Below are 115,343 nucleotides of genomic sequence, written 5' to 3'. Positions count from 1 at the left end.
GGAGGTCGGCGGCACCTCGCCCGTGTCGGACTGCGGCGCCGGCGGGCGGACGGCCTGCGGCACGCTGACCCCCGTGACCGCGTCCTCGACGAGCACCTGGATCTCGCGGTCGGGGTTCGACGCCATCGTGTCGAGCGCGGAGTCGCGGGCGATCGCGACGAGGTCGACCGGCCCGAGCTCGAGCGGCTTCGACTCGTCGATGCGGGCGAGCTGGAGGAGGTCCTGCACGAGGAGCCCCATGCGCTGGGCCTCCTTCTCGATGCGCTCCATCGCCTGGGCGACGTCCTCCTCCTTGCGCAGTGCACCCATCCGGTAGAGCTCGGCGTACCCGCGGAGCGAGACGAGCGGCGTGCGGAGCTCGTGCGAGGCGTCGCCGACGAACCGTCGCATCTGCGCGATCGTCCGCTCGCGGTCCTCGAAGGCGCTGTCGATGCGTTCGAGCATCGCGTTGAGCGAGCGGTTCAGGCGGCCGACCTCGGTGTTCGGGGTGTCGGCCTCGAGGCGCTGGTTGAAGTCCCCGGCGGCGAACCGCGCGGCGGTGTCCTCGACGTCGCGCAGCGGGTCGAAGGTCGCCGTGACGAGGAGCCGGGTCAGCATGGCGCCGAGCAGGATCACCGAGATGCCGAACCCGAGGAAGATCACGGTGAACCGGGCGATGGTCTGGTCGGTGTCGGCGCTGGACACGGCGACGAGCACGTAGCCCGTCTCGGCGGTGCCGCTCGACTGGTTCTGCAGCGACGCCGGGATGACCTGGGCACGCCACTCGTGGTCGTGCTGGCTGTCGTAGAGCGAGAACCGCTGCGACGACCGGGCCGCCGCCGAGAAGTCGAGCGACCGGATGTCCGGCCGGCTCGATGCACGGGTCTGGCAGATCTGCTCACCCGACGAGTCGTACGCCGCGACGTAGGCGCTCTGCGACAGCACCACGGAGAGCTTGCAGTACTGCTCGCCGTCGCTGATGTTCTGGCCCTCGAGCTGCTCGGTCGTCTGCTTGACGTTGTCGTCGAGCTGCGACATGAGGTAGGTCGACAGCACCGTCATGGTGCCGAGGCCGGCGACGAGCAGCCCGAGCGCGACGAGGAGCACCGTGATCCCGGTGATCTTGGTGCGGAGGGAGATCCCGTCCCACCAACGGCTCATTCGCGTGTGCATGCTGCCCCAACGGTAGACGGCGCTCGCCCGGTGAAACCGGACGAGCGCCGTGAGGACGACGGCGGCCTACGAAGCCTTCGTCGCCTTGAGCATGTAGCCGAACCCGCGCTTGGTCTGGATGATCGGCTCGCTCGAGTACTGGTCGAGCTTGCGGCGGAGGTACGAGATGTAGGACTCGACGATGCCGGCGTCGCCGTTGAAGTCGTACTCCCACACGTGGTCGAGGATCTGCGCCTTCGACAGCACCCGGTTCGGGTTGAGCATGAGGTAGCGCAGGAGCTTGAACTCGGTGGGCGACAGCTCGATCTGCGCGTCGCCGATCGTGACCTCGTGCGTGTCCTGGTCCATCGTGAGCTCGCCGGCGCGGATGATCGCGTCTTCCTCGTCGTTCATGGTGCGACGCAGGATGGCCTTGATGCGCGCGACGATCTCGTCGAGCGAGAACGGCTTCGTGACGTAGTCGTCGCCGCCGACGGTGAGACCGGTGATCTTGTCCTCGGTGTCGTCCTTCGCCGTGAGGAAGAGGATCGGCGAGGTGTATCCGGACGAACGGAGACGCTTGGTGACGCCGAACCCGTTCATGTCGGGCAGCATGACGTCGAGGATGATCAGGTCGGGCTCTTCCTCGAGCACCGCCGAGATCGCCTGGGCACCGTTGCCGACCGCGCGGACGGCGAACCCGGCGAAACGCAACGAGGTCGTGAGGAGGTCGCGGATGTTCGGTTCGTCGTCGACGATCAGGATCTTGGGGCCATCGGTCATGCGCCCATCCTCTGACCGTTCCCTAGAGGTTTCCTGAGAGCGGCACGTACGGCGGCTAGGCGGCAGTCGCGACCTGATCGGCGTCGAGGATCGTGTACGCGTAGCCCTGCTCGGCGAGGAACCGCTGCCGGTTCTGCGCGAAGTCCTGGTCGACCGTGTCCCGCGTCACGAGCGTGTAGAACGACGCGGGCAGGCCGTCCTTGTTCGGGCGGAGGAGTCGGCCGAGACGCTGGGCTTCTTCCTGCCGGGACCCGAACGAACCGGACACCTGGATGGCCACCGTCGCGTCGGGCAGGTCGACCGAGAAGTTCGCGACCTTCGACACGACGAGCACGTCGATCGAGCCTTCGCGGAACGCCTGGAACAACCGCTCCCGCTCGTCGACGGGCGTGGACCCGGTGATCTCGGCGGCGTCGAGCGAGGCCGCGAGGTCGTCGAGCTGGTCGATGTACTGCCCGATCACGAGGATCTGCTCGCCGCGGTGCTTCTCGATGAGCTCCCGCACCACCGGGGTCTTCGCGGGGGTCGTCGCCGCGAGCCGGTACCGCTCGTCGTCGCCCGAGGCCGCGTACTCGAGCCGGTCGCTGTGCGGCAGGTCGATGCGGACCTCGTAGCAGGCGGCGGGGGAGATGTAGCCCTGCGCCTCGATCTCCTTCCACGGGGCGTCGTACCGCTTCGGCCCGATGAGCGAGAAGACGTCGCTCTCGCGTCCGTCCTCGCGCACCAGGGTCGCGGTGAGCCCCAGGCGGCGGCGCGCCTGCAGGTCCGCGGTGAGCTTGAACACGGGGGCGGGGAGCAGGTGGACCTCGTCGTACACGATGAGGCCCCAGTCGAGCGCGTCGAGGAGCGACAGGTGCGTGTACTCACCCTTCCGGCGGGCGGTGAGGATCTGGTACGTCGCGATCGTGACCGGACGGATCTGCTTGACGGTGCCGGAGTACTCGCCGATGTCGTCGGCGGTCAGGGTCGTCCGGCGGAGCAGCTCGTCACGCCACTGCCGGGCCGAGACCGTGTTCGTCACGAGGATGAGCGTGGTGGCCTTGACGGTCGCCATCGCGCCGGCGCCGACGAGGGTCTTGCCGGCGCCACAGGGCAGCACGACGACGCCGGACCCCTGGGCGAAGAAGGTGTCGACCGCCTGCTCCTGGTAGGGCCGGAGGTGCCAGGACGCGGTGTCGAGGTCGATCGGGTGTGGCTGCCCGGGTGTGTAGCCGGCGAGGTCCTCGGCCGGCCAGCCCAGCTTGACGAGCTCCTGCTTGACCTGTCCCCGCGCCCAGGGCTGCAGGGCGATCTCGTTGGGGGATCGCTGGTCGCCGAGCAGGGGCTTGATGCGCTTCGACCGGGTGACCTCGGCGAGCACGGACGGGTCCTTGGCGGTGAGCAGCAGGACGGGCTGGCGCTCGAGTTCCTCGGACGGGGAGTTCGCGATGACCGGGGCGTCGGGGCGTTCCTCGCGCCGGATCACCAGGCGGCCGTAGCGCGAGACGGTGTCGCGGATGTCGACCGTGACGCTCTGCGGCACCGGGAACTTCGCGAACCGCTCGAGCGTGCCGATCATCGACTCGGCGTCGTGCCCGGCGGCCCGTGCGTTCCAGAGCCCGAGGCGGGTGATGCGGTACGTGTGCACGTGCTCGGGTGCGCGTTCGAGCTCGGCGAAGGCCGCGAGTTCGTGCCGTGCGTCCTCGGCGTCGGGGTGTGCGACCTCGAGGAGCACGGTGCGGTCGCTCTGCACGATCAGCGGTCCGTTCATGACGGATCAGCCTAGGCGTCGCGGCTGCGAACGGGTGCGGTGCGCAGCGCTCCGGTGGAGAAGCGGCCCCGACCGTTCGCCTGCGGAGGAACGCCGCCGACCGACCACCCCGCTCAGGCTTCGCTCTCCACGGACACCACGAGCGACAGCGGCAGCGTCCGCTCGACGTCCACGCCGGTGTCCCGTCCGCGCACCCGCCCCGCCGCGACCGACGTCGGCACGATCGAGAACGGGTGTTCCGACCCGTCCGGCATCCGCACCGTCACGCGGACCGGGGTGCGTCCACGCACCGCCAGGTCGATCTGCCGCCCGAGCCACTCCTGCTCCGGCTCCGCCTCGCCGCGGCGGGTGGTCAGACGGAGCCGTTCCACGAGGGCGTGCGCCGCCTGCTCCGGCGTGCGGCCGGCGGCGCGGCGACGGACGGGAGGCGCGACCCGCGTCGCGGGGCGGGCGGCGGCCGTCAGCACGGCAGGGTACCGCTGTTCCTCGAGCGCTGCCTGGACCACGTGCGCCGGGTGGTGCGTGACGAGGGTCGTCAGGTCCGGGCGCTCCCACGTGAGCTGACGGAGTTCGGCGTCGACGCCGATCAGGTCGAGCTGGTCCGGGGTGCCGTGCACGACGGCCCCCGTCCCGGAGGCATCGACGTCGACGACGATGCCGCCGTCGCGTCCGGCGACCTGGTCGACCAGGTAGGCGAGCGGCTGCGGCACCCCGGTGGCGGACAGCCGGTCGAGCGAGGCGAGCAGCGCCTCCTTCGTGTGTCCGGCGCGGAGGGCCCGTCGGACCGAGTCCTCGGAGACCCGGTACCGGGCGGCGAGCCCGGGCGCCTCGAGGTCGGCGACCACGCGCAGTGCGGCGTCGTCGGCCGGTGTCAGCGGACCGGGCGCGATCACGGTGAGGTCGTGCTGGAGGTACACGGTGTCGACGGTCGGCGGGAGGTCGGTGGCGGCGGCCCCGGCGTCACCGGCGACGACGGCGCGCCCGGTCGAGGTGACGGTGCCGTCGACCGCGAGCCCGAGCGCCGACGCCGTCCCCGCTACCTGGAGCAGCGTCGCGTCGAGCCAGCGGGATCCGGCCGGGTAGCGCCAGCGGCCGACGGACACGAGGTCGCGCAGGTCGTCCCCGGCGGTCTCGAGGACGTCGTGCACGGCCGGGTCGAGCGAGGACCACCAGCGTCCGACCAGACCGGTCCAGCGCTCGGGCCAGTCCGTCGTGAGCCAGGTCCGCCCGTCGTCCGTGGTGGTCCAGACGCCCTCGCCGGGGTCGGCGTACCCGACCCGGGCGAGCAGGGCCAGCCGGTCGGACACGACCTCGGCCTCGGCGCCGACGCGCTCGCCGAGGGTCCGCGCGAGCGGGGTGCCGATGCCGCCCTTCACGAGTTCGCGGACGCCTCCCTGGTCGACCGCGCGGACGAGCTCGGCGAGCACGGTCATCGTCGCGAACGCCTGCTCCGCACCGGCCGCTCGGTCCCGCTCGTCGTCCGGCGCAGCGCCCTGCCGCGGGTCCCCGGTCTGCTCGGACGGGCCGTCGGCGTCCGGCGCGTCGCGCAGGGCGCCGAGGTCGGGGTGGGCCGCCAGTCGGGCACCGACCGCGTCGTTGACGCCACCGTCGGGGTCGGCCAGGCCGAGCGCCACCGCCGGGGCGAGCGCGTCCGCGGCACCGGCGCCGTGCACGAGGGCGAGGAGCGTCGCCCGCGGCAGGTGCTCGAGCGCCGCGTCGACCGCGTCGTCGCTGCGGAGCGCCTCGGCGAGGTCGAAGAAGTCGGTCGCGTGCTGCGGACCGGAGTCGGCCAGCACGGCGGCGGGCAGTCGACGGGCGACCACGAGCCGTTCGAGCTCGTCGTCGGGCATCGCGCGCAGTCGTGCGGCGAGGTCTGCGGTGGTCGTCATCGGCCCCGGCTCCGGTCGGCGCCGGTGCTCAGCGTCCCGACCGGTTCTCGCGGGCGCGCTTCGACCAGGTCAGGCCGAGCAGGACGAACACGAGCACCATGCCGATCGGCAGGCCGATGAGCGGGACCGCCATGACGACCGGCCACGGCATCGAGCCCTGCGCGCTCGGGTCGGTCAACCACATGACGATCATCGCTGCGATGCAGAGGAGCGCGGCGATGAAGATCCCCCCGACCATGAACCCGAGCACGCGTTCGGTACGATTGAACGTCACCGGGGGCTGCACGTCATCGCGCGGGTTCCCGGTCGATCGGGTCGGCTTGGCCATCGACCCAGGATATCCGACGCACCACGGCCGTTCCACGACCTCGAGGAGTCCACGCATGCCCACCGGCAAGGTCAAGTTCTACGACGACCAGAAGGGGTTCGGGTTCATCACCGGCGACGACGGTGAGCCCGTGTTCCTGCACGCGTCCTCGCTGCCGGACGGCACCACCTCGGTCAAGGCCGGCACGCGCCTGGAGTACGGCGTCGTGCAGGGCAAGAAGGGGTCACAGGCGCTGTCCGTCCGCATGCTCGAGGAGCAGCCCTCCCTCGCGAAGATGTCCCGTCGGTCCGCCGACGACATGGCCGTCATCGTCGAGGACCTCGTGAAGGAGCTCGACCGCATCAGCGGCGACCTCCGCCACGGGCGCTACCCGAAGAACGGCGAGCGCATCGCCGCGATCCTGCGCCACGTCGCAGACCAGCTGGACGCCTGATGGTCGACGTCACGGAGCTCGCGCGCACGGCGCTGCTCGAGGTCACGTCCGAGGACACCGTCGGACAGCCGGTCGGCACGGTCGACGAGGGCGACGGGGTCGTCTCGGTCCTGTTCTCGAACCGGATGCCCGGCTACCCCGGCTGGCGCTGGACCGTCTCTGTCGCGCACGTCGAGGGCGACGAGCCCACGGTGCTCGAGGTCGAGCTGATGCCGGGTGACGGCTCGCTCGTCGCGCCCGAGTGGGTGCCGTGGTCCGAGCGCATGGCGGAGTACCGCGCGTCCCAGGGCGAGTCCGAGGACGACGAGGACGCCGACGAGGACGACGACGCCGACTCTGATGAGGACGCCGACTACGAGGACCCGGACGACGACGAGGCCGACGACGACGAGTCGGACGACGACGACGAGTTCGGCGACGACGAGGACGACCTCGACGAGTCCGACGACGACGAGCTCGACGGCGTCGACGTCGACCGGGCCGCCGAGGTCGTCGCGCTCGGCCACGTGACCGACGCGGACACGACGGACGACGCGGACGACGACGACACGGAGGCCGCGCCGCGTTCCCGCGGCGCCCGGCGCCGCGCACGGCGCGTCCGTCCGACCGAGCCGGACGACGACCTGGAGCTCGACCGGCTCGACGCCGGCGAGACCGAGCCGGGCCGCCACCGCGGTTGACCCCGACCGGGGCGGGTCGACGACCCGCCCCGGCCGACGGTCCGGACCACGGGACCGCGGGACCGCGACCACGAACACGACCGGACGCGCACCGCGGCCGACACGCGCCGTGACCTGACGCGCACCGCGACCGGTCGCGCACCGCGACCTGACGCGCACCGCGACCGGTCGCGCACCGCGACCTGACGCGCACCGCGACCTGCAGCGCACCACGAACCACGAGCTGGTGCGCACCACGAGACGGACGGGAGGCGCGGTGCCAGCTGGCACCGCGCCTCCCGTCCGTCTCGTGGTCCCGGACCGACCGGACCGCCGCGCGGTCCCGGCCACGTGGCGGGTCGCGCCTCAGCCGCGCAGCGCGTGCACGACGAAGTCGATCGCCTGGACGAGCTTCGCCACGTCGTCGGGGTCGATGGCCGTGAAGGTCGCGACCCGGAGCTGGTTGCGGCCGAGCTTCCGGTACGGCTCCGTGTCGACGATCCCGTTGGCGCGCAGGGTGGCGGCGACGGCCTTCGCGTCGATCGAGTCGTCGAGGTCGATCGTCGCGACGACCTGCGACCGGTGCGACGGCTCGGTGACGAACGGCGTTGCGTAGTCGACCGAGTCCGCCCAGTCGTAGATCGTCGAGGACGAGGTCCGCGTCCGGGTGTCCGCCCACGCGAGGCCGCCGGACTGGTTGATCCAGGACACCTGGTCGTCGAGCATGAGCAGGGTCGCGAGCGCCGGGGTGTTCAGCGTCTGGTCGAGCCGCGAGTTGTCGACGGCGTTCTTCAGCGACAGGAACTCGGGCACGTACCGGTCCGAGGCAGCGATCCGCTCGACGCGTTCGAGCGCCGCCGGCGAGAACAGGGCGAGCCACAGGCCGCCGTCGGAGGCGAAGTTCTTCTGCGGCGCGAAGTAGTAGACGTCGGTCGCGCTGACGTCGAAGGCCGCTCCGCCCGCGGCGCTCGTGGCGTCGACGACGGTCAGGGCGCCGTCGTCGCCGGCCGCGCGGACCACGGGGGCCATGACGCCCGTCGAGGTCTCGTTGTGCGGGTAGGCGTAGACGTCGACGCCCTCGACCGGTTCGAGTGCGGACAGCGAGCCGCCGGGTGCCTCGATGACGTGCGGGGCCTCGAGCCACGGGGCCGAGGTGGACTTGGCGAACTTCGCCCCGAACTCGCCGAAGGACAGGTGCTGGGCACGGCGCTCGACGAGGCCGAACGCCGCAGCGTCCCAGAACGCGGTCGAGCCGCCGTTGCCGAGGACGACCTCGTAGCCGTCCGGCAGCTGGAACAGGTCGGCCAGGCCCCGGCGGACGTCGCCGACGAGGGACTTGACGGGCTGCTGGCGGTGGGACGTCCCGAGGATCGTCGCCCCGCGCGTCACGAGGGACTCGAGCTGTGCGCCACGGATCTTGGACGGCCCGCAGCCGAAGCGGCCGTCGGTGGGGAGGAGTTCGGCGGGGATGACGATGTCGGCCATGGAGCAACCCTAGCGAGCGGTATCCCACCCCAGCCGTCCGGTCGGAGCAGCACGCCCGCTGCGCCCGTGGACGCGCCTTCGCGAGCGTTCCTCGTTGTCACCCCGAACAAGTAGGGTGGGCGCGCTGGGCCCAGACATGAGAGGCGGACCGTGACCGATCTCGTCGACACCACGGAGATGTACCTGCGGACGATCCTCGACCTCGAGGAAGAGGGGATCGTCCCGCTGCGCGCGCGCATCTCCGAGCGCCTGGGACACTCCGGCCCGACGGTCTCGCAGACCGTCGCCCGCATGGAACGCGACGGCCTCGTCGTGGTCTCCGGGGACCGGCACCTCGAGCTCACCACCGAGGGTCGCTCCCGCGCCACCCACGTCATGCGCAAGCACCGTCTCGCCGAACGCCTGCTGTCCGACGTCATCGGCCTCGACTGGGCCTTCGTGCACGACGAGGCCTGCCGGTGGGAGCACGTCATGAGCGAGCAGGTCGAGGTCCGCCTGCTCGAGATGCTCGGCAACCCGACCGAGTCGCCGTACGGCAACCCGATCCCCGGCCTCGCCGAGATCGGCGGACCCGAGGCCGGCGGCTTCCTCGACGGCGTGCAGAACATCGTCGCCGCGACCGAGGGCACCGACGCCGTCGCGACCGGGGTCGTCCGCCGCCTGGGCGAGCCCGTCCAGTTCGAGCCGGAGCTGCTCCACCAGCTGCGCACCGCGGGCGTCATGCCCGGCCGGGTCGCGAGCGTGCAGCGGGCCGGTGCCTACGTGGCCGTGCGGGTCGAGGGCGAGGACGCGGGCATCGAGCTGCCGTCCGAGGTCGCGCAGCACGTGTACATCGAGCGGTCCTGAGCGCCCAGGGCGACCGCCGGGTCTGAGAAACCCCACAAGGTAACGGCACGCACAGGCTCCTGACCAGGGCTTCGTCACCGGACCGTTACCTGAGGGGCGTTTCGTCTCGACACGGTAACGGTGCCCACGTACACTCGACGAGTCCCGGGCCGCCCACGAGGCCCAGGACCCGTGGCAGGACGTCTCGAACCCGTCTCCTGCCTCGATCGGAGACGATGACGAACGGATGGGGTTGCACGCCGGCGGTCACCCGCCACCGGCCGTGATGACGAGACGCCGGAGACACCACCCTTGACGCAGACCGGTTCCGCCGCGGACGGCCAGACCCCCGCGAACCCGACGAACACCGCGAACGCCGCCCCCGTCGCCGCCGCCCCGCTCACCCGACGAGCAGCACGCGAGACCACCGCCCCCGTGCGCAAGGTCACCCCGGTCCGTGACGCCCCGCTCCCCGGTGGCCGACGTGCCGCACAGGCCGCCCGTGCCGCGGAGACCGCGAAGGCGAGTGCCTCGGCCCGCAAGCGCCGGTTCCTCGCACCGGTCGTCCTGACCGTCGCAGCGGGCATGTTCGGCACCGTCGCGGTCGCCCCGGCGTTCGCGTCGACGCAGCAGACCGGGACCGACGCCGCGACCGCGCAGCGCCAGGTCCGCACCGTCGACGCCCAGCAGTTCTCGGTGTCGGACGCGGTCGCCCTCGCCGGCACCGACCGTGACGGCTACGGCGCCACCGCGCAGTCGACCCTCGACCAGCAGGCCGCGCAGAAGGCCGCCGCCGAGGCAGCCCAGCAGGCCGCCGCGACCCAGGCCGCCCGCGCCGCGACGCAGAAGCAGTACCAGTCGTACAGCGGCCCGAGCGCATCGGAGATCGCGAAGACCGCATCGGCCGCGAACACCCCGTTCTCGCTCCCCGCGGTCGTGGCCACCGCGAAGCAGTACATCGGCACGCCCTACGTCTTCGGCGGCGCCGACCCGTCCGGCTTCGACTGCTCGGGCTACGTCATGTACGTCTACGCGCAGTACGGCATCAAGCTGGCGCACTCCGTCCCGCTGCAGGACGCTGCGGGCACGACGATCCCCGAGTCCCAGGCGCAGCCCGGCGACGTCGTCGTGTTCAACGACGGCTCGCACGACGGCTTCTACATGGGCAACGGCATGATCATGGACGCCCCGAAGCCCGGCGGATCGGTCTCGATCCGCCCGATCTGGTCGAACAGCTACCACATCGTCCGCTTCGGCATCTGACGACGGCACCCGCGCTCCGGTCGCCAGACCACGCGCCGCGGTGACGACCGACGTGTCGTTCCCGTGAACACTCCCGGAAACCGGCCCGCACACCCTCGTGCTGGGCCGGTTTCTGACGTAGCCTGACGCTGCACCGGTCCGAAGCCGGCCCGACCACGGGAGACCTCATGTCAGCGATCCGCACGACCCGCACCACGGGTCGGCGCGCGCTCGTGGACATACGGTCGACCGCCCCCTGCGTGCACCATCACGCCCTGTCCTGACGAGAGCACTGCCCATCCGGGTGGTGCTCTTCGCGGTTCCGGGCGTGGTCGCAGACCGCGGTCCCACGTCGGCGTCGCTCGGCCCGACGCACCCGCAGCGCCTGGAAGCCGTCCAGGCACGTCGGAAGGGAACCCATGCGCACTCTCGTCCTCAACGCCGGTTACGAGCCCCTCGCGGTGATCTCGGACCGACGGGCCCTCGTGCTGGTCATGAACCAGAAGGCTGCCATCGTCGCCGCCGACGCCGACCACCCGGTCACGGGGTCGACCGCGACCTTCGACCGTCCGTCCGTGATCATCCTCACGCGGTACGTGCGCATCCCGCACGCGCGGCTCGTGCCGGTGTCACGCCGCGGGGTGCTCCGCCGCGACGCGAACCGGTGCGCGTACTGCGACCGGCACGCCACCACCATCGACCACGTGCAGCCGCGCTCGCGCGGGGGACAGGACTCCTGGGAGAACCTCGTCGCCTGCTGCCTCGCGTGCAACAACACGAAGGGCGACCGCACACCGCAGGAGATGGGCTGGCGACTCCGGTTCCGGCCGAAGGCCCCGCACGGCGCCTCGTGGGTCGTGCGCGGGATCGAGCGGCCGCAGGCCGAGTGGGACGACTTCCTGGTCGCCGCCTGACGGACCGCCGGGTGGGGCTGCTGACGCAGCCGCGGGCGGACGGGAGGCGCGGTGCGGGCCGGCACCGCGCCTCCCGTCCGCCCGTGGTCGCGCCGTGACGGAGGTGCCGCGTAGCGTGCGCCGCATGAGCGAGACGCCGCTGATCGACGACGCCACCATCGCGGACCTGCGTGCGCGCCTCCGGGCGACCCGTTGGCCGGACACGACCGGCGTGGAGGTATGGTCGCTCGGCGTCGACGTCGACGAGCTGCGGGAACTCGTCGCGTACTGGGCCGACGGCTTCGACTTCGACGCGCACCGCGCCGCGCTGGCGGCGCTGCCCTCGCGCCGGGTCGTGGTGGACGGCATCGGCGTGCACGTGCTGCACGCGCGGTCCGGTCGGCCGGACGCGCTCCCGGTGCTCCTCGCGCACGGTTGGCCGGACTCGGGCTGGCGGTACCGGACCGTCCTGCCGATGCTCGTCGAGGCGGGGTTCGACGTCGTCGTGCCGGACATGCCCGGGTACGGTTTCTCGGACGCGCCGCCGCGGGTCCTCGACGCCCGGGAGGTCGCGGGGATGTGGGCGACGCTCATGCGCGACCTCGGGTACGAGCGGTTCGCGGCGTCCGGCGGCGACATCGGCACGCACGTGGTGCGGTACCTCGCGCTCGACCACCCGGACCGTGTCGTCGCGGTGCACCGGATCGACGGCGGGTTGGCGTGGCCCGGGCTCGACGCCTCGGACCTGTCGCCGGCGGAACGGGCGTTCGTCGACGAGACCGCACGGTGGCGGACGGCCGAGGGCGCGTACGCGATGCTGCACCGCACGAAGCCGCAGACCGCCGCCGTCGGGCTCACCGACTCACCCGCCGGGCTCGCAGCATGGATCGTCGAGAAGCTCCGTGCGTGGAGCGACTGCGACGGTGACCTCTGGTCGGTGTACACGCGGGACCAGGTGCTCGCGCTGCTGACCGAGTACTGGGCGACGGCGACGATCGGGTCGTCGATGCGGATGTACCACGCCAACGCCGCGATCCCGCCGGAGCAGCTGGCCCGGCGGGTCGAGGTGCCGTCCGGGTTCTCGGTGTTCCCGGGCGACATCGTCCGGGCACCGCGGGAGTGGCTCGAGCGGACGACGAACCTCGTGTTCCACCACGAGCTCGACCGGGGTGGGCACTTCGCACCGGTGGAGGTGCCCGAGCTGTTCGTGGCCGAGGTGCGGGCGTTCCTGGAGCCGTACCGGGTCTCGTCGCGCCGCTAGAGTGGGGTGCACCAGCCTCTGTAGCTCAATGGAAGAGCAGTTCCGTCCTAAGGAAACGGTTGGGGGTTCGAGTCCCTCCAGGGGCACCACGCGTCGAGCGGGTGCGCGTCCCCGCCGTCGCGGTCGGCCCGGTCGTGCGGGCCGGGCGGCCGACGGCTGGCCATCGGCGGGTTCTCCGGTGGGTTCTCCACAACCGTCGGGCCGGACGGTTGCGCGGGCCGTGCGCCCCGTACGATTGACCCCGTGTCCAAGGTCCTGAGCAGTCTCCCCGTCGGCGAACGAGTCGGCATCGCGTTCTCCGGAGGTCTCGACACCTCCTGCGCGGTCGCCTGGATGCGTGAGAAGGGAGCGGTGCCCTGCACGTACACGGCCGACATCGGCCAGTACGACGAGCCGGACATCGACGCCGTGCCGGGCCGCGCCCACGAGTACGGCGCCGAGATCGCCCGACTGGTCGACGCGAAGAGCGCCCTGGTCGAGGAAGGCCTGGTCGCGCTGCAGACCGGCGCGTTCCACATCCGCTCCGGCGGCAAGACGTACTTCAACACGACGCCGCTCGGTCGCGCGGTGACGGGCACCATGCTCGTCCGCGCGATGAAGGAGGACGGCGTCGACATCTGGGGCGACGGCTCCACCTACAAGGGCAACGACATCGAGCGGTTCTACCGCTACGGCCTGATGGCCAACCCGCGGCTCCGGGTCTACAAGCCGTGGCTCGACTCCGAGTTCGTCGAGGAGCTCGGCGGCCGCAAGGAGATGAGCGAGTGGCTCGTCGCGCGTGGCTTCCCGTACCGCGACTCCACCGAGAAGGCGTACTCGACCGACGCGAACATCTGGGGCGCCACGCACGAGGCGAAGAGCCTCGAGGAGCTGTCGAGCGGGCTCGACATCGTCGAGCCGATCATGGGCGTCGCCGCCTGGCGTGACGACGTCGAGGTCGCGACCGAGGTCGTCAGCGTCCGTTTCGAGGCCGGCCGCCCGGTCGCGATCAACGGCGTCGAGTACGCCGACGCCGTCGCCCTCGTCTACGAGGCGAACGCGATCGGTGGCCGTCATGGGCTCGGCGCGAGCGACCAGATCGAGAACCGCATCATCGAGGCGAAGAGCCGCGGCATCTACGAGGCGCCGGGCATGGCGCTGCTGCACATCGCCTACGAGCGGCTGCTCAACGCGATCCACAACGAGGACACCGTCGCGTCGTACCACAACGAAGGTCGCCGGCTCGGTCGCCTCATGTACGAAGGACGGTGGCTCGACCCGCAGTCGCTCATGCTGCGTGAGTCGCTGCAGCGCTGGGTCGCCTCGGCGGTCACCGGCGAGGTCACGCTGCGCCTGCGCCGTGGCGACGACTACACGATCCTGGACACCACGGGTCCGGCGCTGTCCTACCACCCGGACAAGCTGTCGATGGAGCGCGTCGGCGACGCCGCGTTCGGGCCGGACGACCGGATCGGTCAGCTCACCATGCGGAACCTCGACATCGCGGACTCGCGCTCGCGGCTCGAGCAGTACGCGGCGGCGGGCCTCATCGGCGGTGCGACCGGCGAGCTCGTCGGTGAGCTCGAGGCGGGCGAGGCCGAGGAGATCCTCGGGGGAGCCCCGGTGACCGACGCCGCCGACGCACTCGGGCGTGCGACCGACGCCGTGTCCGAGGGCGCGGCGTTCGACTCCGGGACGGACTGACCGGCTGGCGACGCCGAGCGATCCGCTCGGCCTGACGCGACGAAGGGGAGTCACCGCGACGTGCGGTGGCTCCCCTTCGTCGTGTTCGGGTGCGGGGGGTCGTGTGCGTCAACGTGGGTGTCGTACGACGGCGACAGTGTCGTTCGGCGTCGGTCTGTGCGGCCGGCGTCGGGACGCGAGCGTGGCGGCGGGCCGTGTGCGTCATCGCGGGTGTCGTACGACGGCGGTGGTGTCGTTCGGCGTCGACGGACCGCTGCGCGGACCGCCCCGCGCCGTCCGCGCCGCCCCGCCCCGCGCTACCGCCGCTCGGCCGTCTCCGGGCGCTTCTGCCGCCACATCAGCGCGGGCGTCTCCGGACCGTCCCACACCTGCACGGCACCCCACGCCGCGGCGAGCAGCGGCACCGAGATGATCGCGCCCGTGATGCCGGCGAGCACGGTGCCGGCGGTCAGCCCGATCAGGATGACCAGGCCGTGCAACTTGAGCGTCTTGCCCATGAGCACCGGCTGGAGCAGGTTGCCCTCGAGCTGGTTCACGAGCACGACGATGCCGACGACGATGAGTGCGGCGACGGGGCCGTTCGCGACGAGGGCGACGAGCGCCGCGAGGATGCCGGCCGCGGTGGCACCGACGATCGGGATGAACGCCGTGATGAACACGACGACCGCGAGGGGCAGCGCGAGGGGCACGCCGATGATCGCCAGGCCGACGCCGATGCCGATCGCGTCCACGGCGGCGACGCTCGCGGTCCCGCGGACGTAGCCACCCAGGGTCTGCACGACGCGGTCACCCACGCGGCGGGCGCGCTCGTAGCGGGCGCCGGTGAACGGACGGAGCAGGAACTCCCAGATGCGTGGCCCGTCCTTGAGGAAGAAGAACAGCACGACGATCATCAGCACGAGGCCGGTGAGGAAGTTCGCGGTCGCGGACGCACCGGCGAGGGCACCGGAGCCGAACTGCGAGCTGGTGAGGAAGCCCTGCACGCCGCCGACGACCTGGTCGACCTGCTTGTCGGAGATCGCGAACGGCAGGTGGTCGACGGACTCCTGGAGCTGCTGGAAGCCGCTGATCGCGGACTTCTGCAGGTCGGGCCACTGCGCGATGACCGCGACGACGATGAGCCAGCCGACCAGGCCGAGCACGACGAGCACGCCGAGCAGCACTGCGAGGGTGGCGAGCACCGAGGGGACCTTGTGGCGTCGGAGCCAGGACACCACCGGGTGCATGGCCGACGCGATGATGAGCGCGAGGAGCACGGGGATCGTCACGACGCTCAGGGTGGCGGCGGCGTAGATGATCCCGCTCGCGATGATCAACACCACGATCGCCTGCAGGCAGCGGGTGGCGAGTCGTCCGAAGGCGTCGGTCCAGGGGCGGACGATCGCGCTCGGGGCGGCGTCGGAAGGGGCGTCGCTGGGACGGCCGAACAGGGGCATGTGGCTCCTCGTGGTCGTGCGGGACCCACCACGCTACCGGCGCGGGCGAGCGGAGGGCCGACGGGCGTCGAGCGACGTCCGCGGGACCGGGCCGGGGGTCGTCGGACGACGCCCGCGGGTCCCGGAGCGACGGCAGGACGCCGCCGGCGGGGTCGCCGCAATCCGCATCCACGTGGACGCGATCCGAGATCAGTCTTACGCTGGTCGGACCGGGTTCTCCTTCAGGGTCCCGTCGTCACGATGCCCACGTGTTCCACGTGGTCTGGCACAGCGGGACGGCCCGGTCGGATCCGAGGTGCGCATCACCTCGATGAAGGGCTGGTCACGATGACCGCCACCACGCTCCACTGCTCCGTCCTCGTCGAACTCTTCGACGGCTCCACGCGCTTCCCCACCACCGTCCCCTTCGGTGTCTCGATCCTGGCGATGAACTCGTGACCGCCCGCATGCCGTCCGACTGGCACCGCCACGGACTCCGGTCTCCCGACGAGGTCGCCGAGATCATCGCCGAACGCATCGGCGGCACGTCCGAGGCCCCGGTCCCCGTCGGCGCCGAACACGACGAACCGTCGTACGCCGACTTCCTCGGCGATCAGGTCTGACGCCACCACAGGACGGACGGGAGGCGCGGTGCCGGCTGGCACCGCGCCTCCCGTCCGTCGTGGGGTGCGTTTCCGGGAGGTGACGCCTGCCTGTGGATCCCGGCGCACGTCGGACCCGCGCGCGATACTGGTCGGGTGCGTGAACTCCAAGCCACCATCGCCGCGGACCTCGACGTCCAGCCGACCATCGACCCCGAGCACGAGGTCGCCCGCCGGGTCGGGTTCCTCCGGGACTACCTGACCACGACCGGCGCGCGCGGGTACGTGCTCGCCGTGAGCGGCGGACAGGACTCGACGCTCGCCGGACGCCTCACCCAGCTCGCGGTCGAGTCGCTCCGTGCCGAGGGCCGCGAGGCCGCCTTCGTCACCGTCCGGATGCCCTACCGCGTGCAGGCCGACGAGGACGACGCGCAGCTCGCGCTCCGGTTCATCGGCGCCGACCCCGGCATCGTCGTGAACATCGAGCACGGTGTCGACGGCGTCGTGCAGGACACGTCCGCCTCGGGCGTCGACCTCAGCGACTTCGTGAAGGGCAACGTCAAGGCGCGCATGCGCATGGTCGCCCAGTACGCGGTCGCGGGGCAGCAGGGCCTCCTCGTCGTGGGCACGGACCACGCCGCCGAGGCCGTCACGGGCTTCTTCACGAAGTACGGCGACGGCGGTGTCGACCTCACCCCGCTCACCGGCCTGACCAAGAGCCAGGGCCGACAGCTGCTCGAACACCTCGGTGCGCCGGCGCGCCTGTACGAGAAGGCACCCACCGCCGACCTGCTCGACGACCTGCCCGGGCAGACCGACGAGGCGAACCTCGGGCTCACCTACGTCGAGATCGACGCGTACCTGCAGGGGCACGACGTCCCGGTCGAGGTCGCCGAGGCCATCGAGACGCGCTACCGCGCCACGGAGCACAAGCGCCGCGTGCCGGCGACGCCCTTCGACGAGTGGTGGCGCCCGACGGCCTAGGCCGTCGGGCGGGCCTCGCCCACGGGGGACCGACGGGAGGCGCGGTGCGGGTCCGTCCCGCACCGCGCCTCCCGTCGTCAGTCGCGCCGTGTCCGTGTGGCCGGAGCGGCCGCCGCCCCGGCGGGATCAGGCCCGGCGGTCGCCCTCGTCGTCGCCGCGGCGCTGCTGCTGGCCGCCGGCGTCCTCGCGCTCGCCGCGCTGGCCACGGTCGGCGTCGTGCGCGGCGGCGTCCGCCTCGCTGTCGTGCTGCCCCCGGGTGGACGCGTCGGTGGGGTCGGAGGCATCAGCGGCGTCTGCGAGGTCGGCGAGGTCGGCCGGGGAGAGCGTCCCGCCGGCGTCGCGCTCGGCGGCGAGCCGCTGCTGCCAGAGCACACTGCGAGCTGCACCCTCGAGCACGTCGTCGACGCTGCTGCCCGTCTTCGCCGCGAGGGCGCCGCTCAGGCCGGCCGTCAGGGTCCCGCTCGCCGAGGCCAGGCGCTCGACGACCTCCTCCTGCCGGTCGGTCAGGGGTTCGTCGACCATGCTGTCGACAGTCTCGCGGATGTTCGCCTCGCTGGCGTCGAGTGCGTCGTCGTCCCCGGCGTGCAGGGCCGACGCCTCACCGACGACCACGAGTCCGAGTCGTGCGACGTCGTCCTCAGGACGTGAGCGTTCGTTCTCGTTGGTCATGATCGGGACCGTACGCTCCGGCCGGCCGTGGCACCTGTACGGGTGGGGGACCCTGCTGGCGCGGCGACCGCCGCTCGGCACCGACGACGAACGCCCCGCACCACGAGGACGTGGTGCGGGGCGTTCGGACCGGGGGACGGTACCCAGCCGGGTCGGCGCGTGGGCGTCGACCGAGCAGGTCAGCGGCGGGCGCCGCGGCCCGCGAAGCGGGTGTAGAGGAACAGCACGATGACGGCACCGATGATCGAGCCGATGATGCCGGCGGGCTGGAAGAAGCCCTCCATCGGGTCGTGCTGGAAGATGAGGAAGCCGAGGAAGCCGCCGACGAACGAGCCGACGATGCCCAGGACGATCGTCATGAGGATCGACATGTGCTGCTTGCCGGGGATGATGAGGCGGGCGAGGGCGCCGGCGATGAGGCCGACGATGATGAGGCTGATGATGAGACCGAGCACGGTGTCCTCCTTGGATCAGGACCCTCCACCACGGTCGGGGCCGTCCGTGGTTCGGGTCGATCCCCGATTGAACTCCGTTGTTCCTCAGCACCCGCTCAGCTTGTGCGCAGGTTCAGGATCGCCGACGTGGTCGGCGACCCCGCCGGGCCCTCGGCGCCCGTGGTCGACGGGTCAGACGATGCCAGCGGCCTCGAGCTCCGAGCGGAGTTCGGCGTCCGACGGCTCGACGAAGTGCTTGCCGTTCGGGAGCACCACGACCGGGATGTTCTTGCGTCCGCTGATCGCCTCGGCACGGCCGGCCGCGGACAGGTCCGCCTCGACGTCGACGTACTCGTAGTCGAGCCCCAGCCCGTCGAGCAGCGCCTTCGAGCGCCGGCAGTCGCGGCACCAGTCCGCGCCGAACATCGTCACCTTGTCGAACGTCTCGTCAGTCATGTCCACACAGTACGTCCGGAGGACACCGGACATTCCCACGACGGCCCGCTCCGGGGAGGAGCACGATGGCGCCATGACGACGACGACGGACGCATCCGTCCACCCGCACCACCGGCACGGCTGGTGGTGGAAGACCCTGCTCGCCGGGGCCGTGCTCTGGGCCGTCACGGTGGTCGTCACCGTGCTGACGCTGAACACGAACCTCGTGCCGACGATCATCCTGCTCGGCAGCTTCCTGGTGCCCTTCACGGTCGTGCTCTTCGTGATCGAACGGGTCACGGGCACGGTGAGCACGATGCAGCTCGTCACCGCGTTCTTCGTGGGCGGGGTGCTCGGGGTGCTCGGCGCGTCCCTGCTCGAGGCCGACCTGCGACAGGACGCGTTCGTGTACGTCGTCGTCGGGTTCGTCGAGGAACTCGTGAAGGGTGTGCTGCTCCTCGTGGTCGGGTGGCGGGTGCGTCCCAAGACCGCGCGGCAGGGTGCCCTGCTCGGTGCGACGATCGGCGCCGGGTTCGCGGCGTTCGAGTCGGCGGGGTACGCCTTCAACGCCGCGATCACGCAGCGCGGCATCGACCTCGTCTCCCTGCTGCAGACCGAGGTCGTGCGTGCCGTGCTCTCGCCGGTCGGTCACGTGCTCTGGACGGCGATCCTCGGAGCGGTGCTGTTCGGGGCCGCCCGGGGTGGGGAGCGGCTGCGGTGGTCGTGGTCGATCCCGGTGGCGTACGTCGGGGTCGCCCTGCTGCACGGGCTGTGGGACAGCAACGGGACGCTGTCGACGGTGCTCGCGTTCGTGCTCACCGGCACGCCGTTGTCTGCCGCCGGGACGGGCGCGGTGCCGCCGACGCTCGCCGGGATCGCCACCACGCTGTACGTGGTCGGGCTGCTCGTCGTGACCCTGATCGGCGTCGCGGTCCTGGTCTGGCTGCTCGTCAGCCACCGGCACCGTGACCGTGCGCTGCTCGAACGGGCGCAGGCGGAACGGGCGCAGGCGGCGGTCGGGGGACCGTCGTGGTGGGCTGTGGCGGGCCCAGTGGAGCAGCGAGACTGGGAGGCGGCGCCGCGGCGGGACGATCGCTGACACCGCCCAGGATGGCGAGCCCGGGCGTTGGTGATCGTCATCGCTTCTGTCTGATGACGACTGTCGTGACACCGGCGAGGGCGAGGACGGTCGTGGTGGTCCAGCCGACGACGGCTGGGACGGCAGCGGTTGCCGTGAGCGTTGCCGCTGCGGCGGTGAGCATCAGCAGTGCTACGAGTGCCCCCGGCGCTCCGTTGTCTTCGCGCATCAATCCTCCTCGTCGGATGGTCCCAGCCCCTGACGCCTCCGTCAAACATCACATCGTGAACATCGTTCTTGCTGGCATCTCGCTCCCGGCGGGACCGCCGCGCGACCGGGCCGTACGATGGACCCCGTGCCGCAGCGACCCGACCCCGCCCGGGCGACGTGGGCCTCGGCGGCGGTCCGCCGCTTCGCCGCCGTCACCAACCTGCTAGTCGCCGCCCGCACGTTCCGCACGGTCGGTGGCGACCCCGACGACGTCGCCGCGCTGCACGCCCTGCTGACCGGCCTCGGTGCGCGGGCCGCGGACGGGGACGACCCCGTCGACCAGCTCTGGTGCCTCGGCGACCCGGACGACGCCACCGCGGCCGTCGAGCGCGAGGCCGTCCGTCCCCGCGGCCGGACCCTCGTCGTGGTCGACGCCGGGCGCCACGCCCCGGCCGTCGACGAGGACGCCTTCGGACCCGTCGCACCGGCCCGGCCCGGGGTGCTCGCGGTGCCGACGCTGTCCGACGACGTCTTCCTGGTGTCCGTGGGCCGCGACCCGGAGGTCGACCCCGCCGCGGCCGCCCGGATCCGCTGGGCACGTCGGTCGATGCCGGTCTCGCGTGCGGTCGCCGCCGAGCTCCGCGACGCGGGTCTGCTCCGCGGGACCCGGGTCGGCGTCGCGATGGTGCTCGAGCCGAAGACGGCGGTGCTGAGCCTGCTCCTCCGCGAGGCGGGTGCCGAGGTCGTCGTCTACGCGCACGCCGACGAGACCGACGAGGCCGTCGCCCAGGTCCTCCGCGACGCCGGGCTGCCCGTGCACGCGTCGAGCACCGCGACGCCGGCCGAACAGCGCACGCTCGCCCTCGCGATGCTCGACACCCGACCGCAGGTGCTGCTCGACGACGGTGCGCACGTGGTCCGGCTCGCGCACCAGGACCGGCCGGAGCTGCTGCCGACGATGCTCGGTGCGGCCGAGGAGACCACGAGCGGCCTCCGTCCGCTCCGGGTGATGGCGGCACGCGGCGAACTCGGCATCCCGGTCGTCGCCGTCAACGACGCCCGCACCAAGACGTTCTTCGACAACCGGTACGGCACCGGGCAGTCGACGGTGTTCGCGGCGCTCGACCTGGTCGACGGGCTCGCGTCCGGCACGCACCGGGTGCGGTCGGGAGGCGTGGCGGTCGTCGCCGGGTCCGGTCCCGTGGGCGAGGGGGTCGCCATGGTGCTCCGTGCGCTCGGGTTCCGGGTCACGGTCGCCGAGACGGATCCCGTGCGCGCCCTGCAGGCGCGCTTCGCCGGGTACCGGGTGGCACTGCTCGAGGACGCGGTGCGGGACGCCGACCTGGTCGTGAGCGCGACGGGCGTCACCGACACGATCGACCTCCGGACGCTGCGGGCCTGCGCACCCGGCGCGGTCGTCGCCGTCGCGGGTGGTGTCGAGCAGGAGGTCGCCGTCGCCGACGCGCTCGCGGACGGCGCGGTGCCGCGGACCGAGGCCCGGAAGGTCGAGCGCTTCACGTGGCCCGACGGGCACCACGTGGTCGTGCTCGACCGCGGCGGGTGCGTGAACATCACCGCGGCCGAGGGCAACCCGGTCGAGATCATGGACCTGTCCTTCGCCGTGCAGCTCGGGGCGGTGCGGATGCTCCTGGAGCGCGGCGACGAGCTGGACCGGACGGTCGTGCCGATCGACCCCGCGGTGGACGAGGCGACCGCCCGTGCGGCGCTCGCCGCGTTCGGGAGCCGAGCCGCGCCTCCAGGCCGTCCTGGTGAGCACCCGGCGGACCGCGAGCCGGACGTCCGCACCCACCGGTTCGGGACGCTCGCGTGAGCGGCACGCGCAGCGACGCCCGCACCGGAGACCGGGGCACGGTGGTCGTGCACTCGGCACGCGTCGTCGTGCCGATGACCGCACCGCCGATCGCGGACGGGGCGGTCGCGGTACGCGACGGACGCATCCTGCACGTCGGCGACCGCTCGTGGGTCGTCGACCAGCTCGACGGCACGACGGTCACCGAACGCCGGTGGCGCGGGGCGCTGCTCCCCGGGCTCGTGAACGCGCACACCCACCTGCAGTACACCGGCATGGCCAGTGTCGGACAGCGGCAGTACGCGGGCTTCGAGGACTGGGCCGCCGCGTTCAACGTCGACTACGCGCTCCCGCACGACTGGCGCGCCGAGGCCGTCGCCGGTGCCCGGGCCTCGCTCGTCGCCGGGGTCACGAGCATCGCCGACGTCGTCACGGACATCGAGGCGGCCGACGTGCTCGAGGCGACCGGGCTCGGCGGCATCGCCTACTGGGAGGTCATGGACTGGGAGAACCAGGCGTGGCGGGACCACGGGCGCCACCAGGTCCTCGAGGAGCTCGCGCGCATCCCGACCACCCCCGGTGCCGGGCTCTCCCCGCACGCGCCGTACTCCCTCGACGTCTCCCCGCTGCTCGAGCTGCCCGACATCGTCCGCCAGCGCGGCCTCCGCCTGCACCTGCACCTCGGGGAGGCCGCGTTCGAGGGCGAGCGCGTCGCCCTCGGTCCGGTCCCGGGACTCGAGGGCGTCGACGGCGTCGGACCCGCGGGGGCCGGGCACACCGCCGACTGGCACCTCGCGGACGTGCCGTCGTTCCGGGCGATGCGCGCGCTCGGGTTCGGTGCGAGCGCGACCGCGTTCGTGGACCGGCTCGGGGTGCTCGGGCCGGACTGCCACATCGCGCACGGCGTGTACGTCACCGCCGCCGACCGCGCGCTCCTCCGGGCGCGGGGGACGAGCGTCGCACTGTGCCCGCGGTCGAACGCCGTCATCGGGCTCGACCCGCCGCCGGTCGCCGACTACCTGCGCGAGGGCAGCCCGATCGCCGTCGGTACCGACTCGCTGTCCTCCTCGCCGTCCCTCGACCCGATGGCCGACGTCACCGCGCTGCACCGGATCGCCCGTGCCCAGGGCTACGGCCACCGCGACCTGCACGAGCGGCTGCTCGCGGCGGTGACCCTCGGCGGAGCGCAGGCGATGGGCACCGCGGTGGGCCCGGACCGCGTCGGGCACCTCGCCGTCGGCGCCCGGGCGGACCTCGCGGTGTTCGACGTCGACGCCAGGACGGTGCCGGACGCCCTCGCCGAGCTCGTCGAGGACGGTACCGGCCGTGCCGTGGCGACCGTCGTCCGCGGGGTCGTCCGTGCACGGGACGGCGTCCTGCACCCGGACCCCGCGGGGGCACCACGACCGGCCGGGTCGCCGCGCGCTGCAGGGTCCCCGCCCCCGGCCACGTCCCCGCGCACTGCCGTGTCCCCGCCCACTGCGGGGTCCGCACCCGCGGTCACCGGTGCCCCGCCCGCCGCCGTCACCCCACCCGCCCCCACCCCCGAGGAGTCCCGATGACCGACACCGCACCCCGTCCCGGCCAGGTGGCCCGCCGCACCGTCACCGGCGAGCTGATCGAGTGGCTCGACGTGCCGCAGCGCGCCGCTGCCCTGGGCATGGAGCCGCACCCCGAGGGCGGCTGGTACGTCCGCACGTGGACCTCGCCGTCGACCGTCCCGACGCCCGCCGGTGACCGGCCCGCCGCGACCCTCATCCACTTCCTGCTGCCCCCGGGCGAGGCGTCCGCGTGGCACCGCGTGACGAGCGACGAGATCTGGATGTGGCACGGCCCGGACACCGTCGTGCTCGAGCTCGGCGGGTCGGGCGACCAGCCGGAGCCCGGCGACCGGATCACGCTCGGCCCGGACGCCGGCCGGCACCGACTGCACGACGCGCAGGCGTTCGTGCGCGGTGGCGTGTGGCAGCGCACCCTGCCGAGCGACGGCGAGGTCCTGCTCAGCTGCATGGTGTCGCCGGGCTTCTCGTTCGACGACTTCACGATGGCCGACCCCGCCTGACACCCCGCACGCGTCACGAGCCGTCGTCGGCTTCGCGCTGGTATCCCAGACGCCGGTACACTACGACACGCCCTGCCCCGCACCCCCTCGACGAAGGCCCACCGTGACCCGCACCCGCCGCCTGTCCCTCGCCGTCGCGACCGCCGCGGTCGCTGCCCTCGCGCTCGCCGCCTGCTCCGGCGGGGGCAGCAGCAACGCCGAGGGGACCGTCACCGACGGCAAGCTCACGATCGCGACCGGCGACCCGGCGTACGCGCCCTGGGTCGAGGACAACGAGCCGCAGTCCGGGAAGGGCTTCGAGGCCGCCGTTGCGTACGCCGTGGCGAAGGAGATGGGCTACGCGAAGTCCGACGTGGTGTGGAAGCGCAGCACCTTCGACAGCGCGATCGCCCCGGGGCCGAAGGACTGGGACCTCAACCTGCAGCAGTTCTCGATCGACGCCAAGCGCAAGAAGGCCGTCGACATGTCCACCGCGTACTACACGACCACCCAGGCCGTCGTGACGTCGGGGTCCTCGAAGGCCGCGGACGCGACGACGGTCTCGGCGCTCGCGGACGACACCATCGGCGTCGCGGCCGGCTCGACGAGCATCCAGAGCGTCAAGGACGTCCTCGGCGTCACCCCGCAGGTGTTCAACTCGAACGACGACGCGGTGCTCGCCCTGAAGTCCGGGCAGATCGACGCCATCGTGACCGACCTGCCGACCGCGTTCTCCATGGCAGCCACCCAGGTCGACGACGGCACCGTCTCGGCGCAGTTCCCGCAGGACGGCAAGGGCGACCAGTTCGGCTTCGTGCTGCCGAAGGGTTCCGCGCTGACGAGCAAGGTGGACAAGGCGCTCGCGAGCCTGCAGTCGGACGGCACGCTCGAGCAGCTCGAGACGAAGTGGCTGTCCTCGGCGACGAACACCCCCGTCCTGAAGTAGCCGCCCGATGACCGCACCAGCGGGAGCGGGCACCCCGGCGACGGCCCCCGCACCGAGCCAGATCGAGGTCGAACGACGCCTGTACCGCCGGCAGCGCGGTCGGCGCTCGGTCGTGGTCTCGGCCGTGTCGACGCTCGTCGTCGTGCTCGTCGTCTGGTTCGGCGTCGTGAACACCCCGGGCTGGGCGGCGGTCCAGCAGTCGTTCTTCGACCCGCAGACCGCGATCGACACGTTCCCGCAGGTGCTCCTCGGCCTGTGGCTGAACATCCGGATCCTCGTCGTCGCGAGCATCGGCGTCGCGGTGCTCGGCACCCTGCTCGCGGTGGTCCGTGGCCTGCGCAACCCGGTGTTCTTCCCGCTGCGGATGGCCGCGACCGCCTACACCGACCTGTTCCGCGGGCTGCCGCTCATCATCGTCCTGTACCTGGTCGGGTTCGGCCTGCCCGGGCTCGGCGTCTTCCCGCGCCAGCCGCCCGAGGTCTGGGGCACGATCGCCATCGTCCTGACGTACTCGTCGTACGTCGCCGAGGTGCTCCGCGCCGGCATGGAGGCCGTGCACCCGTCGCAGCGCCTCGCCGCCCGGTCGCTCGGCCTGTCGCACGCGAAGACGCTGCGCCTGGTCGTGCTGCCGCAGGCGGTCCGCAAGGTGACCCCGGCGCTCATGAACGACTTCGTGTCGATGCAGAAGGACGTCGGCCTCGTGTCGATCCTCGGGGCCGTCGACGCCGTCCGCAGCGCGCAGATCGCGCAGGCGGAGTCGTACAACTTCACGCCGTACCTGGTCGCGGGGCTCCTGTTCGTCGTCATCAGCCTGCCGCTCATCCGCGTCACCGACGCGATCGCGCGGCGCCAGCAGCAGCGTGAGCAGACCGGGGGGACCGTGTGACCGACACATCCGAGACCGGCGCGACCCGCGCCTCCCGACCGGGCGACGGCCAGGAGGCCCGTGGTGCGTCCGACGGGTCGGTCCCCGTCCTGGAACTGCGCGGCCTGCGCAAGGCCTTCGGCGAGCACGAGGTCCTGCGCGGGATCGACCTGACGGTGCACCGGCACCAGGTCATCTGCGTCATCGGCGCGTCGGGCTCCGGGAAGTCGACCCTGCTGCGGACGGTGAACCTCATCGAGGGGATCGACGACGGCGAGGTCCTGCTGCAGGGCACCGACATCGCCGACCCGCGCACCGACGTCGACGCGGTCCGCGCGCGCATCGGCGTCGTGTTCCAGCAGTTCAACCTCTTCCCGCACATGCGCGTGCTCGACAACGTGACGCTCGCGTCGCGGCGGGTGCACGGCGTCCCGAAGGCCGAGGCCGAGGCCACCGCGCACCGGCTGCTCGCGCGGATCGGGCTCGCGGACTTCGCCCAGGCCTACCCCGACCGGCTGTCCGGCGGGCAGCAGCAGCGCGTCGCCATCGTGCGGGCCATCGCGACCTCGCCCGAGCTCCTGCTGCTCGACGAGGTCACGAGCGCGCTCGACCCGCAGCTCGTCGGCGAGGTCCTCGACCTGGTGCGCGAACTCGGGGAGCAGGGGTCGACGATCCTGATGACCACGCACGAGATGCACTTCGCGCGGAACGTGGCCGACCGGATCGTGTTCCTGCACCGGGGCGAGGTCGTCGAGCAGGGGACCCCGGCCGACGTGCTGGACCGGCCGCGGCACCCCGCGCTCGTGGAGTTCCTGGCGCGCGTGCACGCCTGAGCCTGGCCGGGCTCGGGCTGCGTCGTTCCGGGGAACGGCCCGCCCGGCCCGCCCGGCCCGCCCGGCCCGCTCGCCCGGCCCGCTCGGCCCGCCCGGCCCGGCCTGCCCGGCCCGCTCGCCCGGCCCGGCCCGCTCGCCCGGCCCGGCTCGCTCAGATCGTGAGCAGCACCTTGCCGACCACCTCGCCGTCGCGGATGCGGCGGTGCGCCTCGGCGGCCTCGGCGAGCGGCACCGTGCTGTCCACCACCGGGCGCACGCTGCCGTCGGCGACGAGCGGCCAGACGTGCTCCCGGACCGCGGCGACGATCGCGGCCTTCTCGTCCGCCGGTCGTGCCCGCAGGGTGGTGGCGCTGATCGTGGCGCGCTTGCGCATCATCGCGCCGAAGTCGAGCTCGCCCGTCGCACCGCTGCCGGCGGCGATCACCGCGACGTGGCCGTTCGGCGCCAGGACCGCGAGGTTCTTCGCCAGGTAGTCCGCACCGACGACGTCGAGGACGACGTCCACGCCGCGACCCTCGGTGAACGCCAGGGTCCGCTCGACGAAGTCCTCACTGCGGTGGTCGACCACGAGGTCGGCGCCGAGCTCCTGCGACGCCCGGACCTTCCGCTCGCCGCCGCTCGTCGCCACGACCCGGACGCCCATGGCCTTCGCCAGCAGGACGGCGTGCGAGCCCATGCCGCCCGTGCCGCCGTGCACGAGCAGGGTCTGCCCGGCGCGGAGCCCGGCGATCATCCCGAGGTTCGACCACACCGTGCACGCGGCCTCGGGCAGGGCGGCCGCCTCGACCAGGTCGACGCCGTCCGGGACGGGGAGGACCTGCGTCGCCGGCACCGCGACGAGTTCGGCGTACCCGCCGCCCGACAGCAGGGCGCAGACCCGGTCGCCAACGGCGAACCCCTCGACGCCGTCCCCGAGCGCGCGGACGGTGCCGGAGACCTCGAGCCCGAGCACGTCCGAGGCCCCGGGCGGCGGCGGGTAGTTCCCGGCGACCTGCTGCAGGTCGGCGTTGTTGACGCCCGCGGCGGCCACCGCGACGAGGACCTCGCCGGGGCCCGCCACCGGGTCGTCGTGCTCGTCGAGTCGGAGTCCGCCGTCGTGTGCCGTGATCGCGTGCATCCCTCGACCGTACGCCGGACCACGGAACGACCTGTGCGTCCGCCATGTACCGTCGGGGACGATCCGCGACCCACCGGGGGGAGCGCGGGCACGAAGCAGGGGGACACAGCATGTCCAGGAAGACCATCGCCATCGCCACCGCAGCACTCTCCGTGGTCCTGCTCGCCGGCTGTTCGGCGGGCGGCCCGTCGAAGGCCGAGCAGTGCCGTGAGTTCTCGAAGACCGTCGAGGACGCCGCATCGGGCGTGCAGTCGTCGGCGGCCGACCTGCAGTCCGACCCGGGCGCAGCGCTCGACCGGCTCAAGGAGCTCGACGACAAGATCGACCAGGGTGTCGACGAGCTCGAGGACGCCGACCTCAAGGAGAAGGGTGACGCGTTCAGCGAGGCCTACGGCGACATGGTGGACGCCATCGAGGACGTCTCCGAGGACCCGGGCTCGGCCGACGTGTCGGCGCTCACCGCCTCGAGCCAGAAGGTGCAGTCGACGGGCAGCGACTTCCAGAAGGCCTGCACGTCCTGACGGCAGGTGTGGTCGCGAGCCGAGCCCGCGACACCGCCGCACCGGAACACCACGACGCCCCGACCCCGCACGAGCGGAGCCGGGGGGTCGCGGTGTGTGCGTCCCGGGGTCAGGCGGACCGCTGCGCCGCGTCGAGCCGGGCGACGTCCTCGTCGCGGAGCTTGATCGTCGCCGCGACGACCGAGTCGAGGATCGACTGCGGCCGCGAGGCCCCGGGGATCGGGACGACCACGTCGCTCTTGTGCAGCTCCCACGCCAGCGCGACGACCTGCGGCGACACGTCCCGCTCCCGCGCGACGATCGCGAACTCCTCGAACGCGGTGCCGAGGTCGCCGGCCTTGGCGATGCCGCCGAGGGGGCTCCACGGCAGGAACGCGATGCCGAGCTCGTCGCAGAGCTGCAGCTCCGCCTCGCTCGAGCGGAACGCCGGCGAGAACTGGTTCTGCACCGAGGCCAGTCGCCCGCCGAGCACCTCGTTCGCGGTCCGGATCTGGTCCGGGTCGGCGTTCGAGATGCCGGCCATCCGGATGACGCCCTCGTCGAGGAGCTCCGCGAGCGCCCCGATCGAGTCGGCGTACGGCACCGCGGGGTCCGGCCGGTGGAACTGGTACAGCCCGACGGCGTCGACGCCCAGGCGCGCGGCCGAGGCCTTCGCCGCCTCCTTCAGGTACTCGGGACGGCCGTCCTGAGCCCACGGCCCGGCCTCGGGTCGCAGGTGTCCGCCCTTCGTCGCGATGAGCACGGCGTCGGTGTCCCCGTGGAACTCGTGCACCGCCTTCGCGATGAGGGTCTCGTTGTGGCCGACCTCGTCCTTGCCCGCCTGGTGGTAGGCGTCGGCCGTGTCGATGAGCGTCACGCCCGCCTCGAGGGCTGCGTGGATGGTGGCGACGGACTGCCGCTCGTCGGGCCGCCCCTCGATGGACATGGGCATGCCGCCCAGACCGATCGCGCTGACCGACACGTCTCCGATGACTCGTTGCTTCATGCCGCCAGCATGCGCCCGGCCGTCCGGTGGACGTCCAGTCTGCGCACGGCCGGGAGGCACGGTGCGGGTCCGCCGCTCGGCTCGCATCCGGCACCGGTCGGGTCGGGAGGCGCGGTGCGGCTCCGCCGGTCGGCTCGCGTCCGGCACCGGTCGGACCGGGAGGCACGGTTCGGGTGCGCAGGCCGGTCTGCGCCCGCCGGGTGCCGGCTGCCGGTGGCACCGGTCGCCGGCTCGGTACCCGTGGGTAGCATCGGCGGCATGGCGTTCCGATGGTGGCGACGACGGCGTGACACCGACACCGCAGGGACCACCCGCGCGGGGTCGGAGCACGGGGCCGACGAGACCCGGTCGGACGACGCTGCCGGCACCGATCCCTCCGCCGCCCCGGTCGCCCCGGCCGCTCCGACAGCCCGGGACACCCTCGACCCGGCGGCGCTCGCCGCGTCCGTCGACGCCCTCGTCCTGCCGGGCTTCACGTCGTTCGACGACGTCGTCGAGCAGGTCGTCGAGGAGCACGAGGACGACACCGACGACCTCGACGCGCTGCGCGACACGGTCGAGCAGGTCGTCCGGGCACGCTGGGCCGCACGCCTGCTCGACCAGCACGGCCGGGCTCCGGGCAGCGGCCAGTACGACCGGCTGCGCGAGGCGTTCGACGTCCTCCGGCAGCAGGGGTTCGTCGCGGCGATGGCGACCGGGGTCGACCAGGCCGACGGGATCGCCGCGTGCGAGGACGCCCGCACCCGCGACGGGACCGCGGAGGACGGGTCCCGCGAGTGGGCGTACGTGTTCTTCCACGAGCAGGACGCCGAGCGGCTGGCGGAGACGCCGACCACGCTGCACCTGTCGTACGGCGCCTTCCGGCACGCACCCGACCTCGAGCCGGACCACGTCGCACTCGCCGAGCAGTCGCTCGACGGTCGTTCGGCGCTGCGGCAGCACAGCCGGGTGAGCGCCGCCGCGGCGGTCGTCGCTGCGCTCGCGGACCACGGGCTCGACGCCACGTGGAGCGGGGACCCCTCCGAACGCATCGCCGTCCGCGTGGACCGGTGGCAGAAACCGCTCCCGGCTGCGCCGTCCGAGTCGTCCGGGCAGGACGGGGCCGTCGGGGACTAGGCGCGCGCCGCGGTCCGTCCACGCGCCACGGCCGACGCCGCTGCGGTCAGCGTCGTGCCCACGGCGGGGCGTGCTCCGGCAGCGGTCCGAACGCGACCGCCCGGGCGTACGCCCACCGGGCCGGTGGCACCCACCGGGCGAGGAGCACGGGCAGGAGCGGTGGTCCGCCCGCCGTCCGCCCGGCGAAGGCACGCTCGAACACCACCCGGTGCAGGAGCCGCTGGGCCGCCTGCACGGCCACGGTCGGCGGGGTCCGGCGCCGCTGGACGGCGCGCAGCACCGGGTCGAGCGCCCGTCCACGCAGCCCCCGACGGAGCGCGGGCACGAGTGCAGTGGCGGTCGCGACCGCGTCCTGCGCCGCCAGGTTGATCCCGACCCCGCCCGCCGGGGACATCGCGTGCGCCGCGTCCCCGATGCAGAGCAGCCCCGGCCGCCACCAGCGCCGCAGCCGGTCGAGCCGCACGTCGAGCACGTGCACGTCGTCCATCGACCGGATCGCGCCCACCCGGTCGGCCAGGTCCGGCCGCAGCCGCGCGACCGTCGCCCGGAACGCCGCCACCCCCGCGGCACGCAGCGCCGGGTCCGACCCCTTCGGCGCGAAGTACGCGACCTGGTGGTGGTCCCGTCGGGGGAAGGCGAGCAGGACGTCACGGCCGTCGAACGCGGGGACCAGTGCGCCGCCGTCGTCGCCGGCACGGCGGGGCAGCCGGAACCACCACGTGTCGAACCCCACGCGGAAGCGCCGCGGCCGGAGCCCGGCGGCGGTCCGCAGCACCGAGTTCCGTCCGTCGCAGGCCACCACGACGTCGGCGCGCAGCTCCTCGGGACCGCCGCCGTGTCGCGGGTGCAGGTGGACGCCCGTGACGACCCCGTCCTCGACGATCGGCCCGCTCGCGGCCGTGCCCATCGAGATCGTGAACGACGGTTCCTCGCGGGCGGCGGTGGTGAGCAGGTCGAGCAGGTCCCACTGCGGCACCATCGCGACGTGGTCGTACGGTGGACGCAGCCGCGAGAACTCCCCGAGCACGACGCGCGAACCGTCCGGGCGGGGCAGCGACAGGTCGTCCAGCCGGGTCTGCGGCAGCGCACGGAAGCGCTCCCCGAGCCCGAGCTCGTCGAGCAGGCGGATCGTCGAGGCGTGCACGGTGTCGCCGCGGAAGTCGCGGAGGAAGTCGTCGTGCGACTCGACCACGCGCACGTCGACACCGCCGCGGGCGAGCAGCAGGCCGAGCACGACGCCGGCGGGACCGCCGCCGACGACGGCCACGGACGTGCGTGACACGGTCACCATGCGCGGCAGGCTACCGCCGGGCGGCGCGTGCGTGTCGGGTCGGTCAGGCGGGCGCCGACGCCGTCGCGTTCCCCGCGGTCCCGGTGCTCCCGGCACCGTCGGCCGCGTCGGCGAACACGACCCCGCCCCACGCGATGCAGGCCACCGCGAGCACGAAGCCGATCGCCGCGATCCACCACGACGAGCGTCGGCGCACCCAGGCCCCGACCGCGAGGACGACCGTGGCGACCCCCACCACGAACGAGCCACCCGCCGCGATCGCCGCACCGCCGAGGTACCCACCGGGCGAGCACCCCGTCGCCGCGTCGCACGAGGTCGTCGCCGAGGCCACCCCGATCACGCCCACGACCACGGTGACGACGGTCATCACCGCGCCGAACACCAGCAGGAGGACGGTCGACACCCGGTCGGCGATCTTCGCGGCCGGGAAGAGCGTCGTGCCACCGCGCTCCCAGGCCGTGCGCCGTGCCTCGGCGTCGCGGTCGTGCTCGGGACGCGGGGCACCGGGAGCGGACTGCGGCGGACCGCCGGGGACGTTCGACCAGGTCATGGGACCGTCCTACCGTGCCTCGACGCCGAAGGCCCGGGCGAGCCGCTGGATCTTCTGCGCCCGGCCGAGCCGCGGCAGGTCCGAGCCGTCGCGGATGACCTGGCCGCGCGCCTCGAAGTCGTCCAGGAAGTCCTGCGCCCAGGCGACGTCGGTCGGCGTCGGTGAGATGACCTCGTTGATGACCGGCAGCTGCTCGGTGTCGAGGCAGAGCTTGCCGGTCAGGCCGAGCGACACCGCGACCTGGGACTGCTCACGCAGGATCGCGTGCGCCGAGCCGACCGTCGGGCCGTCGATCGGGCCGGGCAGGTCGCCCACCCGCGACGCCACGACCAGGCGGGACCGCGGGTACGCCATCGCGAGGGTGTCGGCCGAGGCACCCGTGTCCCGGCGGTAGTCGCCGGAACCGAAGGCCAGACGGAACGCGCCCTGGGCCTTGGCGATCGACGTCGCCTCCTCGATCCCGAGCGCCGACTCGACGAGCGCGATCACCGGGGTGTGGCCGCCGAGGCGGTGCCACGTGTCGGTGACCTGCGCGGGGGACTCGGTCTTCGCGAGCATCACGCCCTGCAGACCCGGGAGACCGCGGAGCTCCTCGACGTCGTCGGCCCAGAAGTCCGTCGTCACGTCGTTGATCCGCACCCAGGCCTCGCCACCGCCGGCGAGCCAGGACGCCACGGTCGCGCGGGCGCCGGGCTTCGCGGCCGGGTCGACCGCGTCCTCGACGTCGAGGATGATCTGGTCGGCACGTGAGCGCTGGGCGCGCTCGAAGCGGTCGGCGGCGGTCCCGGGCACGAGCAGCCACGAGCGGGAGATCTCGGCGGGGACCGATCGACGCCGGTTCGGCGTGGGGGTGGACTCAGCGGTGCGGTCGTCGATGGCCATGCCCCGTTGGTACCACATCGCGCGATGCGGCCGCCGGACCACCCCGGCGCTCCCGCCGGAATCCCCGAAACCCGGGTCGTTGGCCGACGCGCCGGTCGCTTCCGCCTACAGTGTCCGATGTGTGGCGAGCGGACAGGACGAGGGGCGACGAGGGCGGCGTGGACGGCGACGCCCCCGCCCGCGACGGCGCCGCGGCCACCGACGACCGGTCGGGGGACGACCGCGCGACGAGCGGACAGCCGCGCAGCGGCGGACCGGCAGGGGACCGACGGGACCAGCAGGAAGAGACCGCCGTGACGGACGAACCGGACCGCACCCTGCGACCGGAGCTGCAGCTCACGAGTCCGCAGGCCATCAGCCTCGGCGACCCGCGCCTCCAGGCCGGCAACGCCGCCGAACCCGCGTGGGACGCCTGGCGGAAGCAGCTGACCGGGGTCGGCGGCACCAGCCCGCTGATCCACTTCAGCGACCACCCGCGCGCACGCATCGAGCTGTCGACCACGCACCCCGGTGGTCTCGCGCAGTTCATCACCGGCAAGACCACCCTGCTGTCGAGCCTCATCCGCGACGAGGTGGCGCTCCGCGCCGCCCGCGTCGCGGCGGCCCGCGTCGAGGAGAAGGGCACCGAGCTCGCCACCGTGCGCGGCATCGACGCCGTGAAGCTCGGCATCGGCATGGCCGACTGGCAGCACGGCGACGAGCACTTCCGCGGCCCGGTGCTGCTCCGCCCGCTCGCGATCCGGCGCCACGGCCGTGACTTCGAGGTCCGGCTGCTCGGCGAGCCCGTGCTCAACCCCGGCCTCGCCGACGCCCTGCACGAGCAGTACGGCGTCATCCTCGACGCGCAGTCCTTCGTCGCGCTGGCGCAGCAGGACGGCTCGTTCACACCGAACCCGGTGATCGACCGGCTCCGTGGCCTCACGGCGCACATCCCGGGCTTCTCGGTGCACGCACGCCTGGTCGTCTCGACGTTCGCCCAGGTCGCCGACGGCCTCGTCGAGGACACGGGCGACCTGTCCCACCCGGTGCTCGACGCCCTCGCCGGCAACCCGAGCGCGAAGTGGCAGGTCGAGCAGTCGTACCACCCGGTCGAGCAGACCCCGTCCGACGAGCGCAGCCCCGAGACCGACACGCTCCTGCTCGACGCCGACGACGAGCAGGAGAACGTGATCGCGCAGATCACGGCCGGCAACTCGATCGTCGTGAAGACCCTCCCGGGCACCGGCGGCACCCAGACGATCGTCAACGCGCTCGGCGGCCTCGTCGCCGCGAACAAGCGCGTCCTCGTCGTCAGCCCCCGCCGCGCGACCCTGCGCGGGATCGCCGCACGCTTCGCCGAGGTGCAGCTGCCCGGCGTCGCCGTCACGCCCTCGACGCTCCGCCGTGACGTCGTCCGCGCGATCGCCCGCAACGAGAAGGCGTCGCGCCCGAACCTCCGCGAGGTCGACGACGCCCTGGTCCGGCTCCGCAAGGTGCTCAAGGACTACCGCGGCTCGCTGACCCGCGTGCACCCGGAGTTCCGGGTGTCGGTGCTCGACTGCCTGGTCGAGCTGTCCCGCCTGTCGCTGCTGCCGGTGCCGCCGTCGACGACCGCCCGGTTGTCCGCGACCTCGGTGACGAGCATGGTCGAGGGGCGCTCGCGCGTCGCCGAGACGATGGTCAGCGCCGCGAACCTCGGCGAGTTCCGCTACGGCCCCGACGACTCGCCCTGGTACGGCGCGAAGTTCGGCTCGAGCGACGGGGCGCAGCGCGCGCACCGCACCGCGCAGGACCTCGACGCCGAGGGACTGCCGACGCTGCTCCGTCGCGCCCAGGACCTCGTCGCCTCGACGCACATGCGGCAGTTCACGACGATCAACGAGCTCGGCATCTACCTCCGCCTGCTCACCGAGATCCGCGACACCCTCGACCGCTTCCTGCCGGTCGTGTTCGACCGGTCCGTCTCCGAGCTCGTCGCCGCCACCGCCCCGCGCGGCGAGGGCGCCCCGATGTCCTCGACGAACCGCCGCCGGCTCAAGAAGCTCGCCCGCGAGTACGTCCGCCCGGGCGTGCACGTGTCCGACCTGCACGAGGCGCTCACCCGTGTGCAGCAGCAGCGCGTCCTCTGGCAGCGCTACGTCGCCGCCGGCGTGAACCCCGAGGTGCCCACCGGCATCGGCGACGTGCAGGTGCTGTTCTCGAACGTCGTGCAGGACCTCGCGCGCCTGGACGAGCCGCTCGGCCGCACCTCCCGCGAGTCCCAGCTGGCCAACCTGCCGATCGACGAGCTCGTCCCGACCGTCGCGCGCCTGGCCGAGGACTCCGACGTCCTGCACAACCTGCAGGAGCGCACCGAGCTCATGCAGACCCTGCGCGACCTGCAGCTCGAGCCGCTGTTCACCGACCTCGCCAACCGCCACGTGCCGGACACCCAGGTGCCCGCCGAGCTCGAGCTCGCGTGGTGGCAGTCCGCCCTCGAGACGATGCTCGAGTCCGACCGGGCGCTGCTCGGCGGCAACACCGACATGCTCGACCGGGTCGAGGCCGACTTCCGGCTCGTCGACGACGCGCACGCGGCCGGGGTCTCCCAGGGCCTGGCGTGGCAGCTCGCCGAGAACTGGAAGGTCGGGCTCGTCGACTGGCCGGACGAGGCCGCCGCGCTGAAGACGCAGCTCAAGGAGGGCGCGATCACGTCGCGCCTGCTGCAGGACTCCGCGCCGCACCTGTCCCGGTCGATCGCGCCGGTCTGGCTCGCCTCGCCGTACGAGGTCGCCGAGATCGCCGACACGATGCCGTTCGACACCGTGATTCTGGTTGACGCCGGGGCCGTCACGATCGCCGAGACCGTCGGAGCCGTCCGCCGCGCCCGCCAGACCGTCGCGTTCGGCGACCCGGTGACGCAGACGCCGTCGCCGTTCCGGATCGCGGTCGACCCCGACCACCGTGCGCTCCAGGTCGACGAGGGCACCCTCGACGCGCTGCACGCCGACTCCGCGCTCGCGAAGCTCTCCACGCTGCTCCCGACGCTGTCCCTGACCCGGTCGTACCGTGCCGGTGGCGAGGACCTCGCCGAGCTCGTGAACCGCCGCTTCTACGGCGGTCGCATCGAGTCGCTGCCGTGGGCCGGGTCGTTCCTCGGCCACGGCTCGATCGCGATCGACTACGTCAGCGACGGCAAGGCCGTGCCGGACCCCGAGTCCGGAGCGGTCGAGAGCGTCGACGCCGAGGTGGACCGCGTCGTCCGGCTCGTGATGGAGCACGCCCGCACCCGGCCGACCGAGTCGCTCATGGTCATCACGGCTTCCGCGAAGCACGCGGTCCGGGTCGAGCAGGCGGTCCTGACCGCGGCGCAGGGGCACAAGGACCTCACCGAGTTCGTCATCGGCGACCGCGCCGAACCGTTCATCGTCGCGACGCTCGAGCAGTCGGTCGCCCAGAGCCGCGACCGCGTCGTGTTCTCGATCGGTTACGGCCGCACCCCGCACGGGCGGGTCCTGCGCGACTTCGGTGCCCTCGGCAAGCCGGGCGGGGAGCGGCTGCTCGCGGTCGCGATGACCCGGGCCCGCCGCTCGATGGTGATCGTCACGTGCTTCCAGCCGTCCGACATCGAGGCCGAGCGGATGGGCCACGGCACCGTCGCGCTCGCGGAGATCCTCGCCGAGGTCCGGGCACGCACCACCGCCGAGTACGTGCCGGACGACTCCGACCCGCTGCTCGTCGACCTGGCCCGACGCCTCGAGATGCGCGGCATCCCGGTCGCGCTCGGGCACCGCGGCAAGCTCGGGCTCGTCGCGGCGCACGGCGGCGTCTGCGTCACGATCGAGACCGACGCGTCGCTCGTCCGCGGTTCGCTGCGCGAGACGCTGCGCCTGCGGCCCGAGGTGCTCCGGCGTCTCGGCTGGCACTACGTGCGCGTGCACGCGTTCCAGCTGTTCTCCGACCCGGACCGCGTCGCGGACACCGTGGCGTCGGTGCTCGGCGTCGACCGTGGCGCCACGCAGGAGATCTCGATCCCGCCGGTCCCCGCTCGCCGGTGACCGGGACGCACGGCGACGGAGCACCCGGCGACGGGCAGCTCGACGACGGGCAGCTCGGCGACGGGCAGCAGCGCAGCGCGCAGCGGCGGCGCGGGTCGCGTCGCGCGGCGCGGGTCGCGGGCCCGGTGACGCCGGGCACGGACCAGCTGGTGGGCACGTGGACGCGAGCCGACGACGCGACGGAGGCAGCGCCTCCCGTCCCGGGTGCGGCTGGCGGACCGCAGGCCGACGACGCGACGGAGGCAGCGCCTCCCGTCCCGGGTGCGGCTGGCGGACCGCAGGTCGACGGCCGGCCGGGAGGCGCGACCCGGCCCCGCAGACGCGTCACCACCCAGCCGGTGCCGGGCAGCGACCCGGCTCCCGCACCGGAGCCGCCGCGGCACCGCGCGGGGGAGAACGACGACCAGCTCCTCCGCGACGTCCCGCCGCACTGGTGAGCCGGGTAGCCTGGCACGCGATGACGAACACCGTGCGGGAGCGCCCCGACTGGCAGACGTGGCCCAACCTGATCACGGTGGTCCGCTTCCTGCTGATCCCCGTGTTCATCGGGCTCGTGGTCGCCCACCACTCGGGGTGGGCGCTCGTGACGCTCGTCGTCCTCGGGGTGAGCGACTGGGCGGACGGGTTCATCGCCCGCAAGTTCGACCAGGGGTCCAAGCTCGGCAAGGCCCTCGACCCCATCGCCGACCGGCTGGCGATCATCGCGATCGTGCTGTCGCTCGTGCTCGTCGGGCTGCTGCCGTGGCCGAGCGTCGCGATCATCGTCCTCGTCGACGCGGTGCTGGCGCTGCTGTCCGGGCTGTGGTTCCGCGGCGACCCCGACCTCGACGTGACCTGGACGGGCAAGATCCGGTCCGCGCTGCTGTTCGTCGGCCTGCCGCTGCTGCTGTTCTCGTCGACGTCGTTCGCGGCCGACCACGACTGGGTGCGGATCCTCGCCCTCGTGTTCGTGTGGGCCGGGACCGTCGGGCACGTGGTCGCGGGCGTGCAGTACGTCCGGGCGCTGTCCGCGAAGCACCGCCTGGCGTCCCGCACGGCCTGAGGGTCGGGCGGTCCGGCGGTCCGGCGGCCCGGCCGCTCGCGGCGTACCGAGCTGCTGGGGACGGCCCGCGGACCGCTGCTGCCCGTCGCCGTCGCCGTCGCCGCTGCCATCGCTGTCCCGCCGCCGCCGACGCGGGTCGCGACCCGGCGCGACGTGCTCGCGCACAACGGAAAGCCGTTCGCACCACGGATTCCCGTGGTGCGAACGGCTTCCCGTTGTGCGAAGTGCGAGCGCGAGCGGTCGCGCGCGACCCCGACCGCGCGCGACCGCGACCGCGACCGCGCCGCGCGCTACAGCTTCGTCGTGCCGCTGATCCCCGGGCCCTCGGGAGCGGTCGACGGCGCGATGTGCGCACCGCCACCCGTCCCGACCGCGCCGCCGTTCTGCGACCGGAGCAGGTCGCGGATCTCGAGCAGGACCTCGACGTCGGTCGGCGGGACGTCCTGCGGCGTCTGCTCCTGGTCGTTCTTGACCCGCTCGAACGCGGCCTTCCGGAGGTGGTTCACCGGCAGGACGAGCGCGAAGTACACGACCGCCGCGACGATGACGAAGTTGAGCACGGCGCCGATGATCGCGCCGAAGAGCAGCTTCGCGCTGCCGCCCGAGGTCGTCGGGATCGCGACGATGAGCGCCTTGTCGAGGCTCGACGCGTTGAACACCGCACCGATGAGCGGGTTGATCAGGCTCGTGACGATCGCCGTGACGATGGCGGTGAACGCAGCACCGATGACGACCGCGACTGCGAGGTCGATCACGTTGCCGCGGAGCAGGAACTCCTTGAACCCCTTCACGGGACTCTCCTTCCGAAGGTCGGACCGCCGCCGGTCGGCGACGCCTGCGACCCTACCGAGGAGCAGACCGCGAGGTCAGGAGCCCGCGGGAGCGGCGGGCTTCGACGACGTAGACGCCGCCGGCTTCGACGCGCCCGACGACGAGCCGCCCGCCGACGACGAGCCGCCCGACGAGGAGCCGCCGGCCGACGAGCCCGCCGCCGACGACGAACCGGACGACGAACCGCCGGCCGAACCGGACTCCTTCGGCGTCGTGCGCGAGTCGGTGCGGTAGAAGCCACCGCCGTTGAAGGTCACGCCCACCGGCGAGAAGACCTTGCGCAGCTGCCCGCCGCACACCGGGCACTCGGTGAGGGTGGCGTCGGAGAACGACTGCTTGATGTCGAAGGCGTTGTCGCAGGCGGTGCAGCGGTACGAGTAGGTGGGCACCCTAGCTCCGGAAGGTGATGATGCGCGACGGCGTGATGATGCCGTCGACGGGTTCGTCGTGGGCCTCGCGCGGGACCTCGTCGAGGTACTCCGCGTCGAAGATCACAGCATAGACGGGCGGCCGGTTCGCCATGGACCCGAGCGTCTTGTCGTAGTACCCCCGGCCCCAGCCCATCCGGCAGCCGTCGTGGCCGACCGCCGCGGCCGGTGCGAGGATCGCGTCCACGTCGCCGAGCGCGAGCGGGGACAGCACCTCGCCGACCACCTCGGGCATGCCGTGCAGGCCCTCGCGTTCGGTCACGCCGTCGCCGACCGCCCAGTCGAGCAGGCCGTCCTCGCGGGTGACCGGCAGCAGGACCCGGACGCCCTGCTCGTGCGCCCAGGTCAGGAAGGGCCGGACGTCGGGCTCGTCGGGCGCCGACAGGTAGAGGGCGATCGAACGGACCTGGCGTTCCTCGACGAAGCGCTGCAGCGTCGTCGTCAGGGCCGCGCGCTCCGCGTCGCGCTCCGTCGTGGTCCGGGTGCGCCGGCGCTGCCGGAGCTCGGCTCGCAGGGCGCGCTTCTCGTTCCCGAGGTCGGCGGTCATGGCGGTGAGTCTAGCGAGCGCTCCGGTTGCGGCTTCCCGCCGTGCTCCGGGGGATCCCGTGTCCTCCGATGAGACGACATGCCTGATCAGGGCCGGTCCGATAGGTTCCTGGACATGGGCTTCCAGATTTCCAAGGCGGTGATCCCGGCCGCTGGGCTGGGCACGCGCTTCCTCCCCGCCACCAAGGCGATGCCGAAGGAGATGCTGCCGGTCGTCGACAAGCCGGCGATCCAGTACGTGGTCGAGGAGGCCGTCGGTGCCGGTCTCACCGACGTCCTCATGATCACCGGCCGCAACAAGAACGCGCTCGAGAACCACTTCGACCACGTCGCCGAGCTCGAGGAGACCCTCAAGAAGAAGGGCGACCACGAGAAGCTCCAGAAGGTCAACCAGTCGACCGACCTCGCCGACATGCACTACGTCCGCCAGGGCGACCCGCTGGGCCTCGGCCACGCGGTGCTCCGCGCGAAGATGCACGTCGGCCGCGAGCCGTTCGCCGTGCTCCTCGGTGACGACATCATCGACGCGCGTGACCCGCTGCTCCAGCGCATGATCGAGGTCCAGGGCCAGAAGAACGCCACGGTCGTCGCGCTCCTCGAGGTCCCCGCGGCACAGACCCACATGTACGGCATCGCCACGGTCGAGGAGACCGACACCGACGACGTCGTGAAGATCACCGGCCTCGTCGAGAAGCCGCCGCAGGGCGAGGCGCCCTCGAACCTGGCCATCATCGGCCGCTACGTCATCCGTCCCGAGGTCTTCGACGTCCTCGAGAAGCAGGAGCCGGGCAAGGGCGGCGAGATCCAGCTCACCGACGCGCTCATGAAGATGGCGGGCGCCGAGGAATGGACGGGTGGCGTGTACGGCGTCGTCTTCCGTGGACGTCGGTACGACACCGGTGACAAACTCGACTACATCAAGGCGATCGTGCAGCTCGCCTCGGACCGCGATGACCTCGGCCCCGACCTCAAGGCGTGGCTCAAGGAGTTCAACGCGGGCGAATAGCCGACCCCGTCACGAACGGGTCCGGGGACTCCCCGGGCCCGTTCGTGCATCCGCCCGGCCGACCACCGGGCACCGGAGGAACCACAGCGATGACGACGATCCCGACCCTGTCCCACGGGCGGGTCACCATCCGGCCCCTCCGCCTCCGTGACACCCGCGACCTCGACGTCGCGCTCGCGTCGAACCGCTCGTGGCTCCGCACGTGGGAGGCCACGAACCCCTCCGGCCACGTCGCGACCGACGTCCGCGGCAGCATCCGCGCGCTGCAGGCCAACGCCCGCGCCGGCCTCGGGCTGCCGTTCGCGATGGAGCTCGACGGTCGCTTCGTCGGGCAGCTCAACGTCTCCGGAATCAGCTACGGCTCGCTCGCCAGTGCCTCGATCGGCTACTGGGTCGTCGAGGGCGCCGCGGGCCACAACGTCACCCCGATCGCGGTCGCGCTCGCGGTCGACCACTGCTTCCGGGTCGTCGGGATCCACCGGATCGAGATCTGCATCCGTCCGGAGAACGCGCCGAGCCTGCGGGTCGTCGAGAAGCTCGGCTTCCGCTACGAGGGCCTCCGTCGGCGCTACATCCACATCAACGGCGACTGGCGCGACCACTTCTGCTTCGCCCTCGTCGCCGAGGAGGTCCGCGAGGGCGTCCTCGACCGCTGGGTCGCCGGACGCGTCCCGGCCGGGGCCGGCAGCGTGCCGCTCGCCGCACGCGACGAGGCGGCCGTGCCGCTGGACACGCGACCCCGCATCGGCTGACGCTCCGCAGGGCGCGACCCGTCCCGACGTGCCGGTGACGGCCGGGAGGCGCGCCCCACCACCGCCGGTTCGGTCGCGACTCGCGCAACACGCGACCGGCAATCACCCGACGGGGGAACCCGCACCCCTACCGTGTCCCCATGGCAGGTATCGGCTCCTGGGGCGGCGGCATCGTCCTGCTCATCGCGGCCGTGCTCTGGGTCGTCTACCTGATGCCCTCGTGGGCGGCCCGTCGGCAGTACCTCGCCACCGAGCGCAACGCCATCCGACTGCAGCAGACCCTCCGCATCCTCGCGCAGACCGCCGAGCTGCCGGACGAGGTCCGCATCGAGATGAACGCGAAGTCCCTCGCCGAGGCGCAGCGCGTCGCCCGGTCCGAGGAGGCGAAGCGCGCCGCCATCGTCCGGGCGCACGAGGCCGCCCGGCAGCGGGAGATCACCCGCCGCCTGGCCGAGCAGCAGCCCCAGCTCGAGCGGGTGTCGTCCGTCCCCGCGCTGACCGCCCGGCGGATGCGCCGCTCCCGGCTCGGCGCGACCCTGTTCGGTGCCGTGGGGGTCGTCGTGGCGCTCGTCGTGTTCGTCGCCGCACCCGGGCTCTGGCTCCTCGGGGTCGCCGGGCTGCTCGCCGCGGGCGGGTCCGCAGCGGTCCTCGCGCAGCTGCACCAGGTCGCCCATGCGCGGAAGGCGCGGGCCGCAGCCGGCGCTGCGAAGGTGAGCCGCGCCTCCCGTCCGACGTCGACGTGGACGGACCCGGCGCCGCCCCTGTCCACCGAGCAACCCGCCGAGGCCGCGCGCGACCGCAGCTGGACGCCGGCCGGTGTGCCGAAGCCGCTGTACGTCGAGCGGCCCGCGGCACCGGCGCCCTCGCCGGAGTCCTCGGCCGAGCTCGCCGCGCGGCTCCGTGAGCGCGTCGCCGAGGCGAAGGCGGCGGCCGAGGCCGAGGCGGCCGCGATCCGCGCCGCCGAGGCCGACCCGACGCTCGCCCGGGTGTCGCCCATGCGCCCGGACGTCGAGGAGGCCGTCGCTTCGCTCTCCGCGCACGACCAGGGGCGCCTCGCGGAGCGGCTCGGGCTGCGTGCGCCGTCCGGGGAACAGACCGCGACCCCCGCTGCCGCGACCGGTGCCGCCACGGCACCGGAGCCGCCGGCCGCCCCGAGCCGGTGGGCGGGCATGGGCGTGATCGACGAGGACGCGCTGCCGCAGGCCGACCTCGACGCGATCATGCGCCGCCGTCGCGCGGTCTGAGCCGTCCGGACCTCCCTGCCGTCCCGGCCTGCCCGCCGTCCCGCGGCACGCCCGGACGGGCGGTGTGGATTTCGGTTCGCGCGCTCCGTGGTGCTAGTGTGGTCGAGCACTTGGGGCTATGGCGCAGTTGGTAGCGCGTCTCGTTCGCAATGAGAAGGTCAGGGGTTCGAATCCCCTTAGCTCCACCAAGCAGCACGACGAAGGCCACCCCGCGGGGTGGCCTTCGTCGTTGCCGGGTCCGCCGTCCGGGCGGGAGCGGACCCGTGGGTCAGCTCGCGACGCTGTTCGTCAGCACGCCCGCCTGGCTCAGCTCCGCGTGGATGGCGTTCGCCGCTTGCTCGAAGGCGCGGTTGCCCCGGGCGATCCCGATCGCACCGCCCTTGAGCGCCGACTTGCCGGACCCGCGGATGAGCCGGGCGACGGTCGAGCCCTCGGGCGTGACCATCACCTGCACGTCGAGGCGGGTGTGGAACGTGCGGTCGTTCGCCAGGCCGCCGATGAGCAGCGTCAGGCCGAGGCTCCCCCGGGTGGCGAGCAGCGTGCCCTGGTCGCCGTCGGCGACGGAGTAGCCCTCGCGGACGAGTGCGTCGCGGACGCGGGCTCGGGTGGACTCGGGGTCGGCGGCGACGAAGAAGTCGTGGCTCTCGGGCATGGTGTCTGATCCTTCCGGTGGTGAGCGGGTTGCTGCCAGTGATCCTGCCCCACCGTCGCCTACCCTGGACAGGTCATGACTTCCTCGTTCACGCGTCGTTCCCTCTTGTCGCTCGTCGGCGTCGCCGGTGTCGGTCTCGCCGTGGCGGCGTGCTCGCGGGACGGGGGCGATGCGGAGTCGTCCGACGGCCCGTCCGGTGCCGCGTCGACCGCGCCCGGCAGCGGACGGTCCCGGGCCACCGCCTCGGGTGTCCAGCCCGCGCAGGTCCCGCTCGCCGGGGGCGTCCGCGTCACCGTCGCCGGGACCGGCCTGGCAGCGGTGCGCGGGGTCACGGTCGGCGGGGTCCCCGCGCGTGACGTCGAGGCCACCGCGACGAAGGTCACCTTCACGGCCCCGCACCAGGCGATGTACACGGCCGGCGCCGCACCGGTCGCGCTCTTCACCGAGGCGATCGCCCCGGTCCCGTCGGCGAACCGGATGTCCGACGGCAACGGCAGCGCCGCGAACGACGGCCAGTCCGGCTCGGTGCAGGGCGGTGCGAGCGCCACCCCGACGCCGACCGCCGCGGCCGTCCCCGACGCCTCGGCCGCGGTCGCCACGAGCTCGCTGACCTACGCGGCCCTCACCGCCGTCGACCGGCAGCTCGAGTACGCGATGGCCCACTGGGAGGACTACAACCTCGCCGAGTACGGCACCATGAACCCGATCGGCGGCGACTGCGCGAACTACGTCAGCCAGACGCTGATCGCCCGCGGGTGGAAGCAGCGTTCCGACTGGTACAACCGGGCCGGTGGCGCGCAGCACTCGGCCACGTGGACGTACTGCCCGGCGATGGACCCGTGGCTCACCGCGAACGCGGCGACGTTCGGCCTCACCCGGCGGTCGCTCGACGAGCGGAGCAAGGTCAAGGTCGGCGACATCGTGTTCTACGACTGGAACGCCAACCGGTCGCCCGACCACGTGACGATCGTGTCCGAGGTCTTCACCGAGCCGGACGGCACCGTGCGCATCAAGTCGGCGAGCCACAACCAGGACGGCCCGTACCGCGACCTCGACGAGATGATCACCGTGCAGCACCCGGGCGGCACCGCCTGGTTCCACACGTTCGACGCGTAGCCGTCGCCAACGGCGCAGGCGGCGGCGGCCGCCCGGTCGGGTCGGCCGGCGCCGGTGCCGGCCGGCGCCCGTGCCGACCTCCGCACAACCGGGAGCACGTCGCGCCACGCAATCTCGTGGCGCGAGGTGCCTTCTGTTGTGCAGATGCACCTGACACCACGCGCGCGCGGCCGCGCAACGACGCGTTCAGGACCCAGCAGCGCTCAGGGGTACCCGAGGAACCACAGCAGCACGACCGCGACCGCCTGCAGGCACACCCCCGCCACGAGCCACGACACCGCCCGCCGCCGCGTCCCCGTGAACGCATCGGCCGCGAACAGCGGTGCCGTCGGCATCAGGAGCCGCGGCAGGCTCTGCTGCGGCAGGAACACCGCGACGAGGTACAGCGCGTACGCAGCCGTGAACGACACGACCTCGACCCCGAGCGCACGGACGCCCCGGCGGGTCCAGAACCACACCGCCCCCGCGAGCACGACCACCACGAGGACGATCCCGGCCGGTCCGAGCCACGTCCCCGCCATCGTGAACCACGGCGTCAGCGGCGCGAAGTGCTGCCGCCCGACGAACCCGACCCACCACGACAGCTCGGTCTCGAGGTACGCGTCCGGCCGCCCCGTCGCCGCGGACGCCACGAACGGCCACGCGAGCCCGGCCGCCGCGGTCACCAGGCCCGCGACGACGACCGCCACGACGTCGCGGACGGGCAGCGCACGCCGTTCCACCCGCCACCGCACGACCAGGTGCACCGCGAGCGCCACCGCGAGGGCGAGGACCCCCGGCTTCGTGAACGCCGCCACCAGCCCGAGCGGCAGCACGACCCAGTACCGCCGGCGCACGAGGGCGAGCAGCGCACCGAACAGCAGCAGCAGGAACGTGCTCTCGGCGTAGGCGACCTGCAGCAGGAACCCGGTCGGGCCGAACGCGAACAGGGCCGTCGCCCATCGGGCCCGTCGCCCGTCGGCGACCGCGGCGACCAGCCGGTACAGCACGACGCACGCGCCCGCCCCGGCGAGCGTCGCGACGAGCACCCCGGCCACCCAGAACGACCCGCCGACGAGGGGCTCCACCGCCCGCGCGAGCGCGGGGAACACCGGCAGGAACGCCCACGGGTTCGGCAGCACGTGCCCCGCGGCGTCCGTCGGCAGCGTCGTCGGGTAGCCGTGCTCGGCGATCGTCCGGTAGGCCGACGCGTCCCAGGACCCGAGGAACGACCAGAACGTGCCCTCGCGACGGTACGACGCGAACCGCCAGCCGTTCGCGGTCGCGGTGCCCCAGACGGCGAGGAGCAGGACCGTGCTGACCACGCGGGAGGCCAGCCACACGGCCAGGGGCGCGGTCCACCCGCTGTGGCGCGCCTCCAGGACGCTCGTCACCACGCGTCGGACGCGGGTCGGCAGACCCGGCCGGGAGGCTCGGGTCGGCTCCGCCAGGTCGGTCACCGACCGATCCTCCCACCTCCACCGCCCCGGGCGGCCCGTCCTGTCCGGTCGCCGCCCGTGTCCAGGAGGCTCCCCGGAACGGCGCGTTGCATCGGGCACCTCCCTGGAACAACCGAGACACGAGGAGCACACGTGCCCACCATCACCGTCGGCGCCGAGAACGGCCACGACATCGACCTGCACTACGACGACCTCGGCACCGGCGACCCCGTCGTGCTCATCCACGGCTGGCCGCTGTCCGGCCGCTCGTGGGAGGGCCAGGTCCCCGCGCTCGTCGAGGCCGGCCATCGCGTCATCACGTACGACCGTCGCGGCTTCGGCCAGTCCTCGCAGCCGTGGGGCGGCTACGACTACGACACCTTCGCGGCCGACCTCGACACGCTCATCACCGAGCTGGGCCTGTCGGACGTCACCCTGATCGGCTTCTCGATGGGTGGCGGCGAGCTCGCGCGTTACGTGTCGACCTACGGGACGGCGAAGATCAAGAGGCTCGTCTTCGCGAGCGCCGTGCCGCCGTACCTGTGGAAGTCGGACGACAACCCGGACGGTGCGGTCGACCAGGACCTCGCCGACTGGTTCGCGAACGGCATCACGGGCGACCGCCCGGCGTTCCTGCACCAGTTCGTCGACATGTTCTACACGCCGGGGGACTCCGGCGAGCCCCTCGTGTCCGCCGACCAGCGTGCGTACGACCTGGCGATCGCCGAGCTCGCCTCGCCGAAGGGCACGCTCGACTGCACCACGGCGTTCGCGACCACGGACTTCCGTGACGACCTGACGAAGGTCGACGTCCCGACGCTCGTCATCCACGGCGACGCCGACGGCATCGTGCCCTTCGAGGCATCGGGCAAGCGCACCGCCGAGGCGATCCCGGACGCGCAGACGCACCTCATCGCGGGTGGCCCGCACGGGGTGCTCGCGTCGCACCGCGACGAGTGGAACGAGGCGGTGCTCCGCTTCCTCGCGCAGTAGTCCGGCGCGGCACGCCCGCGGGTGCGCGCCGCCCGGGGGTGCGCGCCGCCCGGGGGGTGCGCGCCGCTCCACGCACGGTGGGCGGTCCACCGCAGCAGGACACCGCTGCGAGGGACCGCCCGCCGTGCGTCGCGGGCACCACCGGTCGGAGTGCCGGGCGGGGCCGTCAGGCGCCCGTGACCGCCCGCCGGATCCGCTCGATCGGCACCTTGGGCGTCCGGTCCGCGCGCAGCAGCCCGTTCGTCTCCTGCAGGGTGTCCGTCAGCTGCGTCCAGCACGAGCCGGCCAGGAAGCTGCTCGCCCGCACGCCGTCGTACAGCGCGGTGATCCGGGCGACCCAGTCGTCGCCGTCGACCGCCGAGGTGTAGCCCCAGCCGTCCTCCCGCGGTGCGTCCGGCTGGAAGTCGACGCCGCCGAACTCCGTCAGCATCACGGGCTGGCCGCGGTCGACCGCCCCGCCGACCAGGATCCGTCGGTCCGCCGGTCCCCGACCGCCGAGCAGCGCCGTCCGCGCGGCGTCGTCGGCGTAGGTGGCGGCGAGCCGGGTGCCGTCGCCCTCGTAGTCGTGCACCGTCAGCAGGTCCGAGTCGACGTGCTCCCACCCGTCGTTCGACACCACCGGGCGCGTGGGGTCGAGGGCGCGGGTGACGTCGGCGAGGGCCCGGGCGTACGCCTGCTGCGCCGGGTCGGTCGCGATGTGCTGCACGCCCCAGCTCTCGTTCGCGGGCACCCAGGTGACGATCGACGGGTGCGAGGCGTCCCGCTCGACCGCGTCCATCCACTCGCGCACGAGCCGCTGCACCGCGAGCGGGGAGAACGCGTACGCCCCGGGTGCCTCGCCCCAGACGAGCAGCCCGAGCCGGTCCGCCCAGAACAGGAACCGCGGGTCCTCGATCTTCTGGTGGTTGCGGGCGGCGGTGAACCCGAGCTCCTTGATGAGCTCGACCTCGCGACGCAGCGCCGCCCGCGAGGGGGCTGCCAGGTGCGACTCGGGCCAGTAGCCCTGGTTGAGCACGCTCCGCACGTCGTAGGACCGGCCGTTGAGCAGGAAGGCGCCGCCGTCGATCCCGACCGTGCGGACACCGAAGTACGACGAGACCGCGTCGAGGGGGTCCGCACCGTCGCGGGGGAGCAGCGCGACCGTGGCGTCGACGAGCCGAGGGGTCTCCGGGCTCCACGTCAGCTCGTCCTCGGCCTGCCCGTTCGTCATCCGGGCGAGCGGCACGACGACGTCGACCTCGTGCGCGGTGTCGGGCACCAGGGTCTCGACGACCGCGAGGACCTCGCCCTGCCATCGCGCCTCGACCCGCACCCGCTCGCCGCCCCGGCGCTCGCCGGAGAGCCGCACGGTCAGCCGGACGGTCGCGTGGTCGACGTTCGTCCACCGCAGCGCGCCGATCGCGCACGCCGGCACCGCCTCGAGCCACACGGTCTGCCAGATGCCCGTGGTGCGCCGGTACCAGATGACGTGCGGGTCCTCGTGCCAGTCCTGCTTGCCGCGCGGCTGCGTGGCGTCGTGCGGGTCGTCCTCGGCGCGGACCACGAGCAGGTGCTCGGCGTCCGGGTCGCCGGCCAGGTGCTCGGTGACGTCGAACACGAACGGGGTGTGCCCGCCCTCGTGCTCGCCGACGAACTGCCCGTCGACCCAGACCCGGGCCCGGTGGTCGACGGCGCCGAAGTGCAGCAGGAGGCGGTCGGCACCCTCCGCCCGGAAGCCGGCGGCGTCGAGGTCCGCGCGGGTGAGCGGTCGGGCGTACCAGACGACGGGGTGGAAGCCCGGCTCGTCGATCCCCGACGCGACGGACTCGGGCGGGAACGGCACGGTGATGTCGCGTGCGTCCGGGAAGCCCTGCCGCCACGCGGGGTCGTCCCCGGTGTTGCGGAACGACCACGTGCCGTCGAGGTCGGCCCAGTGCCGGCGGAGCATCTGCGGGCGGGGGTACGTGCCGTCCTGCTCGGACGCGACCGGCAGTCCGGTGGCGCCGTGCGGGGCACCGGACGACGGGCCGCTGACGGACGGGACGCCGGAGGACGGGGCGGCGGGGGACGGTGCGGCGGGGGACGGTGCGGGGGCGGCGACGGTGCCGTCGAGCGAGCTCATGCCTCCATCGTCGCCGTCGTGTACATCGTTGTAAAGAGCCGAGGCGTCCGGGTGACGACCGGCCGGGACGCACCACAGCCCCCGCGCGTAGGTTCGACCGCATGAGCGCCGATGCACCCGTCCAGGTCACCGACCGCACGCTCGAGGGCTGGATCGCCCGGCAGCGCTGGTACGCCGCGAAGGGCGGGACCCCGGCACTCCGCACCGTGGCCGAGACCGACGGCACGCGGCTCGTCCTCGACGACGCCCCGACCGGACCCGTCCTGTACCAGGTACCCGTCAGCGGCACGGTCGACGACGAGCCCGTCGACGGCACCACCGACACCGCGTGGGTGCAGGCCCTGGCGGCCCGGATCGACGCCGACCCCGACAGCCTCCGCCCGATCGGCGAGGTCACGGCCTCCCGCGTCCTGTCCGGCGAGCAGTCGAACACCTCGGTCATCTGCGACACCGCCGACGGCGGGCAGGTCATCGTCAAGGTCTTCCGCGTCCTGCACCACGGCGACAACCCCGACGTGACGACGCAGCTCGCGCTCTCCGCCGCCGGCAGCGACCGCGTCCCGGCGGTGTACGGCGCGCTCCGGGCGACCTGGCCGGACCCCGGTCGGGCCGACGGTACCGCCGAGGGGCACCTCGCCTTCGCGCAGGAGTTCCTGCCCGGTCTCGACGACGCCTGGCGGGTCGCGCTCCGTGACGCCCGCGACGGCACCGCGTGGGAGGAACCCGCCACACGGCTCGGCGAGGCCCTGGCCGAGGTGCACCGCACGCTCGCCGGTGCGCTGCCCACCGAGCCCGCCGACGAGGACCGGCGCGCCACCGCCCTCGCGACCATGCACGCACGGCTCGACTCCGCGGTCCGCGAGGCCCCGACCATCGAGCCGCACGTCGCGGCGATCCGGGCGGTCTACGAGCGGGCCGGCGCCGCACACTGGCCGGACCTGCAGCGCATCCACGGCGACCTGCACCTCGGGCAGGTGCTCGCCGCCCCCGAGCCGCGCGGGTGGGTGTTCCTCGACTTCGAGGGCGAACCGCTCCGCCCGCTCGCCGAGCGCACGCTGCCCGACGTCACGCTGCGCGACGTCGCGGGCATGCTGCGCTCGTTCGACTACGTCGCCGGGGCGCTCGCCCACGACCAGCCGTTCGTCGACGCCGGCGTGTGGTCGCGCCAGGCGCGTGCGGCGTTCCTCGACGGCTACCAGCGGGGGACCGGCGCGGACCTGCGCACCCACCGCGAGCTGCTCGACGCGTTCGAGCTCGACAAGGCCGTGTACGAGGTGGTCTACGAGACGCGGAACCGCCCGGACTGGGCCGGGATCCCGCTCGCGGCGGTGGCGCGGCTCGCGGCGCGCAGCGCCGACTGAGGTCGACGCGCCGGTCGCTGCAACCACGGCGGTCGGCTGGGAAGCCCGCGTCCGGTCCGATCAGCGCTCCGCGGTCCGCACCGCGTGGCGGACGGGAGGTCCGGATCCGGTCCGTCCCGCGTCCTGCGGTCCGCACCACGGACGGACGGGAGGCGCGGTGCCAGCCGGCACCGCGCCTCCCGTCCGTCGTCCGTGGCGGACGCGTCAGTTCACGGGGCCGGTGAACTTCTCGCCGGGACCCTTGCCGGGTGCGTCCGGGATGCTCGACGCCTCGCGGAAGGCGAGCTGGACCGAGCGCAGGCCGTCGCGGAGTGGGCGGGCGTGCTGGTCGCCGATCTCCGTCGCCGCCCCGGTCACGAGCCCGGCGAGGGCGGTGATGAGCTTGCGTGCCTCGTCCAGGTCGGTCTGCGACTCGGGGTCGTCCGCGAGCCCGACCTTGACGGCTGCGGCGCTGAGCAGGTGCACCGCCACGGTGTTGATGAGCTCGACCGCGGGGACCTCCGCGATGTCGCGCGCCTCGGCGGCTCCGGCGTCCTCGTTGGGTGGGGTGTCGGTCACGGTGCTCCTCTGCTAGACTCGCCGACGGCAGACACTGTCCGCGTGCCTCGGAACTCGTTCCGGGGCAGTCGAACGGTGTCGTAGAAGAGGAGTCTCTCCCACCCGCGGCCGTGCACCACAGGCTACCGGGTCCCAACCGCTCCGTCGGGCGTGCAGCACCACCGTGCCGCACCGCGACAGGCCGGACCTCCCGGGTCCGACGTCGGGCGGCTGCCGAACGGGTCCCGATCCGAGCGTCAGATCTCCTCTCTCGTGCCGTCGTCCAGGGCAACAGCCCCGGACGACCACCACCTGATTGAAGGAGCTCCGCATCACCGATCCCCGCACCAACGACCGAATCCGCGTTCCCGAGGTCCGACTCGTCGGCCCCCAGGGTGAGCAGGTCGGCGTTGTCCCGATCGCCATGGCCCTGCGTCTCGCGCAGGAAGCCGAACTGGATCTGGTCGAGGTCGCCCCGAACTCGAAGCCGCCCGTGGCCAAGATCATGGACTACGGCAAGTTCAAGTACGAGGCTGCGCAGAAGGCCAAGGAAGCCCGTCGCAACCAGGTGAACACCGACCTGAAAGAGGTCAGGTTCCGCCTGAAGATCGACGTGCACGACTACGAGACCAAGCGCAAGCGTGCCGAGGGCTTCCTCCTCGGCGGCGACAAGGTGAAGGCGATGATCCTCTTCCGTGGTCGCGAGCAGTCGCGTCCGGAGCAGGGTGTCCGCCTCCTCCAGAAGTTCGCCGAGGAGATCGCCGAGTTCGGCGTCGTCGAGTCGCGTCCGACCCAGGACGGCCGCAACATGACGATGATCATCGCCCCCCTCAAGAACAAGTCCGACGTCAAGGGCGAGCAGAACGCCAAGCGTGCTGCGCAGAAGGCCGAACGTCGCGCCACGGAGCACGCCGCGAAGGGCAAGGAGTCCGACGAGTCGGACACCGAGACCGCGCCGGCAGCCGCTCCCGCCGAATAGGTCCTCCCGGACCGATCCCGCGCAGTCCTCCCGACCGCAACGGCGCGGCCCCCATCCCACCCCACGGAAAGGCACCACCATGCCCAAGCAGAAGACCCACTCCGGGTCGAAGAAGCGCTTCAAGGTCACCGGCAGCGGCAAGATCATGAAGCAGCAGGCCGGTATGCGTCACAACCTCGAGGTCAAGTCTGCCAAGCGCAAGGCACGCCTCAACGAGGACCAGGTCCTGTCGAAGGCCGACGCCAAGAACGTCAAGAAGCTCCTCGGCCACTGAGCCCCCGGATTCGTAAAGGAACACTGCAATGGCACGAGTAAAGAGAGCGGTCAACGCCGCCAAGAAGCGCCGCGTCATCCTCGAGCGCGCCGAGGGCTACCGCGGCCAGCGTTCGCGTCTGTACCGCAAGGCCAAGGAGCAGGTCACCCACTCCCTCGTCTACGCGTACCGCGACCGTCACGCCAAGAAGGGCGAGTTCCGTCGCCTCTGGATCCAGCGCATCAACGCTGCGTCCCGTGCGAACGGCCTGACCTACAACCGCCTCATCCAGGGCCTCGGCCTGGCCGGCGTCGAGGTCGACCGTCGCATCCTCGCGGACCTCGCGGTGAACAACCCCGAGACCTTCGCGGCGCTCGTCGAGACCGCCAAGAACGCCCTGCCGGCCGACACCTCGGCCCCCAAGGCTGCGTAGTCCGACCGACTGCTGCCGACGCCCCCGTCCCCTCCGTGGGACGGGGGCGTCGTCGTGTCCGTGCCGGGGTGTCCCCGTCCCGGAGGGGGCCTGGGCGTCGCGGTGTCCGCGTCGGGGTTCCTAGACTCTCGGTGTGAGCGATCTCCTCGAGAACCCCAAGGCCGGCCGCGTCAAGGCCGTGGCAGCACTGGCGAAGAAGGACGTCCGGGCCGACACCGGGCTGTTCCTGCTCGAGGGCCCGCAGGCCGTCCGCGAGGCGATCGCGTCCCGCCCGGAGCTGCTCCGCGAGCTGTACGTGACGCCGACGGCGGCGGCACGGTACGCCCTCGACGACGCGCCGGTGGACACCTGGTTCGTGACCGAGCAGGTCCTCGACGCGATGGCCGACACGGTCACGCCGCAGGGGGTCGTCGCGGTCTGCCAGCAGTTCCCGACGTCGGTGAAGGACGTCTTCCCGGACCGCGCGGGCGCCGCGGCCGACGACGCCGGTGCCGACCAGGAGGCCCGTGGCGCGTCCGCCGCGTCGGGCGCCCTGCCCGGTCTGGTCGCCATCCTCGAGGAGGTGCGGGACCCGGGGAACGCGGGCACCATCATCCGCGCCGCCGACTCCGCCGGCGCCGACGCGGTCGTGCTCACCGGCCGCAGCGTCGACCCGTACAACCCGAAGGTCGTGCGCTCGACGACGGGCTCGCTGTTCCACGTGCCGGTGTCGGTCGGCGTGACGCTCGCCGACGCGGTCTCCCGTGCGAAGGGCCTCGGCTACACCGTGCTCGCTGCCGACGTCTCGGGGGACGACCTGCCCGACGTGCGCGCCGACGGCATGCTCGACGGCCCGACCGCGTGGGTCTTCGGCAACGAGGCCCGCGGGCTCACCGACGAGGACCTGGCGCTCGTGGACCGCGCGGTGAAGGTGCCGATCTACGGCCGGGCCGAGTCGATGAACCTCGCCACGGCCGCCTCGGTCTGCCTGTACGAGAGCGCGTTCGCGCAGCGGGCGGCTTCCTCCTCCACAGGGGACTGACCGCCGGGGTTCCTCCACCGACCGCTCGGTACAGGACGGCGGTATCCCGGCGGCCGGTAGGATCGGGCCTCGTGTCAGAACCTCTCGAGATCAGCGAAGCGGCCGTCGCCGCCGCCGTGGACGACGCCCTCGCGGCCGTCCGCGCCGCGACGTCCGTGGCCGAGCTGAAGCAGGCCCGGGCCGAGCACACGGGCGAGCAGTCCGTGCTCGCGCGCATGAACGCCGCGATGCGCAGCGTGCCGAAGGAGCAGAAGGCCGCGGCCGGCAAGCTCGTCGGCCAGGCGCGTGGCCAGGTGAACCAGGCGGTCGCCGCGCAGGAGTCCGTCCTGGCGCAGGCCGAGGAACACGCCCGGCTCGAGGCCGAGCGCGTCGACGTCACGGCGCTGCCGAGCCGTCGGGCGCACGGCTCGCGCCACCCGCTCTCGCTGCTCAACGAGACCGTGGCCGACATCTTCGTCGGCATGGGGTGGGAGGTCGCCGAGGGCCCCGAACTCGAGCACGAGTGGTTCAACTTCGACGCGCTGAACTTCGACCAGGACCACCCGGCCCGCGCGATGGCCGACACGGTCTTCGTCGAGCCGGTCGACCGGCACCTGGTGATGCGCACGCACACCTCGCCGGTGCAGATCCGGTCGCTCCTGTCCCGCGAACTCCCGCTGTACGTCATCGCCCCGGGGCGTGTGTACCGCGCCGACGAGCTCGACGCGACGCACCTGCCGGTCTTCACCCAGGTCGAGGGCATCGCGATCGACAAGGGCCTGACCATGGCGCACCTGCGCGGCACGCTCGAGCACTTCGCCCGCCAGGTCTTCGGGGCCGAGGCGCAGATCCGTCTCCGCCCGAACTACTTCCCGTTCACCGAGCCGAGCGCCGAGATGGACGTCTGGCAGCCGAACGCCAAGGGCGGGGCACGCTGGGTCGAGTGGGGTGGCTGCGGCATGGTGAACCCCAACGTGCTGCGCGCCGCCGGGATCGACCCGGACGAGTACCAGGGCTTCGCGTTCGGCATGGGCATCGAGCGGACGCTGCAGTTCCGCAACGGCCTCAACGACATGCGTGACTTCCTCGAGGGCGACATCCGCTTCTCCCAGCAGTTCGGAACGGTGGTCTGATGCGCATCCCGATCAGTTGGCTCGGCGAGAACGTCGACCTGCCCGACGACGTCTCCCTCGAGCACGTCCACGCGGCCCTCGTGTCCGTGGGCTTCGAGGAAGAAGCCGTCCACACGAACGACCTCACGGGGCCGATCGTGGTCGGCCGGGTGCTCGAGCGCGAGCCGGAGCCGCAGAAGAACGGCAAGACGATCAACTGGTGCCAGGTGGACGTCGGCGACGGCGAACGGCGCGGCATCGTCTGCGGCGCGCACAACTTCGACGTGGGCGACCTCGTCGTGGTGACGCTGCCCGGCGCCGTGCTGCCCGGGCCCTTCCCGATCGCGGCCCGCAAGACCTACGGGCACGTGTCCGACGGCATGATCGCCTCGGCCCGCGAGCTCGGGCTCGGCGACGAGCACGACGGCATCCTGCGCTTCGCCGATCTCGGCATGGAGCCCGAGGTGGGCACCGACGCGATCGCGCTGCTCGGCCTCGACGACGCCGCGGTCGAGATCAACGTCACGCCGGACCGCGGCTACGCGATGAGCATCCGCGGCGTCGCCCGCGAGTACGCCCACGCCACCGGTGCGTCCTTCCACGACCCCGCCGAGCGTGCGACGCGCCGTTCCGGCGACGGCTTCCGGGTGACGGTCGACGACCAGGCCCCGATCCGGGGTCGTGTCGGCGCGCACACCTTCGTGACCCGCGTCGTGCGCGGCATCGACCCGAACGCGAAGACACCGGCGTGGATGGTGTCGCGCCTGGCACTCGCCGGCGTACGGTCCATCTCGCTGCCGGTCGACGTGACGAACTACGTGATGTTCGAGCTCGGCCAGCCGCTGCACGGCTACGACCTCGCGAAGGTGCAGGGCGGCCTCGGCGTCCGCCGCGCCACCGCGGGGGAGCAGCTCGTCACCCTCGACGACGTCACGCGCACGCTCGACGCCGAGGACCTCGTCATCACCGACGACCAGGGTCCGGTCGGCCTCGCCGGCGTCATGGGTGGCGCCCGCACCGAGATCTCCGGCACGACGACCGACGTCCTGATCGAGGCCGCGGGCTTCGACCAGGTGTCGATCGCCCGCACCGCCCGGCGGCACAAGCTGCCGAGCGAGGCGTCGAAGCGCTTCGAGCGCGGCGTCGACCCGCTCGTGGCCGAGGCCGCGGCGAACCGTGCCGTCGACCTGCTCGTCGAGCTGGCCGGCGGGACGCCCGACACCCTCGGGTCGACGCTCGTCGACACCACGCCCCGCGCTGCCGTCGTGATGCGCACCGGGCGTCCGGGCGAGCTGATCGGCGTCCCGTACACCGAGGCCGAGGTCGTCGAGACCCTGCGCGCCCTCGGTGCCACGGTCGCGGTCGACGGCGACCAGCTGACGGTCACGCCGCCGACCTGGCGTCCCGACCTCGTCGACGACGTCTCCCTGGTCGAGGAGGTCGCCCGCATCGTCGGGTACGACCGCATCCCGAGCGTGCTGCCCGTGGCCCCGCCCGGCCGTGGTCTGACCGCGCACCAGCGTGCCCGTCGTCGGGTCGCCGCTGCCCTCGCGTCCGCCGGCCTCGTCGAGGTCGTCACGGCGCCGTTCGTGTCGCGGGCGACGCAGGACGCGTACCCGGGCATCGACGGCGACGGCGGCCCGAGCGTGCGGCTCGCGAACGCCCTCGACAGCGAGCAGGACCTGCTCCGTCGGAGCGCCGTCCCCGCGCTCGTCGACGCCGCGCGTCGAAACGTCTCGCGCGGACTCGTGGACGTCGCCCTGTACGAGACCTCCCGCGTCTTCCTGCCCACCCCGGGCCAACAGCTCGGCACGGACGCCGTCCCGGCCGGGGCCGCCCGGCCCGACGCCGACACGCTCGCGGCGCTCGACGCCTCCCTGCCGCCGCAGCCGTTCCACGTCGCGGCCCTGCTCACGGGCAACCGCGTCGTGAAGCAGCCCGGGGTCACGGCCGAGCCGTACGGCATCGCGGACGCGCTCGACGTCGCCCGCACGGTCGCGTGGGCGGTCGGGGTCGAGCTCATGGTCACGCAGACCGCGCACCCGTCGCTCCACCCGGGTCGTGCCGCGTCCCTGCTCGTCGGGGACACGGTCGTCGGTGTCGCCGGCGAACTCCTGCCCGCGCTGACCGAGGCCGCGGTGCTGCCGCGCGTCGTCGCGGTCGTCGAACTCGACCTCGACGCACTCGTCTCGGCGGCGCCCGAGCTCGCGTCGGTCGGGGCCATCGTGTCCTACCCGGCGGCGACGCAGGACCTGTCGCTCGTGGTCGACGTCGACGTCCCGGCCGGTGACGTCCTCGAGACGGTGCGCTCTGGCGCCGGAGAGCTGCTGGAGTATGCTCGGCTCGTGGATGACTACCGGGGCACGGGCGTGGACGAGGGACAGAAGTCCCTGACGTTCGCCCTGCGTTTCCGTGCCACGGACCGCACGCTGACCGCTGCCGAGGCCTCCGAGGCCCGTGACGGCGCCGTCCGACGTGCCGGCGAGCGATTCGGGGCGACCCTGCGCGACTGATCCACCGATCAGCACCGCCCGGGGCCGCCGCCTCCGAATCCTCGACGAGCAGTCCGATCAAAGGTGGAACCGATGTCCGTATCCGTCGCCGTGGCGGGAGCCTCCGGCTACGCGGGTGGTGAGCTCCTCCGTGTGCTCTCCGCCCACCCCGAGTTCGAGGTCAGGACGGTGACCGCGCACTCGAACGCCGGACAGCCCCTGATCGCGACGCAACCGCACCTGCGGTCGCTCGCGCACCTGACGCTCGTCGAGACGACGGCCGAGAACCTCCGCGGCCACGACGTCGTGTTCCTGGCGCTGCCGCACGGGCAGTCCGGGGCGATCACCGCCGAGCTCGACGCCGACACGCTCGTCGTCGACTGCGGCGCCGACCACCGCCTGACCGACCCGGCGGCGTGGGACGCGTTCTACGGCGGCGAGTACCACGGGGCATGGACGTACGGTCTGCCCGAACTGCTCCACGCGGCTCCGGCCCCGGGGTCTGCCGAGGCCTGGCACGACGTCGACGACATCCAGGTCACCGGGCGGCAGCGCACCGAGCTGGCCGCGACCAAGCGCATCGCCGTCCCGGGCTGCAACGTGACCGCGGTGACCCTCGGCATCCAACCGGGGGTCCAGGCAGGCCTCGTCGAGACCGACGACATCGTCGCGGTGCTCAGCGTCGGCCCGAGCGGCGCGGGCAAGAAGCTCGCCACCACCTACCTGGCCGCCGAGATCATGGGGTCGGCCAGCGCATACGCGGTCGGCGGCTCCCACCGGCACGTCCCCGAGATCCAGCAGAACCTCGTCGCCGCCGGCGCCGGGGACGTCACGATCTCGTTCACCCCCGTGCTCGTGCCGATGTCCCGCGGCATCCTCGCGACCACCACCGCGAAGCTCTCACCCGGAGTCAGCGCCCGTGACGTCCGCGTCGCGTGGGAGCTCGCCTACGCCGACGAGCCGTTCGTGCACCTCCTGCCCGAGGGCGAGTTCCCCCGGGTGGCCGACACCATCGGCGCGAACACGGCGCTCGTCGGCATCGCGGTGGACGAGGCCGCCGGCCGCGTCGTCGCGATCACCGCGCTCGACAACCTGGCCAAGGGGACCGCCGGCGCCGCCGTGCAGTCGGCCAACATCGCCCTCGGTCTCCCCGAGACGACGGGCCTGAGCGTGGACGGAGTCGCACCGTGACCGACGTGAGCGGATCGGACCAGGCCGGGGCGGGCCTCCAGACCGGCGCGGGCTCCGGAGGAGCCGCTGGTGGACAGGGTGTGACCGCCGCCGCGGGCTTCCGGGCCGCGGGTGCGACCGCCGGCCTCAAGGCGAGCGGCACCCCCGACGTCGCCCTCGTGGTGAACGACGGACCGCAGTCGGCGGTGGCCGCCGTGTTCACGAGCAACCGGGCGCAGGCACACCCGGTGATCTGGTCGCGCCAGGTCGTCGGCGACGGCGTCGCGCGCGCCGTGTTCCTCAACTCGGGCGGCGCGAACTGCTTCACCGGCCCCTTCGGCTTCCAGACCACGCACCTGACCGCCGAGGCCGTCGCCGACGCCCTCGACGTCGGTGCGGGCGACGTGGTCGTCTGCTCGACCGGGCTCATCGGGCGCGGCGACCAGACCTTCCGCGACGGCGTGCTGCGTGGCGTGGACCTGACCGCCGCAGCGCTCTCGACGGACGGCGGTCCCGACGCGGCCGCGGCGATCATGACGACGGACACGCGGGCCAAGCAGTCGGCGGTGACCGAGGACGGCTGGACCGTCGGCGGGATGGCGAAGGGCGCCGGCATGCTCGCGCCCGGGCTCGCCACCATGCTCGTCGTCATCACCACGGACGCGGTGCAGAGCGCCGACGAGCTCGACCAGGCGCTCCGCGCGGCGACCCGCGTGACCTTCGACCGCGTCGACTCGGACGGCTGCATGTCGACGAACGACACCGTCGTCCTGATGTCCTCCGGCGCCTCGGGCGTGACGCCCGAGGTCGGCGACTTCCAGGAAGCCCTGACCGCCGTCTGCGCCGACCTGGCGCGGCAGCTGCAGCAGGACGCCGAGGGTGCGAGCCACGACATCACGATCGAGGTCACGGGCGCCGTGTCCGAGGACGACGCCGTGACGGTCGGGCGCAGCGTCGCCCGGAACAACCTCTTCAAGGCCGCCGTGTTCGGCAACGACCCGAACTGGGGCCGCGTGCTCGCCGCGATCGGCACGACCGACGCCGCGTTCGACCCGTACGCGGTCGACGTCTCGATGAACGGCGTCCGGGTCTGCCACGCCGGCGCGCCGGACCGGCCCGTCGACGAGGTCGACCTGACGCCGCGGGACTGCCACGTGCTCATCGAGCTCGGCGTCGGCCCGCACGCCGCGACGATCCTGACGAACGACCTGACGCACGACTACGTCCACGAGAACAGCGCGTACTCCAGCTGATGACCACCGGACAGACAAAGGAAGAAGCCCACGAGCTCGCCGCCGTCAAGGCCGCGACGCTCATCGAGTCCCTGCCGTGGCTGAAGCGGTTCTCGGGCAAGACCGTCGTCGTGAAGTTCGGCGGCAACGCCATGGTGAACGACGACCTCAAGCGCGCGTTCGCCGAGGACATGGTCTACCTGCGGTACGCCGGGCTGCACCCGGTCGTCGTGCACGGCGGCGGTCCGCAGATCTCCGCGGCGCTCAAGGAACAGGGCATCGAGTCCGAGTTCCGCGGCGGGTACCGCGTCACGACGACCGAGGCGATCACGGTCGTCCGCGACGTGCTCGCCGGCGAGGTCAACCGCGAGATCGTCGACCTCGTCAACGAACACGGCGACGGCCTGGCCGTCGGGGTCTTCGGTGACGGCGGCTCGCTCTTCACCGGCGAGAAGAAGGGCGTCGTCGTCGACGGCGAGCACTTCGACCTCGGCCACGTCGGGGACATCACGCACGTCGACCCGTCGGGTGTGCTCGCCGCGATCGAGGCCGGGCGCATCCCCGTCGTCTCGAGCATCGCGATCGACGACGCCCACCCCGACCAGGCGCTGAACGTCAACGCCGACGCCGCGGCCGGTGCGCTCGCGATCGCCCTCGGCGCCGCGAAGCTCATGATGCTGACCGACGTGCCGGGGCTGTACCGCAACTGGCCGGACCGCGACTCGATCATCGACCTCATCGCGGTCGACGAACTCCGGGAACTCCTGCCGAGCCTCGAGTCCGGCATGATCCCGAAGATGACCGCGTGCCTCGACGCCGTGGTGGGCGGGGTCGGCGGCGCGACGATCATCGACGGTCGGATCCCGCACTCGATCCTCCTCGAGGTCTTCACGCTGCGCGGTGCCGGCACCGAGGTCATCCCGGACCCGAGCCGCCGCACCGAGAACCAGAACACCCACGCCGAGGTCGGCCGACGCGTCCCCGAGTCCGCCGCGGACCCGGGGCGACACGCAGCACGCACCGACACCGGCGCCCCGGCAGCCGGCACGAGCGCGACCACCACGGACACCGCACAGGAAGGGCACGAGCAGTGAGCACCGAGACGCAGACCGAGACCTGGAACGACCGGTTCGGGGCGTCGCTCATGCGATCCCTGACCCCGCCGAAGATCATGCTCGAGCGTGGCCAGGGCTGCCGCGTCTGGGACGTCGAGGGCAACGAGTACCTCGACTTCCTCGCCGGGATCGCCGTGAACTCCCTCGGGCACGCCCACCCCGCACTCGTCGAGGCCGTCGCCGACCAGGCCGCGAAGCTCGTGCACGTCTCGAACTACTTCGCGACGCCCCCGCAGCTCGAACTCGCCGAGCGGCTGAAGCGCATCACCGGCGCGGGCGAGGCCGGCCGCGTGTACTTCGGCAACTCCGGTGCCGAGGCGAACGAGGCCGCGTTCAAGCTCGCGCGGCTCAACCGCGGGGCGGACGGCCGCAAGACCCGCATCCTCGCGCTGAAGCAGGGCTTCCACGGCCGCACGATGGGAGCGCTCGCCCTCACCGGCAAGCCCGCGCTGCAGCAGGACTTCCTGCCCATGGTCCCCGGGGTCGAGCACATCGACTCGACCGTCGAGGCGCTCGAGGCCGCGATCGACGACACCGTGGCCGCCCTCATCGTCGAACCGATCAAGGGCGAGGCCGGCGTCGTCGACCTGCCCGAGGGCTTCCTGCTCGCCGCGCGTCGGCTGACCGAGGAGCACGGCGCGCTGTTCGTCCTCGACGAGATCCAGACCGGCGTCGGACGTACGGGCAACTGGTTCACGTTCCAGGGCCACGGCTTCACGCCCGACGCGGTGACCATCGCCAAGGGCATCGCCGGCGGCTTCCCGATCGGCGCGCTCGTGACCTTCGGCTGGGCCTCGGAGCTGTTCTCGGCCGGCCAGCACGGGTCGACCTTCGGCGGCAACCCGCTCGGGACCCGCGTGGCGAACGCCGTCCTCGCCGAGATCGAGCGCGCCGACCTCGTGGCCGGCGCGGTCACGAAGGGCGAGCGGATCCGCGCTGGCATCGCGAGCCTCGGATCGCCCCTCGTCGAGGAGGTCCGCGGTACGGGCCTGCTCATCGGCGTCGGTCTCTCCGCGCCGGTCGGCCCCGCGGTGAACGCCGCGGCGCTCGAGCGGGGCCTCATCATCAACGCCGCCAACGAGTCGAGCCTGCGCATCGCGCCGCCGCTCATCGTGTCCGATGCCGAGATCGACGAGTTCGTGACGATCCTCGGCCAGAGCCTCGCGGCAGTCGCCGCCCAGGAGCAGACCGCATGACCCGCCACCTCCTCCGCGACGACGACCTCACGCAGGCCGAGCAGTCCGCGATCCTCGACCTCGCCGAGCAGATGAAGCGCGACCGCTGGGGTGAGAAGCCCCTCGCCGGCCCGCAGTCCGTCGCCGTGATCTTCGACAAGTCCTCCACCCGCACCCGGGTGTCCTTCCACGTCGGCATCTCGGACCTCGGCGGCAGTCCGCTCGTCATCACGACGGCGAACAGCCAGCTCGGCGGCAAGGAGACCCCGTCCGACACGGCCCGGGTGCTCGAGCGCATGGTCTCCGCGATCGTGTGGCGCACGTACGCCCAGTCCGGCCTCGAGGAGATGGCCGCCGACACCCGCGTGCCCGTCGTCAACGCCCTGTCCGACGACTTCCACCCGTGCCAGCTCCTGGCCGACCTGCTGACGATCCGCGAGCACCGCGGCGAGCTGGCCGGGCAGACCGTGGCGTTCGTCGGTGACGGCGCGAGCAACATGGCGCAGTCGTACCTGCTCGCCGGGGCGACCGCGGGCATGCACGTCCGCGTGGCGGCCCCGGCGGCGTTCAGCCCGTCCCCCCAGGTGGTCGCGGACGCCGAACGTCGTGCCGCCGAGACGGGCGGTTCGGTGCTCGTCGTGACCGACCCGGTCGCCGCCGTGGCCGGCGCCGACGTGGTCGTCACCGACACGTGGGTGTCGATGGGCAAGGAGGACGAGAAGCAGTCGCGCCTCGAGACCTTCGCCGGGTACCGCGTCGACGACGCGATGATGGCGCACGCCGTCGACGACGCGGTCTTCATGCACTGCCTGCCGGCCGACCGCGGGTACGAGGTCACCGCCGAGGTCATCGACGGGCCCCGCAGCATCATCTGGGACGAGGCGGAGAACCGTCTGCACGCGCAGAAGGCCCTGCTCGCCTGGCTGCTCGCAGCGAGCGCGACCGGCGCCCCGGCGAGCGCCACCGGCGCGACCGCGACCGCCCCCGCCGCCTGACCCGCACCCGACCGCACCGACACCGCACCCGAGGGAGCACCGTGGCAGACCGCATCGTCGTGGCGGCGTCCGCCGGCGTCGACCCGACCGCCGCCGTGGCGCAGTTCGCCCGGTACGAGGTCGTCGCGCTCGTGGTCGACGTCGGTGGCCGCGGGCGCGAGGTCGCGGCCGTCCGCGAGCGGGCACGGGCGGCCGGCGCGGTCGACGCCCTCGTCGTCGACGCCAAGGCCGAGTTCGCCGAGCAGTACGTCGTCCCGGCGGTCCGCGCGAACGCCAGCTGCGCGCAGCACGCGCTCGTGCCCGGGCTGCGTCGGCCGCTCGTGGCGTCGCACCTCGTGTCCACGGCACGGCGGCTCGGTGCGTCGGCGGTCGCGCACGCGACCTCGACACCGGACGACGTGGCCCTGGTCGCGACGGTCGGTGCACTCGACCCGGACCTCCGCGTCGAGTCCCTCGACGCCGCCCCGGTGGCACCCGGCGAGCAGGACCTCTGGGGTCGCGTCGTGTCCGCGCGAGACCTCGACGACCCCTGGGCGGGACCGGCCGGCGGCGACTGGGCCCGCACCCAGGACCCGGAGCCCGGCGCGGAGCCGGACGAGGTCCTCGTCACCTTCGAGCACGGCGTCCCGGTCGCGCTCGACGGGCAGCGGTTCCCCGTGGTGCGCCTGCTGCAGGAGCTCGACGCCCTCGCCGGACGGCACGGCATCGGCCGGCACGACGTCGTGGCCGACCTCGTCGACGGCCGGAAGGTCCGCCGGGTCACCGAGACCCCGGGGGCGACCGCGCTCGTGACGGCCCACGCCGACCTCGAACGCCTGACCCTCGAGCGCGACCTGCTGCGGACCAAGCAGGTCCTGGACCGCGAGTGGGCCGCGTGCGTCGGTGACGGACGGTGGGCCTCGGGTCTGCGCCGCGCGGCCGACGCGTTCGTCGAGCACACCCAGCAGCACGTCTCCGGAGACGTCCGACTCCGCCTGCACGGCGGGACCGCGGCCGTCACCGGGCGCCGGTCCGACCAGAGCCTGTACGACTACGAGCTCGCGGGTCCGACCGACGGTGGCCCGCCCACGCTGGCTGAGGCCTGGTCCCGACCGGGCCGGACCGCCGCCCGCCGCGACCGCGCGAACTGAGCGACGCCCCCCGCCAGCAACAAGCAGGACGCACGACCAACAGCAGGACGCACGACCACCCGCACGTCCCGCAGCACCACGCACGACCAACCGCACCACGCACGACCGACCGCACCACGCACGACCGACCGCACCACGCACGATCCGCCACCCACGAACGACGCAGGACGACATGAGCGACGCTGACCAGCACACCAAGACCGACGCCACCAACACCGGCGCCCTCTGGGGCGGCCGCTTCGCCGACGGCCCGAGCGCCGAGCTCGCGGCACTCTCGCGGTCCACGCACTTCGACTGGCAGCTCGCGCCGTACGACATCGCCGGGTCGCGTGCCCACGCGCGGGCCCTGCAGCGTGCGGGGTACCTCACCGTCGACGAGCTCGACCGCATGCTCGCCGGGCTCGACCGCCTGGCCGAGGCGCACGCCGACGGCACCCTCCAGCCCGACCCGTCCGACGAGGACGTGCACGGCGCCCTCGAACGGCTGCTCATCGCCGACGTCGGTCCGGCCCTCGGCGGCAAGCTCCGCGCCGGGCGCAGCCGGAACGACCAGATCGCGACCCTCGGCCGGATGCACATGCTCGACCACGCGCGCCGCATCGGCCACATGGTGATCGACCTCGTCGACGCGATCTCGCAGCAGGCCAGCGAGCACCCGACGGCGATCATGCCGGGCCGCACGCACCTGCAGCACGCGCAGCCGGTGCTCCTCGCGCACCACCTCCTCGCGCACGCCTGGCCCCTCGTCCGCGACCTCGAGCGCCTCCGCGACTGGGCGGACCGGGCGAGCGTGAGCCCGTACGGTGCCGGTGCCCTCGCGGGGAGCTCGCTCGGACTCGACCCCGCGGCGATCGCCCACGAGCTCGGCTTCGCCCGGCCGGCGGACAACTCGATCGACGCGACCGCTGCTCGCGACGTGGTCGCCGAGTTCGCCTTCGTGCTCGCGCAGGTCGGGATCGACGTGTCCCGCCTGGCCGAGGAGGTCATCCTCTGGAACACGAAGGAGTTCGGCTTCGTCCGCCTCCACGACGCGTTCTCGACCGGCTCGAGCATCATGCCGCAGAAGAAGAACCCGGACATCGCGGAGCTCGCGCGCGGCAAGTCGGGCCGGCTCATCGGCAACCTGACCGGCCTGCTCGCCACCCTGAAGGGCCTGCCGCTCGCCTACAACCGCGACCTGCAGGAGGACAAGGAGCAGGTCTTCGACTCGGTCGCCCAGCTCGAGGTCCTGCTGCCCGCGTTCACCGGCATGGTCGCGACGCTGACCTTCGACACCGACCGGATGGCGGAGCTCGCCCCCCAGGGCTTCTCGCTCGCGACGGACGTCGCCGAGTGGCTCGTCCGCGAGGGCGTCCCGTTCCGCGACGCGCACGAGGTCTCCGGCGCACTCGTCCGGTACTGCGAGGAGCGCGGCATCGAGCTCGACGCCCCCACCGACGACGAGTACCGCGCCGTGTCGGAGCACCTCACCCCGGCGGTGCGCGGCGTGCTCACGATCGAGGGCAGCGTGTCCTCGCGCGCCGGTGTCGGCGGTACCGCGCCGGACCGCGTCGCCGAGCAGCTCGCGTCGCTCACCGCCCGCGTCCGAACCCTCGCCGCCGGAGCGCCGTTCGCGCGATGACCGCGACGAAAGCGACGAGCGCGACGAGCGCGACGAGCGCGACGAGCGCGGAAGGCGCGGAAGGCCGGGAGGACGCGGCGGACACCACGGCCGGAGGGACCGCGGCGACCGCAGCACTCCGCTCCCTGCTCGAGCTCCCGGCACCGACCTCGGCGCCGGGACTGCTCGGCGCGACCATCGCCGGCAAGGGCGTGACGCTGCGCATCACCGAGGTCGAGGCGTACTGGGGCCCGACCGACCCCGGTTCGCACGGGCACCGGGGCATGACCGAGCGCAACCGCCACCTGTTCGGAGGCCCGGGCACCCTGTACGCCTACCGCTCGTACGGCATCCACACCTGCGTCAACGTGGTGAGCGCCGCCGAGGGCACCTCGTCCGGCTCGCTCCTCCGCGCCGCGGAGGTCGTCGACGGTGGACCCGTCGCCCGGGAACGGCGCGGGGACGGTGTGCCGAGCGCCGCACTCGCACGGGGCCCCGGCAACCTCGGCCAGGCACTCGGCACGGTGCTCGGCACCGACGACGGGACGTCGCTGCTCGACGGGTCCGGCCCGTACGTGCTCACCCTGGCACCCGGCCTGGAGGCGCGGCTCGCCGCCGCCCCGCCGGCTGCGGTGGTCGAGGAGCTCCTGTCCGAGGACGTGCGGCCGGGCGTGCGCCGCATCTCGCGCGGACCGCGCGTCGGCGTCGGCGGCACTGCCGGCGGCGCGTCCTTCCCGTGGCGCTGGTGGCTGACGGGCGACCCGACCGTCTCGTCGTACCGACGGCACAAGGGCGCCGTCGACTGAGGCGAGCCGACGTCCCCCTCCGGACGCCGGAGTCCCCGCCGGAGCAGGTGATCCGCCCGTGGGTGGGTGGGGCGGGCCTCCCGGCCGGCGCCGTCGGCGCGGAGGCGCCGCTACGATCGTGGTGTGTCCAGCGCTACCGATCACGATGTCCTGACACGCCAGCGGAACGACCCCACCTTCGCCTCGGTGTGGGACGAACTGCGCTGGCGCGGTCTGGTGCACGTCTCCACCGACGAGACGGCACTCCAGGAGGCCCTCGACGGCGAGCCGGTCACGTACTACTGCGGCTTCGACCCCACGGCTCCGTCCCTGCACTGCGGCAACCTGCTGCAGTTGCTCACCATGCGGCGACTCCAGCTGGCTGGCCACAAGCCGCTCGCCCTCGTCGGGGGCTCGACCGGTCTCATCGGCGATCCGCGACCCACGGCCGAGCGCACCCTGAACACGCGCGAGACCGTGACCGAGTGGGTCACCCGCCTCCAGGGGCAGGTGTCCCGGTTCCTCAGCCCCGAGGGCGACAACGCGGTCCGTCTGGTGAACAACCTCGACTGGACCGCGCCGCTGTCGGCGATCGACTTCCTGCGGGAGGTCGGCAAGTACTTCCGCGTCAACAGCATGCTCAAGAAGGACGCCGTCGCCGCGCGGATGCAGTCCGACGCCGGGATCAGCTACACCGAGTTCAGCTACCAGATCCTGCAGGGGCTGGACTTCCGCGAGCTCTACCGGCAGTACGGCTGCACCCTGCAGACCGGCGGGTCCGACCAGTGGGGCAACCTGACGAGCGGGACCGAGCTGATCCGGCGGTCCGAGGGGGCGTCGGTACACGCCTTCGGGACCCCGCTCATCACCAACTCCGACGGCACGAAGTTCGGCAAGAGCGAGGGCAACGCGATCTGGCTCGACCCGGAGATGACCTCGCCGTACGCCTTCTACCAGTTCTGGCTCAACACGTCGGACGCCGACGTCGTCGCGCGACTGCGGGAGTTCACCTTCCTGACCCGGGACGAGATCGCGCGCCTGGAGCGGGCCGTCGCGGACGAGCCGTTCCGTCGCGAAGCGCAGCGGACGCTCGCGCTCGACGTGACGACGACCGTCCACGGCGCCGATGCGGCACGGGCGGCGATCGATGCGTCGGCCGCGCTCTTCGGCAACGGCGACCTCGGCGCACTCGACGACCGCACCCTGCGGTCGGCCATCGCCGAGCTCCCGGGCTCGGTCGTGCTGGGCGGTGACGTCGACGTCGCGCGCGCCCTGGTCGAGACCGGGCTCGTGAAGTCGCTGGGGGAGGCCCGGCGGGCGATCGACCAGGGCGGGGTCTCGGTGAACAACGTCCGTGCGACCGATGCGACCGCGACCATCGGTGCGCTCGCGCTGCCGGCCGGTGTCGTGGTGCTCCGCCGTGGCAAGAAGACCCTCGCCGGTGTGACGATCGGCTGACCTGCGGTCCTGCGGTCCTGCGGCCCTGCGGCCCTGCGGCCCTGCGGCCCTGCAGTCCCGAGGTCCTGAGGTCCTGAGGTACTGCGTTCCTGCGGACGCCCGGCTCTCCGACGAGGGGTGCCGGGCGTCGTCGCGTCCGGGGGCGCTCGGGATCGCGGTCCCGGGCCGCCCACGGTGTTGCACAGTGCGACACGCCCGGGATGGGGCCGGTGTTGGCCAGGCCTCCGAACGCTGCGTATAGTTTCCTCTCGTCACCCCAAAGGTGCGGCGGAGCGGCTGGAGCGAGAGCCCAGAGCCTGCCGGCCTCAAGTGGGGGCCATCCTCCACTGGAGTTCAGATCGGGTCTTGCACTCGTTCGCTCCGACGCCTAGGATGACTACTCCACCGGCCCTCTCCTACGGGATGAGCCACAGGACCTCGGTCCGACGCGTTGCCGGTGGCAACCAAGTACACAAGCCCCTCTGGCGGAATCCGGTTCGACCGGGTCGAGCGGTGGGTGCGTCTGGTCCTTGAGAACTCAACAGCGTGCACATTGTCAATGCCAATTTATTGACCTCGTGCCTGGCTGGCCTTTTGGTTGGTCGGGTCGGAGACAATTCCTTTTGGATTGAAGATTGTCCAGTGGACAGTCAACAGTCAGTTTCAACTCGCTGACACTTCGGTGTTGGTTGTAATTTTTTTACGGAGAGTTTGATCCTGGCTCAGGACGAACGCTGGCGGCGTGCTTAACACATGCAAGTCGAACGATGATCAGGAGCTTGCTTCTGTGATTAGTGGCGAACGGGTGAGTAACACGTGAGTAACCTGCCCCTGACTCTGGGATAAGCGTTGGAAACGACGTCTAATACTGGATAGGACTACTGGCCGCATGGTCTGGTAGTGGAAAGATTTTTTGGTTGGGGATGGACTCGCGGCCTATCAGCTTGTTGGTGAGGTAATGGCTCACCAAGGCGACGACGGGTAGCCGGCCTGAGAGGGTGACCGGCCACACTGGGACTGAGACACGGCCCAGACTCCTACGGGAGGCAGCAGTGGGGAATATTGCACAATGGGCGAAAGCCTGATGCAGCAACGCCGCGTGAGGGATGACGGCCTTCGGGTTGTAAACCTCTTTTAGTAGGGAAGAAGCGAAAGTGACGGTACCTGCAGAAAAAGCACCGGCTAACTACGTGCCAGCAGCCGCGGTAATACGTAGGGTGCAAGCGTTGTCCGGAATTATTGGGCGTAAAGAGCTCGTAGGCGGTTTGTCGCGTCTGCTGTGAAATCCCGAGGCTCAACCTCGGGCTTGCAGTGGGTACGGGCAGACTAGAGTGCGGTAGGGGAGATTGGAATTCCTGGTGTAGCGGTGGAATGCGCAGATATCAGGAGGAACACCGATGGCGAAGGCAGATCTCTGGGCCGTAACTGACGCTGAGGAGCGAAAGCATGGGGAGCGAACAGGATTAGATACCCTGGTAGTCCATGCCGTAAACGTTGGGCGCTAGATGTAGGGACCTTTCCACGGTTTCTGTGTCGTAGCTAACGCATTAAGCGCCCCGCCTGGGGAGTACGGCCGCAAGGCTAAAACTCAAAGGAATTGACGGGGGCCCGCACAAGCGGCGGAGCATGCGGATTAATTCGATGCAACGCGAAGAACCTTACCAAGGCTTGACATACACCGGAAACGGCCAGAGATGGTCGCCCCCTTGTGGTCGGTGTACAGGTGGTGCATGGTTGTCGTCAGCTCGTGTCGTGAGATGTTGGGTTAAGTCCCGCAACGAGCGCAACCCTCGTTCTATGTTGCCAGCGCGTTATGGCGGGGACTCATAGGAGACTGCCGGGGTCAACTCGGAGGAAGGTGGGGATGACGTCAAATCATCATGCCCCTTATGTCTTGGGCTTCACGCATGCTACAATGGCCGGTACAAAGGGCTGCGATACCGTAAGGTGGAGCGAATCCCAAAAAGCCGGTCTCAGTTCGGATTGAGGTCTGCAACTCGACCTCATGAAGTCGGAGTCGCTAGTAATCGCAGATCAGCAACGCTGCGGTGAATACGTTCCCGGGCCTTGTACACACCGCCCGTCAAGTCATGAAAGTCGGTAACACCCGAAGCCGGTGGCCTAACCCTTGTGGAAGGAGCCGTCGAAGGTGGGATCGGTGATTAGGACTAAGTCGTAACAAGGTAGCCGTACCGGAAGGTGCGGCTGGATCACCTCCTTTCTAAGGAGCATCTGGCTCGTCTCGTGTCTGCAGATGCAGGTGTGGGGTGGGTCCAGGCGCCCGGTTCGGACCGAACGTGTCCGACGGGTAGCTCATGGGTGGAACATTGACAGTGCAGGTGGGAGTCATGCTCTCGGCGTCAGTACATCGATCGTTCGCGGTTGGTTGGAAGGGGTCGGGGTGTGGTGAGCATCTGGTGCACGTTGTTGGGTCCTGAGGGACCAGGCTTCCCGGCCCGTTGTGGTTGGGGGTTGAGCCGTCTGGTGCTGCCCTGTGTGGGTGGTGCTGGGGACGCGGTCTTCGAGTGGGCCATGTGATGCCGGCGCGGTTGCGTTGGTGGAGGATGGTGCCGATCGTATGTTGAGAACTACACAGTGGACGCGAGCATCTTTAGATTCGCGTCATCGCATGATCGCCGGCTTCGGTTGGTGGTTGTGGTTGGCGTTGGATCGCAATTTTAATCTTTGTGGTCAAGTTTCTAAGAGCAAACGGTGGATGCCTTGGCATCTGGAGCCGAAGAAGGACGTAGAAATCTGCGATAAGCCTCGGGGAGCTGATAATCGAGCTGTGAGCCGAGGATTTCCGAATGGGGAAACCCCGCCAGGCGCTTTTGTGACCTGGTGACTCCCGCCTGAATATATAGGGCGGGTAGAGGGAACGTGGGGAAGTGAAACATCTCAGTACCCACAGGAAGAGAAAACAACATGTGATTCCGTGAGTAGTGGCGAGCGAAAGCGGATGAGGCTAAACCGATCATGTGTGATAGCCGGCGGGCGTTGCATGGTCGGGGTTGGGACACGTCACTCAGTTCTGCCGGACTGGGGCGGTTACAGCGCATCATAGTCGAACCGGTTTGAAAGCCGGGCCGTAGTGGGTGCCAGCCCCGTAGACGAAATGGTGTTATGGCCGGATGTGTATCCCAAGTAGCACGGGGCCCGAGAAATCCCGTGTGAATCTGTCAGGACCACCTGATAAGCCTAAATACTCCCAGATGACCGATAGCGGACAAGTACCGTGAGGGAAAGGTGAAAAGTACCCCGGGAGGGGAGTGAAATAGTACCTGAAACCGTTTGCTTACAAACCGTCGGAGCCTCCTTAGTAGGGGTGACGGCGTGCCTTTTGAAGAATGAGCCTGCGAGTTAGTGATATGTGGCGAGGTTAACCCGTGTGGGGCAGCCGTAGCGAAAGCGAGTCTGAATAGGGCGATTCAGTCGCATGTCCTAGACCCGAAGCGAAGTGATCTATCCATGGCCAGGTTGAAGCGACGGTAAGACGTCGTGGAGGACCGAACCCACTTCAGTTGAAAATGGAGGGGATGAGCTGTGGATAGGGGTGAAAGGCCAATCAAACTTCGTGATAGCTGGTTCTCTCCGAAATGCATTTAGGTGCAGCGTTGCGTGTTTCTCGCCGGAGGTAGAGCTACTGGATGGCCGATGGGCCTCAACAGGTTACTGACGTCAGCCAAACTCCGAATGCCGGTGAGTGAGAGCGCAGCAGTGAGACGGTGGGGGATAAGCTTCATCGTCGAGAGGGAAACAACCCAGACTACCAACTAAGGCCCCTAAGCGTGTGCTAAGTGGGAAAGGATGTGGAGTTGCACAGACAACCAGGAGGTTGGCTTAGAAGCAGCCACCCTTGAAAGAGTGCGTAATAGCTCACTGGTCAAGTGATTCCGCGCCGACAATGTAACGGGGCTCAAGCACACCGCCGAAGTTGTAGATTTCGCACACAGACAAGCCTTCGTGGTTCAGTCGTGCGGAGTGGTAGGAGAGCGTCGTGTGGCGAGTGAAGCGGCGGAGTAATCCAGCCGTGGACGCCACACGAGTGAGAATGCAGGCATGAGTAGCGAAAGACGGGTGAGAAACCCGTCCTCCGAAAGACCAAGGGTTCCAGGGCCAGGTTAATCCGCCCTGGGTAAGTCGGGACCTAAGGCGAGGCCGACAGGCGTAGTCGATGGACAACGGGTTGATATTCCCGTACCGGCGAACAACCGCCCAAGCTAATCCAGTGGTGCTAAGAGTCCTAACCCGGTTCGTCGGATCCCTTCGGGGTGATGGTGTCCGGTCTAACGCTCGACCCCATGCTGGTGCGGCTAGCGTATGAACAGGTGTGACGCAGGAAGGTAGCTGAGCCAGGCGATGGTATCCGTAAGGTGAACCTGGTGTAAGGATGTAGGGCTGACGATAGGCAAATCCGTCGTCTGTACGCCTGAGATCCGACGCGTACCCGTAAGGGGAAATCAGTGATCCTATGCTGCCGAGAAAAGCATCGACGCGAGGTTGCAGCCGCCCGTACCCGAAACCGACTCAGGTGGTCAGGTAGAGAATACCAAGGAGATCGAGATAATCGTGGTTAAGGAACTCGGCAAAATGCCCCCGTAACTTCGGGAGAAGGGGGCCGGACACGTGACCGGACTTGCTCCGTGAGCGTTGAAGGCCGCAGAGACCAGTGGGAAGCGACTGTTTACTAAAAACACAGGTCCGTGCGAAGTCGCAAGACGATGTATACGGACTGACGCCTGCCCGGTGCTGGAAGGTTAAGAGGAAGGGTTAGCCCTCGGGCGAAGCTCTGAATTTAAGCCCCAGTAAACGGCGGTGGTAACTATAACCATCCTAAGGTAGCGAAATTCCTTGTCGGGTAAGTTCCGACCTGCACGAATGGCGTAACGACTTCCCAGCTGTCTCAACCGCGAACTCGGCGAAATTGCACTACGAGTAAAGATGCTCGTTACGCGCAGCAGGACGGAAAGACCCCGTGACCTTTACTACAGTTTGGTATTGGTGTTCGGAGTGGCTTGTGTAGGATAGGTGGGAGACTGTGAAGCGGGCACGCTAGTGTTCGTGGAGTCATTGTTGAAATACCACTCTGGTCACTTTGGATGTCTAACGTAGGACCCTGATCGGGTTCATGGACAGTGCCTGATGGGTAGTTTAACTGGGGCGGTTGCCTCCCAAAGAGTAACGGAGGCGCCCAAAGGTTCCCTCAACCTGGTTGGCAATCAGGTGGCGAGTGTAAGTGCACAAGGGAGCTTGACTGTGAGACTGACAGGTCGAGCAGGGACGAAAGTCGGGACTAGTGATCCGGCAGTGGCTTGTGGAAGCGCTGTCGCTCAACGGATAAAAGGTACCTCGGGGATAACAGGCTGATCTTGCCCAAGAGTCCATATCGACGGCATGGTTTGGCACCTCGATGTCGGCTCGTCGCATCCTGGGGCTGGAGTAGGTCCCAAGGGTTGGGCTGTTCGCCCATTAAAGCGGTACGCGAGCTGGGTTTAGAACGTCGTGAGACAGTTCGGTCCCTATCCGCTGCGCGCGCGTTGGAAATTTGAGAAGATCTATCCCTAGTACGAGAGGACCGGGATGGACGAACCTCTGGTGTGTCAGTTGTTCTGCCAAGGGCACCGCTGATTAGCTACGTTCGGACCGGATAACCGCTGAAAGCATCTAAGCGGGAAGCCGTCTTCGAGATGAGATTTCCATGCACCTTGAGTGTGAGAGGCTCCCAGCAGACTACTGGGTTGATAGGCCGGATGTGGAAGCGGGGACTAACGACCCGTGGAGCTGACCGGTACTAATAAGCCGAAGACTTGACAACACAATTATTTCCCCACCCTTGTGGTGGGGGCTCGCGTCCACTTTGTGGTTCCCGACAGACGATCGGGAATCAAACTGAATACTTCAGCTGAACCAGCATGAAGGAACAGTGTTTGATCCGTTTCGGGTCGACAGTGTTCCGGTGGTCATAGCGAGAGGGAAACGCCCGGTCACATTCCGAACCCGGAAGCTAAGCCTCTCAGCGCCGATGGTACTGCAAGGGGGACCTTGTGGGAGAGTAGGACGCCGCCGGACTCAACTTCACGTACGACCAGGGAACCCCTGACCATTCATGGTCAGGGGTTTTCTGCGTTTCACGGGGCCTCTGGCCGTGACGGTCAGGGGCCTTCTGCGTACACGGGCGACCTCTGGCCAAGACGGCCAGGGGTCTTCTTCGTTTCGAGGGCTTTCATGCGTTGCACCCGCACTCGCACCCGCACCTGCGCTGGCACGGGTGTTGGCAGCTGCACCTGCACCTGCACCTGCGCCTGGCCTTGCGCGCTGGCCGTGTGCGCTTCTGCCTGCTGAGGTGTCGGGCCCGTCGGGGACGTCCCGGTCGGTCCACCTGCCCTGCGCCCGCCCACGCCCCGAGCACTGCAGGGCGCCACCCTTCACGGGGCGCGGCCGGAGTCGGCCGGCGGCTCGTTGATCGGATCTCGATCAGGACCCGCCGCTCGAGAAGCCGGGGAACGACGCCCGATCGCGACATTCCCTCGTCGGGTGCGACGGATCGGGCAGGTACACGTCAGAACCGTCGCGGGCCGGCGCTCGAGGATGGGCGGGCGGGGAAAGGTCGCGGCGTCCGTCGTGGCGGTGTGTGCGTTGCAACCGATGAACGGTTAGCACCCGTCGCTGCGGCGTTCGGACGCTGGAGCCGATCCTCGCGACGGGGCCGGGTTCCAGCTCTGCACCGATGCACCGTGACGAGGGACGCACACCGAGCGTTCACGTCGCCCGTACATCGACTCGGCGGCGTGGAGCGTCGGCCGGTCGAGAAGCTCGGGCCGGCTTCGGCCGCCGGAGGAGTCGGGACCGGCAAGTCGCCCAGCGCAGCTTGTGGCTGCGCTCTCTCGCGGGTGTTCCGGCGATGGGGTCACGACGGGTCAGCTGTGCCGAGGCACGGGCGGTCGTGACGGTGTTCGTCGCCGCGGCAACATCTTCCGCCTGTTCGGCCACAGGTCGAGGCGAGCTGCCTTCGAGCTGATCGCGGTGGTTCCCCTCGAGGCCGCCGGCGCTTGCATACGAGGCCGGCGGGGAGCACCATCGCCGTGAGCCGTGAGCCGTGAGCCGTGAGCCGTGAGCCGTGAGCCGTGAGCCGTGAGCCGTGAGCCGTGAGCCGTGAGCCGTGAGCCGTGAGCCGTGAGCCGTGAGCCGTGAGCCGTGAGCCGTGAGCCGTGAGCCACAGGGGGACCAGAAGGCCATCCGTAGTCGCGCCCGGCATACTCGTAGAACGCGACACGCCCGGGAGTAGGCATGGTTGGCGGTGCGGCTCAGTCCCGCGTAAGGTTGTACCTCGTTGCCGCTGAGGCGGAGAACGGAACGGCCGGGACGGTCGCCAGGTCATGGACTTGGGGATCTTGTTCGCCACGGTTCTTCCCCGGGCAACGAACCAGCTCCTTCGTGAAGCGCCCTGATGGGTGTGGAGTGTTGGGTGCGTCTGGTCCTTGAGAACTCAACAGCGTGCACATTGTCAATGCCAATTTATTGACCCCGTGCCTGGCTGGCCTTTTGGTTGGTTGGGTCGGAGACAATTCCTTTTGGATTGAAGATTGTCCAGTGGACAGTCAACAGTCAGTTTCAACTCGCTGACACTTCGGTGTTGGTTGTAATTTTTTTACGGAGAGTTTGATCCTGGCTCAGGACGAACGCTGGCGGCGTGCTTAACACATGCAAGTCGAACGATGATCAGGAGCTTGCTTCTGTGATTAGTGGCGAACGGGTGAGTAACACGTGAGTAACCTGCCCCTGACTCTGGGATAAGCGTTGGAAACGACGTCTAATACTGGATAGGACTACTGGCCGCATGGTCTGGTAGTGGAAAGATTTTTTGGTTGGGGATGGACTCGCGGCCTATCAGCTTGTTGGTGAGGTAATGGCTCACCAAGGCGACGACGGGTAGCCGGCCTGAGAGGGTGACCGGCCACACTGGGACTGAGACACGGCCCAGACTCCTACGGGAGGCAGCAGTGGGGAATATTGCACAATGGGCGAAAGCCTGATGCAGCAACGCCGCGTGAGGGATGACGGCCTTCGGGTTGTAAACCTCTTTTAGTAGGGAAGAAGCGAAAGTGACGGTACCTGCAGAAAAAGCACCGGCTAACTACGTGCCAGCAGCCGCGGTAATACGTAGGGTGCAAGCGTTGTCCGGAATTATTGGGCGTAAAGAGCTCGTAGGCGGTTTGTCGCGTCTGCTGTGAAATCCCGAGGCTCAACCTCGGGCTTGCAGTGGGTACGGGCAGACTAGAGTGCGGTAGGGGAGATTGGAATTCCTGGTGTAGCGGTGGAATGCGCAGATATCAGGAGGAACACCGATGGCGAAGGCAGATCTCTGGGCCGTAACTGACGCTGAGGAGCGAAAGCATGGGGAGCGAACAGGATTAGATACCCTGGTAGTCCATGCCGTAAACGTTGGGCGCTAGATGTAGGGACCTTTCCACGGTTTCTGTGTCGTAGCTAACGCATTAAGCGCCCCGCCTGGGGAGTACGGCCGCAAGGCTAAAACTCAAAGGAATTGACGGGGGCCCGCACAAGCGGCGGAGCATGCGGATTAATTCGATGCAACGCGAAGAACCTTACCAAGGCTTGACATACACCGGAAACGGCCAGAGATGGTCGCCCCCTTGTGGTCGGTGTACAGGTGGTGCATGGTTGTCGTCAGCTCGTGTCGTGAGATGTTGGGTTAAGTCCCGCAACGAGCGCAACCCTCGTTCTATGTTGCCAGCGCGTTATGGCGGGGACTCATAGGAGACTGCCGGGGTCAACTCGGAGGAAGGTGGGGATGACGTCAAATCATCATGCCCCTTATGTCTTGGGCTTCACGCATGCTACAATGGCCGGTACAAAGGGCTGCGATACCGTAAGGTGGAGCGAATCCCAAAAAGCCGGTCTCAGTTCGGATTGAGGTCTGCAACTCGACCTCATGAAGTCGGAGTCGCTAGTAATCGCAGATCAGCAACGCTGCGGTGAATACGTTCCCGGGCCTTGTACACACCGCCCGTCAAGTCATGAAAGTCGGTAACACCCGAAGCCGGTGGCCTAACCCTTGTGGAAGGAGCCGTCGAAGGTGGGATCGGTGATTAGGACTAAGTCGTAACAAGGTAGCCGTACCGGAAGGTGCGGCTGGATCACCTCCTTTCTAAGGAGCATCTGGCTCGTCTCGTGTCTGCAGATGCAGGTGTGGGGTGGGTCCAGGCGCCTGGTTCGGACCGAACGTGTCCGACGGGTAGCTCATGGGTGGAACATTGACAGTGCAGGTGGGAGTCATGCTCTCGGCGTCAGTACATCGATCGTTCGCGGTTGGTTGGAAGGGGTCGGGGTGTGGTGAGTATCTGGTGCACGTTGTTGGGTCCTGAGGGACCAGGCTTCCCGGCCCGTTGTGGTTGGGGGTTGAGCCGTCTGGTGCTGCCCTGTGTGGGTGGTGCTGGGGACGCGGTTCTTCGAGTGGGCCATGTGATGCCGGCGCGGTTGCGTTGGTGGAGGATGGTGCCGATCGTATGTTGAGAACTACACAGTGGACGCGAGCATCTTTAGATTCGCGTCATCGCATGATCGCCGGCTTCGGTTGGTGGTTGTGGTTGGCGTTGGATCGCAATTTTAATCTTTGTGGTCAAGTTTCTAAGAGCAAACGGTGGATGCCTTGGCATCTGGAGCCGAAGAAGGACGTAGAAATCTGCGATAAGCCTCGGGGAGCTGATAATCGAGCTGTGAGCCGAGGATTTCCGAATGGGGAAACCCCGCCAGGCGCTTTTGTGACCTGGCGACTCCCGCCTGAATATATAGGGCGGGTAGAGGGAACGTGGGGAAGTGAAACATCTCAGTACCCACAGGAAGAGAAAACAACATGTGATTCCGTGAGTAGTGGCGAGCGAAAGCGGATGAGGCTAAACCGATCATGTGTGATAGCCGGCGGGCGTTGCATGGTCGGGGTTGTGGGACACGTCACTCAGTTCTGCCGGACTGGGGCGGTTACAGCGCATCATAGTCGAACCGGTTTGAAAGCCGGGCCGTAGTGGGTGCCAGCCCCGTAGACGAAATGGTGTTATGGCCGGATGTGTATCCCAAGTAGCACGGGGCCCGAGAAATCCCGTGTGAATCTGTCAGGACCACCTGATAAGCCTAAATACTCCCAGATGACCGATAGCGGACAAGTACCGTGAGGGAAAGGTGAAAAGTACCCCGGGAGGGGAGTGAAATAGTACCTGAAACCGTTTGCTTACAAACCGTCGGAGCCTCCTTAGTAGGGGTGACGGCGTGCCTTTTGAAGAATGAGCCTGCGAGTTAGTGATATGTGGCGAGGTTAACCCGTGTGGGGCAGCCGTAGCGAAAGCGAGTCTGAATAGGGCGGTTCAGTCGCATGTCCTAGACCCGAAGCGAAGTGATCTATCCATGGCCAGGTTGAAGCGACGGTAAGACGTCGTGGAGGACCGAACCCACTTCAGTTGAAAATGGAGGGGATGAGCTGTGGATAGGGGTGAAAGGCCAATCAAACTTCGTGATAGCTGGTTCTCTCCGAAATGCATTTAGGTGCAGCGTTGCGTGTTTCTCGCCGGAGGTAGAGCTACTGGATGGCCGATGGGCCTCAACAGGTTACTGACGTCAGCCAAACTCCGAATGCCGGTGAGTGAGAGCGCAGCAGTGAGACGGTGGGGGATAAGCTTCATCGTCGAGAGGGAAACAACCCAGACTACCAACTAAGGCCCCTAAGCGTGTGCTAAGTGGGAAAGGATGTGGAGTTGCACAGACAACCAGGAGGTTGGCTTAGAAGCAGCCACCCTTGAAAGAGTGCGTAATAGCTCACTGGTCAAGTGATTCCGCGCCGACAATGTAACGGGGCTCAAGCACACCGCCGAAGTTGTAGATTTCGCACACAGACAAGCCTTCGTGGTTCAGTCGTGCGGAGTGGTAGGAGAGCGTCGTGTGGCGAGTGAAGCGGCGGAGTAATCCAGCCGTGGACGCCACACGAGTGAGAATGCAGGCATGAGTAGCGAAAGACGGGTGAGAAACCCGTCCTCCGAAAGACCAAGGGTTCCAGGGCCAGGTTAATCCGCCCTGGGTAAGTCGGGACCTAAGGCGAGGCCGACAGGCGTAGTCGATGGACAACGGGTTGATATTCCCGTACCGGCGAACAACCGCCCAAGCTAATCCAGTGGTGCTAAGAGTCCTAACCCGGTTCGTCGGATCCCTTCGGGGTGATGGTGTCCGGTCTAACGCTCGACCCCATGCTGGTGCGGCTAGCGTATGAACAGGTGTGACGCAGGAAGGTAGCTGAGCCAGGCGATGGTATCCGTAAGGTGAACCTGGTGTAAGGATGTAGGGCTGACGATAGGCAAATCCGTCGTCTGTACGCCTGAGATCCGACGCGTACCCGTAAGGGGAAATCAGTGATCCTATGCTGCCGAGAAAAGCATCGACGCGAGGTTGCAGCCGCCCGTACCCGAAACCGACTCAGGTGGTCAGGTAGAGAATACCAAGGAGATCGAGATAATCGTGGTTAAGGAACTCGGCAAAATGCCCCCGTAACTTCGGGAGAGAGGGGGCCGGACACGTGACCGGACTTGCTCCGTGAGCGTTGAAGGCCGCAGAGACCAGTGGGAAGCGACTGTTTACTAAAAACACAGGTCCGTGCGAAGTCGCAAGACGATGTATACGGACTGACGCCTGCCCGGTGCTGGAAGGTTAAGAGGAAGGGTTAGCCCTCGGGCGAAGCTCTGAATTTAAGCCCCAGTAAACGGCGGTGGTAACTATAACCATCCTAAGGTAGCGAAATTCCTTGTCGGGTAAGTTCCGACCTGCACGAATGGCGTAACGACTTCCCAGCTGTCTCAACCGCGAACTCGGCGAAATTGCACTACGAGTAAAGATGCTCGTTACGCGCAGCAGGACGGAAAGACCCCGTGACCTTTACTACAGTTTGGTATTGGTGTTCGGAGTGGCTTGTGTAGGATAGGTGGGAGACTGTGAAGCGGGCACGCTAGTGTTCGTGGAGTCATTGTTGAAATACCACTCTGGTCACTTTGGATGTCTAACGTAGGACCCTGATCGGGTTCATGGACAGTGCCTGATGGGTAGTTTAACTGGGGCGGTTGCCTCCCAAAGAGTAACGGAGGCGCCCAAAGGTTCCCTCAACCTGGTTGGCAATCAGGTGGCGAGTGTAAGTGCACAAGGGAGCTTGACTGTGAGACTGACAGGTCGAGCAGGGACGAAAGTCGGGACTAGTGATCCGGCAGTGGCTTGTGGAAGCGCTGTCGCTCAACGGATAAAAGGTACCTCGGGGATAACAGGCTGATCTTGCCCAAGAGTCCATATCGACGGCATGGTTTGGCACCTCGATGTCGGCTCGTCGCATCCTGGGGCTGGAGTAGGTCCCAAGGGTTGGGCTGTTCGCCCATTAAAGCGGTACGCGAGCTGGGTTTAGAACGTCGTGAGACAGTTCGGTCCCTATCCGCTGCGCGCGTTGGAAATTTGAGAAGATCTATCCCTAGTACGAGAGGACCGGGATGGACGAACCTCTGGTGTGTCAGTTGTTCTGCCAAGGGCACCGCTGATTAGCTACGTTCGGACCGGATAACCGCTGAAAGCATCTAAGCGGGAAGCCGTCTTCGAGATGAGATTTCCATGCACCTTGAGTGTGAGAGGCTCCCAGCAGACTACTGGGTTGATAGGCCGGATGTGGAAGCGGGGACTAACGACCCGTGGAGCTGACCGGTACTAATAAGCCGAAGACTTGACAACACAATTATTTCCCCACCCTTGTGGTGGGGGCTCGCGTCCACTTTGTGGTTCCCGACAGACGATCGGGAATCAAACTGAATACTTCAGCTGAACCAGCATGAAGGAACAGTGTTTGATCCGTTTCGGGTCGACAGTGTTCCGGTGGTCATAGCGAGAGGGAAACGCCCGGTCACATTCCGAACCCGGAAGCTAAGCCTCTCAGCGCCGATGGTACTGCAAGGGGGACCTTGTGGGAGAGTAGGACGCCGCCGGACTCAACGTAAGTGATGTGGCCATCGGCCCTCCATCGAGAACTCGCAGGGGAGACCCTCGTTCTCGTGGAGGCCGGTGGCCACATCCGTTTCTGCGCCGCACTCGACGTGCCGAGCGGTCCGTGATGGACTTGCTTCGGTGCCGACTTCGTGCGGCCTCTACACACAACGACACAGCGGACGATCGCCCGAGGACAGTTTCGGGCACGCGACGAGGAGCAACGGTGGCGAACGACGACGAGCAGCGACGGAACGACGGCGACCGCCAGGGTCGATCCGACCGGGAGCCACGTCGGGACGGCGGTGCACCGCGAAGCGACCGTTGGTCGTCCGGGCCTCGGGACTTCGAACGTCGCGAAGGGCAGCGCGGTGGCCGGGGCGATGATCGCCCGCGCGGGGACACAGGCCCCCAGCGTCGCGACGTCGGCCGCCCCGCTCGTGACGGGGACCGTCCGTTCCGTGACTCTGGCTCCCGACCGGCGTGGCGCGGCGAACGCGATGACGCGGGTCGTCCCCCTCGCGGTGATGGGCCGCGAGGCGATCGTCCGTTCCGTGGTGGTGACGATCGTCGTCCGGCGCGTGATGGTGAGCGTCGTTCCTTCGGCGGTGACCGTGCCGCGCGCGGTGGTGATGACCGTCGTCCGGCGCGTGACGGCGAGCGTCGTCCCTTCGGCGGTGACCGTCCGTTCCGTGGTGGTGACGACCGTCGTCCGCCGCGTGATGGTGACCGTCCGTTCCGTGGTGGTGATGACCGTCGTCCGTCGCGTGATGGTGACCGTCCGTTCCGTGGTGGTGATGACCGTCGTCCGTCGCGTGATGGTGACCGTCCGTTCCGTGGTGGTGATGACCGTCGTCCGGCGCGTGACGGCGAGCGTCGTTCCTTCGGTGGTGACCGTCCGTTCCGTGGCGGTGATGACCGTCGTCCGTCGCGTGATGGTGACCGTCCGTTCCGTGGTGGCGATGACCGTCGCCCGGCGCGGGACGGCGAGCGTCGTTCCTTCGGTGGTGACCGTCCGTTCCGTGGTGGTGACGACCGTCGTCCGCCGCGTGATGGTGACCGTCCGTTCCGTGGTGGCGATGACCGTCGCCCGGCGCGGGACGGCGAGCGTCGTTCCTTCGGTGGTGACCGTCCGTTCCGTGGTGGTGACGACCGTCGTCCGCCGCGTGATGGTGACCGTGCCGCCCGTGGTGGTGACGACCGTCGTCCGGCGCGTGATGGTGACCGTCCGTTCCGCGGTGGCGATGACCGTCGTCCGCCGCGTGACGGTGAGCGTCGTTCCTTCGGCGGCGACCGTCCGAACCGTGGCGGCGACAGCGGTGGCGAGCGTCGGCGCTTCGGCGACGGTGACCGGCACGCCGGTGCACGGTTCGGCGAGGCAGCGCGTGACGACTGGGAGGATCGCGACCCGTACGGCACGCGGTCGATCCGCCCGCGGCACGAGGACCCGGAGATCTCGGACGAGGTCTCGGCCCGCGACCTGGACCCGGCTGCACGCGCCGAGCTGAAGACCCTCAGCAAGGAGAACGCTGACTGGGTCGCGAAGCACCTGGTCATGGCGGCACTCCTCGTCGACGAGGACCCCGAGACCGCGAACCAGCACGCGCTCAGTGCAGCGCGTCGGGCCGGCCGCGTGGCGGTCGTCCGCGAGACCGCGGCCATCACCGCGTACCGCACCGGCGACTTCGCCACGGCGCTCCGCGAGCTCCGCACCTACCGACGGATCTCGGGCAAGAACGACCAGCTGCCGATGATGGTCGACTGCGAGCGCGGGCTGGGACGCCCTGAGCGCGCGCTCGAGCTCGGACGGTCGATCGACCGTGCTGCGCTCGACCCGGCCGTGCAGGTGGAGCTCGCGATCGCGATGTCCGGTGCGCGGCTCGACCTCGGCAACCCCACAGCCGCGCTGGGCGAGCTGGAGATTCCACAGCTCGATCCGACCACGGCCTACACGTGGTCGCCGGCGCTCTACAGTGCTTACGCGGCGACGCTCGAGGAGCTCGGGCGACAGGACGAGGCCGACGAGTGGTGGGCGCGGGTGGACCGCGCTGCCGAGGCCCTCGCCGCCGCAGCGGACGAGAACGCATGGGAGACAGTTGATGTGGTCGAGGAAGAAGTCGAAGGACACGACGAGCCCGTCGCCGACGTCGCAGCCGACTCCGACGTCGTCGAGCACGGTGTCGACGGCCTCGACGACACCGCCCAGCTCGGGGAGCCCGTCGAGCCCGACGACGACATCGACGAGATCGACGACGACAACCCCCGCGACGTCGACGGCTCCGCAGCAGGCTGAGCCGCCGACGGCCGGTGTGGACGTCGTCCTCACCGACCTCGACGGTGTCGTCTACCGCGGTCGGAACGCCATCCCGCACGCGGTCGAGGCGCTCAACCTCGCTGCTCGGTCCGCTCGGGTCGGCTACATCACGAACAACGCCTCGCGTCGACCCGTCGACGTCGCCGAGCACCTCGAGCAGTACGGCCTGGTCGTCGGCCCGGAGGACGTCGTGACCTCGTCCCAGGCAGGCGTCCGTCTGCTCGAGACCCTCGTGCCGGCCGGTTCCACCGTCCTGGTGACCGGCGGGCTCGGGCTGACGAGCATCGTCGAGGAAGCCGGCTTCACGGTCACGGCGAGTGCCGACGACGCACCCGCTGCCGTCATCCAGGGCTTCTCGCCGGACCTCGGGTGGACGCACCTGGCCGAGGCGTCGTTCGCGCTCGCGGACCCGGACGTCCCGTGGGTCGCGACGAACATGGACTGGTCGATCCCGGTGGAACGCGGCATCGCGCCCGGCAACGGCACGCTGGTGTCCGCCGTCCACCAGGCGGTGGGCCGCATGCCGGTGGTGGCGGGGAAGCCCGAGCGCCCGATCTTCGACGCTGCGCTCGCGCGGTTCGGGGGCGAGCGGCCGTTGTTCATCGGTGACCGCCTCGACACCGACATCAAGGGTGCGAACGACGCGGGCATCCCCAGCGTCCTCGTGCTGACGGGCATCGACCAGGCGAAGCAGGTCCTCGCCGCCGACCAGCGCTCGCGTCCGACCTACGTGCTCGAGGACCTCCGCGGGTTGTCCGAGCCGTACCCGGTCACCGTGCGGCGCGAGGACCACGACGGCACGCGCTACGTCACGGTCGGCGATGCCACCGTCGCGATGCACGGGCACGTCGTCCGGGTCCTCGACCGCGGGACGCCCATCAACCTGCTCCGTGCGGGGTCGACCCTGATCTGGGAGTCGGGGTTGGCCATCTACGGCCTCGACGTGGACCCCGTGCTCCACGGCGGCGAGTAGCCTGACCGACGTGTCGAACGACGAGCGTGCGGGTGGTCCCGAGACGAGGCGACCCGCGCACGGACCCGACACCACGGACGCCCCCGACTCCGCAGACGCCCCTGACACCGCAGGGTTCGCCCGCGCTGGGAACGGGACCGATGCGGACGCGACCGCCGACGCACCCGACAGCGTCGCCTCGCGCGCCGCTGCCGCCGAAGCGCTGCCGCTCGACCAGCGCGCGGACGCCTTCGCGGCACTGCACGACGAACTCCGGACGCGCCTCGAGAGCGGGAGCGCCCACCGTGCCTGAGCCTCGCGACCACGCCTCCACCGACGCGGGCACCCGGACGGACGAGGCGTCGCAGCCGGTCCGCCTCGACGCCCTCCTGGCCGCCCGTGGTCTGGCCCGCTCGCGGACCGCGGCAGCCAAGCTCGTGCAGGCCGGCCGGGTCACGGTGGACGGCCGCCCCGTGGTGAAGCCGTCCGCGCCGGTGTCCCCGCAGGTGCCGATCGTCGTCGACACCGAGGACGAGTGGGTCTCGCGGGCAGCGCTGAAGCTCGTGCACGCCCTCGACGCGTTCGAGGTGGACCCCACCGACCGTGTCGTGCTCGACGTCGGCGCGAGCACCGGGGGCTTCACGCAGGTCCTCCTGCACCGCGGCGCCCGACGGGTGGTCGCGCTCGACGTCGGCCACGGGCAGCTCGATCCCTCGTTGGCGATCGACGCCCGTGTCCGGGTCGTCGAGGGGCTGAACGCGCGCACCCTCACCGCCGACGAGTACGCAGCCCTCGACGCCGCGGCCCCGGAGACCAGCCTGGTCGTCGGGGACCTCTCCTTCATCTCGCTGCGCCTGGTGCTGCCGGTCCTCGCCGGGGCGGTACCCGCCGACGACTTCGTCCTCCTGGTGAAGCCCCAGTTCGAGGTCGGTCGTGGCGGTGTGCGCGAGGGCATCGTCCGCGACGCCGCGCTGCGCAACGACGCCCTCATGAACGTCCTCTGGTCGGCGTGGGACGCGGGCCTCGGGACGACCGGTCTCGCCGCGTCACCGATCGTCGGCACGCACGGCAACCACGAGTACCTCGCGCGCTTCCAGCGTCGTGTCGGTGGCGATCCGACAGAATGGGGGAACCCGACAGCGTGGATCGGTCGGGCGTCCGAACTCACTGAAGGGGCTGCATGAGCGACCGCCACATCCTGCTCGTCTCCCACACGGGGCGTCAGGACTCCATCGATGCTGCGGTCGAGGTCTGCGACCTCCTGCACGACGCCGGGCTCGTCCCGGTGATGCCGTTCGACGAGTACGCCGACGTCCGTCGCGCCGAGGCCTCCGTCGGCCAGGTCGACATCCTCGACGTCGACGTGCAGGCCGACCAGCTCGAGATCGTCGTCGTGCTCGGCGGCGACGGCACGATCCTCCGGGCGGCCGAACTCGTCCGCGGCACCGGCGCACCGATCGTCGGCGTGAACCTCGGGCACGTGGGCTTCCTCGCCGAGAGCGAGCGCGACGGCCTGCACGCCACGGTCGAGCGGGTGCTCGCGGGCGACTACAAGGTCGAGGAGCGCGTGACGCTCCAGGTCGACGTGGTCGTCGGGCACGAGGTCGTGTACTCCTCGTGGGCGCTCAACGAGGCGACGATCGAGAAGGCGTCACGGGAGCGCATGCTCGAGGTCGTCACCGAGGTCGACGGGCGTCCGCTGTCCTCCTTCGGGTGCGACGGCGTCGTCGTGGCGACGCCCACCGGGTCCACCGCGTACTCGTTCTCCGGCGGCGGTCCCATCGTCTGGCCCGATGTCGACGCGCTCCTCATGGTGCCGCTCAGCGCGCACGCCCTGTTCTCCCGTCCGATCGTCGTCGGCCCGGACCGCACCCTCGCGGTCGAGGTGCTGCGCCGGACGAGCGGCGTCGGCGTGCTCTGGTGCGACGGCCGCCGCACCCACGACCTGCCACCGGGCGCACGGGTCGAGGTCCGTCGCTCGACGGACCCGGTCCGCGTCGCACGGCTCAAGGACGCCCCGTTCACCGACCGCCTGGTCGCGAAGTTCCAGCTGCCCGTCGCCGGGTGGCGCGGCCCCGCGGTCGAGGACGACGCATGATCGAGGAGATCGTCATCTCCGACCTGGGCGTCATCGGTGAGACGACGCTCGAGCTCGGCCCGGGCTTCACGGTCGTCACCGGCGAGACCGGTGCGGGCAAGACCATGATCGTCACCGCACTGGGGCTGCTCCTCGGCGCGCGCGCCGACGCCGGCTCGGTGCGCCGTGGTGCGTCGAGCGCCGTCGTCGAGGGCCGCTGGCACGTCCCGGAGCAGGACGCGGTCGCCGCGCGCGTGCAGGACGCCGGCGGGACCGTCGAGGACGGCGAGCTCATCCTCACCCGTACCGTGTCGGCCGAGGGCCGGAGCCGCGCGACGGTGGGCGGCCGCAGCGCCCCGGTCGCGGTGCTCGGCGAACTCGCCGACCAGCTCGTCACGGTGCACGGGCAGTCCGACCAGATCCGCCTGACGTCGGCGTCGGCACAGCGCGCGGCGCTCGACGGCTTCGGCGGTCGGGCGGTGCAACGCGCCCTGGACGCGTACGTCACGGCGTACGACACCTGGCAGGCGCACGCGGGCGAGCTCGAGACCCTGGTCCGTGACCGGGACGACCGCGTCGCCGAGGCCGACCGGATCCGAGCGGCCTCCGACGAGATCGAGGCAGCCGACCCGCAGCCCGGCGAGGACGTCGAACTGACCGAGCGCGCGGAACGGCTCGGCAACCTCGAGGAACTCCGGCTGTCGGCCGGGACCGCGCACGAAGCCCTGTCCAGCGAGTCGCTCGACGACGCTCCGGACGTCATCGGGCTGGTCGAGACGGCGCGGCGTGCGGTCGAGCGCGTGGCCGGCTCGGACCCGGCGCTGCTGCCCGTCCTCGAGCAGCTGACCGAGCTCGGCATCCAGGCATCCGAGGCGTCGGCGAGCCTGTCGAGCTACCTCGGGTCGCTCGAACCGGACGCCGGGCACGACCTCGAGCTCATCAACGAACGGCGGGCACTGCTCGCGAACCTGACCCGGAAGTACGGCGACACGGTCGACGACGTCATCGCCTACGGGCAGCGCGCGAGTGATCGGCTGCTCGAGCTCGACGGGGACGACGACCGCATCACCGCGCTGCAGGAGGCCGTCGCGCAGGACGAGCAGACGCTCGCCACCGCCGCTGCCGCACTGACCGCGGCACGGTCGAAGGCGGCGACCGACCTGGCGAAGCGCGTCACCGCGGAGCTGGGGACGCTCGCGATGGCCGGCGCGACCCTGGTCGTCGAGGTCACCGACGGCGGCGAGTACCGGCGGCACGGACGGGACCAGGTCGCGATCCTGCTGCAGCCGCACTCCGGTACCGACCCGCGCCCGATCGGCAAGGGTGCCTCGGGCGGTGAGCTCTCCCGGGTGATGCTCGCGATCGAGGTCGTGATGGCCGGCAGCACCACCGTGCCGACCTTCGTGTTCGACGAGGTCGACGCGGGCGTCGGTGGTGCCGCCGCGATCGAGATCGGGCGGCGACTCGCGAAGCTCGCGGAGCGGACGCAGGTCATCGTGGTCACGCACCTCGCGCAGGTGGCGGCGTTCGCGAACAACCACCTCAACGTCGTGAAGGACGCCAGTGGGGCGGTCACCTCGTCGAGCGTGCGGCGACTCGAGGGCGAGGACCGGCTGCAGGAGATGGCACGGCTGCTCTCGGGCCTCGGGGACAGCGCGAGCGGCATGGAGCACGCGCGCGAGCTCCTCGACGTCGCCGGTCAGCGCGCGTAGGAACGCGGCCGGTCGGGAGGCGCGGGTCGCCCGTCCGGGGCCGCCGGCGGTCGCGACGTGGTCACCGTCACCGCCACCGCCACCGCCACCGCGCGTCCTCCGGCGCCGCGGGATGCCCGAGCGCAGGCCGCGCCGACGGCCGTCCGGCGCGTCCGGCGCGTCCGGCGCGTCCGGCCGTCCGCATGCTCGGGAGCATGGGCCGCTCCGCCGGAGCGCCCCATGCGCCGTCGGGCACAGCGTGGAACGGAGGTCGCCCCGGCCGCGCCGCGGGATGCCCGAGCGGAGGCCGCGCCGACGGCCGTCCGGCCGCTTCCGGCGCGTCCGGCCGTCCGCGCGGGCGGCGGCGCGACGTGCGTGGCGGCCGTGAGCAGCACCTCCCGGCTGCCGTACCCAGGCTCTGCGCGGGCCGCGGGCCGCGGGCCGCGGGCCGCGGGCCGCGGTGCGTGGCGGACCGGGGTCGCGCCTCCCGGCTGCCGTGCCCGGACCAGCGCGCGGCGCGACGTCCGTGGCGGGCGCGAGCAGCGCCTCCCGGCTGCCGTACCCGGCTCCGCGCGGGCCGCGCGAGGTGCGTGGCGGACCGGGGTCGCGCCTCCCGGCTGCCGTGCCCGGTCCCGCGCGCGGCGCGACGTCCGTGGCGGGCGCGAGCAGCGCCTCCTGGCCGCCGTCCCGGCACCGGGCACCGGCCGCAACGCCCGTGGCGGACCGGGGGTCGCGCCTCCCGCCGGTTCTGACGTACGATGGAACCCCGTGGCGGACACTCTCAGCGGCGGTACCCAGAACGACAGCAACTCGACCCCGAAGGTGACGAAGCAGATCTTCGTGACCGGCGGGGTCGTCTCGTCCCTCGGCAAGGGCCTGACGGCGGCAAGCCTCGGCAACCTGCTCACGGCGCGCGGCCTCAAGGTCGTCATGCAGAAGCTCGACCCGTACCTCAACGTGGACCCGGGCACCATGAACCCGTTCCAGCACGGCGAGGTCTTCGTGACCGACGACGGTGCCGAGACGGACCTCGACATCGGGCACTACGAGCGCTTCCTCGACATCGACCTGGCGCAGTCGGCGAACGTCACGACCGGGCAGGTCTACTCGACGGTGATCGCCAAGGAGCGGCGCGGCGAGTACCTCGGCGACACCGTGCAGGTCATCCCGCACATCACCGACGAGATCAAGCGCCGGATGCGCGAGCAGGCCGAGAACGACCCGCAGCCCGACGTGATCATCACCGAGGTCGGCGGCACGGTCGGCGACATCGAGTCCCAGCCCTTCATCGAGTCCGCGCGGCAGGTGCGCCACGAGCTCGGGCGCAACAACGTGTTCTTCGTGCACGTCTCGCTCGTGCCGTTCATGAGCGCCTCGGGCGAGCAGAAGACCAAGCCGACGCAGCACAGCGTCGCCGCGCTCCGGTCGATCGGCATCCAGCCGGACGCCCTCGTCCTGCGCAGCGACCGCCCGGTGTCGGACGCGAACAAGCGCAAGATCGCCCTCATGTGCGACGTGGACGAGGACGCCGTGGTGAACGCGGTGGACGTGCCCTCGATCTACGACCTCCCGACGCTGCTGCACGACCAGGGCCTCGACCAGGTCATCATCGACGCGCTCAAGCTCGACGCGCACGACGTGGACTGGTCGGCGTGGAAGCCGGTCCTCGACGCCGTGCACGAGCCGAAGAAGGCCGTCACGATCGCCCTCGTCGGCAAGTACATCGACCTGCCCGACGCCTACCTGTCGGTGACCGAGGCCCTGCGCGCCGGTGGTTTCGCGCACAATGCGAAGGTCACGCTGAAGTGGGTCGTGTCGGACGACTGCACGACGCCCGAGGGTGCCGCGAAGCACCTCGGCGACGTGGACGGCATCTGCGTGCCCGGCGGCTTCGGCGTGCGCGGCATCGAGGGCAAGCTCGGTGCGCTCCGCTTCGCGCGTGAGCAGGGCATCCCGACGCTCGGCCTGTGCCTCGGCCTGCAGTGCATGGTCATCGAGTACGCCCGCCACGAGGCCGGTCTGACCGACGCGTCGAGCACCGAGTTCGACCCGGAGACCTCGACACCGGTCATCGCGACGATGGCGGAGCAGGTGGACATCATCGCCGGCGGCGACATGGGCGGCACGATGCGCCTGGGCCTCTACCCGGCGCACTTCACGGACGGCTCACTCGCCGCCGAGCTCTACGGTGCTCCCGAGGCGTCGGAGCGCCACCGTCACCGCTACGAGGTGAACAACCAGTACCGCCAGCAGATCGCGGACGCCGGCCTGGTGTTCTCGGGCACGTCGCCCGACGGCACCCTGGTCGAGTACGTCGAGCTGCCCCGCGACGTGCACCCGTTCTACATCGCCACGCAGGCGCACCCGGAGCTGCGCTCGCGGCCGACGAAGGCGCACCCGCTGTTCGCCGGGCTGGTGGACGCGGCGATCGCCCGCCACGAGGCGTCGAGCCTCTTCGACCCGCAGGAGGAGTCGGCGGAGGTCGTCGCCTGACGCGACCCACGTCCTGACGGGAGGCGCGGTGCCGGCTGGCACCGCGCCTCCCGTCGTCCGTGGGGTGCGTGGGACGCGCGGTGCGCGCACGAGGTGGCCTGGTGACCGGGTGGCCCGCGAGGGGCTGCGTGCCAGGATGGGGCGGTGACTGACGCACCGATCGCCGACGAACCCGCCTCCTACCCGGTCACCGAGTCGACCGTCGTGTACGAGGGCGCGGTGTGGGACGTCCGCCGCGACGTCGTCGACTACGACGGGCACGACATGGTGCGTGAGTACATCGACCACACCGGTGCCGTCGCCGTGTTCGCCGAGGATGACGAGGGCCGCGTCCTCGTCATCCAGCAGTACCGGCACCCGGTCGGCCTGCGCGACTGGGAGCTGCCCGCGGGCCTGCTCGACCACGCGGGCGAGGACCACCTCGAGGCCGCGAAGCGCGAACTCGGCGAGGAGGCCGACGTCGCGGCGGACCACTGGGAGCCCCTCGTGCGGTACAACACCTCGTCGGGCGGCAGCGACGAGTTCATCCAGGTCTACCGGGCGCGGGGGATCCGTGACACCGAGAGCGCCTTCGAGCGCGAGGCCGAGGAAGCCGACATCGTGAAGCGGTGGGTGCCGCGCGAGGAGCTCGTCGCGTCGGTCCTCGCGGGGCGGGTGCACAACTCGGCGCTGATCGTCTCGACCCTCGCGGCTGACGCGATCGAGCGTCGCCGTGCGGACGAGGGCGGGGCCGGCCGGTGACGCAGGGCCTCCGCGCCCTGCTCGACGACGGGGCATGGACGCACGAGCCCGCCGGGGTCGACCCCGAGGGCACCGTCCTGCGGGTCACCGCGGTCGAGGGCAGCGACGCGTGGCGGACGACCTCGTACGGGTTCGTGCACGACTCCGAGCACGCCCTCGTGCGGCCGACGGACGGGCCGTTCTCGGTGGAGGTGTCGTTCGTCCTCGACTTCACGGAGCAGTTCGACCAGGCCGGGGTGTTCCTGCGGGTCGACGACGGGCACTGGATGAAGGCGGGCGTGGAGTTCGCGGACGGGCAGCCGCAGGTGGGTGCCGTCGTCACGCGCGGGGTGTCCGACTGGTCGGTCGCGCCGGTGCCGTCGTGGGCCGGGCGGACGGTCACCGTGCGCGCGAGCCGGGAGGGGGACGCGGTCACCGTCCGGGCCTGGGCGGAGGGCGAGGAGCCCCGGCTCGTCCGGGTCGCGCCGCTCGACCCGGACGCCGCGGTGTCGGCGGGGCTGTTCTGTGCGGCACCGACCAGGAGCGGGCTGACCGTGACGTTCACGGACTGCCGGTTCGGTGGCCCGGACGCGGCGCTGCACTGACGGTCGGGCTCCGTCCCGCGCTCGTCTAGGTTGGTCGGGTGATGTCCCTGGACCGTGCCGTGGAGACCTACCTCCGGCACGTCGCGATCGAGCGGGGCCTGTCGCAGCACACGGTGTCGGCGTACCGGCGTGACCTCGCCGTGTTCGCGGACTGGTTGCAGGGGGCGCCGACGGTCGACTCCGCCGGGGCCGACCGTGCCGGTGGGGCTGCGGCGTCGGCGGACGTCGCCCGGCTCACCCGTGCCGACGTCGCCGGGTTCGTCGGGCACCTGACCACCCGACCGGAGGGCCCGCTCGCGCCGCGGTCCGTCGCCCGGATGCTCAGCTCGGTGCGGTCGTTCACGGCATTCGCCGCTGCCGAGGGGTGGATGCCGCTCGACCCGTCGACGGCGGTCCGACCGCCGAAGGCCGCGGCGCGCCTCCCGAAGGCGATCACGGTGGACGAGGTGGAGCGGCTCCTCGAGGCCGCCGGCTCGACCGACGACGACGACCCGGTCCGCCTGCGGGACCGGGCGCTGCTCGAGCTGCTGTACGCGACGGGTGCCCGGATCTCGGAGGCGGTCGGGCTGTCGGTGGACGACCTGGCGACGCTCGGCGACGTCGAGGGCGGCGACGGTGGCGGCGGTGTCCTCGGCGCGGACGTCGTGGACGACGACGAGCCGCGCGCCACCGACCGCTCCGGCGTCGCCGACGTCGCCGTGGTGAAGGTCACCGGCAAGGGCAACAAGCAGCGCATCGTCCCGCTCGGCAGCTACGCCCGGGCCGCGGTCGACGCGTACCTGGTGCGGGCGCGGCCGGTGTTCGCCGCACGGGGCTCCGGGACGCCGGCGCTGTTCCTCGGCGCACGGGGAGCCCGGCTGTCCCGGCAGAGCGCCTGGCTCGTGATCCAGGCCGCGGCCGAGCGGGCGGATCTGGCCGCACACGTGTCGCCGCACACCTTCCGGCACTCGTTCGCCACGCACCTGCTCGAGGGCGGTGCCGACGTCCGGGTGGTGCAGGAGCTCCTCGGGCACGCGAGCGTCGCGACCACGCAGATCTACACGCTCGTGACGGCGGACGCGCTCCGGGACGTGTACCAGACGGCACACCCGCGGGCGCGGCGGTAGCAAGCGTCCGGCCCGGCCCGCTCCGGCCCGGCACGCTCCGTCCCGCCCGTCGGGACCGGACGACGCCGGGCCGGCTCAGAACAGGTGGTACTGCGCGGACGCCGCCACGGCGCCCGTCCCGACAGCGATGACCACGGCGCTCGCCGCGAGGCTCCGCGCCAGCACGCGCAGGCCGCCGTCGCTCGCGTCCCGCCCGATCCCGAGCACGCCGGCGACCAGCGCGAGGAGGCTCACCAGACCGAGCGGGTTCCACGCGACCGACAGGAGCGCGAGCACGACCGCGGCGGTCGCGGCGATGCCGGCACCCGGCGAGGTGGCACCCGACGCCCAGGACCCCGTGTGCAGCGGCCCGTCCTGCACCGAGAACGACGGTCCGACGGGTGCGGCGACGGTCGGGACCGCCGGCCCCGGACGAGCCGGGGTCATCCGCGTCGCGGCGCCCCAGGCGTGACCGTCCCACCAGCGCAGACGGCTGGCGTCGCGCGGGTCCGGGAACCAGCCTGCGGCCGGCAGTGTCACGGGTGCTCCTCGAGGGTGCGGTGGACGGTGCTGCCCTCGACGCTACGCGCACGGGAGGACCGCTCACAGTCCCAACGCGGGTGTCGGCAGGAAGGGGGACCAGTCCAGTGCGTCGGCCGGGTCCTGCGCGTCGCCTCCGGCCTGCGCTACGGTCGGCTGGTGGTCACCGCCTCCGACACCCTGCCCGACTTCTGGGCCGCCCGCCGTGCCGAGATGCCCGCGCTGCCCGAGGCGGTCCCGGAGGCGTGGGCCTTCGGCGCGACCCCGGAGCAGGCCGACGGACTGCTCGAGCTGGTCCTGCGAGGCATCAAGGACGGGACGGCGTCGTCGATGTGGGACTACGAGGCGACCGGCGAGCCGCTGCCCGAGGTCGGCGAGCTCAGCGTGGTCCTCGATGGCCGTGGCGAACCGCGGGCCGTGATCGAGACGACCGACCTCCGGGTCGTGCCGTTCGACCAGGTCGACGCCGAGCACGCCCGCGCCGAGGGGGAGGGCGACCGCACGCTCGAGCACTGGCGCGCGGTGCACGAGCGCTACTGGCGTGAGCACTCCGAGAACGACCGCGGGTTCGAACCGGACATGCCGGTGCTGTGCGAGCGCTTCCGGCTGCTCTGGCCGATGCCGACCGACCGGACCTAGCGACCGTCGGACGCGGTGTGTGGGCGCTCCTCACACACCGCGTCCGGACCGGTCAGACGTGCACGACGGCCGCGTCGACCTCGTCCATCACGGCCTTCGTCGCCGCGAGCAGTCGGGCGTTGAAGTCGACGCCGAGCTGGTTCGGCACGGTGACGAGCACGGTGTCGGCGGCGCGGACGGCCTCGTCGGCGGCGAGCTCCGCCACGAGCTGCTCGGGCTCGCCGATGTAGGAGCGGCCGAACCGGGCGAGCCCACCGTCGAGGTGTCCGACCTGGTCCTGCCCCTCGACCTGCGCGCGGACGCCGAAGGAGTGCCGCGACTCGTCGTCGGTGATCGGGATGATGCTCCGCGAGACGGAGACCCGGGGCTCGCGGCCCCAACCCATGTCCGCCCAGGTGCTGCGGAAGCGGGCGATCTGCTCGGCCTGGAGCTGGTCGAACGGCACGCCGGTGTCCTCGGTGAGCAGGGTCGAGGACATGAGGTTCATGCCCTGCTCGGCGGTCCACTCCGCGGTGGCACGGGTACCGGCACCCCACCAGATCCGGTCGGGCAGGTCGTCGGACAGCGGCGAGACGGGCAGCGAGCCGACGGAGCCGGTCATCTGCGGATTCGCGTTCGCCATCGGCTCGCCGGCGATCGCCCGGCGGAAGACGTCGGTGTGCGCACGGGCCATGTCGCCGCCGTTCGGGTCGTCCGCGTCGGGGACGTAGCCGAACTGCTGGTACCCGGCGAGGGCGGTCTCGGGTGACCCCCGGCTCACACCGAGCTGCAGCCGGCCGCCCGAGATGAGGTCGGTGGCCGCGGCCTCCTCGGCCATGTACAGCGGGTTCTCGTAGCGCATGTCGATCACGCCCGTGCCGATCTCGATGCGGCTGGTCCGGGCAGCGACCGCGGCGAGGAGCGGGAACGGTGCGGCCTGCTGCGGTGCGAAGTGGTGCACGCGGAAGTACGCCCCGTCGACGCCCGCCTCCTCCGCGGCGACGGCGAGGTCGATCGCCTGCACGAGGGCCTCGCGGCCGCTGCGCACGCGGGAGCCCGGCACGTCGCGCCAGTGTCCGAAGGACAGGAACCCGATCTTGGTCATGCCGATGCGAACGCATGCGACGGTGTGCACATTCCGCCCGCCCGGCAGTCCGCTCGATCCGCTCGACGGTCTTCGCGGTCGGCGGGCGGTTACCGTGGCGGCATGGACGATCCCCGCGCAGCCCTCACCGCCGAGCGGCAGCGGAACGAGCGCCTGCTGGCTGACGTCGAGCGGAGCATGCAGGACGTCAGCGACGCCCGGCTCGACGCGAACAGCGACGACGAGCACGACCCCGAGGGCGCGACCCTCGCGTGGGAGCGTGGCTCGCTCGGCGCGGTGCGGGACGCCGCCCGTGAGCGGGTGCGCCTCGTGGACGCCGCGCTCGCGCGGCTCGACGCCGGCACGTGGGGGCGGTGCGCCGTCGGCGGTGAGCCGATCCCGGAGGCCCGGCTGGCGGCGGTCTCGTGGGCGGCGACCTGCGTCGCGCACGCCTGACGCGCCCCTCCGGCACCCGCCTGCGGCGGTGACCGACGTCGGGGACTGGTGGTGCGCCTCCCGGCCGGGTGGGAGCCGCCACGGGCCGGACGGGAGGCGCGTGGCCCGTCCGCCTGTTCGGTCACCGATGCGACACGGGACGGACGGGAGGCGCGTGGTGCGCCCGCCGGTCCGCTCACCCCGCGTGGACCGGTTGCGCCGCCGTTTCCCAGCCGCGCGTCCTACGGTGCCGCCATGGACGGCGACACCCACGAGCGACCCGATGCGGTCGTGCGTGCCGAGGCCCAGCAGACCGACGACCGACCCCACCGCTTCCGGTGGTTCCGCGACCTCCGGACGTGGATCCACGCGCGGCCCGGGCTGCACCTGTTCTACAAGGTGCTCGTCGGGATCGTCGGCGGCCTCGTCGTGGTGATCGGCCTGATCCTCGTCCCGCTGCCCGGGCCCGGGTGGCTCGTGGTGTTCATCGGTCTGACGATCCTGGCGAGTGAGTTCCACTTCTTCCACCGGATCATCACGTGGCTCCGCGCACAGCTGCACCGCTTCTGGGACTGGGCGAAGCGGCACGGGCCGCAGTGGCTCCGGAACGCCGCCGACCGGGGCAAGGCGGACGTCGACGCCGCACACGCCGACGCGCACCGGAGCACCGGGGTGCGGGCGGGGCAACGGACGAACCCGCGGGCGAACCAGGCGCGCCCCGGGCACTGACCTCGGCTCGCGCTACTCGGCGGTCCGGACGGAGCCGGTCGCCGTGCGCTCGACGGCCTCGGCGGCGCGCTCCTCGACCGCTGCAGAACCGCGCGACGTGCCCTGCAGCACGAGGGCGATCGTCGCCGCGAGGACGATGAACGCGCCGTACCCGGCGAGCACGGGCACGAAGCCGAACGTCGGCTCGAGAAGACCCGCGACGACGGCCGGCACACCGAACGCCAGGTAGCTGACGACGTAGACCGACGACAGCAGTCCGGCGCGGTGCGTGGGGGCGGCGGTCGCGAGCAGCATCCGCAGCGGTGCCTGGAACCCGGCGCCGAAGCCGACCCCCGCGATCGCGCTCCCGACCACGAGTCCGGGCAGCGAGTGCGCGAACACGAACGACACGGTGACCACCGGGCCGACGATGAGCGCGACGAGACCGAGGAACAGGCTCCGACGCGTGTCGAGGCGCTGGATGGCGAGCCCGGTCAGCCCGCCGACCCCGGTGACGACCGCGATGAGGGCCCCGGCCGCGAAGTGGTCGTGGATGCCGAACACCGCGCCGAGCGCCGACGGCACGAGCGACAGGAACAGCCCGCCCAGCGCCCAGCTCGCGACGAGGGCACCGGCGACGCCGCGGAACAGTGCTCGCGACGCCCGGGGCACGGACACGGTCGGGCGGAGGGAGCGGAGCGCGCCCGGGCGGCGGGTGACCCGCTCGGGCACGACGGCCAGGGCGGCGACGAGCAGCAGCAGGAGCGCACCGAAGAGCACGTAGACGAGCTGCTCCGGCGCCGGGCCCCACTCGACCAGGGCGCCGCTCGACACGGCTCCGGTCGCCAGGGCGAAGGGCGGGACCGCACCGTTCAGGACACCGGCGAGCGACGGGAAGCGCTCGAGCGAGTTGTCGATGAGTGCCGCGCCGAGGGCGCCGATGAGGAGTCCGACCGCGACGCCCTGCACGATCCGGTCGACCACGAGGGTCGCGAAGCCGTCGGCGCCGGTGAACAGCACGAGCGACACGACGAGCAGCAGCCCGCCGGCGACGAGCACGGGCTTGCGACCGACGTGGTCCGACAGTCGACCGGCGACGAGCATGGTGACCAGGAGTCCGGCGACGTAGATCGCGAACACGCCCGTGAGCATGAGCGGGGTGAGGTCCCACTCGGCGGCGTAGACGGGGTAGATCGGCGACGGGACCGAGGACGAGGCCATCGCCACGAAGAGCATGGCGGCGAGGATCCAGAACCCCGCGACTCCGCGTGCTGGCTGCATGGGGCACCTTCCTGCCGGGTCGACTGCTGTACGAGCACATTCGTACAGCAGTCCGACTGTACGACGCAACTCGTACTGATCGAGCGGCGGTGCTACCGTCGTGGCATGCCCGCCGCGCCCGTGGACTCCGTCGCCCCAGAACGCCTGCCGCAGCCGACCGCGGCCGAGATGGAGCTGCCCGTCGTGCTCGACGCGCTGAGCGACCCGATCCGGCTCGCGATCCTGCACCGCTACCTGGTGGACGCGGCCGGCGGGGTGCGCAGCTGCGGGTGGGTCGGCGTCGACCGACCGAAGTCCACGCTGACGCACCACTTCCGCGTGCTGCGCGAGGCCGGGCTGCTCGAGCAGCACCAGGAGGGACTCGTGCGGTCGAGCCGCGTGCGGGTCGACGACGTGCAGCAGCGCTTCCCCGGCCTGCTCGACCTCGTCGTCGACTGGACCGTGCCCGCCGCCCTGATGCGGGCGGAGGTCCCGGCGTGACCGCGACCGCGGCCGCAGGCGATGCGCTGCCCGGCACGCACCCCGTCGCGACCCCTGCTGCTCTCCGCGCCGCCGCCCACACCGGCCCGCGCCACGTGCTCCCGACCGTCCGCACTGACCCCGCCGTGGTCACCGCGCTCGCCGCGGACCTCGACGCCGCCGGCTTCACGGTCGACCGGGTCGACGCACTGTGGGGGAGCGAGGCGGCCGCGTCGCTGCACCGCGGCTCGCGGGTCGCCGCGCTCCGGGCCCTCGCGGCACGGGAGCCGTCGGCCCTGGCGACCCTCGCGACGCTGTTCGTGCTCGGCCTGCCCGTCCCGCGGTCCGACGCCGAGCGGGCCTTCCCGACCGCCGGGCTCGACGGCGTGCTCGCCGCCGGGCTGCTGCGGCGCGACGACGACTCCGACGACGCGGGCGCTCCGGACGCCGGGCACGAGCGGGTGCGTCCGACCGTGGACCTGCGGCCCTACGCGTTCGTGGACGACCTCGGTGCCGGCAGCTGGTGGATCGTCTCCGACCTCGGGGAGCTCGCGCTCGGCACGGCCCTCGGCGAGGAGCACGTGCTCGGCATCGGCGGCGCCTCGACGACGCTGTCCGGTCTGCAGGTGCCCGTGCCCGTGCGGCGGGTGCTCGACCTCGGCACCGGGTGCGGGATCCAGGCGCTGCACGCCCGACGGTTCGCCGACGAGGTCGTGGCCACCGACATCTCGCAGCGGGCCCTCGACATCGCCCGGTTCAACGCGGCGCTCAACGGCGTCGACGGCATCGACCTGCGGCTCGGCTCCCTGTTCGAGCCGGTCGCCGGGGAACGCTTCGACCGCATCGTGTCGAACCCGCCGTTCGTGATCACCCCGCGCCGCGACGGTGTCCCGGCCTACGAGTACCGCGACGGCGGCATGGTCGGCGACGCCCTGGTCGAGACGGTGCTGCGCGGCCTGGCGGACCACCTGGAACCCGGTGGGACCGCGCAGCTGCTCGGCAACTGGGAGTACCGCTGGGGCGACGACGGGCTCGAGCGGGTGCGGTCGTGGTTCGCGGACACCGACCTCGACGTGTGGGTCGTGGAACGCGAGCGCGAGGACCCGCCCGCCTACGCCGAGACCTGGATCCGGGACGGTGGCACCAAGCCCGGCACGCCCGAGTCAGACGCCCTGGTCGACGCCTGGCTCGACGACTTCGCGACGCGGCGGGTCACCGGGGTCGGCTTCGGCTACGTCGTGGTGCGGCGACCGACGGGAGGCCCGGCCCGGCTCCGTCGCTTCGAGCGCGTCCCCGAGGCGCTCGGCACCAACCCCGCGGGGCTCGGTGCGACGGTGGCGCGCGTCCTCGACGCGGCCGCGTGGCTCGGTGCGCACGACGACGCGGCACTGGCGTCGGCGCACCTGCGGGTCGCCGGGGACGTCACCGAGGAGCGGCACTACTGGCCCGGCAACGACGACCCGACCGTGATCACCCTGGTGCAGGGCGGCGGGTTCGGTCGGCGCGTGGACGCGGACACGGCGTTCGCCGCGTTCGTCGGGGCCTGCGACGGCGAGCTGTCGGTCGCGGCGATCGTCGCCGCCATCGCGCAGATCACCGGGGTCGACGGCGACGCACTGTCGGCCGACCTGCTGCCGCGGGTGCGGGACCTGGTGCTGGACGGCCTGCTGCTCGCGCCGACGTCCTGAGGCGACCCGCGCCTCCCGTCCGGCCTGGACCGCGTGCTTGCCTGCCGGTTCCCGTCCGCGGAACGCGACCGTCCGTGGGACGCGACCGCCTGCGGGGCGCACCCGCCTGCGGGACGCGACCGGCTGCGTCGCGTTCCGCAGCGGGGGACCGGGTCAGGTCGTGCGGTGGTCGCGCCAGCTGTGCTCGGGTGCGTAGCCGAGGAGCTCGCGAGCCTTCTCGATCGAGAGCAGCGAGCTGACGCCGTCGATGTCGGCGCGACGCTCGATGTCCGGCACGAAGCGCTCGACGAGCTCGATCGTCGGGGTGTCCATGACGGTGTCCGGGCTCGCGATGACGAAGGCCTCGAAGCCGGTGAGGTCGGCCTCGAGCGACTTCCGCACGGCCTGGGCGCCGTCGCGCGAGTCGATGTACGACCACAGGTTGAAGGTCTTCGCCTCGGGGGAGGCGTCCCACGGGAAGGCCGGGTAGTCGGTCTCGTCCATGACGTTCGAGAACCGCAGACCGATCATCTTCAGCTCCGGGTCCCAGCGCGTGAAGTGGCGGGCCATCTCCTCCTCGACGGCCTTGCCGAGCGAGTACGAGGACTGCGGGCGCACCGCGAACTCCTCGTCGACGGGCAGGTACGGCGGGTGGTGCTCGCCCATCGGGATGCCGAGCAGGGTCTCGCTCGACGCCCACACGACGTTCTTGATCCGGGCGACACGGGCCGCGTGGAAGACGTTGATCGACGCCGTGACGTTGTTCGTGATCAACGCCACGTCGGGCACCTGGCCCGGGGCGGGCACGGCCGCGAGGTGCACCACGGCGTCGACGGCGTCGTAGCGGTCGTCGATGCCGGTCAGTGCGCCGAGCACCTGGCCGTAATCGCTCAGGTCGACGCGGACGAACGGCACCCGCTCGGGCTTGTCGGGGGAGGGGACCCGGTCGAGCAGGACCACGTCGTACCCGTGCTCGTCGAGGTCGCGGACGACCGCCCGTCCGAGCTTGCCGCTGCCTCCGGTCACCACAACACGCGTCATCGCGTCACTCCACATCGTCGTCGGTCGGCCGTGGTCGGCCGCGTCCCATCCTGCCGTCCGGCGGGCGGGCGGGACCAGGCACTGGCGGTACCTGTCCGGCGGGCGCGAGGTGGGGCGGTGGTCAGACGGCGGGCGTGACGGCCTGGGCGACCGCGAGCCGGGCGACGAGCTCGACGTGCTCGGCCATGTCCCGCGTCGGGTCGTAGAGCCACTGGATCTGCATGCCGTCGGAGATCGCCAGGAGCACGCTCGCGAGCTGCTCGGGGTCGACGTCGGCACGGAGTCGGCCGTCCTGCTGCATCGCGCGGAAGTCGGCGGCGAAGTCCCCGCGGCTGCGTTCGTAGCGCTCGCGGAAGTACTCGTGCGCGGGGTGCTCCGGGTCGGTGGCCGCCGCGGCGGACAGGTTCACGAACATCTGCACGAGGCCGGGGACCTCGGTGTTGTGCCGGACGATCGCCGCCAGGAACGAGCCGGGGTCGGACGCGGCGGCACCCCAGTCCTGTGCGAGGTCGACCTCGTCGCGGCGGCGGAGCACCTCGACCCAGAGCTCGTCCTTCGAGTCGAAGTAGTGCAGCAGCCCGGCCTGCGTGAGCCCCACGGCGTCGGCGATGTCCTTGATGCTCGTGCGCCGGAACCCCTGCTGGGCGACGAGGTCGAGCGCGACCGTGAGGATCTCCTCGCGCTTCGCGATGCCCTTCGCGTACGAACCCCGTCGTGCCATGGCGCGAGCGTACCGTCCGCTCCCACCCGCAGAAACCGACTTCGGATAGGTTTTCGGTGCTACGCTGGCCCGAGCCGCCGACGATGGCGCGCGGAGGTCCTGCCCCGGCGCCCGTCGAACACCGAAGGGACCGACCATCGTGACCACCGTGGACGAAACGACCCGCGCCTCCCGTCCGTCGCCGCTGACCGAGCGCATCGACGCGCTCCTCGGACAGCTGACGACCGAGGAGAAGGTCCAGCTGCTGACCGGACGCGACTTCTGGACCACCTGGCCGATCGAGAAGATCGGTCTGCGGCGCATCCTCATGTCGGACGGTCCGTCCGGCGTCCGCGGCGAGGTCTGGGACGAGCGCGACCCCTCGCTCAACCTGCCCTCGGCCACCGCGCTGTCGGCGTCCTGGGACCGTGCGATCGCGAAGCGCTACGGTGCCGCGGCCGCCGTGGAGGCCCGGCGCAAGGGTGTCGACGTCGTCCTCGGCCCGACCATCAACCTGCACCGCTCCCCGCTCGGCGGCCGGCACTTCGAGGCGTTCAGTGAGGACCCGCTGCTGACCGGCGACCTCGCCGCGAGCTACGTCGCCGGCGTGCAGGAGAACGGCGTCGCCGCGACCCCGAAGCACTACATCGCGAACGACTACGAGACCGACCGCTTCACCGCGTCGACCGAGGTGTCCGACCGGGCGCTCCGGGAGCTGTACCTGCTCGCGTTCGAGAAGGCCGTGACCGAGGCACACGCCTGGGCCGTGATGTCGTCGTACAACGCGGTCAACGGCGTCACCGCGTCGGAGAACGACCTGCTCGAGACACCGCTCAACGCGGAGTGGGGCTTCGACGGGATCGTCGTGTCCGACTGGACCGGCGTGCGCTCGGTCGAGTCCGCGAAGGCCTCGCAGGACGTCGCGATGCCCGGACCGAACCCGTGGTGGAGCGAGGGCCCGCTGCTCGCCGCCGTGCAGTCCGGCGAGGTGCCCGAGGCCGCGATCGACCGCAAGGTCCGCCGCATCCTCGTGCTCGCCGCCCGCGTCGGTGCCCTCGAGGGCTTCGAGCCGGTCGCCGAGCGTCCGGTGCACGTCGAGGACGGGATCGCCTTCGTGCGCCGTGCCGAGGCCGAGGGCACCGTGCTCGTCCGGAACACCGGCGTGCTGCCGCTCGACCCCGCCGCGGTGTCCCGCATCGCGATCGTCGGACACAACGCCGACCAGGCCCGCACGCAGGGCGGCGGCTCGGCGACCGTCGTGCCGGCGCGGGTCGTGTCGCCGATCGACGGTGTCCGTGCGGCGTTCCCGGGCGCGACGGTCGACTACGCCATCGGTGCGGTCGTGCAGGAGGGGATCGCCGAGTTCCCGCTGTCGACCATCACGAACCCCGGTACCGGCGAGCCCGGCGCCCGCGTCGCGTTCGTCAAGGACGGCGAGGAACTGTACGTCGAGGACCGCCGCGCCACCGCGCTGTTCTGGTTCGGCGGCGACGCCCCGACGCGCGAGGCGGACCGGCTCGACGTCACCACCACGTACACCCCCGAGACGACGGGCACGGTCCGGATCGGCATCGGCGCCGCCGGCCGCTCGCGCCTCTGGATCGACGGCGAGCTCCTGCTCGACGAGACCGTGCCGTACGAGGGCGACCAGCTCGGCGCCGCGTTCCTCAACCCGCCGGCGCGCTCGGTGCCCGTGCAGGTCGAGGCGGGCGAGCCCGTCGCGATCCGGATCGAGCACGACATCGTGCAGGACGAGGCACTCGGCGGGGTGCTCGCGTACCAGTTCGGCACCGAGCCGAGCGACGCCGACCCCGCGGGCCTCGTCGAGGCGGCCGTCGCGACCGCGACCGGCGCGGACGTCGCGATCGTCGTCGTCGGCACGAACAGCAAGGTGGAGTCCGAGGGGTACGACCGTTCGTCGCTCGCGCTCCCCGGACACCAGGACGACCTGGTCCGAGCGGTCGCCTCCGCGAACCCGAACACCGTCGTGGTGGTCAACTCCGGGTCACCGGTCGAGATGCCCTGGCGGGACGACGTCGCCGCGGTGCTCCTCACCTGGTTCGGCGGCCAGGAGTACGGCAACGCCCTGGCCGACGTGCTCACGGGCGCGGCCGAACCCGGCGGTCGCCTGCCCACCACGTGGCCGGCGACGCTCGAGGACGTCCCGGTCGCGAACGTCACCCCGGTCGACGGGAAGGTCGCGTACGACGAGGGCGTGCACGTCGGGTACCGGGCCTGGCTCCGCGCCGGGACCGAGCCCGCGTACCCGTTCGGCCACGGCCTCGGCTACACGACCTGGGCGATCGACGGCATCAGCGCGACGCCGACCGTCCGCGAGGGCGATGCGGTGATCGTCACCGCGACCGTCGCGAACACCGGCGACCGCGCGGGCAAGCACGTCGTGCAGGTCTACGCCTCGCGCGAGGAGTCGGCCGTCGACCGCCCCGTCCGCTGGCTCGTCGGCTTCGCGCCGGTGCGCCTCGACGCCGGTGCGTCGACCGAGGTCTCGATCGAGGTGCCGGCACGGGCGTTCGCGCACTGGGACGGTGCCTGGCGGTACGAGCCCGGCACGTTCTCGCTGCACGTCGCCGAGTCGGTGACCGCGATCGTCGGGACGACGACCCTCGAACTGGAGTAGCCGCTTCCCGCGCGCACGACGACCCCGAGCAGTACCATCGACCAGTGCTCGACGGCTGGTTACCGTCAGCACACGCACCACCACGGGGTCGTCGTGTGCGCGACGCGGTCTCCTGATCCGACCGTCGAAGCCCCCTCGACCCTGGTGCGTCCGGATGCGCCCCTGCCTCGACGCGGGGGCGCATTCCTCTTCCGGGCACGTACATGCAGCCGCATGCTCTGCCGGGACCGTCCGCGCTGCTGCGCCTCGGATCGCTGGGACCGACTGGACGCAACACGCCCGGGCGTCGAAACAGGCGTGAACATCAGTCATCTTGTCCGAGCAGCGATGATGACAAACCACTCAGGCGGTGCGAGAGTGGAGCGACCATCCGGTGTGGATCAGGAACCGGATGGACATCCGGCCGGGTACCGGGACCACCGTGCGTGGGCCCGGCCGGATGCCTGGTCCACCGCGAGCCGTCACCGCAGCTGCGGGATGACCTCCTCGGCCACGATCCGCAGGATCCGCTCGTGCGACGCCGCGTCGCCGTTCGCCGGCAGGGTGACGACGAGCTCGTCGGTCGCCGTCACGGCCGGGTCGGCGGCCAGGGCGTCCACGATCTCGGAGACGCCTCCCGCGACGACCTTGCTGAAGCGGAACGGCGGGCCGGAGAGCGGTCGGCCCTCGTCGTCCATGCCGCTGGCGTACCCGGTGAGGAACTCCTCGTGCACGGCACGGTCATGGTCGTCGAGGAGCGGCACGACGATGCGCCCGACCGCGACCTTCGGCGTGCGGCCCGGGTGTCGTTCGGCGAAGCGGGCACGGTACGCCTCGACCTGGGCCGCCTGCGCGACGGCGAACGGTTCGCCGGTGTCCTCGGTGTTCAGCGTGGAGCAGTGCAGGAGCAGGCCCTTGTCGGCGGTGCGCTCCGCGGTGCCGAGGCTCCCGCCGCCCCACCAGACGCGCTCGAGCAGCCCGGGGCTCTGCGGCTGCAGGGTCAGTTCGGTGTCGGCCGGGATGCTCTCGTAGCCCTTGCCGGAGGTGCCGAGCGGTTCACCGCGCAGGACCTCGAGCAGTCGGGCGGCGCGTGCCTCGGCCTCGTCGCGGAAGCTGCGCTCCGAGGCGCCGAACACCGGGTCGAGGATCGGGCCGTAGCCCGGGATGCCGGTGCTGATGCCGAGCTGCACGCGGCCGCCGCTCAGGAGGTCGACGGTGCTCGCGTCCTCGGCGAGCCGGACCGGGTCCTCGTAGCGCATGCCGAGCACGGCGGTGCCGAAGCCGATCGAGCTGGTGCGCTGGGCCGCGGCGGCGAAGAAGGTCATCGGGCTGGTGAGGAACGGCTCGAAGTGCCGACCGCGCACCCAGCCGGTGCCGTAGCCGAGGGACTCGGCCGTCTCGAAGAGCCGCAGGCCGTCCTCGAGCGCGGCGGCGGCACCCGCAGGGCCGCCGTGGTTCGGGACGAAGGACAGGAAGCCGAGTTCGCGCACGGGTCGAGTCTATGCGCGCGCATCCAAACGTGGCCCGGGTCGGACGGGAGGCGCGTGGCGGGCCCGCACCGCGCCTCCCGTCCGCCCCGTGCCGGACGGGAGGCGCGGGTCGTCGCCGCCACGTGCCTCCCGGCTACCGCGTGCGTGACGGGACGCTCGTGGCGGGCCGGCACCGTGCCTCCCGTCCGTCGGGCGGTCACCGCCCACCTGGGAGGATGGGTGCATGACCGACGTCACCACCGTCCCGCCCCTCGTCGCCGCCCTGCCGGCGGCGGTCGACGGCGTCGTCGACCCCGACGCGGTCTACGAGGCGTTCGCCGACTGGGCGGCGTCCGGCGGCCGACCCCTGTACCCTGCGCAGGACGAGGCCGTCATCGAGCTCGTCTCCGGTGCGAACGTGGTCCTCAGCACGCCCACCGGGACCGGCAAGTCCCTGGTGGCGGCGGGTGCGCACTTCGCGGCGCTCGCCGAGGGCAAGCGGAGCTACTACACCGCGCCGATCAAGGCGCTCGTCTCCGAGAAGTTCTTCCAGCTCGTCGACCTGTTCGGCGCGCAGAACGTCGGCATGGTCACGGGCGACTCGAGCGTCAACGCCGACGCCCCGATCGTGTGCTGCACCGCTGAGATCCTGGCGAACCTCGCGCTGCGGCAGGGACCCGACGCCGAGGTCGACGTCGTCGTGATGGACGAGTTCCACTTCTACGGCGACCCGGACCGCGGGTGGGCGTGGCAGGTGCCGCTGCTCGTGCTCGAGCGCGCGCAGTTCCTGCTCATGTCCGCGACCCTCGGCGACGTGACGACCATCGCCGACGACCTGTCCCGGCGCACCGGTCGGCCGACGGCCCGGGTCACCGGCGTCTCGCGGCCGGTCCCGCTGTCCTACGAGTACGTGATGACGCCCGTGCAGGAGACCGTCGAACGGCTGCTCGAGGAGGGCAAGGCGCCGGTCTACATCGTCCACTTCGCCCAGGCCGCCGCGCTCGAACGGGCGCAGGCGCTCATGTCGGCGCGCGTCGCCTCCCGCGAACGCCGTGACGAGATCGCCGCGGCCATCGCCGGGTTCCGGTTCAGCGCCGGCTTCGGGCAGGTGCTGTCGCGGCTCATCCGCGCCGGCATCGGGGTGCACCACGCCGGGATGCTGCCGAAGTACCGGCGGCTCGTCGAACAGCTCGCCCAGCGTGGTCTACTGCCCGTCATCTGCGGCACCGACACGCTCGGCGTCGGCATCAACGTGCCGATCCGCGCGGTGCTGTTCACCGGGCTGACGAAGTTCGACGGCACCAAGATGCGGCAGCTGTCCGCCCGCGAGTTCCACCAGATCGCCGGCCGTGCCGGTCGCGCCGGGTACGACACCGAGGGCGACGTCGTCGCCGAGGCGCCCGAGCACGACATCGAGAACGCACGGGCCGTCTCGAAGGCCGGGGACGACCCGAAGAAGAAGAACAAGATCAAGCGCAAGAAGGCGCCCGAGGGGTTCGTCTCCTGGGGACAGCCGTCGTTCGAGCGGCTCATCGGTGCCGAACCGGAGCCGATGGTGTCGCGGATGCGGATCACGCACGCGATGGTGCTCTCCGTCGTCGCACGCGGGGGATCCGTGTTCGAGGACGTGCGGTCCCTGGTGTTCGACAACCACGAGCCGCGCTCCCGGCAGCTCGCGATGGCCCGGCGGGCGCTCACGATCGCCCGCACGTTGATCAACGCCCGCGTGATCGAGAAGGTCGACGGCGAGTACCGCCTGACGGTCGACCTCGCGCCGAACTTCGCGCTCAACCAGCCGCTGTCGCCGTTCGCGCTCGCCGCGTTCGAGCTGCTCGACCCCGAGTCGCCGACCTACGCGCTCGACATGGTCTCGATCGTCGAGGCCACGCTGGACGACCCCCGGGCGATCCTCGCGCAGCAGCAGTTCAAGGAACGCGGCGAGGCCGTCGCCCGCATGAAGCAGGAGGGCATCGAGTACGACGAGCGGATGGAGCTGCTCGAGGAGGTCACCTGGCCGAAGCCGCTCGACGAGCTGCTCACCGCGGCGTACGAGTCGTACGCGGCCGAGCAGCCCTGGGTGCTCGACTTCGCGCTCTCGCCCAAGGCCGTCGTCCGCGACATGTACGAGCGGGCCATGACCTTCGGCGACTTCGTGCGGTTCTACCAGCTCACCCGCTCCGAGGGCCTCGTGCTCCGGTACCTGTCCGACGCCTACCGCACGATGCGCCAGACCATCACCGAGGAGCAGCGGACCCAGGAGCTCGACGACCTGATCGAGTGGCTCGGCGAGGTCGTGCGGCAGACGGACTCGTCCCTGGTCGACGAGTGGGAGGCGCTGCTCAACGGTGACCTCCTGCTGGCCGCCGAGGAGTCCGGGGTCGCTCCCCACGCCGAGATCGCGCCGCCGCAGCCCGCGCGTCTGACCGGCAACGTCCGGGCGTTCCGGGTGCTCGTGCGCAACGCCCTGTTCCAGCGGGTGCTGCTCGCCGCGGCCGACGACCCCGCCGGACTCGGCGAGCTCGACGCGACGAGCGGCTTCGACCGTTCCGCGTGGGACGCGGTGCTCGAGTCGTACTACGAGGAGCACGACGCGATCGGCACCGACGCCGACGCGCGCTCGATGCAGTACCTGGTGCTCGACGAGGCGCCGGGGACGGGGCGCGCCGGTGGTACGGGCGGGGGTGCCGCGGGCGGCGGTGCCGGTGCTGCTCCGCGGGTCTGGCGGGCGCGGCAGATCTTCGCCGATCCAGAGGGTGACAAGGACTTCGGGTTCTCGGCGACGATCGACCTCGACGCCTCGGACGAGGCCGGCGAGGCGGTCGTGCGGGTGACCGAGATCGGGCGGTTCGACGGGTGGGCCGAGGTCGACGTCGACTGAGGGGTCGGGCGGGGGTGCGCTGTCGCTGTCGCTGTCGCTGTCGTGTCGGGGCTGGGGCTGTCGCTGTCGTCGTGGGGCGGGCGCTGTCGCGCGGTCGGGCCACCGGGAACGCTCGCCGGTCCGGACGGGTACCTTCGGCGGCAGCCCATCGCCGACCGGCCGGGCCCGACGAGAGGTCATCCCATGCGCATCGGCTCGAGCATCGCCCTGATCGTGATCGGCGCCATCGTCGCGTTCGCGCTCGACTTCCAGGTCGCGGGCGTCGACCTGCGCCTGATCGGCTACATCCTGATGGCCGCCGGCGTCGTGCTGCTCGTCATCAGCCTGGCCGTCGGCTTCGGTGGACGACGGACCACCACGACCACCCGCTCCGGGGTCGACCCCGCGTCGGGGGAGCAGATCACCCGCCAGGACCGCCGCGACGGGGCGTACTGACCCCCGAGCCGGCCTCCTGACCGCGGGTCAGAACAGGGTCGCGGGAGGCGTCGCCTCGGGCAGCGCCGTCGGCTCCTCGACCTCGACGCCGGGCCAGCCCGGACCGTGCGGGACGTCCGTGCCCTGCTGGTAGGCGGTCGCTGCACCCCGGGCGCGGACGTCCGCGGCCTCGTTCATCTCGTGTCCGACGTGCCCGCGCACCCACTCGAAGGTGACCTTGCGGCCCTGCAGCTCGGCGTCGAGCTCCTTGATGATCTCGACGTTCAGCACCGGCTTGCCGTCGGCCTTCCGCCAGCCCTTCCGCTTCCAGCCCGCGAGCCACTCGGTGCAGGCCTTGATGGCGTACTGGCTGTCGCACAGGATGTGCAGCGGCTCGTCGGTGCCCTTCGTGGCGCGGAGGAGCTGGAGCACGGCGGTGAGCTCGCCGATGTTGTTCGTGGCGCGCGGCCAGCCACCGGCTGCCCAGCGGTCGTCGTCGACGTACCAGGCCCAGCCGGCCGGGCCGGGGTTGCCGAGGGCTGAGCCGTCTGCGGCGGCGACGATCGTCACGGTGGGACCTCCAGGGTGGTGCGGTGTGACGTCCGGACGCTCGCGCGGTCCCGGTCCGCCAGACGGGGTGCTCGTCGAGCGTAACGGAACCGTCGTGGCCGACCGTCCCGGCCGCCTGCGGTCGCCGCCCCGAGGGATCAGCGGCCGGACGGCACCAGGTTGAGCCGCGTCGACTCGTAGAGCCAGCCGTCGTGCTGCACGCGCATCGTCGGGTTCAGCCAGGCCAGCTGGGCCGGGGTGATGTCGAAGCGCTTCGCGACCGTCGTCTGGTCGTCGCCGTGCGCGACCTCGTACGAGGTCACGGTCGCGTCCGACGGGCCGTCGAGGTGGCCCCCGTCGGCGTCCAACGCGTAGCCGTACGCGCCGGGGCGAGCGGCGCCGGCGGTGGCGTGCAGGTCCGGGTACGGACTCGGGATCGACCAGGTCAGCGATCCGACCGCCAGGACCTGTCCGACCCAGGGACGGTCGGCCTCGTAGCCCGACTCGGGATCGGTCGACCGGGGCACCAGGACGACGCTGCGGAGCCAGTCCGGGTACGCGCCGGCGGCCGACAGGCTCACCGACGCGGGCGCCTGGTCCTCAGGCGTCCAGGTGGTCGTCGCGACGGCGAGCTGGTCGTAGCCGTCGCTGAACCGGGCGGGCCCGCGGCGGAACTCGATCGACATCGGCTGGGGTTCGGTGGTCCGGTACCCGGAGAGCTGCGCGTCGAACGTGCCGGCGTCGTCCGCCACGATCCGCACGTGTACGGCGGTGTCCCCGGACTTCGACACGGCGTCGGTCTCGGCGACGACGGTGCCCGCGGGCACCGCCTGCTTCGTCGACACCTGCTCGGCGTCTCCGCCCGCGCCGTCCCCGTCGGCGCCGCCGTCCGGACGCGCCGACGCGCTCGGAGCCGCGTGCCCCGTCGGCTTCGGCAGCGGTGCGTCGTCGCCGAACACCGAGCACCCCGTGAGCAGCAGCGCGCTCACCCCCGCGAGCGCGATCGACGCCGTGACCGTCCTGCGTCCCATGTCGGACCCCCTCGTCACGACCGTAGCCGAGCGTGGAGCGGACCACGACGCCCGTGACCGAACCGACACCGGAGGTCGTCGGCCTACTGTGCACGGCATGAGCGACAGCAACCCCGACGCACCGGGCCCCGAGGCCTCCGACGACCACGCACGCGACGACGCCCTGCGCGAGACCGCACACCACGAGGGCGCCGACGGCGTCGGGGAGTCCGAGCAGCGGGCCGCCGACACGTCGTACAGCCCGTCCAGCGAGCGGGAAACCGTCGCCGCGCAGACGCAGCAGCGCGACGACGAGGACCTGCGCCGCGACGGCATCGACCCCTCGCGCATCGTTGCTGCCCCGGGGACCGGCGGCGCCGACGACGCCGGTGATGTCGAGCCCGAGCCGGGTGACCTGCACCTGCCGTGGCAGTCGGAGGACGACCGGCGCCCGTAGCCGGGAACGACGAACGGCGGGCCCGTGCGGGCCCGCCGTTCGCGGTGCGGGTGCGGCATCGATGATGCCGACCCGGTCTGGAGGCGCGGCTCGCCTCCGCCGGTCAGGCCCCCGTGTCGCCCGTGGTCGCCCCGATCGCGCCCGGCACCGTGTAGGGCACCGTGGCGATCACCCGGTCGCCGATCGCGAGGGTCAGGGTGTGGTCGCCCTTCCCGCCCAGGTTCGCGATGGTGCGCTCGGTCGGTGTCGTGGTGATCAGCGCGGCGGCCACCTGCTTGCCGTCGACGAAGACCCGGGCGGAGTAGCCGGAGCCCGCGTCCGGGTCGGACACACGGAGGGTTCCCGCGTGGCTGATCGGGTTGATCGCGGTCAGCTCGGCCGCGACCCGCACGCCGGCGTGCTCGCCGGGTTGCGGAACGCTGCTGGGCACGGTGTACGCGACCGAGGCGATGACCCGGTCGCCGATCGCGAGGGTCAGGGTGTGGTCGCCCTTCGCGCCCAGGTCAGCGATCGTCCGGTCCGTCGGCGTCGCGGAGATGCGGGTGGATGCCACCTGCTTGCCGTCGACGAGGACGCGGGCGGAGTACGAGCCGTACCGCGCGTCCGGGTCGGACACGCGCAGGGTCCCGGCGTGGCTGATCGGGTTGATCGCGGTCAGTTCCGCCGCCACCCGCTTGCCGACGAGGTCGCCACCGCCCTGGCCGGCACCGCTGCCCGGCCCCGCACTGCCTTCGCCTGCACCGGCACCGGCACCGGCACCGGCACCTGCACCTGCACCTGTACCTGCTCCAGCGCCGACGCCTGCGCCATCGCCGACTCCGGTGCCGCTGCCCTGGTCGCCGACGGGCAGCGGGAAGCCCGGATCGGTCGGGCCGGGTGCCGGGATCGCGACCACCGGCGTGGTCGGGACGCCCGTGTCGACTGCCGCGGCGACGTCGAACGACCCGTTCAGGACCGCACCGTCGTCGCCGTGCGCTTCCCAGTGCACGGTCGTCGTGGTCGGCGAGTTCGGGACGGTCCAGGCCACGCGACCGTCAGCGGGGACGGTGCCCTGCGTGCGGCGGGGCGAGTTCGCCTGCTGCAGCAGGTACCACGTCCCCGGCGTCCCGCGGAGGACGACGGTCGTGCCCGCGGCGCCCGGCGTCGTCTCGACGAGCTCGAGCGGCGTGGTCGTCGGGACGGGTGCGGCGTCCGGAACCACCTCGAGGTCGGTCACGACGCGGTGGCCCGACCGCTGCGTCTCCGCGTGCACGTGCACGTGCTCCGTCCATGTGCGGACCGCTGCGACGACGTGACCGGCCGGGTCGACCGTCCCGCGTGCGAGCTCGTAGCCCTGGTCGTCACGGAGGACGTACCGGTCGCCCGGTGCGCCACCGAAGGTCACCGCGGTCGTCCCGGGAGTCGTGCCGGGTGCGGTCCGCTCGACCGAGAGTGGTGAGGGCTCGGCGCCGTCGTCGGGCATGTCCTCGGCGTACGACTCGAGCACGAACGGGCGCGAGGAGCGGGTCTCCCCGTCCGTGGTGATCGAGGCGACCAGGCGGTGGGAGCCCGGACCGACGAAGGCTGGGCAGCCAGCGTGTTCACCGAACACGTAGTCCGGCACGCTGCAGACGACGTCGCCGGTCTCCTCGTCCCGGATCGTCAGCGCACCCTCGTCCGCGTCGACGACGACCGAGGAGTCCCAGCGGTCGGTCTGGAACACGTCCGTCCCGTCCTTCGTGTCCGCTGCCGGGCGGCCGTCCACCGTGACGATGCTCGGGTCGTGGGGGTACTGCAGCTGCGTCGCGCTCGCGAGGTCGCACGTCGCCAGGACGGCGGTGCCGGCGAGGGCGGTGCCGAGCAGCAGGCTGGCCACTCGCGCGCGGCGGCCGGTGGTCGTGTGTGTCACGTGGTTCTCCTTGTCCGCGGCCCACACGGGCCGCCGAGCAAGGATCGCGGACGAGTATTTCGTACTCTGTATTCCTACCGGGTGCGATGAGCGGACAGGCCGAGCCGTTCGAGGCGCCCGGCTCGCTCCCGCTCCCGCCGCCGCTCAGGACACGGTGTCGGGGTGGGACCCCGTGCGCTGCCCGGACTCGAGCGTGGCGATCGCCGCGAGGTCGTCGTCGGTCAGGGCGAAGCCGTCGACGTCGATGTTCGAGCGGATGCGTGCCGGGGTGACCGACTTGGGCAGCACGACGACGCCCTGTTGCACGTTCCACCGCACGAGCACCTGCGCGACGCTCACGCCGTGTGCCTCGGCGATGCGCGCGAGGACCGGTTCGTCGACGAGCCGGCCGCGGCCGAGCGGCGACCACGCCTCGGTGACGATGCCGTGCTCCTCGTGGAAGTCCATCAACTCGCGCTGCGGCAGCCACGGGTGCCGTTCGACCTGGTTGACGACGGGCACCTCGCCCGTCTCGTCGAGCAGTCGCTGCAGGTGCGGCACCTGGAAGTTCGAGACACCGACGCTGCGCGCCAGCCCCTGGTCGCTCAGCTCGACGAGCGTCCGCCACGTCTCGACGTAGCGGTCGTTCGCAGCAGCCGGCCAGTGGATGAGGTACAGGTCGACCGAGTCCAGGCCGAGCCGCTCGAGGCTCGCGTCGAACGCGCGGAGGGTGGCGTCGCGGCCCTGGTGGTCGTTCCAGACCTTGGTGGTCACGAAGACGTCGTCACGGTCGAGGCCGGAGGCGCGCACCGCCCTGCCGACGCCGGCCTCGTTGCCGTACATCTCGGCTGTGTCGACGTGCCGGTAGCCGGCGTCGAGGGCCGTCGCGACGGCCGTCTCGGCCGCCGCGTCGTCGACCTTGTACACGCCGAAGCCCACGGCGGGGATCGTCGCGCCGTCGTGGAGGGGGATGGAGGTGACCATGTGCCCATCTTGCCCAACGCGGCGGGGGTGCGCCGCGCCTCCAGGCCGGGTGTGGAGCAGGTGCGCCGGGCGGTGAGCTGTGGAGGAACCGCGACGGGTCAGGGCGTGGAGCGAGGACGCAGGGTGAGCGTCATCGTGGGTGTCGTTCGACAGTGGAGGTGTCGCTCGTTGCGGGCGCATCGGGTGCCCCGGGCGGAAGCGCCATCGCGGGTGTCGTTCGACAGCGAGGAGGTCGTTCACCCGCGGCGGCTCGGTCGCGCCGCCGCCCGCGCCCCACCGACGGCCTCGGTCAGCTCGGCAGCGTGACCGGCTCGGTGTCGGGCAGCGGGCTCGCGTCGCGTCCGCGCAGGTCGGGGAGCCACCGCCGCATGACGAGCGGCAGGACCACCCCGGCGGCCGCCATCACCGCGCCGACGGTCATGCCGCCGGTGGGGCCGTTCGCGTCGATGAGGAAGCCGGCCACCGCCGACCCGCCCGCGGCGCCGATGAGCTGCCCGGTACCCATCCAGCCGTAGGCCTCGGCGGTGTCGGAGAACTTCACGGTCGCGGACACCGAGCCGAACATGACCGCGAGGGCCGGGGCGATGCCGGCACCGGCGATGACGAGCGCGAGGCACAGCCACCAGAAGTCCGTGCCGCCGACCGCGAGCGCGAGGCCGACGAACACGATGCACATGCGCGCCCACAGGGTGTTGCGCGAGATCGGTCGGTGCCCGAGCGCCAGGCCGCCCGCGAGCGAGCCGACCGCGAAGACCGCGAGGACGATGCCGGCGTTCGGGCTGCCCTCGCCGAAGACGCTGGTGACGCTCGCCTCGACCGCCGAGCACGCCCCGATGAGGAGCAGGCCGGTCAGCGTGGCGACGACGACCGAGGGCCGCTTGAGCACGACGCCGAACGCGCGCTTCGACCGGGGGATCCGGACGCGACCGAGTTCGGGGGAGGCGATGAACCACACACCGCCGACCACCAGGAACACCATCGCCACGACGATCGCCTGCACAGTGCCCACCTGCGTCGCGACGAAGGTCGTGATGACGGGGCCGGCGACCCAGATGAGCTCCTGCGCGCTGGCGTCGAGCGAGAACAGCGGTGTGAGCTGCGACGAGGTCACCATCTTGGGGTAGATGGTGCGCACGGCCGGCTGCACGGGCGGCACCGCCAGGCCACCGAGGAACCCGACGACGACGTACCCGCCGAGCGCCATCGGGACGAACGCGATGACGACCATGCTCGCGAGCGCGACGATGCTCGTCAGCACGAGGACCGGGCGCATGCCCCAGCTGCCCATCCACCGACTGGTCAGCGGACCGGCGATGGCCTGGCCGATGCTCGTCGTCGCGAGCACGAGTCCGGCGGCGCCGTACGAGCCGAAGACGTGCTCGACGTGCAGCAGGTAGGCGAGGGAGAGCATGCCGAACGGGAAGCGCGCGGTGAGCTGCGCAGCGATGACGCGGCCGACTCCGGGGGTCTTCAGCAGGGGTCCGTAGGCGCTCACGGTCCGAGTGTACGGACCGGAC

96 protein-coding genes, 2 tRNA genes and 6 rRNA genes (1 of these 104 only partly in view) are annotated in these 115,343 nt (G+C 71.3%); 70 read left to right on the top strand and 34 right to left on the bottom strand.

Annotated elements, in window-relative coordinates:
• The 5 genes from QOL16_RS15005 to QOL16_RS14985 all read right to left on the bottom strand — a co-directional run.
• A protein-coding gene (locus QOL16_RS15005) for a cell wall metabolism sensor histidine kinase WalK (RefSeq protein WP_065963640.1) crosses the window boundary here: on the bottom strand, nucleotides 1-1,152 show its 5' portion. The gene continues 549 nt to the left of window position 1, outside the view; 1,152 of the gene's 1,701 nt are visible here — the first part of the coding sequence; its start codon is at nucleotides 1,150-1,152; its stop codon lies off the left edge, out of view.
• Between the two features lie 66 nt (nucleotides 1,153-1,218).
• Nucleotides 1,219-1,914 carry a response regulator transcription factor gene (locus QOL16_RS15000; protein WP_058740468.1) on the bottom strand — a complete coding sequence of 232 codons (696 nt, stop codon included), beginning with the start codon at nucleotides 1,912-1,914 and terminating at the stop codon, nucleotides 1,219-1,221.
• A 55-nt stretch (nucleotides 1,915-1,969) separates the two neighbouring features.
• The gene (locus QOL16_RS14995) at nucleotides 1,970-3,664 is read right to left on the bottom strand and encodes a DNA repair helicase XPB (protein WP_071284772.1); all 1,695 of its coding nucleotides are present in this window, start codon (nucleotides 3,662-3,664) and stop codon (nucleotides 1,970-1,972) included.
• Between the two features lie 113 nt (nucleotides 3,665-3,777).
• On the bottom strand, nucleotides 3,778-5,553 hold the full coding sequence (locus tag QOL16_RS14990) for a helicase-associated domain-containing protein (protein ID WP_071284771.1): 1,776 nt from the start codon (nucleotides 5,551-5,553) through the stop codon (nucleotides 3,778-3,780).
• Between the two features lie 28 nt (nucleotides 5,554-5,581).
• On the bottom strand, nucleotides 5,582-5,881 hold the full coding sequence (locus QOL16_RS14985) for a hypothetical protein (protein WP_065963632.1): 300 nt from the start codon (nucleotides 5,879-5,881) through the stop codon (nucleotides 5,582-5,584).
• Between the two features lie 55 nt (nucleotides 5,882-5,936).
• Between QOL16_RS14985 and QOL16_RS14980 the strand changes: the two genes are divergently transcribed.
• The gene (locus QOL16_RS14980) at nucleotides 5,937-6,314 is read left to right on the top strand and encodes a cold-shock protein (protein ID WP_065963630.1); all 378 of its coding nucleotides are present in this window, start codon (nucleotides 5,937-5,939) and stop codon (nucleotides 6,312-6,314) included.
• Complete coding sequence (locus QOL16_RS14975; RefSeq protein ID WP_065963629.1) at nucleotides 6,314-6,994, top strand: DUF3027 domain-containing protein; 681 nt, start codon at nucleotides 6,314-6,316, stop codon at nucleotides 6,992-6,994. Before QOL16_RS14980 ends, QOL16_RS14975 begins: the two co-directional genes overlap by 1 nt.
• Before the next feature lie 345 nt (nucleotides 6,995-7,339).
• On the opposite strand, the gene serC is transcribed toward QOL16_RS14975, so the two are convergent.
• Nucleotides 7,340-8,458 carry a phosphoserine transaminase gene (gene serC / locus QOL16_RS14970; RefSeq protein ID WP_065963627.1) on the bottom strand — a complete coding sequence of 373 codons (1,119 nt, stop codon included), beginning with the start codon at nucleotides 8,456-8,458 and terminating at the stop codon, nucleotides 7,340-7,342.
• 150 nt (nucleotides 8,459-8,608) lie between these two features.
• Between serC and QOL16_RS14965 the strand changes: the two genes are divergently transcribed.
• The 6 genes from QOL16_RS14965 to argG all read left to right on the top strand — a co-directional run bounded on the left by QOL16_RS14965 (nucleotide 8,609) and on the right by argG (nucleotide 14,362).
• A complete protein-coding gene (locus QOL16_RS14965; RefSeq protein ID WP_065963626.1) occupies nucleotides 8,609-9,304 on the top strand; it encodes a metal-dependent transcriptional regulator in 696 nt (231 codons plus the stop codon).
• 291 nt (nucleotides 9,305-9,595) lie between these two features.
• The gene (locus QOL16_RS14960; protein ID WP_071245250.1) at nucleotides 9,596-10,546 is read left to right on the top strand and encodes a C40 family peptidase; all 951 of its coding nucleotides are present in this window, start codon (nucleotides 9,596-9,598) and stop codon (nucleotides 10,544-10,546) included.
• A gap of 398 nt (nucleotides 10,547-10,944) precedes the next feature.
• Nucleotides 10,945-11,439 (top strand): HNH endonuclease, encoded by a 495-nt coding sequence (locus tag QOL16_RS14955; protein ID WP_065963623.1) that lies wholly within the window; start codon nucleotides 10,945-10,947, stop codon nucleotides 11,437-11,439.
• Nucleotides 11,440-11,563: 124 nt separating this feature from the next.
• Nucleotides 11,564-12,679 (top strand): epoxide hydrolase family protein, encoded by a 1,116-nt coding sequence (locus tag QOL16_RS14950; RefSeq protein ID WP_071284770.1) that lies wholly within the window; start codon nucleotides 11,564-11,566, stop codon nucleotides 12,677-12,679.
• Nucleotides 12,680-12,693: 14 nt separating this feature from the next.
• A tRNA-Arg gene (locus QOL16_RS14945) sits at nucleotides 12,694-12,768 on the top strand.
• A 154-nt stretch (nucleotides 12,769-12,922) separates the two neighbouring features.
• Nucleotides 12,923-14,362: an argininosuccinate synthase gene (argG, locus tag QOL16_RS14940; RefSeq protein ID WP_065963619.1), complete on the top strand. Its 1,440-nt coding sequence runs from the start codon at nucleotides 12,923-12,925 to the stop codon at nucleotides 14,360-14,362.
• A gap of 296 nt (nucleotides 14,363-14,658) precedes the next feature.
• On the opposite strand, the gene QOL16_RS14935 is transcribed toward argG, so the two are convergent.
• Entirely contained in the window at nucleotides 14,659-15,798 is a 1,140-nt protein-coding gene (locus tag QOL16_RS14935) for an AI-2E family transporter (protein WP_065963617.1), read from the bottom strand.
• 434 nt (nucleotides 15,799-16,232) lie between these two features.
• On the opposite strand from QOL16_RS14935, the gene QOL16_RS14930 reads away from it, so the two are divergent.
• On the top strand, nucleotides 16,233-16,400 hold the full coding sequence (locus QOL16_RS14930) for a hypothetical protein (protein WP_175473096.1): 168 nt from the start codon (nucleotides 16,233-16,235) through the stop codon (nucleotides 16,398-16,400).
• 135 nt (nucleotides 16,401-16,535) lie between these two features.
• The gene (gene nadE / locus QOL16_RS14925) at nucleotides 16,536-17,363 is read left to right on the top strand and encodes an ammonia-dependent NAD(+) synthetase (protein ID WP_065963614.1); all 828 of its coding nucleotides are present in this window, start codon (nucleotides 16,536-16,538) and stop codon (nucleotides 17,361-17,363) included.
• Between the two features lie 126 nt (nucleotides 17,364-17,489).
• On the opposite strand, the gene QOL16_RS14920 is transcribed toward nadE, so the two are convergent.
• The 3 genes from QOL16_RS14920 to QOL16_RS14910 all read right to left on the bottom strand — a co-directional run bounded on the left by QOL16_RS14920 (nucleotide 17,490) and on the right by QOL16_RS14910 (nucleotide 18,922).
• Nucleotides 17,490-18,032 carry a hypothetical protein gene (locus QOL16_RS14920; protein WP_065963611.1) on the bottom strand — a complete coding sequence of 181 codons (543 nt, stop codon included), beginning with the start codon at nucleotides 18,030-18,032 and terminating at the stop codon, nucleotides 17,490-17,492.
• Between the two features lie 179 nt (nucleotides 18,033-18,211).
• Nucleotides 18,212-18,487 carry a GlsB/YeaQ/YmgE family stress response membrane protein gene (locus QOL16_RS14915; protein WP_065963609.1) on the bottom strand — a complete coding sequence of 92 codons (276 nt, stop codon included), beginning with the start codon at nucleotides 18,485-18,487 and terminating at the stop codon, nucleotides 18,212-18,214.
• A gap of 171 nt (nucleotides 18,488-18,658) precedes the next feature.
• Nucleotides 18,659-18,922: a glutaredoxin domain-containing protein gene (locus QOL16_RS14910; RefSeq protein WP_071285904.1), complete on the bottom strand. Its 264-nt coding sequence runs from the start codon at nucleotides 18,920-18,922 to the stop codon at nucleotides 18,659-18,661.
• Nucleotides 18,923-18,995: 73 nt separating this feature from the next.
• On the opposite strand from QOL16_RS14910, the gene QOL16_RS14905 reads away from it, so the two are divergent.
• Entirely contained in the window at nucleotides 18,996-20,000 is a 1,005-nt protein-coding gene (locus QOL16_RS14905; RefSeq protein WP_071285894.1) for a PrsW family intramembrane metalloprotease, read from the top strand.
• 37 nt (nucleotides 20,001-20,037) lie between these two features.
• Here the strand turns inward: QOL16_RS14905 and QOL16_RS14900 are convergent, their stop codons facing one another.
• Nucleotides 20,038-20,208 carry a hypothetical protein gene (locus QOL16_RS14900; protein ID WP_175473163.1) on the bottom strand — a complete coding sequence of 57 codons (171 nt, stop codon included), beginning with the start codon at nucleotides 20,206-20,208 and terminating at the stop codon, nucleotides 20,038-20,040.
• 126 nt (nucleotides 20,209-20,334) lie between these two features.
• On the opposite strand from QOL16_RS14900, the gene QOL16_RS14895 reads away from it, so the two are divergent.
• The 6 genes from QOL16_RS14895 to QOL16_RS14870 all read left to right on the top strand — a co-directional run bounded on the left by QOL16_RS14895 (nucleotide 20,335) and on the right by QOL16_RS14870 (nucleotide 26,684).
• Entirely contained in the window at nucleotides 20,335-22,020 is a 1,686-nt protein-coding gene (locus QOL16_RS14895) for an adenosylhomocysteinase (RefSeq protein ID WP_175473162.1), read from the top strand.
• Entirely contained in the window at nucleotides 22,017-23,561 is a 1,545-nt protein-coding gene (locus QOL16_RS14890) for an amidohydrolase family protein (RefSeq protein WP_370692537.1), read from the top strand. The genes QOL16_RS14895 and QOL16_RS14890 overlap by 4 nt, the downstream gene beginning before the upstream one ends.
• The gene (locus QOL16_RS14885) at nucleotides 23,558-24,061 is read left to right on the top strand and encodes a cupin domain-containing protein (protein WP_083230447.1); all 504 of its coding nucleotides are present in this window, start codon (nucleotides 23,558-23,560) and stop codon (nucleotides 24,059-24,061) included. The genes QOL16_RS14890 and QOL16_RS14885 overlap by 4 nt, the downstream gene beginning before the upstream one ends.
• Nucleotides 24,062-24,164: 103 nt before the next feature.
• Entirely contained in the window at nucleotides 24,165-24,986 is an 822-nt protein-coding gene (locus QOL16_RS14880) for an ABC transporter substrate-binding protein (RefSeq protein WP_071285892.1), read from the top strand.
• A 7-nt stretch (nucleotides 24,987-24,993) separates the two neighbouring features.
• Entirely contained in the window at nucleotides 24,994-25,872 is an 879-nt protein-coding gene (locus tag QOL16_RS14875) for an amino acid ABC transporter permease (protein WP_071245238.1), read from the top strand.
• Nucleotides 25,873-25,961: 89 nt separating this feature from the next.
• Complete coding sequence (locus QOL16_RS14870; RefSeq protein ID WP_071245385.1) at nucleotides 25,962-26,684, top strand: amino acid ABC transporter ATP-binding protein; 723 nt, start codon at nucleotides 25,962-25,964, stop codon at nucleotides 26,682-26,684.
• 151 nt (nucleotides 26,685-26,835) lie between these two features.
• On the opposite strand, the gene QOL16_RS14865 is transcribed toward QOL16_RS14870, so the two are convergent.
• Entirely contained in the window at nucleotides 26,836-27,801 is a 966-nt protein-coding gene (locus QOL16_RS14865) for an NAD(P)H-quinone oxidoreductase (protein WP_071285890.1), read from the bottom strand.
• A gap of 110 nt (nucleotides 27,802-27,911) precedes the next feature.
• Here QOL16_RS14865 and QOL16_RS14860 point away from each other — a divergent pair, with 110 nt between their 5' ends.
• The gene (locus QOL16_RS14860) at nucleotides 27,912-28,322 is read left to right on the top strand and encodes a hypothetical protein (RefSeq protein WP_071245235.1); all 411 of its coding nucleotides are present in this window, start codon (nucleotides 27,912-27,914) and stop codon (nucleotides 28,320-28,322) included.
• A 109-nt stretch (nucleotides 28,323-28,431) separates the two neighbouring features.
• On the opposite strand, the gene QOL16_RS14855 is transcribed toward QOL16_RS14860, so the two are convergent.
• A complete protein-coding gene (locus QOL16_RS14855) occupies nucleotides 28,432-29,307 on the bottom strand; it encodes an aldo/keto reductase (RefSeq protein WP_065961907.1) in 876 nt (291 codons plus the stop codon).
• 258 nt (nucleotides 29,308-29,565) lie between these two features.
• Here QOL16_RS14855 and QOL16_RS14850 point away from each other — a divergent pair, with 258 nt between their 5' ends.
• The gene (locus QOL16_RS14850) at nucleotides 29,566-30,423 is read left to right on the top strand and encodes a hypothetical protein (protein WP_071285888.1); all 858 of its coding nucleotides are present in this window, start codon (nucleotides 29,566-29,568) and stop codon (nucleotides 30,421-30,423) included.
• Nucleotides 30,424-30,469: 46 nt separating this feature from the next.
• On the opposite strand, the gene QOL16_RS14845 is transcribed toward QOL16_RS14850, so the two are convergent.
• From QOL16_RS14845 to QOL16_RS14835, 3 genes are read right to left on the bottom strand one after another with little or no spacing between them, the layout of a single operon-like run.
• A complete protein-coding gene (locus tag QOL16_RS14845; RefSeq protein WP_071285886.1) occupies nucleotides 30,470-31,714 on the bottom strand; it encodes an FAD-dependent oxidoreductase in 1,245 nt (414 codons plus the stop codon).
• 43 nt (nucleotides 31,715-31,757) lie between these two features.
• Entirely contained in the window at nucleotides 31,758-32,264 is a 507-nt protein-coding gene (locus tag QOL16_RS14840; RefSeq protein WP_065961902.1) for a DUF6264 family protein, read from the bottom strand.
• A gap of 9 nt (nucleotides 32,265-32,273) precedes the next feature.
• The gene (locus tag QOL16_RS14835) at nucleotides 32,274-33,146 is read right to left on the bottom strand and encodes a CoA ester lyase (protein WP_071245229.1); all 873 of its coding nucleotides are present in this window, start codon (nucleotides 33,144-33,146) and stop codon (nucleotides 32,274-32,276) included.
• 317 nt (nucleotides 33,147-33,463) lie between these two features.
• Here QOL16_RS14835 and QOL16_RS14830 point away from each other — a divergent pair, with 317 nt between their 5' ends.
• From QOL16_RS14830 to QOL16_RS14820, 3 genes are read left to right on the top strand one after another with little or no spacing between them, the layout of a single operon-like run.
• Complete coding sequence (locus tag QOL16_RS14830; protein ID WP_370692490.1) at nucleotides 33,464-37,162, top strand: AAA family ATPase; 3,699 nt, start codon at nucleotides 33,464-33,466, stop codon at nucleotides 37,160-37,162.
• Nucleotides 37,159-37,599, top strand: coding sequence for a hypothetical protein (locus tag QOL16_RS14825; RefSeq protein ID WP_305411042.1), 441 nt, complete (start codon nucleotides 37,159-37,161; stop codon nucleotides 37,597-37,599). The genes QOL16_RS14830 and QOL16_RS14825 overlap by 4 nt, the downstream gene beginning before the upstream one ends.
• Before the next feature lie 20 nt (nucleotides 37,600-37,619).
• A complete protein-coding gene (locus QOL16_RS14820; protein WP_071245225.1) occupies nucleotides 37,620-38,204 on the top strand; it encodes a CDP-alcohol phosphatidyltransferase family protein in 585 nt (194 codons plus the stop codon).
• Between the two features lie 290 nt (nucleotides 38,205-38,494).
• On the opposite strand, the gene mscL is transcribed toward QOL16_RS14820, so the two are convergent.
• From mscL to QOL16_RS14805, 3 genes are all read right to left on the bottom strand, one after another.
• Nucleotides 38,495-38,995: a large conductance mechanosensitive channel protein MscL gene (mscL, locus tag QOL16_RS14815; RefSeq protein ID WP_065961890.1), complete on the bottom strand. Its 501-nt coding sequence runs from the start codon at nucleotides 38,993-38,995 to the stop codon at nucleotides 38,495-38,497.
• 75 nt (nucleotides 38,996-39,070) lie between these two features.
• The gene (locus tag QOL16_RS14810) at nucleotides 39,071-39,424 is read right to left on the bottom strand and encodes an FmdB family zinc ribbon protein (protein WP_071245221.1); all 354 of its coding nucleotides are present in this window, start codon (nucleotides 39,422-39,424) and stop codon (nucleotides 39,071-39,073) included.
• A 1-nt stretch (nucleotide 39,425) separates the two neighbouring features.
• Nucleotides 39,426-40,010, bottom strand: a complete 585-nt coding sequence (locus tag QOL16_RS14805; protein ID WP_065961886.1) for a 5-formyltetrahydrofolate cyclo-ligase — start codon at nucleotides 40,008-40,010, stop codon at nucleotides 39,426-39,428.
• 114 nt (nucleotides 40,011-40,124) lie between these two features.
• On the opposite strand from QOL16_RS14805, the gene galU reads away from it, so the two are divergent.
• From galU to QOL16_RS14785, 4 genes are all read left to right on the top strand, one after another.
• The gene (gene galU / locus QOL16_RS14800) at nucleotides 40,125-41,015 is read left to right on the top strand and encodes a UTP--glucose-1-phosphate uridylyltransferase GalU (protein ID WP_065961884.1); all 891 of its coding nucleotides are present in this window, start codon (nucleotides 40,125-40,127) and stop codon (nucleotides 41,013-41,015) included.
• Nucleotides 41,016-41,104: 89 nt separating this feature from the next.
• On the top strand, nucleotides 41,105-41,767 hold the full coding sequence (locus tag QOL16_RS14795; protein WP_065961883.1) for a GNAT family N-acetyltransferase: 663 nt from the start codon (nucleotides 41,105-41,107) through the stop codon (nucleotides 41,765-41,767).
• A 140-nt stretch (nucleotides 41,768-41,907) separates the two neighbouring features.
• Complete coding sequence (locus QOL16_RS14790; RefSeq protein ID WP_071285884.1) at nucleotides 41,908-43,011, top strand: hypothetical protein; 1,104 nt, start codon at nucleotides 41,908-41,910, stop codon at nucleotides 43,009-43,011.
• Nucleotides 43,012-43,123: 112 nt separating this feature from the next.
• Nucleotides 43,124-43,199 (top strand) — tRNA-Ala (locus QOL16_RS14785).
• An 80-nt stretch (nucleotides 43,200-43,279) separates the two neighbouring features.
• Here the strand turns inward: QOL16_RS14785 and QOL16_RS14780 are convergent.
• Nucleotides 43,280-43,663 carry a hypothetical protein gene (locus QOL16_RS14780; protein ID WP_065961880.1) on the bottom strand — a complete coding sequence of 128 codons (384 nt, stop codon included), beginning with the start codon at nucleotides 43,661-43,663 and terminating at the stop codon, nucleotides 43,280-43,282.
• A gap of 75 nt (nucleotides 43,664-43,738) precedes the next feature.
• Here QOL16_RS14780 and QOL16_RS14775 point away from each other — a divergent pair, with 75 nt between their 5' ends.
• Nucleotides 43,739-44,779: an amidase domain-containing protein gene (locus QOL16_RS14775; RefSeq protein ID WP_139266534.1), complete on the top strand. Its 1,041-nt coding sequence runs from the start codon at nucleotides 43,739-43,741 to the stop codon at nucleotides 44,777-44,779.
• A gap of 203 nt (nucleotides 44,780-44,982) precedes the next feature.
• Here QOL16_RS14775 and QOL16_RS14770 read toward each other — a convergent pair whose 3' ends face one another.
• A complete protein-coding gene (locus tag QOL16_RS14770; protein ID WP_175473161.1) occupies nucleotides 44,983-46,218 on the bottom strand; it encodes a hypothetical protein in 1,236 nt (411 codons plus the stop codon).
• 132 nt (nucleotides 46,219-46,350) lie between these two features.
• Between QOL16_RS14770 and QOL16_RS14765 the strand changes: the two genes are divergently transcribed.
• Nucleotides 46,351-47,190, top strand: coding sequence for an alpha/beta fold hydrolase (locus tag QOL16_RS14765; RefSeq protein WP_071285880.1), 840 nt, complete (start codon nucleotides 46,351-46,353; stop codon nucleotides 47,188-47,190).
• 166 nt (nucleotides 47,191-47,356) lie between these two features.
• Here the strand turns inward: QOL16_RS14765 and QOL16_RS14760 are convergent, their stop codons facing one another.
• Nucleotides 47,357-49,291 (bottom strand): glycoside hydrolase family 2 protein, encoded by a 1,935-nt coding sequence (locus tag QOL16_RS14760; RefSeq protein WP_083395204.1) that lies wholly within the window; start codon nucleotides 49,289-49,291, stop codon nucleotides 47,357-47,359.
• Nucleotides 49,292-49,392: 101 nt separating this feature from the next.
• Between QOL16_RS14760 and QOL16_RS14755 the strand changes: the two genes are divergently transcribed.
• A complete protein-coding gene (locus QOL16_RS14755) occupies nucleotides 49,393-50,652 on the top strand; it encodes a hypothetical protein (protein ID WP_071285878.1) in 1,260 nt (419 codons plus the stop codon).
• A 204-nt stretch (nucleotides 50,653-50,856) separates the two neighbouring features.
• Here QOL16_RS14755 and QOL16_RS14750 read toward each other — a convergent pair whose 3' ends face one another.
• On the bottom strand, nucleotides 50,857-51,210 hold the full coding sequence (locus QOL16_RS14750) for a DUF1844 domain-containing protein (RefSeq protein WP_071285876.1): 354 nt from the start codon (nucleotides 51,208-51,210) through the stop codon (nucleotides 50,857-50,859).
• A 295-nt stretch (nucleotides 51,211-51,505) separates the two neighbouring features.
• Here QOL16_RS14750 and infC point away from each other — a divergent pair, with 295 nt between their 5' ends.
• From infC to QOL16_RS14590, 32 genes are all read left to right on the top strand, one after another.
• Nucleotides 51,506-52,168 carry a translation initiation factor IF-3 gene (gene infC, locus QOL16_RS14745; protein ID WP_065961872.1) on the top strand — a complete coding sequence of 221 codons (663 nt, stop codon included), beginning with the start codon at nucleotides 51,506-51,508 and terminating at the stop codon, nucleotides 52,166-52,168.
• Nucleotides 52,169-52,247: 79 nt separating this feature from the next.
• Nucleotides 52,248-52,442, top strand: a complete 195-nt coding sequence (gene rpmI / locus QOL16_RS14740) for a 50S ribosomal protein L35 (protein WP_065961871.1) — start codon at nucleotides 52,248-52,250, stop codon at nucleotides 52,440-52,442.
• Nucleotides 52,443-52,470: 28 nt separating this feature from the next.
• Nucleotides 52,471-52,854 carry a 50S ribosomal protein L20 gene (rplT, locus tag QOL16_RS14735; protein WP_065961870.1) on the top strand — a complete coding sequence of 128 codons (384 nt, stop codon included), beginning with the start codon at nucleotides 52,471-52,473 and terminating at the stop codon, nucleotides 52,852-52,854.
• A gap of 133 nt (nucleotides 52,855-52,987) precedes the next feature.
• Nucleotides 52,988-53,875, top strand: coding sequence for an RNA methyltransferase (locus QOL16_RS14730; protein WP_071285874.1), 888 nt, complete (start codon nucleotides 52,988-52,990; stop codon nucleotides 53,873-53,875).
• Between the two features lie 71 nt (nucleotides 53,876-53,946).
• Nucleotides 53,947-54,987, top strand: coding sequence for a phenylalanine--tRNA ligase subunit alpha (pheS, locus tag QOL16_RS14725; RefSeq protein ID WP_065961867.1), 1,041 nt, complete (start codon nucleotides 53,947-53,949; stop codon nucleotides 54,985-54,987).
• The gene (pheT, locus tag QOL16_RS14720) at nucleotides 54,987-57,479 is read left to right on the top strand and encodes a phenylalanine--tRNA ligase subunit beta (RefSeq protein ID WP_071285872.1); all 2,493 of its coding nucleotides are present in this window, start codon (nucleotides 54,987-54,989) and stop codon (nucleotides 57,477-57,479) included. The genes pheS and pheT overlap by 1 nt, the downstream gene beginning before the upstream one ends.
• A 72-nt stretch (nucleotides 57,480-57,551) precedes the next feature.
• Nucleotides 57,552-58,649, top strand: a complete 1,098-nt coding sequence (locus QOL16_RS14715) for an N-acetyl-gamma-glutamyl-phosphate reductase (RefSeq protein WP_071285870.1) — start codon at nucleotides 57,552-57,554, stop codon at nucleotides 58,647-58,649.
• Nucleotides 58,650-58,729: 80 nt separating this feature from the next.
• Entirely contained in the window at nucleotides 58,730-59,881 is a 1,152-nt protein-coding gene (gene argJ, locus QOL16_RS14710; protein WP_071245374.1) for a bifunctional glutamate N-acetyltransferase/amino-acid acetyltransferase ArgJ, read from the top strand.
• Nucleotides 59,881-60,954, top strand: coding sequence for an acetylglutamate kinase (argB, locus tag QOL16_RS14705; protein ID WP_254780339.1), 1,074 nt, complete (start codon nucleotides 59,881-59,883; stop codon nucleotides 60,952-60,954). The genes argJ and argB overlap by 1 nt, the downstream gene beginning before the upstream one ends.
• Entirely contained in the window at nucleotides 60,951-62,171 is a 1,221-nt protein-coding gene (locus QOL16_RS14700; RefSeq protein WP_071285868.1) for an acetylornithine transaminase, read from the top strand. Before argB ends, QOL16_RS14700 begins: the two co-directional genes overlap by 4 nt.
• The gene (gene argF, locus QOL16_RS14695) at nucleotides 62,168-63,145 is read left to right on the top strand and encodes an ornithine carbamoyltransferase (RefSeq protein ID WP_071285866.1); all 978 of its coding nucleotides are present in this window, start codon (nucleotides 62,168-62,170) and stop codon (nucleotides 63,143-63,145) included. The genes QOL16_RS14700 and argF overlap by 4 nt, the downstream gene beginning before the upstream one ends.
• A gap of 41 nt (nucleotides 63,146-63,186) precedes the next feature.
• Nucleotides 63,187-64,275 (top strand): argininosuccinate synthase domain-containing protein, encoded by a 1,089-nt coding sequence (locus QOL16_RS14690; protein ID WP_071285864.1) that lies wholly within the window; start codon nucleotides 63,187-63,189, stop codon nucleotides 64,273-64,275.
• 172 nt (nucleotides 64,276-64,447) lie between these two features.
• The gene (gene argH, locus QOL16_RS14685; RefSeq protein WP_071285862.1) at nucleotides 64,448-65,896 is read left to right on the top strand and encodes an argininosuccinate lyase; all 1,449 of its coding nucleotides are present in this window, start codon (nucleotides 64,448-64,450) and stop codon (nucleotides 65,894-65,896) included.
• On the top strand, nucleotides 65,893-66,681 hold the full coding sequence (locus QOL16_RS14680) for a DNA-3-methyladenine glycosylase (RefSeq protein WP_083395203.1): 789 nt from the start codon (nucleotides 65,893-65,895) through the stop codon (nucleotides 66,679-66,681). Before argH ends, QOL16_RS14680 begins: the two co-directional genes overlap by 4 nt.
• Nucleotides 66,682-66,804: 123 nt before the next feature.
• A complete protein-coding gene (gene tyrS / locus QOL16_RS14675; protein ID WP_071285860.1) occupies nucleotides 66,805-68,118 on the top strand; it encodes a tyrosine--tRNA ligase in 1,314 nt (437 codons plus the stop codon).
• Between the two features lie 678 nt (nucleotides 68,119-68,796).
• Nucleotides 68,797-70,318: ribosomal RNA gene (locus QOL16_RS14670) — 16S ribosomal RNA — on the top strand.
• A gap of 468 nt (nucleotides 70,319-70,786) precedes the next feature.
• Nucleotides 70,787-73,912: ribosomal RNA gene (locus QOL16_RS14665) — 23S ribosomal RNA — on the top strand.
• A gap of 137 nt (nucleotides 73,913-74,049) precedes the next feature.
• Nucleotides 74,050-74,166: ribosomal RNA gene (gene rrf, locus QOL16_RS14660) — 5S ribosomal RNA — on the top strand.
• Between the two features lie 1,578 nt (nucleotides 74,167-75,744).
• A 16S ribosomal RNA gene (locus QOL16_RS14655) occupies nucleotides 75,745-77,266 on the top strand.
• A gap of 469 nt (nucleotides 77,267-77,735) precedes the next feature.
• Nucleotides 77,736-80,862 (top strand): 23S ribosomal RNA (locus tag QOL16_RS14650).
• A 137-nt stretch (nucleotides 80,863-80,999) separates the two neighbouring features.
• Nucleotides 81,000-81,116 (top strand): 5S ribosomal RNA (gene rrf / locus QOL16_RS14645).
• Together the 16S, 23S and 5S rRNA genes form the textbook arrangement of a ribosomal RNA operon.
• Nucleotides 81,117-81,572: 456 nt before the next feature.
• A complete protein-coding gene (locus QOL16_RS14640; RefSeq protein ID WP_305411030.1) occupies nucleotides 81,573-82,619 on the top strand; it encodes a hypothetical protein in 1,047 nt (348 codons plus the stop codon).
• A 47-nt stretch (nucleotides 82,620-82,666) separates the two neighbouring features.
• Nucleotides 82,667-83,404 (top strand): hypothetical protein, encoded by a 738-nt coding sequence (locus QOL16_RS14635; protein ID WP_071284579.1) that lies wholly within the window; start codon nucleotides 82,667-82,669, stop codon nucleotides 83,402-83,404.
• Between the two features lie 16 nt (nucleotides 83,405-83,420).
• Nucleotides 83,421-84,398 (top strand): HAD-IIA family hydrolase, encoded by a 978-nt coding sequence (locus QOL16_RS14630; protein WP_065963207.1) that lies wholly within the window; start codon nucleotides 83,421-83,423, stop codon nucleotides 84,396-84,398.
• A 10-nt stretch (nucleotides 84,399-84,408) separates the two neighbouring features.
• Entirely contained in the window at nucleotides 84,409-84,690 is a 282-nt protein-coding gene (locus tag QOL16_RS14625; RefSeq protein WP_139266393.1) for a hypothetical protein, read from the top strand.
• A complete protein-coding gene (locus tag QOL16_RS14620) occupies nucleotides 84,683-85,561 on the top strand; it encodes a TlyA family RNA methyltransferase (protein WP_083230289.1) in 879 nt (292 codons plus the stop codon). The genes QOL16_RS14625 and QOL16_RS14620 overlap by 8 nt, the downstream gene beginning before the upstream one ends.
• On the top strand, nucleotides 85,558-86,475 hold the full coding sequence (locus QOL16_RS14615; RefSeq protein ID WP_065963206.1) for an NAD kinase: 918 nt from the start codon (nucleotides 85,558-85,560) through the stop codon (nucleotides 86,473-86,475). Before QOL16_RS14620 ends, QOL16_RS14615 begins: the two co-directional genes overlap by 4 nt.
• A complete protein-coding gene (gene recN / locus QOL16_RS14610) occupies nucleotides 86,472-88,166 on the top strand; it encodes a DNA repair protein RecN (protein WP_065963205.1) in 1,695 nt (564 codons plus the stop codon). Before QOL16_RS14615 ends, recN begins: the two co-directional genes overlap by 4 nt.
• A gap of 747 nt (nucleotides 88,167-88,913) precedes the next feature.
• Nucleotides 88,914-90,638 carry a CTP synthase gene (locus tag QOL16_RS14605; protein WP_071248757.1) on the top strand — a complete coding sequence of 575 codons (1,725 nt, stop codon included), beginning with the start codon at nucleotides 88,914-88,916 and terminating at the stop codon, nucleotides 90,636-90,638.
• Between the two features lie 144 nt (nucleotides 90,639-90,782).
• The gene (locus QOL16_RS14600) at nucleotides 90,783-91,379 is read left to right on the top strand and encodes an NUDIX hydrolase (protein ID WP_071284581.1); all 597 of its coding nucleotides are present in this window, start codon (nucleotides 90,783-90,785) and stop codon (nucleotides 91,377-91,379) included.
• Complete coding sequence (locus QOL16_RS14595; RefSeq protein WP_071284583.1) at nucleotides 91,376-91,963, top strand: DUF1349 domain-containing protein; 588 nt, start codon at nucleotides 91,376-91,378, stop codon at nucleotides 91,961-91,963. The genes QOL16_RS14600 and QOL16_RS14595 overlap by 4 nt, the downstream gene beginning before the upstream one ends.
• A gap of 41 nt (nucleotides 91,964-92,004) precedes the next feature.
• Nucleotides 92,005-93,069, top strand: a complete 1,065-nt coding sequence (locus tag QOL16_RS14590) for a site-specific tyrosine recombinase XerD (protein ID WP_071284630.1) — start codon at nucleotides 92,005-92,007, stop codon at nucleotides 93,067-93,069.
• Between the two features lie 75 nt (nucleotides 93,070-93,144).
• Here QOL16_RS14590 and QOL16_RS14585 read toward each other — a convergent pair whose 3' ends face one another.
• Nucleotides 93,145-93,588 carry a DUF2510 domain-containing protein gene (locus QOL16_RS14585; protein ID WP_065963198.1) on the bottom strand — a complete coding sequence of 148 codons (444 nt, stop codon included), beginning with the start codon at nucleotides 93,586-93,588 and terminating at the stop codon, nucleotides 93,145-93,147.
• Nucleotides 93,589-93,801: 213 nt separating this feature from the next.
• Here QOL16_RS14585 and QOL16_RS14580 point away from each other — a divergent pair, with 213 nt between their 5' ends.
• On the top strand, nucleotides 93,802-94,227 hold the full coding sequence (locus tag QOL16_RS14580) for an ASCH domain-containing protein (RefSeq protein WP_071248786.1): 426 nt from the start codon (nucleotides 93,802-93,804) through the stop codon (nucleotides 94,225-94,227).
• Nucleotides 94,228-94,279: 52 nt separating this feature from the next.
• Here QOL16_RS14580 and QOL16_RS14575 read toward each other — a convergent pair whose 3' ends face one another.
• Nucleotides 94,280-95,311 carry an LLM class flavin-dependent oxidoreductase gene (locus tag QOL16_RS14575; protein ID WP_254780261.1) on the bottom strand — a complete coding sequence of 344 codons (1,032 nt, stop codon included), beginning with the start codon at nucleotides 95,309-95,311 and terminating at the stop codon, nucleotides 94,280-94,282.
• A gap of 102 nt (nucleotides 95,312-95,413) precedes the next feature.
• Between QOL16_RS14575 and QOL16_RS14570 the strand changes: the two genes are divergently transcribed.
• Together QOL16_RS14570 and QOL16_RS14565 are read left to right on the top strand one after the other, a co-directional pair.
• A complete protein-coding gene (locus QOL16_RS14570; RefSeq protein ID WP_071284585.1) occupies nucleotides 95,414-95,746 on the top strand; it encodes a TraR/DksA family transcriptional regulator in 333 nt (110 codons plus the stop codon).
• A gap of 234 nt (nucleotides 95,747-95,980) precedes the next feature.
• Complete coding sequence (locus QOL16_RS14565) at nucleotides 95,981-96,454, top strand: TIGR02611 family protein (protein WP_071284587.1); 474 nt, start codon at nucleotides 95,981-95,983, stop codon at nucleotides 96,452-96,454.
• A gap of 12 nt (nucleotides 96,455-96,466) precedes the next feature.
• Here the strand turns inward: QOL16_RS14565 and QOL16_RS14560 are convergent, their stop codons facing one another.
• Nucleotides 96,467-97,714, bottom strand: a complete 1,248-nt coding sequence (locus QOL16_RS14560) for an MFS transporter (RefSeq protein ID WP_071284589.1) — start codon at nucleotides 97,712-97,714, stop codon at nucleotides 96,467-96,469.
• A 105-nt stretch (nucleotides 97,715-97,819) separates the two neighbouring features.
• Between QOL16_RS14560 and QOL16_RS14555 the strand changes: the two genes are divergently transcribed.
• Together QOL16_RS14555 and QOL16_RS14550 are read left to right on the top strand one after the other, a co-directional pair.
• Nucleotides 97,820-98,194, top strand: a complete 375-nt coding sequence (locus QOL16_RS14555; protein ID WP_071248738.1) for a helix-turn-helix transcriptional regulator — start codon at nucleotides 97,820-97,822, stop codon at nucleotides 98,192-98,194.
• A 95-nt stretch (nucleotides 98,195-98,289) separates the two neighbouring features.
• Complete coding sequence (locus tag QOL16_RS14550) at nucleotides 98,290-99,861, top strand: class I SAM-dependent methyltransferase (protein WP_071284632.1); 1,572 nt, start codon at nucleotides 98,290-98,292, stop codon at nucleotides 99,859-99,861.
• Nucleotides 99,862-100,014: 153 nt separating this feature from the next.
• Here QOL16_RS14550 and QOL16_RS14545 read toward each other — a convergent pair whose 3' ends face one another.
• Together QOL16_RS14545 and QOL16_RS14540 are read right to left on the bottom strand one after the other, a co-directional pair.
• The gene (locus tag QOL16_RS14545) at nucleotides 100,015-100,881 is read right to left on the bottom strand and encodes an NAD(P)-dependent oxidoreductase (RefSeq protein WP_071284634.1); all 867 of its coding nucleotides are present in this window, start codon (nucleotides 100,879-100,881) and stop codon (nucleotides 100,015-100,017) included.
• A gap of 121 nt (nucleotides 100,882-101,002) precedes the next feature.
• Nucleotides 101,003-101,602, bottom strand: a complete 600-nt coding sequence (locus QOL16_RS14540; RefSeq protein WP_065963185.1) for a TetR/AcrR family transcriptional regulator — start codon at nucleotides 101,600-101,602, stop codon at nucleotides 101,003-101,005.
• A 139-nt stretch (nucleotides 101,603-101,741) separates the two neighbouring features.
• Here QOL16_RS14540 and QOL16_RS14535 point away from each other — a divergent pair, with 139 nt between their 5' ends.
• The gene (locus tag QOL16_RS14535) at nucleotides 101,742-104,219 is read left to right on the top strand and encodes a beta-glucosidase (protein WP_071284591.1); all 2,478 of its coding nucleotides are present in this window, start codon (nucleotides 101,742-101,744) and stop codon (nucleotides 104,217-104,219) included.
• Nucleotides 104,220-104,680: 461 nt separating this feature from the next.
• Here QOL16_RS14535 and QOL16_RS14530 read toward each other — a convergent pair whose 3' ends face one another.
• On the bottom strand, nucleotides 104,681-105,688 hold the full coding sequence (locus QOL16_RS14530) for an LLM class flavin-dependent oxidoreductase (RefSeq protein WP_071284593.1): 1,008 nt from the start codon (nucleotides 105,686-105,688) through the stop codon (nucleotides 104,681-104,683).
• 223 nt (nucleotides 105,689-105,911) lie between these two features.
• Between QOL16_RS14530 and QOL16_RS14525 the strand changes: the two genes are divergently transcribed.
• Entirely contained in the window at nucleotides 105,912-108,545 is a 2,634-nt protein-coding gene (locus QOL16_RS14525; RefSeq protein WP_071284595.1) for an RNA helicase, read from the top strand.
• A gap of 183 nt (nucleotides 108,546-108,728) precedes the next feature.
• Nucleotides 108,729-108,980 carry a DUF6458 family protein gene (locus QOL16_RS14520; RefSeq protein ID WP_065963172.1) on the top strand — a complete coding sequence of 84 codons (252 nt, stop codon included), beginning with the start codon at nucleotides 108,729-108,731 and terminating at the stop codon, nucleotides 108,978-108,980.
• Nucleotides 108,981-109,007: 27 nt separating this feature from the next.
• On the opposite strand, the gene QOL16_RS14515 is transcribed toward QOL16_RS14520, so the two are convergent.
• Together QOL16_RS14515 and QOL16_RS14510 are read right to left on the bottom strand one after the other, a co-directional pair.
• Complete coding sequence (locus QOL16_RS14515; protein WP_065963170.1) at nucleotides 109,008-109,529, bottom strand: ribonuclease H; 522 nt, start codon at nucleotides 109,527-109,529, stop codon at nucleotides 109,008-109,010.
• A 137-nt stretch (nucleotides 109,530-109,666) separates the two neighbouring features.
• Nucleotides 109,667-110,539, bottom strand: coding sequence for a hypothetical protein (locus QOL16_RS14510; RefSeq protein ID WP_071284600.1), 873 nt, complete (start codon nucleotides 110,537-110,539; stop codon nucleotides 109,667-109,669).
• A 97-nt stretch (nucleotides 110,540-110,636) separates the two neighbouring features.
• Here QOL16_RS14510 and QOL16_RS14505 point away from each other — a divergent pair, with 97 nt between their 5' ends.
• Nucleotides 110,637-110,975 carry a hypothetical protein gene (locus QOL16_RS14505; RefSeq protein WP_071284603.1) on the top strand — a complete coding sequence of 113 codons (339 nt, stop codon included), beginning with the start codon at nucleotides 110,637-110,639 and terminating at the stop codon, nucleotides 110,973-110,975.
• Between the two features lie 103 nt (nucleotides 110,976-111,078).
• On the opposite strand, the gene QOL16_RS14500 is transcribed toward QOL16_RS14505, so the two are convergent.
• From QOL16_RS14500 to QOL16_RS14490, 3 genes are all read right to left on the bottom strand, one after another.
• Nucleotides 111,079-112,863, bottom strand: coding sequence for a hypothetical protein (locus QOL16_RS14500; RefSeq protein WP_139266394.1), 1,785 nt, complete (start codon nucleotides 112,861-112,863; stop codon nucleotides 111,079-111,081).
• Between the two features lie 144 nt (nucleotides 112,864-113,007).
• Nucleotides 113,008-113,826 carry an aldo/keto reductase gene (locus QOL16_RS14495; protein WP_071284607.1) on the bottom strand — a complete coding sequence of 273 codons (819 nt, stop codon included), beginning with the start codon at nucleotides 113,824-113,826 and terminating at the stop codon, nucleotides 113,008-113,010.
• Between the two features lie 289 nt (nucleotides 113,827-114,115).
• Nucleotides 114,116-115,321, bottom strand: a complete 1,206-nt coding sequence (locus QOL16_RS14490) for an MFS transporter (RefSeq protein ID WP_071248708.1) — start codon at nucleotides 115,319-115,321, stop codon at nucleotides 114,116-114,118.
• Between the last annotated feature and the right edge of the window lie 22 nt (nucleotides 115,322-115,343).

Origin of the sequence: Curtobacterium sp. MCBA15_004 (genome assembly GCF_001865055.2) — a bacterium.
Taxonomy (GTDB): Bacteria; Actinomycetota; Actinomycetes; order Actinomycetales; family Microbacteriaceae; genus Curtobacterium.
The sequence above is the reverse complement of the archived record's forward strand: the minus strand, read 5'-3'. Positions and strand labels throughout refer to the sequence as shown.

Coding starts and splice junctions, on each gene's coding strand:
- QOL16_RS14540 (WP_065963185.1), bottom strand. CDS start 101,602: ATGGCACGACGGGGTTCGTACGCGAAGGGCATCGCGAAGCGCGAGGAG.
- galU (WP_065961884.1), top strand. CDS start 40,125: ATGGGCTTCCAGATTTCCAAGGCGGTGATCCCGGCCGCTGGGCTGGGC.
- QOL16_RS14900 (WP_175473163.1), bottom strand. CDS start 20,208: ATGCGCGAAGACAACGGAGCGCCGGGGGCACTCGTAGCACTGCTGATG.
- QOL16_RS14845 (WP_071285886.1), bottom strand. CDS start 31,714: ATGGTGACCGTGTCACGCACGTCCGTGGCCGTCGTCGGCGGCGGTCCC.
- QOL16_RS14990 (WP_071284771.1), bottom strand. CDS start 5,553: ATGACGACCACCGCAGACCTCGCCGCACGACTGCGCGCGATGCCCGAC.
- argB (WP_254780339.1), top strand. CDS start 59,881: ATGACCACCGGACAGACAAAGGAAGAAGCCCACGAGCTCGCCGCCGTC.
- QOL16_RS14860 (WP_071245235.1), top strand. CDS start 27,912: ATGTCCAGGAAGACCATCGCCATCGCCACCGCAGCACTCTCCGTGGTC.
- QOL16_RS14590 (WP_071284630.1), top strand. CDS start 92,005: ATGTCCCTGGACCGTGCCGTGGAGACCTACCTCCGGCACGTCGCGATC.
- rplT (WP_065961870.1), top strand. CDS start 52,471: ATGGCACGAGTAAAGAGAGCGGTCAACGCCGCCAAGAAGCGCCGCGTC.
- pheT (WP_071285872.1), top strand. CDS start 54,987: ATGCGCATCCCGATCAGTTGGCTCGGCGAGAACGTCGACCTGCCCGAC.
- argF (WP_071285866.1), top strand. CDS start 62,168: ATGACCCGCCACCTCCTCCGCGACGACGACCTCACGCAGGCCGAGCAG.
- QOL16_RS14955 (WP_065963623.1), top strand. CDS start 10,945: ATGCGCACTCTCGTCCTCAACGCCGGTTACGAGCCCCTCGCGGTGATC.
- QOL16_RS14855 (WP_065961907.1), bottom strand. CDS start 29,307: ATGAAGCAACGAGTCATCGGAGACGTGTCGGTCAGCGCGATCGGTCTG.
- recN (WP_065963205.1), top strand. CDS start 86,472: ATGATCGAGGAGATCGTCATCTCCGACCTGGGCGTCATCGGTGAGACG.
- QOL16_RS14875 (WP_071245238.1), top strand. CDS start 24,994: ATGACCGCACCAGCGGGAGCGGGCACCCCGGCGACGGCCCCCGCACCG.
- QOL16_RS14820 (WP_071245225.1), top strand. CDS start 37,620: ATGACGAACACCGTGCGGGAGCGCCCCGACTGGCAGACGTGGCCCAAC.
- QOL16_RS14505 (WP_071284603.1), top strand. CDS start 110,637: ATGAGCGACAGCAACCCCGACGCACCGGGCCCCGAGGCCTCCGACGAC.
- QOL16_RS14950 (WP_071284770.1), top strand. CDS start 11,564: ATGAGCGAGACGCCGCTGATCGACGACGCCACCATCGCGGACCTGCGT.
- QOL16_RS14520 (WP_065963172.1), top strand. CDS start 108,729: ATGCGCATCGGCTCGAGCATCGCCCTGATCGTGATCGGCGCCATCGTC.
- rpmI (WP_065961871.1), top strand. CDS start 52,248: ATGCCCAAGCAGAAGACCCACTCCGGGTCGAAGAAGCGCTTCAAGGTC.
- QOL16_RS14910 (WP_071285904.1), bottom strand. CDS start 18,922: ATGACTGACGAGACGTTCGACAAGGTGACGATGTTCGGCGCGGACTGG.
- QOL16_RS14715 (WP_071285870.1), top strand. CDS start 57,552: ATGTCCGTATCCGTCGCCGTGGCGGGAGCCTCCGGCTACGCGGGTGGT.
- QOL16_RS14565 (WP_071284587.1), top strand. CDS start 95,981: ATGGACGGCGACACCCACGAGCGACCCGATGCGGTCGTGCGTGCCGAG.
- QOL16_RS14545 (WP_071284634.1), bottom strand. CDS start 100,881: ATGACGCGTGTTGTGGTGACCGGAGGCAGCGGCAAGCTCGGACGGGCG.
- QOL16_RS14795 (WP_065961883.1), top strand. CDS start 41,105: ATGACGACGATCCCGACCCTGTCCCACGGGCGGGTCACCATCCGGCCC.
- QOL16_RS14525 (WP_071284595.1), top strand. CDS start 105,912: ATGACCGACGTCACCACCGTCCCGCCCCTCGTCGCCGCCCTGCCGGCG.
- QOL16_RS14775 (WP_139266534.1), top strand. CDS start 43,739: ATGACTTCCTCGTTCACGCGTCGTTCCCTCTTGTCGCTCGTCGGCGTC.
- argH (WP_071285862.1), top strand. CDS start 64,448: ATGAGCGACGCTGACCAGCACACCAAGACCGACGCCACCAACACCGGC.
- QOL16_RS14835 (WP_071245229.1), bottom strand. CDS start 33,146: ATGGCCATCGACGACCGCACCGCTGAGTCCACCCCCACGCCGAACCGG.
- QOL16_RS14760 (WP_083395204.1), bottom strand. CDS start 49,291: ATGAGCTCGCTCGACGGCACCGTCGCCGCCCCCGCACCGTCCCCCGCC.
- QOL16_RS14635 (WP_071284579.1), top strand. CDS start 82,667: ATGGCGGCACTCCTCGTCGACGAGGACCCCGAGACCGCGAACCAGCAC.
- QOL16_RS14975 (WP_065963629.1), top strand. CDS start 6,314: ATGGTCGACGTCACGGAGCTCGCGCGCACGGCGCTGCTCGAGGTCACG.
- QOL16_RS14985 (WP_065963632.1), bottom strand. CDS start 5,881: ATGGCCAAGCCGACCCGATCGACCGGGAACCCGCGCGATGACGTGCAG.
- QOL16_RS14555 (WP_071248738.1), top strand. CDS start 97,820: ATGCCCGCCGCGCCCGTGGACTCCGTCGCCCCAGAACGCCTGCCGCAG.
- QOL16_RS14755 (WP_071285878.1), top strand. CDS start 49,393: ATGAGCGCCGATGCACCCGTCCAGGTCACCGACCGCACGCTCGAGGGC.
- QOL16_RS15000 (WP_058740468.1), bottom strand. CDS start 1,914: ATGACCGATGGCCCCAAGATCCTGATCGTCGACGACGAACCGAACATC.
- QOL16_RS14495 (WP_071284607.1), bottom strand. CDS start 113,826: ATGGTCACCTCCATCCCCCTCCACGACGGCGCGACGATCCCCGCCGTG.
- QOL16_RS14790 (WP_071285884.1), top strand. CDS start 41,908: ATGGCAGGTATCGGCTCCTGGGGCGGCGGCATCGTCCTGCTCATCGCG.
- serC (WP_065963627.1), bottom strand. CDS start 8,458: ATGGCCGACATCGTCATCCCCGCCGAACTCCTCCCCACCGACGGCCGC.
- QOL16_RS14920 (WP_065963611.1), bottom strand. CDS start 18,032: ATGACCAACGAGAACGAACGCTCACGTCCTGAGGACGACGTCGCACGA.
- QOL16_RS14980 (WP_065963630.1), top strand. CDS start 5,937: ATGCCCACCGGCAAGGTCAAGTTCTACGACGACCAGAAGGGGTTCGGG.
- QOL16_RS14885 (WP_083230447.1), top strand. CDS start 23,558: ATGACCGACACCGCACCCCGTCCCGGCCAGGTGGCCCGCCGCACCGTC.
- QOL16_RS14560 (WP_071284589.1), bottom strand. CDS start 97,714: ATGCAGCCAGCACGCGGAGTCGCGGGGTTCTGGATCCTCGCCGCCATG.
- QOL16_RS14575 (WP_254780261.1), bottom strand. CDS start 95,311: ATGACCAAGATCGGGTTCCTGTCCTTCGGACACTGGCGCGACGTGCCG.
- QOL16_RS14780 (WP_065961880.1), bottom strand. CDS start 43,663: ATGCCCGAGAGCCACGACTTCTTCGTCGCCGCCGACCCCGAGTCCACC.
- QOL16_RS14570 (WP_071284585.1), top strand. CDS start 95,414: ATGGACGATCCCCGCGCAGCCCTCACCGCCGAGCGGCAGCGGAACGAG.
- QOL16_RS14510 (WP_071284600.1), bottom strand. CDS start 110,539: ATGGGACGCAGGACGGTCACGGCGTCGATCGCGCTCGCGGGGGTGAGC.
- QOL16_RS14680 (WP_083395203.1), top strand. CDS start 65,893: ATGACCGCGACGAAAGCGACGAGCGCGACGAGCGCGACGAGCGCGACG.
- QOL16_RS14850 (WP_071285888.1), top strand. CDS start 29,566: ATGGCGTTCCGATGGTGGCGACGACGGCGTGACACCGACACCGCAGGG.
- QOL16_RS14995 (WP_071284772.1), bottom strand. CDS start 3,664: ATGAACGGACCGCTGATCGTGCAGAGCGACCGCACCGTGCTCCTCGAG.
- QOL16_RS14580 (WP_071248786.1), top strand. CDS start 93,802: ATGCCCGCGCTGCCCGAGGCGGTCCCGGAGGCGTGGGCCTTCGGCGCG.
- QOL16_RS14805 (WP_065961886.1), bottom strand. CDS start 40,010: ATGACCGCCGACCTCGGGAACGAGAAGCGCGCCCTGCGAGCCGAGCTC.
- QOL16_RS14840 (WP_065961902.1), bottom strand. CDS start 32,264: ATGACCTGGTCGAACGTCCCCGGCGGTCCGCCGCAGTCCGCTCCCGGT.
- QOL16_RS14615 (WP_065963206.1), top strand. CDS start 85,558: ATGAGCGACCGCCACATCCTGCTCGTCTCCCACACGGGGCGTCAGGAC.
- QOL16_RS14905 (WP_071285894.1), top strand. CDS start 18,996: ATGACGACGACGACGGACGCATCCGTCCACCCGCACCACCGGCACGGC.
- QOL16_RS14865 (WP_071285890.1), bottom strand. CDS start 27,801: ATGCACGCGATCACGGCACACGACGGCGGACTCCGACTCGACGAGCAC.
- QOL16_RS14935 (WP_065963617.1), bottom strand. CDS start 15,798: ATGCCCCTGTTCGGCCGTCCCAGCGACGCCCCTTCCGACGCCGCCCCG.